The following is a 115,343-nucleotide window of genomic DNA, read 5'->3' as shown; positions in this document are numbered from 1 at the left end:
AAAGAGAATGATGTGCTGGTAACACCGGATAAAATTTCCTCTTATTACTCCCGGTTGACTACTATCCACGAAGCATTTGTTTATGATGCCAGCTTTATCAAATTCAGGGAACTGGCTTTAAACTGGAAAATACCAAGTAAAGCATATAACAAAACGTTCCTGACAGATGCTACCGTATCATTTGTGGCCAGGAATCTCTTCTACCTGATGAAGAAAGTAGAAAACGTTTCGCCGGAAAGCAGCGTGTCCAGTTCCAATGTACAGGGGCTTGAAAATGCAGGTTATCCTGAAACCCGCACTATCGGCTTCAACATCAATCTCACCTTCTAATTTTTACAGCTATGAAGAAGAATATTATACATGCAATTTTATTGGCGGCGCCGCTTTTACTGGCTGGCTGTGACAAGGATTTTGAAGCGATGAATAAAAGTGTAGACCTGGTAACAACGCCTACCATGGAATACATGATCCCTACCATACAGTTGAATCTCTTTGAAAAGTCCTATTATACACACTATACCATGTTAGGTATCCTTTCGCAGCAGATTCAGGGATCTAACATTGATGGATACAAGTCGCAAAGCACCACCATGTCACACTTGTTTGATGACATCTACCCAAAGACAATAAAGAATGTGGTGGACGTGATAGAAAAAACCAAGGGCGATCCGCAAATGGTGAACTTCTGGGCAATGGCTTCGATTATGCGGGCTTATGAGATCAGCAGAATGACCGATGCATACGGAGATGTGCCTTATGCTGAAGCGGGACTGGGGTATGAACAAGGAGTATTATACCCAGGCTACGATCGCCAGGAAGAGATTTATGACGGTATGATCGCGGAGATCCGGAAGGCTATCGCAGCGTTTGACCCGGCTAAAAAAGCGGTACCCGAAAAGTCTGACCTGATTTACAAAGGCAATTATGAGAAATGGAAGAAAATGGGCAACAGCCTTATACTGCGGTACGGAATGCGCATGAGCAAAGTAAACCCGGAGAAAGCCAAGCAGGTAGTGATACAGGCTTTGTCAGACGGAGTGATGCAAAAGAACGACGATTCTTTTATCGTTTATTACCTGCCTGATACTTACTATGCAACAACTGCCAATGGGAATGCGGCGGCAAATAAATATGATTACAAACTGACGAATGTGTTTATAGATCTGCTGAAGAACAGAAAAGATCCGCGCCTGAGTATTTATGCCATGCTGCCTAACGGAAATACAGATCCGGAAGTGCAAAAAGGGTTCCGGCTTTTTGAATCCGACAATACCAGCAAAAAAGAAGTATCTACCCCCAATACCAGCACTTATGCCAGATTTGATGCGCCTTATGTACATATGTCCTACGCGGAGGTCGAATTCCTGACGGCAGAAGCCATGCTGAAAGGATGGGTTTCAGGTAGTGCTGCCAGTCACTTTAAGAAAGGCGTGGAAGCAAATATACAGTTGCAGGAAATCTATGGAGAAAAAGGTAAGGTGGCGCCTGCCCTGATAGAAAATTATCTGAAAGCACTCACATTTGATGAGAGCAACCCAACAGCGGCCTTTAAGGAACTGTACACCCAGATGTGGGTCATGTTTTACTATAACTGGAACGAAGCATTTGCACACTGGCGCAGAACAGGGGTGCCTTCTTTTAATACACAGGTAGACAAAAATCTTAACAGGCGTCTGATCTATCCACAATCAGAATGGAATACCAATACTGAAAATGTAAAAAAGGCCATTGGTCAGCAAGGGGATGATAATGTGATGACGCGCGTTTGGTGGGACAAAGAATAGACTAACCTGAATATCTCATAGCAATGAAGTATAAATTTTTCTGTTTCATTACTTTTTTAATAGCAGGTTACGCCTGTTCCAGGCCTATGCAGCAGCATAAAACTAATACGGCCAGGTCAGGGTGGGTAACGGGCGATTTCCATGAACACAGTTACTTTTCTGACGGAGGCTATCCGATGGATTCCGTTTTTTATCGTGGCGGCCATCATTATGACGTGAATTTCCTGCTTAATACAGATCATGGTGGTCGTTATCCCCGCAATTATGATGGACGTACCTGGGATAAGATACCCGGAACAGTATTTAAAGGTAGTGATGCCGGATACGACAAAGAGGGCAGGAGGCTAATGTGGCGCTGGCAGGAACTGCTGGAATATTCTTATCCACGGGTCAATATGCTGCAAAAACAACATCCCGGAAAGCATTATCTCCAGGGATTGGAATGGAATTCGCCTGCTACCAGTCACACAACAGTTGGTATCATCGCAGGTAGCGGGCTGCCGATAGCATCTTTTGAATACCAGTTTGACTATAGCGATCTTGATACTGCCGGAGGACCAGGAAAGGGTTTGATAAAGTTGAATGGAAGAAAATCGGGGTATGGTGAAATGCTTCCGGACAAGCGTTATTTCACAGCTGCCGCAGTCCGGTGGCTGGAAACAAATTACCGTAACAACAGTTGGGCTTTTGTTGCCCATCCCGAAAGAGGAGGTAACGTAACAATCGGAGATTTACGCAGCTTTAATAATGCTGCTCCAAATGTGGCATTCGGATTTGAAGGAGTGCCAGGCCATCAGAAAAATACCCTGAGGGCTATTTTTTATCCGGAGCACGCTGCTGGTGGTGGTACCTATGGAGGGGTAGGATATTTTGCCTCAAAAGTAGGTGGTGTCTGGGATGCCATGCTCTCGGAAGGAAGACATTTCTGGCTGGTTGCCAGCTCCGATTTTCACGGTATGTCCAGCGACTTCTGGCCTGGAGAATATCATCGTACATGGATCTACGCAAAGGATACTGCGAATCCGTTATCTGTTCTGGAAGGAATGAGAAGTGGTAATATGTATGTGTGTAACGGAGGACTGATCAATGCATTAGAGATCAATGCTGTCCGGAATAAACAGTCGGCAACGATGGGCCAATCTCTCCACATCCGTAAGGGCGAACCGGTAGAGATTGTTATCAGGTTTAAAAGGACCGGTCCCAACTTCAACAACAGTTATCCTGAAGTTAATACCGTACAGCTCATCACAGGTGAGATAACAGGTATGCAACAACCTGGTACTACGGGGTTTGAGATAGATAGCGTTGCTGCTGTCAGTATTGAGAAGGTGTTTTTGAAGGCAGACTGGAAACAAAAGGATGGGTGGAACGAGATAAGGTACCTTGTTAAAGCCCCGCTTAAAAGCTTTTATTTCAGGGTGCGTGGTAGTAATCATCTGCCAGGTACCCCTTATGAAACGGATGAAACCGGAAGTCCTTTGATTGATTCCCTGGCTACCCGGCATCTGGGCATTGATGGGGCAGAGGAAGCATGGGCAGATCTTTGGTTTTATACTAATCCCATTTTTATTAAAGTCAATTAAATACATTTTTTATGCAACAAACCAGAAGAAATTTTCTGAAGCTGTCGGGAATTGTTAGTCTTGGTTTCCTCGGGTTAGACAGGTTTTCAGCACATGCTGCCACGGGGGAGTTTCCTGCTATGTATGCGGATCCTGGCTACGGCCCGTTGTTAAGGAATGCGGATGGATTACTGGATCTGCCCAAAGGCTTTTCCTGTAAGATAATCTCCAGGAAAGGAGATACGATGAGTGACGGACTGATTGTGCCCGGAGCCCACGATGGTATGGGGGCATTCAAATGGGGGCAGAATAAAGTGATGTTGATCCGGAATCATGAACTTACAGCCGGATCGCATGGCGCAGGTCCTTTCGGAAAAAATAACGCCAACATCCACAAAATAGATAAAGACCTTATTTATGATTATGGTAAAGGAACCACTACCTGTGTTGGAGGAACCACTACATTCCTTTACAATGAAGCTTCACAGCAGGTCGAGCTGGAATACCTGAGCCTGGCAGGTACAATCCGCAATTGTGCAGGTGGAGTTACGCCCTGGAATTCCTGGATCAGTTGTGAAGAAATTGACAACAGAAGGGGGGATTTCAATGGAACACTGGAGAAAGACCACGGATATAATTTTGAAGTACCGGTGTCTGATAAGGTCCGCGCTGTTAAGCCTGTGCCGATTAAAGCGATGGGGCGTTTCATACATGAGGCAGTGGCGGTACATCCCGAAACAGGCATCGTTTATCAGACGGAAGATGCAGGGAACTCCGTTTTCTATAGATACCTGCCGGAAGAATTTGGAAAACTGCATAAAGGTGGAAAACTCCAGTGCCTGGTGATTAAGGAATGGAAAGGGGCAGATACCCGCAACTGGCCTGGTAGCCGGGATACATTTCCTGTTAAGAAACAGTTTGAGGTGGAATGGGTGGATCTGGATAACGTGGAAGCACCAGACAATGACCTCCGGCTACGGGGTGCCAAAATGGGCGCAGCTACTTTTGCAAATGCTGAAGGCATTTGGTACGGGCAGCATGAGCTTTTCTTTGCGTGTACTTCAGGTGGCAAAAATGCAAAAGGTCAGATATTCAAGTATATACCGAGTAAGTACGAAGGGCAGCCCAGGGAAAAGGAAAGTCCGGGTAAACTGGAGTTATTTATTGAACCTAATGATGTGAATATGTTCCAGAATTGCGATAATCTCACCATTGCACCCTGGGGGGATGTGATCATCTGCGAAGATAAAAGTGACCCTAGAATTATTGGAATTACTGCGGAAGGGAAATTGTACCCTATTGCAAAGAATATTGGTTACCGTGAATCGGAATTTGCCGGACCGGTGTTTTCGCCATCAGGGAAAACCCTGTTCGTAAATATCCAATCTCCCGGTTTAACACTGGCCATTACGGGGCCCTGGAAAGGATAACAGCCTCTCATAGTACCTTACAAGCTATGTACACTTTATTTAAAGTGTACATAGCTTGTTTTATAACTGGCCGTATCCACCGCCGGACAGGTTTTTCTTCCACAATCATTGGAAAATTAAAAATATCTCTATCTTAGTGACCGAATTACACCTAAAATACCCAGGAAATCCCTGACCTTTTTGCCTTGCCAGGTCATGAAACAAGCATAACAATCAAAGCTGTTATAGATCGGACAGGCAATAAAGTAAATGTTATGATTAACCAAAATCTTATCCATATCTCTATAGAAGAACCCTGCAGAAACACTCATTTTTCAACACAGCCATTGACTACTGATCAGCTGACTTTATCAGGTAGGAAAATTATTGTAAGTAATGGTGGCATATCCTGGACCCGATACCAAATCAGGCTACAGATGTGGCGTTGCTAGTGACCGGATGGTTAAACCCTTATCCCTGCATATAATACCGATGCATAAATAATAGTTCGTAACTCGTAAATGTTTTTATGGAGGATTTTTACATTCAACCCAGACGCCACTGGGGTAACAGGCGTATTATCTTTGTATCCCGCCATTGTTTGTTGCTAATAATCATTACAGGATTTTCTCAATTCCTGATGGCACAAAATACCTTTCAGGTGGCGGGTGCTAATCCACTTCCGGTTACGTCAGCGATCCTGATGAGGTTGGTCACTGGCGATTCCGGCAATGCCACCCCCAACTCCCCCTCATTGGCCAACGTAGCACCTACCATTGTCAACCTTAATGGTGACATGGTTTCATATTTGGAACAGGCTTTTCCCAACATCCTGGATGTCGGCGGCAATGCTGTTGTCAGTGATGGTGATTCTCCTGATTTTGATGGAGGTAATATTACGGTCTCTTTTTTGACTGGCTATACAGTTGGCGACGTCTTATCTGTACAAAATATTGGTACCATATCAGTAACTGGTAGTACCCTTAACTACAACGGTGCAGCAATCGGTACCATCACTGGCGGCACTGGCAATAACCCATTGGTGATTACTTTTAATTCAATCACTGTTTCTCCTGCGATAGCTTCACAGGTATTCAGGGCCATTGCTTACAGTTCTCTTGATGATAACCCTACCAGGGTGAGTGACACGCGGAATATACGGTTCACCATGGATGATGGGGATGGCGGTATAAGCGGCCCTGCCATCGTAACCGTAAGTATTACAGCTACCAATGATGTTCCTGCTCTTTTAGCTAATCCGGCCACTGTGAATGGCACGGAAAATACCCCTGTCTTCATTAATGCCTTTACAGCACGTGATGACGATGATAATGGTGGCGATGAAACATTGACGCTCACGGACGATGCATTGGGCACGTTTACTGCAGTTGCCGGTGGCAACGTAACCGTAGCCGGCAGTAGCACTTCTTCACTGATATTGACCGGCTCCGTTGCAGCGCTGAATACATTTATTGCCGGTAACAAAATCACCTATACGCCTTCGCATGGCCGCACTGGTGTAGTAACCATTAAAGGCATATTAAATGATGGTGGCCACACTGGCTCAGATGGTCCTCAGTCAGCCATGGAGCTGTTTACAATAAACTTCTTAGCTGCCAACCATGCGCCAACAGTAGCCATCAGTCCCAATCCGCTTAGCATTAATGAGGATAACCAGATCTTAATTAACAACATCACACTGGCGGATATTGATATTTTGAATACTATTGGCACCTTAACACTTACCACAGATCATGGTACCCTCTACGCTGCAGCTTCAGTTGCCGGAGCTCCTGTCACAATCGTATCTGGGAACAACACCAACACCCTTGTGTTAAGTGGTAAAATGGATGACCTCAATTTATATGTTGGTAATAGTGTAGCTGGTAATAAAATTATGTTATTCCCTCAACTAAATTACAATGGCGCTGCCACTGTTACGGTAACCTTCGATGATAATGGGGGAACCGGTGGTGGTAACCTTACAGATACCAAAACAATTACTGTTAATTATGCGGCTGTAAATGATGCCCCGGGTATTACCTACGCTGCCAGTATTGTTGGTACGGAAGATCAGCCACTGACATTAAACGGCGTTTCTTTCACTGATGTCGATGCAGGTAATAGTGCTGTAAAAGTTATTTACATGGTTCCTTCCGGTACTATCACAGGCGACAGCGGGGGAGGCGTAACTGTAACTGGCACAGGGGCAGCTATATTGGTAATGACAGGTACCATCGCAAACATCAATACCTATATTAATGCAGGAAACCTGACGTATATACCGGTAGCTGACAACACCATAGATGTATCCCTGACCATCGACATCAATGACCAGGGCAACACCGGTATCGATCCGGGTACCAGTGGAGATGCAAACAGTGAAAGTGCACGGATCACTCAAAACCTGCGGTTTATCGCTGTCAATGATGCGCCAACCCTTACTGTCACCACACCGATCAACCTGACAGAAGACGTAACTGCCCACATCAACGGTATCACAGTAGCTGACGTAGATGCGGATCCCAATGACGTACAACTTACCTTCACGCTGTCTCCTGGTACAGGTACGCTTAATGCAGCTGTTTCTGGTTCTATTGCGGTAGGTACGTCTTTTAACACCGTCATCCTGACTGGTAAGCTGGCCGATATCAACACGTATATCGCAGGTAATAATCTTACCTATACACCAGCACTCAACCTCAATGGTGATATCAACCTGAACTTAAGCCTGAGCGATTTAGGTAACACAGGCAGTGGGGGGACTAAGAAGGCTACAGCCACTGTGGTACTACATATCAATGGTGTAAACGATGCAGGGGCCACCCCAACTGTTCCGGCTTCTCCATTCTCTGTAAGGGAAGATGTTGCTACAGCTATCACACCACTGGCCTTCGCAGATGTGGATGCCGGAACCGGTATTGTAGAAGTGACGGTAGCTGTACCCAATGGTTCAGGCACCATCAGCGCAACCGGTAGCGGTGGGGTAAGTGTGAGTGGCAGTGGTACCAATGCAGCGGTACTGTCTGGTACCATTACAGATATCAATGCCTTCTGTGCCGGAGATAATGTGTTTTACACGACTGCGCTGAACAGTACTGCCGGTGGTATTATCTGCACCATCAGCTATAACGATAAGGGTAATACCGGTACGGGTAGTGAAAATGTAAGTACTTCCACATTTACCATCAATATCATTGCTGTAAATGATGCGCCGGTCATCTTCGCGCCTGCTACCATAAGCGTGGATATGAATACCATCCTGGTATTTAATCTCGCCAATAGCATCAGCACCAGTGATGTGGATAACACCAGCTCTCCCATGCGCATGAAACTGACGGCTACCCAAGGCCTCATGTCACTGACATCATTAGGAGGTATCACCTTCATTACCGGAGCGCCTGGGACTAACGTGATTGCAATGGAAATACAAGGTACACCTGCTAACGTCAATGCTGCTTTGTCAACACTGACGTATAGACCAGGAGCCAACTATTATGGTGCAGCTACTATTACTGCCATTGCCGATGACCTGGGCAATACCGGTGACGGCGGTGCCCGGACAGATACAAAGATGATCAACATCAACGTAAATCCTACCTTCCCGCAACTCACCAATGTAACGGCTACTGCAACAGACGGGAGCTATAAATTAGGTGACATTATCGATGTGCAACTGACTTTTAGTGTGCCGGTAAATGTTACGGGTACACCACAACTTAAGCTGGAAACCGGCGCTACTGATCGCCTCATTGATTATACCGGCGGCACCGGTACCAATACCCTCACCTTCAGCTATACCGTTCAGGCAGGAGATCAATCGTCCGACCTGGACTACGCGGCCACTACGGCGCTCACACTGAATGGCGGTACTATAAAGAACGCCGCCACTATGGACGCACAGCTTACGCTGCCTGCGCCAGGTACTGCCGGTTCACTGGGAGCCAACAAAGCACTCATCATCGATGGTATTATCCCAATCGTATCATCTGTAGCAGTTCCGGGAAACAAAACATATGTGGCCGCTGAACCACTGTCATTCATTGTCAACACATCTGAGGGGGTAACCGTAACCGGCACACCATTACTCACCTTAAAAGTGGGAGGTACGAATGTCAATGCTACCTACACAGGTGGTACCGGCACCAACGCCCTCTCGTTTGCTTACACGGTAGTTACGGGTGATCTCGATACCGATGGTATTGATGTAGTGGCATTGGCCCTCAATGGAGGTACCATTGCAGATGCTGCAGGAAACAAGCTGGCACTTACACTCAACAACGTAGGTGCTACCACCGGCGTCAAAGTGGATGCAGTGGTACCAACAGTGACTAGTATAGCCGTCCCTGCCAATGGAACTTACATAGCAGGTCAGGCACTGAACTTCACCGTGAATACTGCAGAAAATGTGATCGTAACAGGCACGCCAACACTCACAGTGAAAATTGGAGGTACCAATGTCAACGCATCCCTCACGGGCGGTACCGGCACCAACGCCCTCACGTTCGCTTACACGGTAGCTGCCGGTGATCTCGACACCGATGGTATCGATGTGGTGGCATTGGTCCTCAACGGAGGCACCATTGCAGATGCTGCAGGAAACAACTTGACGCTTACCCTCAACAACGTAGGTGCTACTACCGGCGTCAAAGTGGATGCAGTGATTCCTGTAGTAACCAGCGTAGCAGTTCCGGCTGATAAGACTTACAAAGCAGGTGAAGTGCTCACCCTCACTGTTCACTATTCCGAACCAGTGGAGGTAACAGGTACACCCGCCCTCACCGTAACAATAGGAGCAACTGCCAAAGCCTTTACCTACACCGGTGGCACGGGCACTGCTGAGTTGACTTTCAGCTATACAGTAGTAAATGGTGAGGAGGACAATGACGGCATTACCGTTCCTGCTACTATCACGTTGAATAGTGCAACCATTCAGGATGCAGCTGCCAACAATGCAGAGCTCACCCTCAATGCAGTGGGCGCTACCAACAATGTAAAAGTGGATGCTGTGGCCCCCACAATAACATCTGTAAACGTTCCGGGAAACAAAACATATGTGGCCGCTGAACCACTGTCATTCATTGTCAATACCTCTGAAAATGTGATCGTAACAGGCACGCCATCACTTACTGTAAAAGTGGGCAGCACGAATATCAATGCTAACTATGTAAGCGGCACTGGATCTAATGCACTTACCTTTACTTACACAGTAGTGGCAGGTGACCTGGATACTGATGGTATCGAGGTAATGACACTGGCACTTAATGGTGGTACCATCGCGGATGCAGCCGGTAATAACCTGGTACTTACACTCAACAACGTAGGTGTTACCACCGGTGTGAAAGTAGATGCAGTGGTACCAACAGTGACTAGTATAGCCGTCCCTGCCAATGGAACTTACATAGCAGGTCAGGCACTGAACTTCACCGTGAATACTGCAGAAAATGTGATCGTAACAGGCACGCCAACACTCACAGTGAAAATTGGAGGTACCAATGTCAACGCATCCCTCACGGGCGGTACCGGCACCAATGCCCTCACGTTCGCTTATACGGTAGCTGCCGGTGATCTCGACACCGATGGTATCGATGTAGTGGCATTGGCCCTCAACGGTGGTACCATTGCAGATGCTGCAGGAAACAACCTGACGCTTACCCTCAACAACGTAGGTACTACCACCGACGTGAAAGTGGATGCAGTGATTCCTGTAGTAACCGGCGTAGCTGTTCCGGCTGATAAGACTTACAAAGCAGGTGAAGTGCTCGCCGTCACCGTTCACTATTCCGAACCAGTGGTGGTAACAGGTACACCCGCCATCAACGTAACAATAGGAGCAACTGCCAAAGCCTTTACCTACACCGGTGGCACGGGCACTGCTGAGCTGACTTTCAGCTATACAGTAGTAAATGGTGAGGAGGACAATGACGGCATTACTGTTCCTGCTACTATCACGTTGAATAGTGCAACCATTCAGGATGCAGCTGCCAACAATGCAGGGCTCACCCTCAATGCAGTGGGCGCTACCAACAATGTAAAAGTGGATGCTGTGGCCCCCACAATAACATCTGTAAACGTTCCGGGAAACAAAACATATGTTGGCGGCGAAGTATTGCACTTCACCGTTAATACCTCTGAAAACGTAATCGTAACCGCAACACCTGCCCTCATGCTGAAAGTAGGTGGCGCCACTGTTAATGCTACCTACACAGGTGGTACTGGCACCAACGTCCTCACGTTCGCTTACACCATTGCTGCTGGCGACCTGGATACTGACGGTATCGAAGTAACTAGCCTTGCCTTCAGTGGTGGTAACATCGCTGATCCCGCAGGTAATGTACTTGATCTCACGCTTAACAGTGTTGGTAATACCGCTGGCGTATTAGTAGATGCTGTGATTCCGGTAGTAACCAACGTAGCTGTTCCGGCCGATAAGATGTATACAGCGGGTCAGACACTAACGCTTGCTGTTCACTATACTGAATCTGTGCTGGTAACAGGTATGCCAGCCATCAATGTAACAATAGGCACTACTACCAAGGCATTTATTTACAACGGCGGTACAGGTACTAAGGTCCTCACCTTCAACTACACCGTAGCGGCCGGTGACCTTGATAGAGATGGTATCACCATCCCGGCTGGCATTACGCTGGGTGCAGCTACCATTAAAGATGCAGCTGGCAATAACGTTGACCTCACGCTCAATAACGTAGGTAACACCAGCACGGTACTGGTAGATGCTGTACCTCCGGTGGTTATGCCTGGCCAGTCCTTCAATGTCAATGAAAGCAGCATTGCGGGTACTGTGGTAGGCACCGTAACAGGTACTGATCCGGGATCTACAGGTACACTTCAACAATGGACCATCGTTTCCAATGTAAACCCTGATGGTGATGCTACCCCTGCATTCACTATTCACCCAGCCACCGGTGTGATTACTGTCAATGATGCGGGCGATCTGGATTATGAAAAGAATGCCACTTTCACAATCACGGTGAAGGTGAGTGATGGCGTTAACATCAGTGCTACTGAAAACGTAGTGATCAACCTGAACAACCTGCCAGAACCGCCAACCAGCATCAGCCTAGCATCAGCTATATTGCCTGAAAATGGGGCCGCAGGAGATGTTGCAGGTGACTTGTTATCTACTTCTGATGAACCGGGAGGTACCTTTACTTATACTTTGGTTGCCGGCACAGGCAGTGAGGACAACAACGCTTTCACAATCACCGGTGCACAGGTATTGGCTAAGCAGGCATTCAACTATGAAGCTAAATCCAGTTACAATATCCGGGTACGTTCAACAACGCAAAATGGAGAGTTCCTGGAGAAAGCATTTGTTATCAACATCACAGATGTCAACGAAGCACCAACGTTGGGAGCCATCGGCCCGGTAGCCTATTGCGCTACTGCAAACGAGGAGTCCATTGCGCTGGTGAATGTGACCGCTGGCCCTGAAACAGCACAAACAGTGACTGTTACAGCTGCCAACACCAACAATGCATTGTTTTCTTCCTTCGCTGTTGTAGGCAACACCTTACGCTTCAGGTTCACAACGGGCGCCAGTGGTACCGCTTCCATCACTGTTACAGTGAAAGATAACGGCGGCACTGACCATGGTGGTGTAAACCAGGTACAACAAACCTTCGCCCTCTCCGTTACCAGCATCAGTACGCCGGTGATTACAAGCAATAAAGGCGTAATGGTATCCAAGGGGGATGTAGTATTACTCACCGCCACCGGTGGGACTACCTACACCTGGACTGCTGATATACCCACAAGTATTATCAGTGGCGAAAACACGCCTGCTGTTACAGTAAGGCCACAACAAAAAGTAATATACACGGTTACTGCTGCAAACCTGGCAGGATGTACGGCGCAACAATCTATCACCATCGACGTGAAAGATGATTATAAAGTTGACGCTACCAACATCATGACACCAAACGGTGATGGTATCAACGATCGCTTTGTGATTAAAAATATCGACAGTTATCCAAATAATGATCTCAAGGTTTTTGATCGCAGCGGCCGTCTGATCTATACAAAACATGGCTATCTGAACGAATGGAATGCAACATTGAATGGTAAGCCGCTCGAAGAAGGTACATACTACTATATACTCGACTTCGGCCCTGGGTTACCAAAAGTGAAAGGTTTTATTACCATCATCAGAGATAAATTCTAATCAGGATGAAAAAGGTATTTTATATCCTCCTGTTACTTGCAGGAACACATAGCGTAAAAGCACAACAGTGGGGCAACGCCACCACTTCACAAGTGGATCCGCTGGGACCCCAATATTTTCAGAATCAGTACCTCGGAAACCCTGCTTTTGCAGGGGTTGACACCGGGCTTCATCTCAACGCAGCTTACAGGAAACAGTTTAAAGATGAACCTGGGGTACCGGTTACTATGGCCGTTACTGCCGATTACGCTGCTGGTAAAAGAGTAGGGGTAGGGCTTTATTTTTATAACGATAAAGCAGGCTTGCTCTCGAATACCCGCGTAGCTGCTACTTACGCGTATCATTTGCCGCTTACAGCATCTGGTACGCAACAGCTCCACTTCGGTCTGTCTGTGGGCCTGCGTGCTGAACACCTCGATAGGAAAGCGCTCAACGGTGATATTACAGATCCTTCTATCGGCCGGTATAATCGCCGTGATAATTACTTCGATGCAGACTTTGGTCTTGCATACACCAGCAGTGGTCTGAGCCTCCAGGCCGCCTTGCCAAATATGATCGGTTACTTTAAGTCGGATAACAAAGGCCAGGTAAACAGTTCTACATTTTATACAGCTGCCGGCTATAAAATTGGCATCGGCTCACAGCTTACCTCTATAGAGCCAAAGGTATGCTTTCGTGGTGTGCGTGGCTTTGATAATATTGTAGATATGGGTGCCAATATCGTGTTCTTTGATAACCTGGTAAACGTGTACGGTATGTACCATACCTCTAAGAATTTTACAGTGGGAGCGGGTTACAATATTGTTAATACGGTTGGTATCCTGCTCAGCTACTCTTCACAAACGGCTGGTCTGAGTAACTATCTCTCAGGCAATTTTGCACTGGGTATTAAAGTAGACCTGTTCAAATAAGAAATAAGCTGTAACAATTAAATAATAAAGGCCATCACGTCACGTGCTGGCCTTTATTATTATAAAAACCGCTCCTTCGATCCCTGGATTCAGATATACCCCCAAACTGATTTATTCACCGGGTAATAGCACGAAATAGCCACTATGGCTAAAGCACTGACAAATGCGGCCCGTATAAAACCATAAAAAAATGCTATAAAAGCATTTGAAATCTCAAATCGCTCTTGGTATTCTTGTAGAAAATTGCCGTTATGAAACATCAGATCCTTCTGACAGGATTGCTTTTGGGTTTCCTGTCTGCCTGCGACAATAAAACTTCCCCTGTAACAATCCAGCACCTTCGTTGCGAATACCTTGAAAATCCTGAAGGAATTGATGTGAAACAGCCTCGTTTAAGCTGGCAACTGGAATCTGATGAGCGAGGCCAACTTCAAACTGCTTACCGGATATTAGTAGCTTCTGATTCTTCCAGGCTCGTCAATAATAAAGCGGATGTATGGGATTCGGGAAATATAAGTAGTGAGGTTACTGCATTTATTCCGTTCGGCGGCCAAACATTACAACCAGGGAAAAAATACTTCTGGAAAATTAAATCCTGGGATGTACATAACCATGAAACGTCCTGGAGTGCCATTGCAAGTTGGTCAATGGGATTGCTTGATAGTACCGGATGGAAGGCTAAATGGATTGGTATCGCACCAACAGCTGTACCAATCGATAGCCAATATAATATTCACGCTGGCTACCAGTCTGCCATAGCTACAAGGGCGGATGTTACCAAATCTGTTACGGTAGATCTGGGCACCGAACAGCGTTTTCATTCCGTGAAATTGTATCCTGCCTTGTTTGGCAAAAACCTGCAACCTCATCTTTTTCCAACAGCATTTACAGTGATAGCAGCTTCCGATAAAGACTTTACCAGGTCTCAAATACTGGCCGACTATTCGAAGACGGGATACACCCATGGTAGCCTACAACCTCTTGAGGTTTCCTTCCCTGCTGTTAGCGCCCGTTATATAAAAGTGACGGTAAATAAACTGGCGGCTATCGATAAAGAGCAATATGCATTCGCCCTGGGGGAATTAGCGGTACTTAATAGTGAAAATCAAAATGTAGCGCTTGGTGCTGTCGTTGATGCGGATGATGTTTATGAGGGCTATAAACAATTCTCTACAGAGAAATGGTGGCCGGCCCTGCTTACGGATGGATTTCTGCATCCCAACAGGCAGCATACGGCTAAATCAATACCTGTTCCTGCATCTCCGCTTTTACGTAAGGAATTTATAACGAAAAAGCCAATACAGCGTGCCACATTGTATGCCACTAGTTTGGGGATGTATGAAGCATACATTAATGGAAAAAAGGTAGGTGACCACGTATTGGCTCCTGAATGGACAGACTACCATTCAAGGGTACAATACCAGACCTATGATGTAACGAAGTTGGTAAAAGAAGGTGCCAATGCGATTGGGGCTATGTTAGCTGATGGTTGGTATGCCGGTGTTATTTTTTCTCATCCGGAACGCGGTTCCTATGGCTTGGATAGAAAGCTGCTGGCACAACTACAGATTGAATATGCGGATGGGGATACAGACATAATAGCTACAGATAGCTCGTGGAAGACAAAGCAAACTGGTCCCATAACAGCAGCATCCATTTTTGATGGTGAAACTTATAACGCATCAGCAGCGGAGAAGGACTGGAAGGAGCCAGGATTGGATGTAACACAGTGGACACCTGCTACCGAATATCCACAGGTGAAAGTTGCCATTAGTGCTCAAATGAATGAACCTATTAAAGTCATCCAGGAAATAAAGCCTATAAAAATCATCCCTCAAAAAAATGGTGCCTATATTTTTGATCTGGGACAGAATATCGCAGGATGGGTGCAATTAAACTTGCCCTATAATCCTCACAATAAAATTGTTTTAAGGCATGGTGAGGTACTGGATACAAAGGGAGCGTTATATACAGATAACCTCCGGGGAGCAACTCAAATGGATACTTATATCCCCGGAACGGAAACCAACATTCAATATGAACCCCGGTTTACTTACCATGGCTTTCGATTTGTTGAAATAACAGGGCTTACTCAAACACCGGATCTTAATACCGTAACTGCAAAGGTGGTGGCTTCTTCTGCTCCTGTTGCCGGCAGCTTTGAATGCTCCTCAAAAGAGCTGAATAAACTATGGGAAAATATTCTCTGGACACAGAAAGGTAATATGCATGCTGTCCCAACAGATTGTCCACAGCGTGATGAAAGAGCTGGTTGGATGGGAGATGCACAGGTATTTTCCAATAATGCCATTTTCAACATGGATATGGGGGCCTTTTTTACAAAATGGATTCGGGACATCAGGGACTCACAAACGAAAGAAGGTCGTTTTCCCGACTATGCGCCACAAGTGGGCACCTGGGCTAATTTTTATAATTCACCAGGATGGGGTGATGCTGGCGTAATTGTTCCCTGGCGTTTATACGAACACTATGGAGATGTGACCGTTTTAGCAGCACAATACGAACCAATGAAACGATTTATTGCGTCAGTATTCAAATACAATAAAGACCTGTTATGGAAGAATGAGCGGGGGAATATGTACGGAGACTGGTTGAACGGCAATACGATTATAGAAGCAGGCTATCCCAAAGAAGGGGGTAAAGTGCCAGATGATGTGTATTCAACAGCATTTTTTTATTACTCCACTAACATTGTTGCCAAAACAGCACACTTGCTCAACAACACAGCAGATGCTGCTAGGTACGACTCTTTGGCGGCGGCGATTAAGACAGCTTTTATAAAAGCATACATCAGCAGCGATGGCATTATTGAAGGTAATACGCAGGCGGGATATGCCCTGGCATTGGACTTTGACCTGGTACCGGAAAACCTTAAAACAAAAGCTGCAGCGCATATGGCAGAAGCGGTAAAGGCCTACGATTTTAGAATATCTACCGGCATTCAAACCACTATTCGTTTAATGAATCAGCTGACACGTTTTGGTTATAGTGATATTGCCTATAAATTGATTGAAAGCAGACGATTCCCTTCCTGGTTGTATTCAATAGACCAGGGTGCTACAACCATTTGGGAAAGATGGGATGGTTATGTGCAGGGCCGTGGATTTCAGAACGCGGGGATGAACTCTTTTAATCATTATGCTATTGGTGCGGTGGGGGAATGGATGTATCGATCCATACTGGGTATCAATAATGATCCTGCAGCCCCGGGGTATAAACATTTCTTTATAGAACCTGTACCTGGCGGAAGTATTACATATGCAAAGGGGACGTATAATAGCATAGCCGGAAAAATAGCGGTGTCCTGGATAAGTGCTGAAAATGAATACTCCCTGGATGTGACTGTGCCAGTAAATACAAGTGCAACCATTGTTATCCCTTCCGGAAAAACCATTACGGAAAATGGAATGGATATAAAAAGTGTTAAAGGCATTGAAGTTTTGGATCGTGAAAATAACAAGACAAGGATCAAAGTACAATCAGGAAAATATAGTTTTAAATCAACCTGAGAAAGTGGTATGTAGCGGGAATGCGATGCCAGACTATAGGCCTCATTCAAGATGTTATAAAATCATAGTTTTTGGATATTTAACTGTTATTTTAGATCAGATATTGATACTAATTTTATGCTATCGAACTAATACTCATAGAGGTATTCCACGGAGTAGCAGTCAACCAAACATTTTACGATCTTTTTTATCAACCTCCAGATGCTATTGGATATCTGATCTTTTTGTCGACAAGATCTGCCAGCTGCATTGAAATTAAAAACTTTAAAATTACTAGTATGATTGGATCCTTCCACGTGCGGGCGCATGTGAGGCATTCTTTGCCTAAGGCCTTGCTGTTTCTTTTCTTATTTACTGTAATGAGTTTATTCACATTTGCCCAGTCAGGTCGTATAATCACCGGGGTCATAAAAGATACAAATGGGAGCGCAGTACCTGGTGCAACAGTAACTGTTAAAGGCACCACAAATGCTGTTGTTGCTGATAATGCTGGTCTGTATAAAATAACTGTACAAGGTAATGATGCTATACTGGTAGTATCACACACCGCATTTCAAACCACGGAAATACAGGCAGGTACTGCCAATGTGCATGATGTAATCCTGAAAACATTTGCCAAAGACCTGTCTGAAATTGTTTTAATTGGTTATGGATCACAGAAGAAACGGGATCTTACGGGATCGGTGGCAACAATTGCTACTGCACAACTGGAAGATCAACCCGTGGGACAGATCGCGCAAAAAATACAAGGCAGGATTGCAGGGGTTCAAATTAACCAAACCTCAGGCCAACCAGGCAAAGGAATGTCGTTAAGAATTCGGGGCGCAGCCTCCGTGAATGCAGGAAATAACCCTTTGTATGTGGTGGATGAATCACCTATTATAGGGGATATCAACAGCATCAACCCTAATGAAATTGAAAGTATTTCTGTTTTAAAAGGACCTTCTGCCGCTTCTATTTATGGATCGCGTGCAGCTAATGGTGTTGTATTGATTACCACAAAGCGAGCCAAACAGGGAAAAACAAGTATTAGCCTTAATATTGTCCAGGGGGTGGGTGAGGTGCCCCAACGTGGCAGACCCAATTTAATGAATGCAAAAGAATTCCTGCAATTTGAGAAAGAGGTATTTGAAGACAGGATCCGTTATGAGGGTTATGCTGATGGTATGCCGGAACTTTATAAAAATCCGGAAAAATGGACCGGACCAGATACAGACTGGATGTCAGTACTATTACGTAAATCAAGAATGAGTAGTTATAACCTTTCATTGTTGGCTGGAAAGGATAAATTCAGTTCAGCAACAACGATCGGGTATTACAAGGAAGAGGGCGTAATGCTTAATACCGGCTATGAACGTTACTCGCTTCGTTCAAATAATGAATACCGTTTCAATGATAATATCCGGGTTGGTGTAAATATAGCGCCCACTTTTCAGGATGGTCAGAATTTTGGGACAGATGGTACCTTTAACATCATTTTTGCTGGGCTTACCGCTCCGCCCATTTTCTCTCCGTACGAAACAAATAGTGATGGTACCCGTAAGTTGCGCTTTGAAGGTCCGGGATTGTTTACACAGCCTAATTGGGTAACAACACTTGAAGATGCGATTAACCGGGAAAAAAACTTACGCCTGTTATCAAACGCATTTTTAGAGGTGAAGTTTTTGAAGGATTTTAAGTTCAGGAGTGCTATGTCTGTAGATCTTGGCAGTCAGTCAACCAGGGTGTTCAATCCTAGCTCCGTAGGCAATATCTGGTCTCCGCCACCAACCATTCCATCAGGTTCTTACACTACCAATAACTATGTTTCGTGGCTGACAGAAAATACGCTAGCATATAATAAAACAATTGCCGACGATCATAAAATAGAATTGTTGGCAGGTTATTCGGCGCAAAACTTTTATGAAGAATATAATAGTTTGAGCGGAAGCAATTTTCCTGATGATATGGTGTCATGGATAGATGCAGCGGCAGTTAAAAATGGTAGCAACAATATGGGCGATTGGTCACTTTTATCTATGTACAGCAGGTTGAACTATAACTACAAAGGAAAATATTTATTCTCTGCCTCTTTGAGAAGAGATGGTTCATCACGATTTGGTGCTGACAATAAATGGGGATCCTTTCCTGCGGTTTCAGCTGGTTGGGTAGTGTCTGACGAAAACTTTATGCGCAACATACCGGTTATCAGTAATCTGAAGCTACGTGGAGAATATGGCTTAGTGGGAAACTTTAATATTGGTAATTACAGGCAGTATAGTGGGGTGTCAACTACCAACTATGTATTCGGAAGCGCGCTGGCTCAGGGCAGAAGTTTAACTTCCTTAGGGAATTCTCACCTCACCTGGGAAACTACTGCTGGTTTTGACCTGGGTATTGATATATCCTTCTTAAACGATCGGATTGCTTTTACAGCTGATTATTATCAAAAGCAGGTAGATGATATGTTGTATCAGGTGGATGTTCCCCTGGGAACCGGTTTTTCCAGTATACAATCCAATATCGGAGGGTTTAAATTCTGGGGGTATGAATTTTCGGTAAGTACCCGGAATTTTACTGGTGCATTCAAATGGAATACAGACTTAAATATATCGGTTAATCGTAATCGGGTAATGAAACTTGGTACCAATAATACGCCCATTGATGGCGTTGGTGAGCAGGGCACCTATTGGAAAACAGAAGTGGGCAAGCCTATGGGACAGTTCTGGGGTTATGTGTTTGATGGTGTGTATATGAATCAGCACGAGTTTGAAACGCAACCGGTTCACGTAACATCAACGGTAGGAACCGTGCGTTATAAAGATCTGAATGGAGATGGTGTCATCACAAATGCCGACAGAACTTTTCTTGGAGATCCCAACCCCAAGTTTTTGTTAGGTATGAATAATAGTTTTTCTTATAAAGGGTTCGATTTAGGGATTGTAATTTCAGGTGCTTTCGGACAAGATATCATTAATGGTCAGCTGGAGTGGTCAGAAAATCAGGATGGTGTTTTCAACGTGCAAAAGTATTTGGCGGATCGCTGGCGTTCAGAAGAAAATCCGGGAAGCGGAAAAGTGCCTCGTACGACCGGGGCGGGCAATAACTTCTTCAGGTATGCTAATAGCCGTTGGATAGAAGATGGCTCTTATCTTACTATCAGGAATATTACTTTAGGATATGTATTACCGGGTTTAAAGAAAGTGTTTAACCGGTCAAGAGTTTACCTGAGTTGTCAACAGGCAGCGGTATTTACCAAATATAAAGGGATGTCGCCGGAAACAAGTATAAACGGATTAAACGGATTAAGGGAAGGCGTAGATGCGGGTGCTTATCCGGTTCCCAGAACTTATGCAGTTGGCGTGGATATTAATTTCTAACTCAGTTAAACTTGTAAAATGAAAAAACTATTATATACTGTGGCGTTGGGCACATTACTGACTTCTTGCTCTAAGGATTTTTTAGTACGTACTCCACAGAGTTCTATTACAGACGGAAGTTTCTTTAAAGAAGAATCGCATTTTAGCCAGGCCCTGGTAGGTGCATATGCATCACTTAGAGGGTTAAAAGGTTCCCGTGCGGCTTACGTAATGGGCGAAATGCGGTCGGATAATACATTTTATGAATACAACTCAACCGACCGCGGAGTGCAGTATATTAACATGGAACTGGCAGATGGTTTTCTTGATGATGCGTCCAGTAATGTAACTCCCGAAATGTATAACTCGGCCTATGTTGCGATATCCCGTGCCAATAGTATTATCAGCAGTAGTGAAAAGGTCAAATTGCGCCCGGAATTTATTGATCCGGTTTTGGGGGAGGCGAAATTTATCAGGGCACTCAGTTATTTTGATCTCGTCCGATACTACGGACCTGTGCCCTTGTACTTAAGTAATGTGACCAGCCAGGCCGATGCATATCTGAAACGTTCCCCTGTTACAGATGTATACAAAGCTATTGAGGATGATTTGAAAGATGCAATAGCAAAGTTGGCGGCGCCATCTTTTCCTGAGGTAGGGCACGCCAATAAAGGTGCGGCAAAAATGCTACTGGCAGATGTATATATTACCCAAAAGAAGTATGATCTGGCTTATACAGAGTTGAATGATCTTATGGGCATGGGTTATGACTTGTTGGATAACTATGCAGACGTATTTAAACTAGCGCATAAGAATAGTATAGAATCTATTTTTGAAATTCAATACCAACAGGGCAACCAGGGGCAGCAAAGTAGTTTCGTATATGCATTTTTACCAATTACAGACGATGCCAGTATGCTTACCGGTACAACTGGCCGTGTGTCTGCGGGTGGATGGAATGTACCTACGCAGGAAATGATAGATACTTATGAACCCGACGATAAAAGACTGGAAGCATCTATCAGTATTATTGAAGGTGCCGGGCCAGTAGGGCAAATGGTAATAGGGGCGGTAAAGAGCCCAGTTGGTTACGTTACACCGCCTGGTAAAAGGTCGTATAGGTTTATCAGGAAATTTCTGAACCCTCACAGCCTGATAAACAATACTGACGATAACTTTCCGGTATACCGTTTTTCGGAAGCACTGCTGGCTATGGCTGAAACACTGAATGAATTGAATCGTTCGGCAGAGGCATTGCCCTTTTTGAACAAGGTGCGTAAAAGAGCAGGTCTTGGTAATATTAATACGACAGACAAGGTGGCTTTACAGAAAATTATCCTGCATGAAAGAAGAGTAGAACTTGCCTTTGAAAATAAAAGATGGCACGACCTGCTTAGAAGCGGCAAGGCTATCGAAGTAATGACTGCCAACGGCGTTTATTTAAAAGGGATTTACCCTAACTTGGCTACCAACAGTTATAACTTAAACCAAAATAAATTATTATTTGCTATCCCCTTGCGGGAAATCCAGATTGGAAGCCTTGAGCAAAACAAAGGCTATTAGAAAAATGTTTTGTACATTATGGCAGTGGCTGTAGCGCTGCTGCCATACTTAAAAACAAGAGATTGATGAATATTTATAAGATAATTGTAACATGGTGCCTGCTGCTCTTACTCCTCCCGGTATACGCCCAGGTTAGGGTAGCAACAGCACTTTGTGATAACCGGATCAATCCAACAGGTATTCATACACAGGCGTTTTTTTTCTCGTGGCAACTCGTTTCGCAGAAAAACAATCAAAAGCAAACTGCTTATCAGCTGGTAATAGCATCTTCAAAGTCTATGCTGGACCGCCAGCAATATGATATATATAATTCCAGAATTGTTAAATCCAATCAGAGCATCCAGGTAATATACAAGGGGCCGGCGTTATTGCCTGGTCGAACCTATTATTGGAAGGTTAAAGTCTGGGATGCCAGTAATGTTGCATCTCAATGGAGCGAACCGCAGACTTTTATCACGGGACTTTTTGAGCCATCAGATTGGGGGGCGGCCCGCTGGATCGGTGCGGAGAGCGCATCGCCGGATACGAGAGTGGTACCATTTGTACATGGTAAATTGAAGGAAAATGACCCCAGGATCATTAAAAGCAAAGCTGCTCCGTTGCTGCGAAAATCCTTTTTTGTTGCTAAACCGGTGAAATCTGCTTTGTTGTTCATCAGTGGATTGGGACATTACCAGGCAAGTATCAATGGGGCAAAGATTGGTAATGCTTTCCTGGCGCCTGGTTGGACAACCTATGATAAAACTGTTTTGTATAACACGTACGATATTACTAACGATCTGTCAAAAGGAAATAATGTTATTGGGGTAGTATTGGGCGACGGATTTTATAATGTTTCTCAGGAACGCTATGTAAAGGGTACAGGCTCTTTTGGTAAACCTAAAATGATCGCACAGCTAAAAATCATTTATACAGATGGAAGTGAGGAATATGTTGTAAGCGATACGTCATGGAAGACAAAGCCTTCACCCATTGTTTTTAATAATATTTATGGTGGGGAGGATTTTGATGCACGGTTTATTGAAAAGAAATGGAATACAGGATCCTATAATGATAGGGAATGGAAGCCTGCTTTACTTGCAGCTGTACCCAAAGGGAGATTGTTGCCTGAAATTGATTATCCGGTAACAATTATGGATACACTTTCGGTAAAAAGCGTGAAAGTGATTGGAGATAATAAAGCGTGTTATGATTTTGGTCAGAATATTTCAGGTATCCCGCAGATAAAAATTAAAGGGAAGCCCGGTCAAACAGTAAAATTAATTCCTGCAGAATTAGTTTTGGATAATGGAAATGTAAATCAGGCAGATGGGGTAACTCCACATTTTTATCAATACACAATTGGCAGCAACGACGAGGAAACCTGGCATCCCAACTTTAGCTATTTTGCAGCCCGTTATGTACAGGTAGAGGGTGCAGGAATCAAAAATCAACAAGCCAACGACGATAGGCCCGTAATAACCGACATTAAATTGCTGCATAACAGGAATAGTGCCCCTGCAAATGGTGATTTTATTTGTTCTGACAGTTTATTGAACCGTATTTACCAGCTGGTAGATTGGGCCATCAAAAGTAATATCCAGAGTTATATAACCGATAATCCACAGCGAGAGAAACTAAGTTGGCAGGGTGAACAGAACTTTATGCGGGCAGCGATTAATTATGGTTATGATGTATACAACCTCTATCGAAGCCTGGTGCAGAATATGAAAGATGCACAGCATAGTAATGGATTGATTCCTGATATTGCACCAGAGTATATACAGTTTGATGGGCCTTTTGTTGATTCTCCTGAGTGGGGTACTACCGGTATGCTCGATTTATGGTTTTTATATAGCTGTTATGGGGATACCGCTATTATTCGCAACGCATACCCCATGATGCGCGCCTATGCACAATATTTACAAACAAAGGCGGAGAACCACTTGTTATTGTATGGCCTGGGAGACTGGCTGGATGTGGGCAATGTAACACCTAAAGGTCTTACAGCTACGGCCTATTACTATAAAGCTATAGCCGCTCTTGGTACAATGGCTGCTATTATCGGTGAAAAACAGGATGCAAGCTTTTATCAGCAATTGTCAGACAGTATTAAGCAATCCTTTAATCACAAATTCTTTAATGAGGAAAAGAAGATATATGCTACCGGTAGTCAAACTGCAATGGCGATGCCCTTGAGTCTGGGTATGGTGGATGAGAAGAATAAAAAAGAAGTATTGGATAACCTGATTCATCAAATTGAATCCATAGATGGTAACAGGATTACCGCAGGAGATGTGGGCCACAGGTTTTTGGTAAAAGCCCTATATGAAAACAATCACCCCGAAGTGTTATATAATATTACAAAGCGCGGCGATGTTCCGGGTTATGCCTATCAGCTAAACTTAGGTGCCACTGCATTGATCGAAACCTGGGACGGGAAGGCTTCTCAAAACCAACTAGCCATGGGGCACATATTGGAATGGTTTTACGAAGGTATTGCGGGTATCAGACAGGATAAACAGTCCGTGGCATTTAAAAATATTATTATTCAGCCACAGGTGGTTGGTGCAATTACTTCGGCTAGCGGCAGCTTCCATTCACCTTATGGTTGGATTAAGAGTAATTGGGAACTTAAACAGAACATGTTTTCAATCGATATTGAGATACCTGTCAATACCCAGGCCAAAGTAATTCTTCCTGCCAGATCCAATTCAAAAATCTGGATGAATGGAAGGAAGCTGGATGGATGGAAATGGGATAATGAAACCGTTACCTTGCAGGTTAATGCAGGTAAGTACACAATTAATATAAAGTAGTATTCGGCATTCCAATGAGTTTGCACCATTTGGAGGTTTAAATAGCAACTATATGAAAGGACTTACAAATAAAATTGCTGTTATTACAGGGGGCCTTGGAGATCTGGGGTATGCAACAGCTCAGCGCCTCCATGAAGAGGGGTGTCGCGTGGTATTGGTAGATCTGCAACCCGACATGGAAGGAAAGGCTGGGCTAATCCATGCTCACTTTGTTCAGCTTGATATAAGCAATGAGGCGGCAGTGGAAAAGGCTTGTGAAGGTATTGCAGCGCAGGTGGGTAATGTACACATACTGGTAAACACAGCAGCCTGCTTTATTTTTAAAGGGGTGGAAGCTACTGCTGCTGATTGGGCCACTATCAATGCTGTAAACATTGGAGGGACCTCACTAATGGCAAAATACATTGTGCCGCAGATGCGTAGCAACGGTGGCGGCAGTATCATTAATTTTTCGTCGGTAAGTGGCTTTGTCGGGCAATCAAATTTTGCTACCTACAATGCTACGAAGTTTGCGATCAGGGGGCTAACCAAATGTTGGGCACAGGATCTGGCGCCAGATGGTATAAGAGTAAATACACTGTGCCCAGGTTATATTTATACGCAGGCGTTTATTAACTCCTGTGAAAAACTCGGTCTGGATGTGGAAGAAGAAAATAAACGGGCTGCTGCTATGCATTTGCTCAACCGGCAGGGCAGGGTGGAAGAGGTAGCTGCCGCTGCTGCATTCCTGGCCAGCGATGATGCTTCCTTTATTACAGGGAGTGATCTGCTGGTAGATGGTGGTTACCTGGCAAAATAATCTCAAAAAACATTTTTGTATGCAATTGATTGATTTATCTCATCCACTCGAACACGGACAACAAACTTTTCCGAGTGATCCCAAATTGAGTATTATACCGCATGGCAATACCCAAACACTGAAATATAACATTACACAAATATCTATTGGTTCACATCAGGGTACTCATCTGGATGCCATGTATCATTTTCTGGATGATGGAAAAACCATTGATCAAATGCCACTGGATTGGTTTTATGGACCTACTCATTTATTGAGAATTCCCAAAAAAGCCAATGAGGAGATTACAGTAGAAGATTTTATGCCTTATGAGGCACAACTATTGCCAGCGGCCAAAATAATATTTGAAACCGGCTGGCATAAACATTTTGGCAAAGACTATTTTTTTTCAGACTTCCCGTCTTTAACACAAGAAGCAGCAAAATTCCTGGTAAGTAAAAAAATCAGGCTGCTTGGAATGGATATGCCCACACCTGGTAAGGATTGGTACGAACTGCACCACATTCTTTTACCTGCGGAGATTGTAGTAGTAGAAAGTTTGGCTAACCTGGATAAAGTACCCGACCAATTTACATTTATGGGTTTTCCCCTGAATTTTAAAGGCAGGGACGGTTCACCCATCAGAGCAATAGCCAGGGTGGATAGCTAAAGGGGATAACAGGAATCTAAAAATCGGATTAAAAACATAAGAGGCGTCATTGCCCTCCTTTGGAGGGCCAGAGATTGTATTGCCTGAAAATACCATTAATAGTAGCATGAAAGCATTGTATTATCCAGCTCATGATGAGTTGTTATTGACTGATTTACCGGTACCGGAATGCCAGCCAGATGAAGTGTTGGTAAAGGTAAAAGCTTGCGGAATTTGCGGCAGTGAATTGGAGACATTTAAAACCAGAAGTCTCCGGCGCGTACCTCCTCTTATTATGGGTCATGAGTTTTGCGGTGTAATTGAAACAGTGGGAACGGCTGTGAAAGACTGGAAAGCCGGTGATGCTGTAGTCAGCAATTCAGTAATATCCTGCGGCAATTGTGAAAGTTGCAGAGAGGGCAAAACGAATTTATGCAGTCATCGCCAGGTTTTTGGCATGCACCGTAATGGCGCTTTCGGTGCCTATGTAAATGTACCGGCTGCCGTACTGCTTAGTTTGCCAGTGGGAGTGGCCCCCCGTTTAGCATGTATTACAGAACCACTGGCTAATGGGGTGCATCTGGTGAGATTGACACAACACCTGCCGCTTAAGAATATTGTGATAATTGGTGCTGGCCCTATTGGCTTAACTGCCCAACAGGCGTTTAAAGCATTGCGTGGAGTTGCCGGCATTGTAGTCGATATCAGACAAGAACGATTGGAGGTGGCAAAAAGAATGGGGGTAGCAGGGGTGGTCAATCCCGGAACTGAGGAGCTGGTGGCTGCCATAAAAAAGATTACTGGTGGTGCGCCCATTGATTTGGTAATAGATGCCGTGGGGGCTTCGCAAACCAACCAGCAGGGGCTGGAGATGGTGAAACCAGGAGGCACATTAATGATGATAGGATTGTACAATAATAGCAAGTCATTGCTGAGTTATGATATTGTCCTGAATGAAAAAGCTGTGATGGGCAGTTATGCAGCTACACAAAACGATATGCAGGAGGCGCTGGCCTTGATCATTTCCGGTAAGGTGGATGTGGGTTCATGGGTGCATTATTATCCATTGGATCGTGGCCGCGAGGCTTTTTTTGATATGATGGATGCGGTGGACAATCATATAAAATCAGTGATAGTATTTGAATAAAACGTTTGTATGCAGAAAGTATTGATTACAGATTATGGCTTTAACAATGTAAGCCAGGAGAGAGAAATAATTACAGCTGCTGGTTTTTTGCTGGAAACAGCACAATGCAAAACAGCTGAAGATGTGTTGCAATATGGAGCCGGAGCCGTGGCCCTACTGGTGCAGTGGGCACCGGTTACAGCTGAGGTGATGGATGGCTTACCGCAATGCCGTTTAATCGTACGTTATGGTATTGGTGTAGATAACATTGACCTGGAAGCAGCTAAGAAGAGAGGGATTGTGGTATGTAATGTGCCTGACTACTGTATCGCGGAAGTAGCGGACCATACAGTGGCCCTGGCACTTGCTTTAGCCAGGCAGCTCACTACCACGCACCAGCGCACTATAAGCGGAGAATGGAAAATTATTCCTCCTCAGCCTGCGCTACCTTTTTATGAAATGAGTTTTGCAACAATCGGCTTCGGCAGGATAGCCCGTGAGGTTTTAAAAAGAGTAGTGGCTTTGGGTTTTAAAAAGATGGCTTTTGACCCCTTTGTACCGGCGGAAATGATGTTGGCGCAGGGCGTGCAGCATGCTGGTTTTGATGAGGTAATAGAAACGGCAGATATTATTTCGCTTCACTCGCCACTTACTCCTCAAACACATCATCTGATAAATGCAACGGTGTTAAATCGCCTTAAAAAAGGCGCTATACTCGTAAATACTTCGCGTGGCGGGTTGATTGACACAGAGGCATTAGCGGTGCGGTTGCAGCAGGGGGGTATGGCTGCCGGCCTGGATGTTTTTGAGCAAGAACCTCTGCCTGCTACTCACCCTTTGCGTAATTGCGATAATGTAATCCTCTCTTCTCACACGGCCTGGTACAGTGAACGTAGTGTGCCTACGCTTCAACGTATGGCGGCAGAAGAATTGGTGAGGGGGTTGATTGGTGGGGTTGTTAATAATAGGGTAGTATAGCCTGTTGGTACCCAAATTACCGAACCAAAATTAGTTGTCATGTTTACAGTAGATACTTATTCCCTGGCTGTTGTTTTATCTGTCTTAACTATGATATGTTGGGGAAGCTGGCCCAATATGCAAAAGCTCGTTAGTAATGGCTGGCGTTTTGAATTATTTTATTGGGACTATGTGCTGGGTATTGTTTTGGTGACATTGTTGTTTGCTTTGACACTGGGGACGATAGGTGACAGTGGCTTATCTTTTACAGAAGACATTAAACAGGCTTCAACAGAAAGTATATTATCGGCCATTACAGGAGGTGTTATTTTTAATGCAGCGAATATTTTGTTTGTAGCGGCAATAGCGGTAGCGGGTATGTCGGTGGCGTTTCCGGTGGGAGCGGGCTTTGGATTGGTGTTGGGGGTGGTTACCAATTATATCGCAATGCCACAGGGTAATACTACTTACTTATTTGCAGGGGTGTTAATGGTGACGGTAGCCATTGTGCTTTCGGCAATCGCTTATAAACGCCTGTCTAATACTAAAAATGAATTTTCTATTAAGGGAATCCTGTTATCACTCATTGCTGGTATATTGTTTGGTTTTTTCTATCGTTTTATTGCAGCAGCTATGTATACTGATTTTACACATCCGCAGGATGGTAAAGTGGGGCCTTATACGGCTACGGTATTATTCAGCTTGGGGGTGTTGCTAAGTAATTTTTTCTTAAATACTATCCTGATGCGCCGGCCAGTGAAGGGGACCGCTGTTGGTTATGCCCGTTATTTCAAAGGTATATATAAGGATCATCTTATGGGGGTACTTGGTGGTGCGATATGGGGAGGAGGGCTGGTATTCAGTATCCTTTCCGCCGGACAGGCAGGTTTTGCTATTTCATTTGGCCTGGGCCAGGGTAATGCCATGATTGCTGCTATATGGGGTGTGTTTGTATGGAAAGAATTCAGGCAAGCACCGACAGGGACCAATAGATTATTATATGCAATGTTTATATTTTATTTTATCGGCCTTGCCCTCATTGTTTATGCAAAAAAATAATATGTCAGCCGAAAGCGACAGATTAACTTTATAACCTGTGGCTGCTTTTTTTCACTTTGATTTATTGCTTTATATTGGGATTTAATTTACAGTATGCAGCCACTTCTTATCAAGGTGAACGTGCCTCAAAAGGCGTCCTTTTCTATTAACCGGTATTGTTATGCCGACCGGTTTCCAGGCATCTGGCATTTTCATGATGAATATGAGTTGACACTTATTGAAGAAAGTACCGGGAGCAGAATGGTAGGGGATCATATAGAACGGTTCAAGGCTGGCGACCTGGTATTTATCGGTAAAAATCTTCCACATACCTGGCGTAACGATGAGCCTAATGCTCAGGGGAAATCAGAGGCGCTGGTAATTCATTTTCTTGAGAATTTTTTGGGAGCGCCGTTTTTTGACTTGCCTGAAATGCATAAAATAAAAAACTTATTAGAGCGATCGAGGCGGGGGATCAAAATCGAAGGTGTTGTTGCAGATCAGGTGGCAACGTTGATGAAACGTATTGAAACTACAACTGGTGTCGATCGCGTATTGGATTTGTTACTTATTCTGAAAGTACTTTCTGAGTATGAAAACCTGGATGTATTATCTTCTGAAGGGTTTACCAATTCGATTAACTATACAGACTCAGACAGATTGAAACGGGTCTATGAGTATATCATGAATAATTTTCAGGAAGATGTAAGTTTATCCAAAGCAGCATCAGTTGCCCATATGAGCCCAACTGCATTTAGTCGGTATTTCAAGGGGCGCACCCGCAAACCCTACACCCAGTTTGTGATTGAAATGAAAATCGGGTATGCCTGCAAGTTATTGATCAATGAAAAAATGTCGGTAGCAGAAGTTTGTTACCAGAGCGGCTTTCAAAATCTGTCTAATTTTAACCAGCAATTTAAGTCTATTACCAACCTGACGCCGAAAAAGTACCAGTCCATGCATGCGGCGAAGTAGGTCAAATTCGTAAGAGGAAATAAGGATAGAAACAGGAAAGATAGTAAAACAAAAAAGGCTTGTAAGTAATCTTACAAGCCTTTTTTCAGGTGCCCAGAACTGGATTCGAACCAGCACACCGTTGCCGGCGCTGCGACCTGAACACAGTGCGTCTACCAATTTCGCCATCTGGGCATCATGTCCGTGTTAGGGAGTGCAAATGTAAGTGCTTTTTTAAAAATTCCAAATTTTCTACTTAGAAAAAAGAGAGATTTTTTTATTTTATGGTAGATAGTCAACGTGTTATCGTCGTTAACTATCTACCATGAGTGTGTTTATACAGATATGCTGAACTCACGTAAAGTGTCATTCAGACTTGTTTTAAGGTCTGTAGATGCTTTTCTTTGTCCGATGATCAGGGCACAGGATACCTGATATTCTCCGGCAGGGAATTTTTTGGTATAAGTACCTGGAATTACCACGCTGCGGGCAGGTACATAACCTTTGTACTCTACGGGTGTGCTGCCGCTTACATCTATGATCTTGGTAGATTGGGTCAATACCACATTTGCACCCAATACGGCTTCTTTTTCTACTCTTACTCCTTCTACTACAATACAGCGGGAGCCAATAAAACAACCATCTTCAATAATTACCGGACTGGCTTGCAATGGTTCCAGTACACCACCAATACCTACACCACCACTCAGGTGCACATTTTTTCCAATTTGTGCACAGGAGCCTACGGTAGCCCAGGTATCTACCATGGTACCTTCATCTACATAAGCACCAATGTTTACATACGAAGGCATTAATATCACGCCTTTGGCCAGATAAGCGCCATAGCGGGCTACTGCATGCGGTACTACACGTACACAAAGGTCCTTATAATTAGTTTTCAGCTTCATTTTATCGTAGAACTCAAATGGAGGGAGGTCCATGGTTTCCATAGGCTGTATGGAAAAATACATCAGGATAGCCTGTTTTACCCATTCATTTACCTGCCAGCCGGTACCAGTGGGCGCTGCCACTCTTAAATTACCTTTGTCTACTGCTTCAATGACCGCCTTTACCGCATCTGTGTACTGCGTTTCCTGCAACAGTTTGCGGTCGTTCCAGGCAGCCAGTATTTGTTGTTGTAAATCCATTTTTTAAGTTTTTGCAAACATAATACGTATTGTTCAATTGTTATATGGTTATCTTGCGCCATTATTATATATACCAGATTCAACTGCTGTTATACAACAATGAATATCGCATTTGATGCCAAACGGGCATTCCAGAATAATACAGGACTGGGTAATTACAGCCGCACCCTTATCCAGTCGCTCGTCAAAGGCTATCCTGCACATAGCTGGTACCTGTTTGCGCCCAAGCAAACATCGATGTTCCTGCCAGCTGCGCCTGCCAGGGTGGTGGTACCTGAAAAAATAGTACACCGCTGGTTTAAATCCGCCTGGAGAAGCAAATATGTGGTAAAGGAGCTGCAGGAGTATAAAATAGACCTCTATCACGGCCTGAGCCACGAAATTCCTTTTGGCATCCATGAAAGTGGGGTGAAAAGCGTGGTCACAATGCACGATCTGATCTTTGAACGGTATCCGGGACAATACAATCCTATAGATGTCTTTACCTATCGCCGCAAGGCCAGGTACGCCTGTCGCCATGCCGACAGGATTATAGCGATCAGTGAGCAGACCAAGCAGGATATTATTACTTATTATCAGATACCTGCCGAAAAAATAGCGGTGGCATACCAGAGCTGTGATCCTGCTTTCAGTATCCATCATAGCCCCGTAGAGCTGGCGCAGCTCCGGGCTAAGTATAACCTGCCCCACAGGTATTTTCTGTATGTAGGCTCGGTAATTGAGCGTAAAAACCTGCTGGGCGTGGTAAAAGCCATGCAATTGCTGCAGGGCACCCTGTCTATTCCCCTGGTGATCCTGGGAAATGGAAGTAGCTATAAAAAGAAAGTGAAGGAGTTCATTGCGGCAAATGGCCTGGAACAACAGGTAATATGGTTGAATGAACAAGCCCGGTTGGATTTTACTGAAGTGCCTGTATTATACCAGGGAGCTACTGCATTGTTATATCCTTCTGTTTTTGAAGGATTTGGGATTCCTATTCTGGAAGCTTTGTGCAGCCTTACCCCGGTGATTACTTCCCAGGGCTCTTGCTTTGGCGAAACGGGCGGGGATGCTGCTTTGTATATAGACCCGCTCCAGCCTGAAACACTGGCAGCGGCTATGCAACGGGTGGCTACGGATACTGCCCTGGTTAATACGATGAAAGAGAAAGGATGGGCACATGCACAGCATTTTACACCGGAAAAATGTGCAGCAGGGGTCATGCAGGTGTATGAAGCAGTTGGAAGAACATAAAACCATTTATAAATTAGTATGGACGCGTTTGAAAAGGACATCACCGCTTCTTTGCAGGTGCTTAGAACAGGAGGGCTGATTTTGTATCCCACAGATACTATCTGGGGGATCGGATGTGATGCTACAGATGAAGCGGCAGTTAGTAAAATATTTGCCCTGAAGGAAAGGAGCGAAAGTAAGAGCCTGGTGGTATTGTTGGCTGATGTAAGAGACCTGCTGCAGTATGTAGCTCATCCGCATCCGGGGCTGGCTGATATTATTGCCGGATTTGAACGACCCACAACAGTTATTTATGAAGGGGCATTGGGATTTGCGCCCAATGTGATCAATGAGGATGGGAGTATCGCTATCCGGATTGTAAAGGAACCTTTTTGCCGCCATCTGATAAAACGGTTACGTAAACCATTGGTATCCACTTCGGCCAATATCAGTGGGCAGCCGGCGCCGGGTATGTTTAAAGAGGTGGCGCCGGCTATACGTAATGGTGTGGATTATATTGTGGAATACCGGCAATCGGAAGCGGCTGCGCATACCGCTTCAAGGATCGTCAGAATAAGACAGGACGGGTCCCTGGATATCATCCGGGACTAGCCCGGAAGGAGTACCTGTATGCAAATGGGAATTGCCAAAAGCTAATTATTAAAATTCTGTTACTTTTGCGCCTCCAAAGCATAACAATAAAGCGTATTTTTTATATATGATCAGCAAAAAGCCGATTGACATCCCCTGTACTTTGCAGGAAAGGAAAGTGTTGGAAAAGATAGCGTTGGCTGCCCAAGGCCTGGGTGTGCCTGCCTACCTGATTGGCGGCTTTGTGCGCGACAAACTACTGGAACGGAGAACGAAAGATATGGATGTGGTGTGTGTAGGGGATGGTATTGCCCTGGCACATGCGGTGGCAGAAAGTCTGGGTGAACAGGTGCCGGTAAACTTTTTTAAAACCTACGGTACTGCACAGATAAAGTGGAATGACCTCGAAATTGAATTTGTAGGGGCCCGTAAAGAAAGCTACCGGCAGCATTCCCGGAATCCGGAGGTAATGGCCGGTACGCTGCGGGATGACCAGTTGCGCCGTGATTTTACGATCAATGCACTGGCTATCAGCCTCAATGATGACGATTATGGCACGTTGCTTGATCCTTTTAACGGACTGGCCGACCTGGAACAAAAAATAATCCGTACACCACTGGAACCGGCACAAACATTTAGTGATGATCCATTGCGTATGATGCGGGCTATCCGCTTTGCTTCCCAGCTCCAGTTTAATATCAGTGAACCGGCATTTACAGCAATACAGGAAAATGCGGAGCGGATTAAAATTATTTCCCAGGAACGTATTACGGATGAACTCAATAAAATAATGCTTTCCGCCAAACCTTCGGTAGGGCTGGACTTATTATATAAAGGGGGCTTGCTGAAAATTATTTTCCCGCAGATGATTGACCTGGTAGGTGTGGAAACCCAGGATGGAAAAGGACACAAGGATAACTTTTATCATACCCTGCAGGTAATAGATAATATTGCCCGCAATACACATGATTTATGGTTGCGCTGGGCGGCACTCCTGCATGACATTGGCAAGCCCGCTACCAAAAAATTTGAGCCCGGACATGGCTGGACATTTCACGGGCATGATGCGGTGGGGGGTAAAATGGTGCCGCGTATTTTTGCCAGACTAAAATTACCACAGCACGAAAAGATGCGCCTGGTAAAAAAATTGGTAGAATTGCACCTGCGCCCAATCGGACTTACGAAAGAAAATATAACAGATTCGGCCATACGCAGGCTGCTGTTTGATGCGGGAGATGATATAGATGCACTGATGATGCTGTGTGAGGCAGATATTACCTCTAAAAATAAAGCGAAAGTAAAGCGTTACCTGGAGAATTTTGAACTGGTGCGCCAGCGGTTGAAAGAGGTGGAAGAAAGTGACCGTATACGCAATTGGCAACCTCCGGTAACCGGAGAACTGATCATGGAAACTTTCGGGTTATCTCCCTGCCGTCAGGTGGGAGATCTTAAAAATGCTATCCGGGAAGCCATTCTGGATGGGGAAATTGCCAATACCTACGAGGCAGCGTATGCTTTTATGCTGGAAAAAGCCAAAGCATTCAATCTGACCCCAGTTAAATAAAAGTGGTAATTTTACATAATTGAAGGAATAATAAATCAATCGCTGTAGTTTGCGCTTTAGATAAAACACAGAGATATTCAGATATTTATAAACTTATAACCAAATTGTCATGCCGGTTTTGAAATTCAGAGTATACTGGGAAGAAGATGAAAGTGTTTACAGAGACATTGCCATTAAACCTAACCAGACTTTTCTACAATTTCATCAAGCAATATTGTTGTCTTTTGAATTTGATAATAAACATAAGGCCACGTTTTTCCGCAGCAATGATAACTGGCAGCGGGGCAGGGAAATCATACTGGAACATGATAAACAACCCCGTAAGGCAGAGCCATTATTAATGGCGGATACAATGATTGCTGCGGCAGTAAAGGATCCTAACCAGAAGTTTATTTATCTCTATGATTTTGCTAAAAACTGGTCTTTCCTGGTAGAATTGATTGGCGTATCCAAAGATGAAAATGCAAAAATTACCTACCCTGTTTGCATGCGTAAAGAAGGACTGGCGCCGAGCCAATATGGTACTAAAGGACTGGTAGGGGATAAGCTGGTGGAAATGGAAGAGAAATATGACCTGAATAAAGAAGGTATGGCAGAAGATGGATTTGGGGAAGAAGGGGAGGATGGTGCCGGTGGCAATGATAATGAAGAGGCGGAAGAGTTCGGTACGGAGGAAGAAAATATGTTTTAGTGAACAAAAAAACAATGATTGTATTAGCGGGGCCTACTGCCTCAGGTAAAACTGCGCTGGCTATACGTATAGCCGAACAGTTTAATACCGCAGTGATCTCCGCCGATTCCCGCCAGTGTTTTAAGGAAATATCTATAGGTACTGCCAAACCCTCACTTCAGGAATTGCAGGAAGTACCGCATTATTTTATAGATTCTCATGCTATAACGACAGAAGTAAGTGCGGGCATATTTGAAAAGCTGGCCTTGCAGTATGCCGCAGCAATCTTTTCGCAGCAGGATGTTGCCGTGATGTGCGGTGGTACAGGACTGTATATCCGCGCTTTTTGCGAAGGCATAGATGATATGCCTGCGGTACCTCCAGGTATCCGCGATGCACTGAATGCTCAATATGAAGCACATGGGCTATCCTGGCTGCAGCAACAGCTGGTACAACGTGATCCGGTGTTTTATGCTACAGCGGAAACGCAAAATCCACAACGATTGCTAAGAGCATTGGAAATCCTGGAAGCTACGGGACAATCGATTACTACCTTCCGTTCTGCCGGTCGCACCAAAAGGGACTTCAATATTGTTAAAGTAGGTATTACATTACCCAAAGAATTTTTACATCACCATATCAACCGGCGGGTGGATCAAATGATGGCTGCCGGACTGGTGGAAGAAGTAAAATCAGTTTTGCCTTATCGGGAACACAATGCTTTACGCACGGTAGGATATCAGGAAATATTTGATTACCTGGATGGTAAACTTAGCCTGGATGCTGCTGTAGAAGCGATTAAAGTACATACCCGCCAATATGCCAAAAGACAGTTAACCTGGTTTCGTAAAGACCCGGATATCGTTTGGTTTGACGCAAGGGATGCTGCAGGGATTATGGCTCACCTGAACAGGGCAGTGGCAGAATAATCGTCATACTTACTATAAAAAAGAAGGCTGTCTGATGATATTTCAGACAGCCTTCTTTTTCTATTAACAGTTGATAAATCAGAATTTAAAACCGATAGTGGCTACTACTGCACCGCCGGAACGGTCTATTGCAGCTGGCTTAACAGGCATGCCATCGTCCTGTGCTAAAAAATATGGGTAGTATTCATCATTGGCCAGGGTGTGCACGTAGGTAAGATCTACAAAGAAACCCCTGTTACGATATCCTACACCACCACTGATTTTTTTAACACTGGCATCTACACTGGCATGCTGGTAAGGGTCACCATAGTAGGCAAACCCACCTCTTACTGCCAGCGTGGTAAATTTCAATTCACCGCCTATACGTACATTCACCGTGCTTTTATACAGGTTGCTGATAGAGGCATTCATCGCCTTGCCCTGGTCCTGTATTTCTGCCGATCCTTTATATTTGTATTTGCTGGTGGCATAATTTACATATTCCACATCCGCAGTAATAAATCCGTGCTGTTTGCTGATGTCTGGGTTAGTACCAAAAATATAAGATACACTACCTAATGCTTTCAACGGTGTACGGTAACTGTACTCAAATTCTACAGGGCCACCATCCTCAATTACATCGCCGGTAGTCTGGTAGTTCTCGTTTTTGCCAGTTACCGGAGAAACAAAGTTTTCCGTGTTCACCAGCAATCCGGCACTGCTTACATCTTTCATATTATACCAGGTGGGGGTATGAAAGGCTGCACCTATACGAAGGTTGCTGGTAGCTGCATAAATAGCACCCAGTTTTATATTCACACCCAGACCATCTGTTTTACGGTCGGAGATCAATTCAAAGAAATCAAATTCATTACTGTTATTGCCGCTGATATCATCTTCGGCATATTCCCGGTGACTTTCATAGTGAATATTGGAGATATTGATACTACCACCAATATAAAGTCTGTCCATATAGTTGCCGGCAAAACCTATAGCAAATTCATCCATGCCACCCTTTTCTTCTAGACGGTCCTGTTGCAATAAGCCTGTTCTGGGATTTACCCGGGTTTTATACCCATTGGGAGCTCCATTACTCAGTGCCGTGTCTACCAGGAAGGTATTAAACGCAAGGGAAGCCCCCAGGGGATAGTCTTTACCAGCCCTGTCGTAAGGTACATTGTTAAAAGCAAGGTCTTCCAGCCAACGTTCTGTCAGGGAATGCTCGTTGTTATTCGCCTTTGTAAATTGTTTATTATTGAAATTGGCCACCCTGTTATAGCCCAGGGATACACTGAAGTTTTTCCAGGCCGACTTAGTAGGAGTAGGCATACCAAATACCACCCCTATATTAGGCAGTTGCATGCCCGACCTGGACTCATCAGGGGTAGTGCTGCCACGGTAGGTGGCACTGCTGTTAATAAAATAATAACCAGGAGAAATGACGAATTCGTTTGTCCGGAAAAAACCAAGCCCCGCAGGGTTTACATGCGCTGCAGAATAATCTCCTCCAAGTGATCCCATTGCACCACCAATAGCTTGTGCGCGGGCAGTTCCACCTGGTGTAGTACGGCTGTATCTTAGTGCATCCGTTTCATCTTGTGCAAATACCTGTACTGAAATACCAATGCTGAGCGCCAATAAAAGACCTGTGATCTTTTTATTCATCTTATAAACAGTTATTATTTAGGAAATGCGTATAAAATACCCCGGGTTGGAGGCCCGGGGTATATCAAAAAAATTTATCTGCCGCCTCTCGGAAATGATCTGGTAGGAGTACCGCCACCTGAACCTCCTGAAGAGCTACCGGAAGAACCGGAACTGCTAGGGAAGCTTCTGGTAGGGGCGCTTTGCTGAGGCGGAGGATTGTAGGCAGGCCTGCTGGGCTGACTGCTCCGCTCAAATGTTCTGATAGGTGCACGGTTACCACCGCTGTTACCACCATTATTGCCTGGATTGATTACCGGCCTTTCTGAAGGGGAAGTATTGAATACTCTCCTTGGTGTATTACGGGAAGGAGTGTAGTTGCCTCCGTTATTACCTGCATTAGGATTAGCGTTGTTGAAAACCCTTACCGGTGCATTGCCATTACCGGTACCTGTTCTTGGTGTATAGCTGCTGCCACGGCCGTATACACGGGAATTGGTAGAACCGCCGGGGCCATAGGAATTAGAAGGACGTGGTTTATAGTAACCACCGCCATACCATCCATTGCCATAACCATAGCCATAGTGTCCACCACCGTACCAGCCACCGCCATAGTATGGATAGCCACCATACCATCCACTGCCGTACCAGGGATTATATCCCCAGCCACCGCCATAAGCCCATGGTCTGTAGCCACCCCATCCCCAGCCTAAGCTGATGCTGATGGAATTACCCCAATAGCTGCCATAAGGATATCCCCAGGAAGAACCCCAGTAAGGATTCATCATGCCGTATCCCCATCCGCCAGCACCATAATAATTATTTACATAGACATTGGAACCATATCCATCATCCCCCCAGTAAGAACCGGTATAGTTATTCCTGAACCGGTCTATCCGGCGGGAATAATCTCCCTGATCCTCATCCTGGTAAGTCACATAATTCCCATCTTCCACACTGTCGTCTGTGGAGGTATATGTTTCCTGGTTATCGTAGCTGCGTTGATCGTTGTTATTAGCTGCGGCATAGGTCCGCTGGGCACGCGGGGAATAATATACATCATCCGGCGTATGTGCGGTTTGATACGCAGTAGTACAGCTGCTTAACATAAGCACCCCCGCCACTGCTGTATATAATATCGTTTTCATTTATTATGATTTTTTAGGCTGAAATATATAGTAAATTTACTCTTTTTTAACGGATTTAACCTCCAGAAAGTTACAATAACATGCAATTCTAATATAATTTTAACGGGTTGTTTGCCTGTTTATGTTTTTCATGTAGGTTTGTGAGCTTTTCTTTTTATATTAAATTACAAAAATTAAGCCATATTATAATATCTTGGAGCGGTAAAATTTGCCCAACTAGATAAGTTAACAGCATTATAAGACAAAAGTATATAAATAAGTATTTTCAGTTATGAGTAAAGAGATTACAGCCCGTTCGGAAGATTATTCTAAGTGGTATAACGACCTGGTTTTGAAAGGTGGCCTGGCAGATTATTCTGCCGTACGGGGATGTATGGTAATTAAGCCATATGGTTTTGCCTTGTGGGAAGGCATGCGTGATGTATTGGATAGCAAGTTTAAGGAAACCGGTCACCAGAACGCTTATTTTCCACTCTTTATCCCGAAAAGCTTTTTAAGTAAGGAAGCGGCCCACGTAGAAGGGTTTGCAAAAGAATGTGCTGTAGTTACGCATTACCGTTTGATGAATGATCCTAATGGTGGAGGAATTGTAGTAGACCCTGAAGCCAGATTGGAAGAGGAACTGATTGTTCGTCCCACTTCTGAAACGATTATCTGGAATACTTATAAAGACTGGATTCAGTCTTACCGCGATCTGCCCCTGCTGATTAACCAATGGGCCAACGTGGTACGCTGGGAAATGCGTACACGCCTGTTTTTGCGTACAGCTGAATTTCTCTGGCAGGAAGGCCACACTGCCCATGCTACTGCTGAAGAAGCGATTGCAGAAACGAGGCAGATGCTGGAAGTATATGCCGACTTTGCGGAAAACTATATGGCTTTACCGGTAATTAAGGGTGTAAAATCTCCTGCTGAAAGGTTTGCCGGTGCTATTGATACCTATTGTATTGAAGCGTTGATGCAGGATGGTAAAGCTCTGCAAGCAGGCACTTCTCATTTTCTTGGCCAGAATTTTGCGAAAGCTTTTGACGTGCAGTTCTCCAATAAGGAAAATAAACTGGAATATGTTTGGGCTACATCCTGGGGGGTATCTACCCGTCTGGTAGGGGCGCTGGTAATGGCACATAGTGATGACGATGGCTTGATCCTGCCACCCCGGATTGCACCGATACAGGTGGTGATTGTACCTATCTACAAAGGCGCGGATCAAAAAGCAGCGCTGGATGAAAAGGTGATGGAAATAGTGAAGGCACTGAAAGCTGCTGGTATCCGTGTTAAATACGATGATAATGATAATTCCCGTCCAGGCTGGAAATTTGCAGAATATGAAATGAAAGGGGTGCCTGTGCGTATCGCTATCGGTGCCAGGGATCTGGAGAATAAAGCTGTGGAAGTAGCCCGGCGTGATACAAAAGAAAAATCCAGCCTGCCGCTGGACGGATTGGCTGCAAGTATACAAAGCCTGCTGGAAGAAATTCAGCAAAGCATGTATAACAAAGCCAAAACATACCAGCAGGAACATATCACACCGGCAAATTCATTTGAAGAGTTTGAAAAACTTCTCGATGAAAAAGGTGGCTTTATTGCAGCCCATTGGGACGGTACAGCCGAAACGGAAGAACAGATTAAAGAGCGCACTAAAGCGACTATCCGTTGTATTCCTTTGAACAACCCACAGGAAGAAGGTGTTTGTATCTTAAGTGGCAAACCTTCTAAAGAAAGAGTCCTGTTTGCTCGTGCATACTAGGTTTTGGTAGAAAAATATGTGAAAAGGAGCTTAGTGGCGGGTAATAATTGCCTGCCACTGGTTTTCTTAAAACAAATGCACCAATTAACCAATTAACGTTTAATTTTAACTGATGTCCATTATCCGCTGTATACTGCTATGGATGCTGGCCTTCTTTTACTTAAGCCCGCAAGTGAGTGCCCAGGGCCTCATGATCCGGAACTATAATGTAAAGGATGGCCTGGCCAATGCTACTGTATACGCTGCTGCCCAGGATAGGGACGGTTTTATATGGTTTGCTACGCCTACAGGGGTCAGCAAGTTTGATGGAAAACGCTTTCGCAACTATTCTAAAAAGGATGGTCTTACCGATAATGATATCATCAAACTGGCTACCGATTCTAAAAACAAAATCTGGTTCTTTACCCTCAATGGTAAGCCCTCCTTCTACGATAATTTTTATGTTCATAACGAGAACAACGATTCGTCTCTGGAATTTAACAGCCGCAGCCATTATATGCAATATGCATTTGAAGATGGTGCCGGCCATACCTGGTTCCTGAACTCCAATAACAGGATCATTCAGTACAATGGAAAAAAGACTACCTATGATAAGCTGGGGGCATTGGAAACAGACCTGTTTTATTTTCTGCGTAATGACAGTATCTTCAGGCCATTGCAGAACAGTTTTCATCTAACCACGCTGAATGACCCTAATAACCCACTACAAAAGATATTTTCCGTACCTACATCCCCGATAGATGATGAGGTGTTTGCTGCCAGAATAAGAAAGCATCCTGTGGTCATTATCCGGAATACCCTTTTTAGCTACACCGCAAAAGATGCTGTATGCTTTTTCAATGGGAAAGATTGGGGAATTAAGGAAGAAATCAGCAACGTTTGCCTGGATAATGATAACCTGTGGATAGGAACACAAAGGGCACTTTATTACATAAAAGACTATTTCAAAGGAGAAACGAAGATCAGCAAGCTGCTGGATAATCACTATATCACCTCCCTATTAAAAGACAGGGACGGCAATATATGGATCACTACTTTTGGTGATGGGGTATATAACATTCCCTATAAGAATTTCTATTTCAGCTACCTGGATAATACCAATGGCCTTTACTCGCACTCCATTTTTAGTATTTACAAGGATAAAAAAACGGATATGCTCCTGGTAGGCCAGAATGCGGGCATCCTGAATACAATCAATAAAAATGGCGCTATCCGCCAATATACCCTGGATACGGCCGGTGGGCGTAATAGCATCCTCAGCATACTGCCCTATAAAGACAATAATCTGCTGATAGGCACAGATAATGCATTGTTTCAGTTCAATACTTCCACAGAAAAAGTGACCTTACTCAAGGCGATTAAAATGTTTAAGGAAATGGATATTTCCCCATCAGGAAAAATCCGGATCGCGGCAAAAAATCAGGTCATCACCCTGGATGATTATGCGATTAGTGATGTGGAAACCCTGGTTACTTCGGTGGCATGTATTGACGATTCTTCTTATTACGTAGGCACAAGCAATGGCCTGTATTATTGCACAGATGCTACTCGCAGACTGATCCCCCTTACATCTGACAGCCGGCTGAAGGAAAGCATTAAGGACCTTAAATGGATTGATGGCTACCTGTGGATAGGAACCAGTGATCATGGCATCTATGTGATGCGCAACAACAATGTTATAAAACATATGTCCTCTGCCAATAAACTGGCCAGCGACATTTGTCAGCAATTGTATTATGATGGCATCGGACGCTTATATGTTGCTACCGACAGGGGAGTATCGGTGATTGATGTAAAAGACCGGTTTATTATCCGGAATATTACCTCAAATGATGGATTGATGTCAGACGATATCCGGGGAGTATATTACCAGGAGGGGCTTTTGTATATAGCCACCTCTAACGGGCTCTGCTACTTTAAAGACAATAATTTACCGGTAGACTCGATTCCTCCCAAGGTATACCTGAACAATGTCCGGTATGGCGACAGCACCTATCTGCCTAGAAAAGAGTTTGTACACCTGTTTCAGCGTAAATCATCTTTTGAAGCAGAGTTTGGCGCTATTGTGTTTGATTTGCCGGAAATGGTGGAATACCAGTATAATTTTTCCGGTGATACGACCAGTGGATGGGTAACCACCATGTCTAATATTATCCCGTTCCCCGATTTACAACCAGGTAGTTATAAGCTGCTGGTCAGGGCCAGGAAATATAAAAGTGGATGGAGTGTGCCGGTAGGTATTAATGTCAGCATCTTACCGCAATGGTATCAGCAATGGTGGGCAAGGGGGATCCTTATCCTGGTAGGAGTGCTGCTTATCCTGGTAGTATTGCGCTTTATTGTAAAAAGAATTAAACAGGGCGAGAAAAGGAAAACCGAGTACAACCGCCGCATTGCAGAGCTGGAGGCAAAAGCGCTTACCAATCAGATGAATCCGCACTTCATCTTTAACTCCCTGAATTCCGTACAGCACCTGATTCTGGAGAAGGAAGAAAAGCAGGCACTTAACTTTTTGGCGGATTTTGCTACCTTAATGCGTCAGATGCTCAATAACTCCCGGAAATCGTATATATCTCTGGAAGAAGAAGTGGCTTTCCTGACCCGATACCTGGAGTTGGAGAAGATAAGGTTTGCACATTCCTTTACTTACCATTTTGTAATGGAAGATGAATTAAAAGATTATACCATATATATTCCACCTATGATCATACAGCCTATAGTGGAAAATGCTATTAAGCATGGCTTAGCCCCCAAAACAATAAGCGGACACCTGGAAATAAGGATGGAAATGGTAGATGACCTGCTATATTGCTCTGTGGATGATGACGGAATTGGCTGGGATCGTTCCAATAGCATTAAGACCAGCCGCTTGATCAAGCACGAATCTACTGCTTTAAGTGTCATTAAGGAAAGGTTGCAGATTATAAAATCTTTTAATGGAAGTGTTGGAAAGTTAGAAATTATTGATAAATTTAAATCTGGTTTCGGCAATAAGGAAGGTACCTTGGTTGAAATCCTGATTCCCATTGTTAAAATGTTATGAGTAATATTAAAGCTGCGATTGTAGACGATGAGGTCCGCAACATTCATATTCTGCGAAATATCCTGGAAAACTATTGTAAAGACGTTACAGTAGTAGGAGAGGCGCAAAATATCAATGAGGCGGCAGAAATGATTAAGAATAACCCCATAGACGTTTTATTCCTAGACATTGAGATGCCTCCTCATAACGGGTTTCAGTTACTTGAAATGTTTCCCGTTCTTAATTTTGAAGTAATCTTTATTACAGCCTTTCAGGAGTATGCCCTGCAAGCCATTAAATTTGCTGCGCTGGATTATTTGCTCAAGCCGATTAAGGTAAGTGAAGTGGAGGATGCGCTGGAAAAAGTAAAGAAGAGCAAAAAAGGGCGGCTGAATGAACTGGCATCTATTCTGAAAGACTATGTAAAAAACAACGATAACGCATTTTCCAAAATCGTTATCCCGGTGAATGATGGGTATAACGTGATAGATCTGAAAGATATTATTTATTGTGAGGCTTTTGACAGCTATACTAAAATACAGCTCATCAATAACGTATCCCACCTGATTTCCAAATCACTGAAAGAGTATGAAGAAATGTTATCCGATAAAGGGTTTTACCGGGTACATAAGTCCTTTTTGATTAATATCCATCATATTGTTAAGATTATCAAAGGATTGGGTACAGCTGTTGTAATGAGTGATCAGAAGAATATTCCCATTTCCTCCCGTAAAAAAGATGAATTCTTTACCCAGCTGAAAGGGGTAATCAACCTGTAGTACCAGTTTTATTCCCGATACTGTTTACAAAATATCTTATTATAAAAAAGAAAATCCCCGGCGCAATGCCGGGGATTTTCTTTTCCTAACCTATAAAACCTATATGAAAAAACGTTTTGACTAGAATTCTTCTCCACCTGCCATATTCAGGTTATAGTAGTACATACCGCTCTGCCCGTTATAAATGCCCAGCAACTGCACATTTTTCTGACTTTCCAGTACTTTCCGGAGGTCTGCTATGGAGGTAACTGTAGTATTACCTGCCTTGAGAATAATGAACCCAGGTTTCATCGTAGTTTGTCTTTTCAGCAAACCGCTGTTGATACTATTTACGAGTACACCACCTTTGGCTCCCAGTCTGGCAGCATCTTCCTGTTTCAGGGAGATCAGGTCAGCGCCCAGCTTGTCCAGTACCGTGCCTTTTACAATATCCGTATTACCTTCCAGATTCTTTAAAACCGCATCCACAGTATATTCTTTTGAATTTCTCAGGTAGCTGATCGTGATTTTGTCACCTGGTTTGTATCTGCCTATCTGTTCAGACATTTCCGGGAAAGAAGAAGTGACTACACCATTTACTTTGGTAATTACATCCCCTTTACGTACACCGGCAGCTTGTGCAGCACCGGCAGGTGTAACATCAGAAACAATCACACCGGCCATATCTCTGGTAATACCTTGTTGTTTCAGGTCTTCATCTGTATAACTGGCAGGATCAGCATAGCTGATACCTAAGTAAGCCCGTTGTACATTGCCATACTTCATCAGGTCATTTACTACTTTCTTGACGAGATTTACTGGTATCGCATAGGAATAACCTGCATAAGCACCGGTAGGAGAGGCAATGGCAGAGTTAATACCAATCAGCTCACCGGCTGTATTGATAAGGGCGCCACCACTATTTCCCTGGTTTACTGCGGCATCTGTTTGAATGAATGATTCGATCGCAGTTCTGCGCTGACGGGTGTTGATGCCAATGGCACGGGCTTTGGCACTCACAATACCTGCTGTTACAGTGGCTTCCAGGTTTAATGGATAACCTACCGCCAATACCCACTGGCCAATATCTACATTGTCTGAGTTACCGTACAACAGGTAAGGGAGGCCTTTAGCGTCTATTTTAATGACTGCCAGGTCCGTATTAGGGTCTGTCCCTATTACTTTAGCCTTATAGGTCCTGTTACTGTTAAGGGTAACGGAGATTTCATCCGCATCATCTACTACGTGATTATTGGTTACGATGTAACCATCATCAGAAATTACTACACCGGAGCCGGAAGCCATCTGGCCGGGAATATAATATCTTCTTCCGCCGCCATCGCCCTGGAACTCATCACCGAAAAATTCATCTCCGAAAAGATCCTGGAGAATGCTCCTTTTTCTTTGAAGACCATTACCATTAGATACCTGACGGGGATTGATTTTTGTTTTTATATGTACCACACCAGGCACGGCTGTTTTGGCGGCGGTAGTAAAATCGCTGGGGGGAACCGCATTTGCACGGGTATCCGTACCCGGCATAGCGCCCGTGTACCTTGCATAGTTAACGGGGATATCGTTCGATCCATTTTGAAACTGACCAGCTTGCCGGGGCTGCATGTACTTGCTGTACACAAATACGCTGGCAATGGCAGTGGCCGCACTAATAAGAACGGTTGCAGCTATTTGTCGAAATTTCATATGATAGAGTGTTTAAAATTGTGACTTGAATTGTATCGGTGTTTTACCATCAATTTACATGCCTTTGATACAAATTTAACGCAGCAGTTTAATGAAAGGATGTGGGCAGAGGTGACTTTAACACATTTTTAAATCAATAGTTAAAGTGAGGGCAGGTATTCGTTAAGAACTTCTTAAGGCCGCCCGTTCGTGGCTGCCAAACTATCATCATCGCTATGCCATTATAACAATTTTCGCGACATTTTGTTCCGGTCAAAACTACAAACCACGGCTTACAGCGCTTTGTTATGGCTGCAAACCGTGGTTTATAATGAAAGTATGCGATTATAAAGACAGCATAAACTGAAGCGTGTCCACGCCATCTGCATAATCCGTGAGGGAAGGCTGCTGTGCCTGTCCCAGCGGAATGTATTGCTGCCCCACCACACATTGCAGATCTTCATTGCCGGTTAATTGTTTTTGAAGTGCTGCGGCATCTTCATAATAACCATAGTGTAGTACACTGATAGGAGAGAAAAGACTTTCTTCCTCTCGTAGCAGAATGCTGCCGTTCGTGAGGTAGGTACTGCTGTTCAACAGCAGCAAGGCCAGGTTATAATCATAGTTATTTTTGTACTTATGGAAATCCATCAGGTAGTCGTAATGCTTCAATGCGTCCAGCAATGGCGTAAAGTCATATCCGGCGGGAACAAGTATCTTGGTCACATTTCTGCATCCCAGCCCAAAATAGAGCATCACGTCATTGGCCAGGGCCAGCAGCTCATCACGGGATTCCTGCCCTGTCAGTACTGCGATAGAAGTCCGGTTACGCCGGATAATATGCGGATATTTGGCAAAATAGTAGTGGAAATACCGGGCAGAATTGTTGCTGCCGGTAGCAATATAGGCATCACAGTCCTTTAAAATGTCCATTACTACTGTTTGTCCGGCTATTTCAGGATACCAGCTACTCATTTCTCCCAGGATGTGTTTCATCAGTATTTCATCCTTGCCAGACAGTTTTAACTTTACCTGGTGCCCGCTTACAAATCCGCATAGCCAATCATGGAAGCCTACCAGCGGAATATTACCGGCTGTTACAATGCCAATGGTTTTGGGGGCAGCCGGAGCGGCTGCAGGATACTGCTCCAGCCACTGGTGTAAGGCGGCCGGGCTCAGGTAATGTTGGCAAATATTGTCCAGCGACTTGTTAATAAATGCCGGAATAAACCACCCATTATGCTGGAAAGCCTGCGCTTTTACCGCTTCCAGTGCGGGATTGCTGCTTGCCAGGTACTGTCCCAGGCGCACCAGGGCTGCTTCTTTTTCTGATCTGTTCATGAATCTGTATAAATAAATGACTTTATTAAACTGAGATATTTTATTTTTGTCGTACAAAATTAATGGCTTACTACTTAAACAAAAAGTTTACACTATGGCAATTAAGATAACAGACGAATGTATTAATTGTGGCGCTTGTGAACCAGAGTGCCCAAACAATGCCATTTATGAAGGAGGTGTAGAGTGGGCAATGGCAGATGGAACTACCGTCAAAGGTTCCTATACCCTGATGGATGGCAGCGCTATTGATGCCGACCAACGTAACGCTCCTATCAGCGTGGATGCTTATTATATTGTACCCAATAAATGTACAGAGTGCCAGGGCTTCCATGAAGAGCCACAATGTGCGGCTGTTTGCCCGGTTGATTGCTGCGTTCCGGATGAAATGTACCAGGAAACAGTGGATGAACTGATGGCCAAAAAAGAAAAATTACACCTGTAATAGCATTGGTAACCATGCTAATATACTTCAAAAACCAGCCCCGCCAGGCTGGTTTTTCTTTTTATGGGCCATCCCGGCATTGATAAATCCCTGGGAAAGGCCAGTATCCCCCTGGTATCGGGATACCTTTATGGTAAGTTGACAATTACCAAATAACATTTAACTTTACCCGCACTTATCGTAAAAACAACTATGAAGAAAAATATAGCTTTGGTAGCCGGTGGATATTCCGGTGAATATGTGATCTCTGTGCAAAGTGCGGCTGTAATTGAAACCAACCTTGATAGCAACAGGTACAATGTTTATAAAATAATTGTTACCCGGGAAAACTGGCTTCACACCACTACAGATGGCAAAGTATATCCGGTGGATAAAAATGACTTTACACTAACGATCGATGGGGCTAAGGTAAAATTTGATGCGGTTTTTATAGGTATTCATGGTACACCTGGCGAAGATGGCCGTTTGCAGGGATATTTCGAAATGCTGAATATACCGTTCACCAGCTGTGGTATGGTGACCTCGGCTATTACCTTCAATAAAAGCTATTGCAATAAAATTGTAGCAGCATTAAATGTGGTAAACGTCTCTAAATCAATGCATGTGTTCAGCAATCAGCCCTATGATGCGGCACAAATCTTGCAACAGTTGCGTTTGCCGGTATTTGTAAAACCTGCGGAAGGCGGCAGCAGTATAGGGATGTCCAAGGTAAATGAAGCCGCTGCGCTACAGCCTGCCATTGAAAAGGCCTTTAAAGAAGATACACAGGTGCTGATTGAAGAGTTTATCAAAGGCCGGGAACTTACCATAGGATTATATGAGGTAAATGGGGTACTAACCGTATTGCCAATTACTGAAGTGGTAAGCAGTAAAGAGTTTTTTGACTATGAAGCGAAATATACACCGGGTGTTTCTAATGAAATTACACCGGCCCAGGTAGGGGAAGAGGTAACACAGCTGGTACAGCATACGGCTTCCCGCCTGTATCGTTTGCTGAATTGCAGGGGGATTGTAAGGATTGACTTTATCTGGGAAGAGGCCACTGGTAAATTATTCTTCCTGGAAGCCAATACAATGCCTGGCCAATCAGAAAACAGCCTGGTGCCCCAACAGGTAAGGGCGGCAGGCAAAACATTACAGGATTTTTATGGAGAACTGGTAGAAAACTGTTTGCAAAACAAATAGCCACATTCCGGGTTCCCTACTTTATAACTTAATTTCATTATCGTGTTTGAAGCAATTACCAAGCGTCCATTTTGGTTTAACGTGCTGGCAGTCATTGTATTTTTCTTTGTGCTGGCAATCATTTTCTTTTCCCTGTTAGGTGCTATTACCAAACATGGACAAACATTAACAGTACCGGATGTACGGGGTAAAAGTGTAAATGAGGCGATGATGATACTGGAGAAAGCTGGCTTTGAAGCGGATGTCCGGGATTCTATTTATATTGATACCATTCCTGCACTCGCTGTTTGGGAACAAACCCCGGAGAAAGGATCAGAAGTGAAGGTAAACCGCACTATTTATCTTACGGTAAATAAAGTCATTCCTCCCATGGTATTGATGCCCGACCTGGAAGGCCTCACTTTCCGCAGTGCAGAAATGACCTTGCACAGCCGTCGCCTCAATGTGGGGGATACTATTTACAAACCGGATTTTGCAACAAATACCGTTTTGCAGCAATTACTGAATGGAAAGCCAATTAAACCTGGTAAAAACGTACCGGAAGGAAGCAGTATTTCGCTGGTGCTGAGTAGTGGCACTGGTAGTATAGAGAACCCGGTGCCTAATTTAGTAGGGCTTACCTATGCAGAAGCCAGGGAAGCATTGAGTGCGAGTAATCTTAATCTGGGGACAGTATTAATCGATCCGGGGGTAAGTGATACCTTGAATGCTTATATATCAAGGCAAATCCCTGCCCGTAAAAATGAGATGGGCGACCTGAACCTGGTGCGTGCCGGAGAGAGTGTGGACCTGTGGCTGGTACCTGTTAAGCCGGTAAAAGATAGTGTAATAGTAACTCCTGAATAAGGAGGTCTTATGTAAACAAGCTCTTTAAGAAATCTAAAATTTTGATAATTATGCAAAACATTACACCAGAAGAACTGAAGCAACGTATTGATGCAGGCGAAGCATTGCATATTGTGGATGTAAGAGAACCACATGAACGTGCGGAGTTCAATATAGGCGGTACCTTGGTGCCATTGGGACATATACAGGCCATGCAGGTAGATGAGCTGGAAGAACTGAAGGATCAGGAAGTGATCGTTTATTGCCGTAGCGGAAATCGCAGCGGACAAGCCTGCATGTTACTGGAAACAATGGGCTTTACAAATGTTAAAAACCTGACCGGTGGTATGTTGAAATGGCAGGAGCTGTATAGTGCCTGATAATCCGTCGATAAAAGCATATGCAAGAGACTGTCTGTAAGCGGACGGTCTCTTTTGTTTTTATCAGATAACTATTTAATATGCTTAGGATCTGCTTTCTGCGGATTTACTGCCTGTCTGCATGCCTTTCAGGATTAATGAGAGGCTGTTCTTTCGTGTACGATCGCCGTAGCCTCAATTTCTATCAGGTAACGCGGATCTATCAGCTGGCTTACCTGCAACATGGAGGTGGCCGGCTTTATACTCATAAAAAACTCACCATGGGCCCGGCCTATTTCCTCCCACCGGGAAATATCCGTTACAAACATACGGGTACGGATCACATCATGCAGCGATGCCCCGGCGGTGACAAGGGCAGCTTCAATTTTTGCCAGGATGTACTTTGTTTGCTCATAGGCATTCCCTTCGCCTATTATTTTGTCGCCATCTGCTGATACAGTGCCGGATACCTCAATGACATTGCCAATACGTACAGCACGGGAATATCCAACTTTGTTTTCCCAAATAGCTCCGGAGGAAAGATTGGTGCGTTTCATCTGTAAAGGATTGTTTTATAAATGGTCAAATACCACTATTGATACCTGGTTATTGTTCAAAGAAACAACAGCTGCCACCTACCCAGTCCTGTTTGTCATTGAAGCTCACACCTATCATTTTTCCCTTGCTGATCCGTGCCAGATTATGCACCAGTATAGGGCGCGGCGAGTTGTCCGGCCAGGCATACATCATCCGTATTTCACATTTTGCTGGTCCGTTGGGAGTTTCAATAGCAGGGGCATAGTGTACTTTATGCTGAAGTATCCAGTTTTGAGGATCATCTATGACGTCAATATCAGCAGGGGTTACATCTATTTTCACCCCCTGGCCGGCAAAGGAAAACAACGGCTTGAGTACATAGTTTTCCAGATCAGCAGGTATTACCGGCAGCTGGTGCAGGAACCAGCTTTTAGGAACATATTCACTGTGAATAAAAGGCAGGGTATATTTACTGATACGGTAAAACCAGTTGGGGTGGGTGATCCATTCTACCTCCAGCTCCTGAAAAAGGTTTACATGTCCGCTTAACCGGGCTTGCTGTTTTTCCAGATCGTCAAATATCACCCGGTTGTATATACGCTTAATAGGTATTTGACGACCCTTCCGGGTATAATACAGTTTTTTACCATCCTGTAAAAGATCCGTGATGCAGATCGTTTTAATGCCAATGTATTTTTCCGTGCTGTAAAAATCCACCCTGGTTTTCTGCGCTTCAGGGTTTACTTCCAGCAGTACTACTTCTTCAGGCGCATAAGGCCCTACAATCAATTCCTGCAAAAATTCAAAATAAGAGGCAGAATTAAAGTTGTTGAAAAAGTTACTTACGCCTTCCGGAATATTAAAATGTTCCCTGAATTGCCTTGCCATCACATCCTGGAATGCAAACATGGTTGGAAATCCCTGTAATTCAATCAGCTGAGGTACCAATTCTCCCTGTTCATTATAACAAACGGCAAAATCAATAATAATAAAGTGTGGATGCTCATTTTCATGCGCTACTTTCAGGGCAGGAGGAATCGCATCCTGGGTAATCGTTTTGAAGTCGGGCCGCAGGATAACATTTACAATCTCTTCACAGGCCTGTACCAGTTTGGTGGTTAATGCCCTGGGTACAAATACAGGTGTTTCAGCTACACGGAATGCAGGGATATCTGCCGCATCCTGCGCCAGGCCATTTAAAAACGCCTCATACCTGGCAGCGGTAAATTGTTGATTATATGCAGCTCTTATTGCAGGGATCATATTTGAAACAATGATAATCGGACAGGTGGCATAAGGGCCTGTCTTTAATTAGAAAAATGATTGCTCGTTGTCATTATCTTCATACCCTTCCTGCGGATCAAAGCCCTCCGGCTGCTCAAATCCGGCAGCCACCGCATGTGAGGCAGTCACTAATCCAAAAATAGCCTGGTCGAGGAAGGTTGTGACAAACCGATCATGTGTAAGCCGGATCTTGTCAGGATCCATTAGCTGTTCCAGCATACTTTCATATTTCTCTTCACCATAGCTGGCAGTAACCTGTTTCCTTTTTTCTTCCTGGAGCAAGTACTTATGCATACCACTGGCATCAGCTTCCGGATGAAATTGTGTGCCAATAAAGTGTTCATTGAAACGGATGGCCATGGTTGCTCTTTCCAGCGGAACATGCGGCCGTTCTTTTTCAATGGCCAGCAGTTGTGCGCCCATAGCCTGCATGTTACTTTTATTCAATTCTATTACCTGCCAGTTGCGGCTATCAACAATATAAAACGGATCAGGCAAGGCATTGAATACTGGTTCATGCATCCCGGCTACTGTTTTATGTACCGGAAATACCCCAAATGCGGGGGATTTACGCCGGCATACATTGCCCAGTTTAAAATAACGGCACATCAGCTGAAAGGAATGGCAAATGAAGATGGCCGGTTTTTTGACCCTATTCGTACGGTTCCAGGCCAATAATTCCTCTATCAGCGAAAAGTAGGCTGCTTCCCAGGCACTTCCTTCACTGGCTACAGGGCTGCCCGGCCCGCCGGTGGAAATATAAATATCGTAAGACAAATCTGGTACCTGCTGCTGTAACCGCACTTCATATTCGTGAAATTGTAAATTTAATCCATGTGTAGCAGCGTAGTCATTCAACAGCTCCCGTATACAGCGCATGCCCTCATTGGGCGCCCCTTCATACATATCCAGTACAGCTACTTTCCAGTTATTCTTTATGGGTTGCATACTGCAAAGGTAATAAATTGAGCGTTGGCAGCAGATAATGTGGTACGGGCATAGGGCAAATTGGCTAAACCAGGAACTGCGATTGAATAAAATCAGTAACGGCTACCATATCTCCTGTTTCAGCATATACCTGAAGTTGCCTGTCGGCTCCGGTACCATTTTCAAGCAGGTGTATAGTGTTTTGAATAACAGGACGACTGTCGAGCTCATCTACTACATCATCAACAAAATCCAGTAGTTCGTATATAAGTGCGCGTGTATTTACTTCTATTTCCTTACCAAAATCGATCAGGTGCCCATCAATACCATAGCGGGAGGCCCGCCATTTATTTTCATTAATCAGGGCCCTGTTGTAAATAATGAAGTTGAGGTTTTGCATGCGCAGTTTATATATCTTGGCACATACTGCCTGGAAAAGGCCGGCTACGGTAATGGTCTCCTCTACGGTAAGTGGAATATCACAAACGCGAAACTCAACAGTATTGAAAAAAGGATGTACCCGTAAATCCCACCATACCTTCTTGGCATTATCGATACAGTTGGTTTTTACCAGTAGTTTGATGTAATTATCATATTCTTCAATACTGGCAAAATAATCAGGTATACCGGTACGGGGGAATTTATCAAACACCTTGGTACGGAATGATTTAAAACCGGTATTACGCCCCTCCCAGAAAGGGGAGTTGGTACTAAGCGCAAAAATATGTGGTAAAAAGTAGCGGGCAGAGTTGGCGATATGAAGTGCCATTTCCCGGTTTTCCATACCCACGTGCACATGCAAACCAAATATCAGGTTGGATCGTGCTGCATCCTGCATCTCATTTACTATTTCAAAGTACCTCGGATGGTCAGTAATCAGCTGTTTTTCCCATTTGGAAAAAGGATGGGTACCGGAGGCGCCTATGCTAAAGCCAAGATCACCGGCAATTTGTGCAATAGTCCTGCGCAGCAGTGCTACATCTTCCCGTGCCTCACTAATGTTGGCGCAGATTTGGGTGCCTACTTCCACTACTGCCTGATGGAACTCTGCTTTTACCTGGTCTTTAATCACTTTATGGGCCTGCTCCACTATCTTTTGCTCATGTGATTTCAGCTCCCGGGTAGTGGGATCCAGCACCATGTATTCTTCTTCTATGCCGAGCGTAAATGCGGTAAACATATATTTGGTTATTGCGCTAACTTTTTAAATCGGATGCAAATAAACTGCTAATTAAAGGAAATACCTGCATTAAAGGTGTTGCATATGGTATTTTGATGACCTGCCTGCGTTGGTTGCCAATAAGGCAGGTAGCTATTTATTTTTACTGCTGCTTTTTTTGGTAGTGGCAGCAGTTGTTGTTTTAGTCTTTTTATCTGTTGTCGTTTTCTTTTTGCTGGTGTCAGCTGCTTTTTTTGCTGTGGTTGCTTTTTTGGCAGCAGCCTTTTTCTTTTTGAGCGGTGTACTTGTTCCATTAGCTAATATACCCTCTTGTACAAATCTGCCCCAGGTAAGATTATCTGCTCCCGGCTGATGCGCTTTGGCTCTTGCAATGGCATAACTGGCAGTCGTTTCTACTACCCACTCAAAATTGTCTGCTCCTACAGAATGGAGATCTGCATCTGGTGCAGGGTTGCAAAAGTCGATGGCATAGGGAATACCCTCTTTTACGGCCATCTCTACGGTATTAAAATCATAGCCCAGATACTCATTCAGGGCAATCACCTGTGCCGTAATGGTGTCCAATAACGCCGGTTCCCCGGGAAAGGAGGCCTGATAACGTAAATGATGCGGATGGCGTGGATCATATGGCATGATACGTACATGCCTGCCGCCTATACAGTAGCAACGATAGTATTCTTCAAATACAATTTCTTCCTGCAGCATCATAACCAGCTGATCTGTTTCCGCATGTTTGTTGAAGAAGTCTTCCCGGTTCTCTACCTGGTAAACATTTTTCCATCCTCCGCCGGCAAAGGGCTTCATATATGCCGGAAAACCCGTGTACGCAAATATGGTATCCCAGTCAAACGGATACAACAGATTGCGGAAAGATTGATCCGAGGTGTTTTCCGGAAGATTGCGGGAAGGCACCAATACCGTTTTGGGAACAGCTACGCCAGTTTTCAAGGCCACTGCATTATTAAAAAACTTGTCATCAGCGCTCCACCAGAAAGGATTGTTGATAACAGCGGTACCACCGATGGCAGCATTTTTCAGGTAGGCACGATAAAAGGGTACATCCTGGGAGATGCGGTCCAGTATCACAGCATAGCCCGAATCAGCACCCTGCATTACCTTATCAATGGTAACAAATTCAGCCATAATCCCTGGCTCGTTTTTACGGTTTATACGGTCTACGAATGCCTGTGGGAAAGTGTTTTCCTGACCAAAGAGAATACCTATCTTTTTCATAGCAGCTGGCTCGGTTTTAAGGTGGTTTATATAGATCAGTACAAGTATAAATTAAGCTTTGATAAGCGAGAGATAATGCGGCAGCATTTCCTTCCAGACGGGCCAGTCATGCACCCTGTTAGGGCGGACATCCAGCCAGTGCGATATCTTTTTAGCACCAAGTATACCCGATAACTGCTCATTCTGCCCCCTGGTTACATCGTGGTCTGCTGTGCCCAGTACAATGCCCATCCGCCAGAGGTCCTCATCTTCATTGTCGGGCAGAAAGGAAACCGGATTATTGAAATATACGTTATCGTCAAACTGATGATCTACCCGTTGGGCAATATCAAATATACCGCTCAGGCTAAACAGATAAGATACTACCGCCGGATGCCGGAAGGCAAAATTGGCTGCATGATAGCCACCAAAGCTACAACCTGCTACGGCAATGCGTTCGTGCCCCGTTTCTGCCGTTATACGGGGAAGCAACTCATTGGCCAGCATCTGATCATAACAAAGGTGATTATACGCTCTTTCTGCGGGAGGAACATTTTTATTATACCAGCTGTTCGCATCCACACTGTCCGGACAATAAATCCGTACAAGCCCCTGGTCAACAAACCACCCTGCTGCATCTATCAGGCCAAAGTCCTTACTTTCGTAATAACGTCCCATAGAAGTAGGAAACAGCAGCAGGGGATAGCCACTATCTCCAAATACCAGCATCTCAAATTCCCGGTTCAGGTGTGGGGAATGCCATTTATAGTAGTTCTCAGTCACAGGAATTCGTTTGTATAAATTTAAAAAAAATACTCCATAGTCCCGCTACCGTCATTGCAGGAAGTAAAGGTTATCATAAGTTTAACAACACCGCATTGAAAAACTGGTATACAGCTACGCTGCTCCGGGGCATGAAGTATATTTGCAGATATGGAAGAAGTCGTAACAGATCGTTTTAGCTTGTTTTCACCCGGATTGCAACGGCAGGTGCTCATAGATTGTTATTATCCGGCAACTCATACACCGGGAAATGTTTGTTTGTTGTTGGTAAATGATGGACAGGACCTCGAAGCGGTTGGTTTGACAGACTTACTGGCTCCCTTATATGCAGCCGGTAAAGCATTGTTGGTAGTGGGGATCTACGCGGGTAAACAACGAAAACAGGAATATGGTACTGCAAGGTTCCTGAACAGCCAAGGGCAGGGAGGAAGCGCTGCATTGTATAATCAGTTTGTTGTACAGCAACTATTGCCCTTCATCCGGCAGCAGTACAGCGGTATTACGTTTGTAACAACTGCATTTGCGGGCTTTTCCCTGGGAGGATTGTCCGCTTTGGATATTGTGTGGAATAATCCGGGTTTGTTTAATTATGTTGGCGTGTTTTCAGGAGCGCTTTGGTGGAGAAGCAGGGAATTGGGGAATGGCTACAATGAAAATACGGACCGTATCATGCACCGGCAGATAAGAGAAGGGATTTTCCAGCCAGGCCTGAAATTTTTTTTTGAATGCGGTACGGAAGATGAAACTGCCGACCGCAACAATAACGGGATTATTGACAGTATTGATGACACGCAGGGGCTGATCCATGAACTGGAACAAAAAGGATATGTAAACGGACAGGACATTACCTACCTGGAAATACCCGGAGGGAGGCATGACGTGTCCACCTGGGGGCAGGCAATGGATGTTTTACTGAAATGGTTATGATAGCGCTTTAAATACCACAATGCCATTGTGCCCACCAAAGCCAAAAGTATTGCTCATCGATACGGCTACTTTTTTCTCTATTGCATCCTTAAATACAATCTGTAGCCCTGCCGGAATAGCAGGGTCAGGTTCCTGTGTATTGATAGTAGGAGGGATGATACCGGTTTGGATACTCATCACCGCGGCAATCGCTTCAATAGCTCCTGCTGCGCCCAGTAAATGTCCGGTCATAGATTTGGTAGCACTAATATGCAGGTGGGTGGCTTCCTGACCAAAAAGCCGTGCAATGGCAGTGGTTTCACTAAGGTCCCCAACAGGTGTAGAGGTGGCATGGGCGTTGAGGTAGTGTACATCGCCTGCATTCAACCCCGCATCTTCTAGTGCAAATTTCATGGCCTGCAAAGCCCCTAATCCTTCCGGATGGGTGGCAGTCATATGATAAGCATCTGCTGTCATCGCTGCGCCTGCTACTTCTGCATATATCCTGGCTCCTCTTGCTTTGGCATGCTCATACTCTTCCAGTACTAAAGCGCCTGCGCCTTCACCCATCACAAATCCATCCCTGTTTACGTCAAAGGGACGGGAAGCAGCTGCGGGATCCTCATTTCTGACAGACATCGCTTTCATTGCACAAAATCCACCTACGGAAGCCGGTGTGACAGGAGCTTCAGATCCTCCGGTAATGATCACCTTGGCTTTTCCCCAGCGGATGTAATTCAGTGCATCCATCATGGCGGTATTGGAGGTAGCACAGGCCGAAACCGTCGTGTAGTTGATCCCCATCAAATGGTGTTGAATAGAGATCATACCTGGCGCCATATTGGAAATGAGTTTCGGCACAAAATAGGGGCTGAACCGCGGTTTATTACCACCAGTTACATATTCGGTGACCTGCTCCTCAAAGGTTTGCATGCCTCCTTGCCCGGAACCCCAGATTACCCCTGTATCAAAGGGATTCATCGTACTGAAATCCAATCCCGCATCTGCTATTGCCTGATTGGCCACTACCAGTGCATATTGTGTAAATGGATCTGTTTTCCTGATATCGGCCTTATCCAACAAACTGTTTACATCAAAATCTTTCAGCTCGCAGGCAAATCTGGTCCGGAATAAACTGGCATCAAACCGGGTAATGGTAGCTGCACCACTTTTGCCGGATATAAGGTTGTTCCAGAAGGCAGTTACTTCATTACCTATTGGTGTAAGGGCGCCCATGCCTGTAATTACAACTCTTTTCATACTTATAGCATTTGAGTAATAGTGAGTAGAAATTTTAACGCAGATCTTTTAATAGTTGGTTACTGATCCTGGTAAACGTTTTCCGGCCTAATACCCTGGATAATAACAGGGAAGATTGCAGATTGGAAATTACCAGCAGTGCCCGGTCATAGGCCGCTCCTTCAAAATGCAGTAAATGCTTGCTGCGCCCGTTTTCAAGACAATTACTCAGCCAGTTTAAAATGCCGTTGCCCATCTCCTGTACTTTCTCCTGCATGGCTTCCGGAAGGGTATCATAATCCGGGGTAAGCGAACCCATTAAACAGATCACTCCTTTTTTGCTGCTGGTGTTAAATACTTCAAAGAGATGGTTTAGCTGCTCATCTTCCGGTAAATGCTTCCATTTGTTGGTATTGGTATTAAATTTTTTTATTTCTCTTTCTATTACTCCTATACCCAAATCTCCTTTGGCAGGGAAATGATAATGAATCGCAGCATTTTTTATGGATAAAGGCTCTGAAATATCCTTATAACTGAAAGCATTATATCCCTTTGTTCTCACCAACTGGTCTGCCAGTGCAACAATCTTTTCTTTTGTGTCAGACATACTATTGACTGTTTGCCGGCTCAAATATACTTACTTGTAGGTAAGTAAGCAAATGCTCATTTACGGGCATAAAAAAACCGGACCAGTATTGGCCCGGTTTTTTATAAGAAAATTGCTGTTTATCTGAAAATATATCTTACTCCCACTTGTCCTTGCCAGCGGGCACTCTGCAAACCAAAATCATCTATCTGCGCCACGGTTTTGTTTTTAGTAGCCGGACCGGTATAGTTAAATTTGGCAGTAGTACCATCTGCTTCAAAGCCCTGGAAGTCAACCAGTGTATAGTTGTTGTAAGTCATCCCCAGTCTGGCAGTGTACAGGCGTCCCCAATCTTTGTTAAGCATATTCCCCAGGTTAAATACATCAAAAGTAAGCTGGAGAGTATGCCTTTTGCCATCCCTTTGTTTGATGTAAAAATCCTGTGCAAGGTGCAGGTCAAAGATATTGGAGAAAGGTGCTCTTACAGCATTCCTTTCTGCATATTGTCCCCTGCGGCTGCTCAGATAACTATCGCTTTCAATAAAGCTGTTCAGGTTTTTCCATTGATCTTCTTTAGAAAGCGTAACATTCCCGTTTTTGTCTTTTACATCCACCAGGTGAATTTCACTGGCATCTCTGGGAACGTACATAATGTTCAACCCTTTATCCAGATCGTTGGTGATAGGATAAGCTGGTTTGTCATTGTAGCCGTAAGAGAACCGGTCGCCTGCCTGGCCGGTATAATACAGGGTAACAGTTGTAGCAAGGAATCCAGCATAATCCTTTTTATAGGTTAAAGAGGCCGTAACACGGGAGCCCATATCATAAATAGAATAACCAAAATCGATATCATTCTTACCTCTTACGTTAGGCATACGCCATTGGGAAGAGTTTTGTGCTGATTGTCCATCATTCAACCCTTTTGCACGACCGTAAGTATAAGATGCCATTGCACTGAATCCATTGTTAAAGTTCTTCTGGAACTGTGCGGTGATGTTATACGTGTAACCTTTGCTGGTATTTTCTGCATACATCACATTGGTATATGTTTTCATGGTATCACCTGCTATTGGCCGCCAGATAGGACGGTTATCGCCGCCGTTGCCGGTAACATGCTTGCCACTTTCTACATATGTGAGATTGAAGTAGTTGACGTTATTGATGGTTTTGGTATAGATAGCTTCTAAAGTACCAATGATACCCCATGGTAATTTCTGATCCAAAGCGAGGCTGGTTCTGAACACCTGAGGGAACTTAAAGTTCTTGGCAAACAAGTCAATCTGTCCGGAAGGGCCTGCAGCAGCAGTTGGTTGTTTGTCCCATGCCGGTTCAAATGCTACTGGCTGATTATTCGGTCCTACAGGTCTTGATTTGTCATACGACAATCCACCCACGGTAAGGCCATTGTTGTTGTACATACCACCTACCCATACAAATGGGATGCGGCTGGTAAAGATACCTGCACCACCACGTAATTGGGTAGTCTGATCGCCGGTTACATCCCAGTTAAAGGCCACGCGTGGAGAAAGCAGGATTTTACTGTCAGGTTTTACCCCTGTTTTAGCTCCTTTGATATCCCAGCCGGTAGCTACGATTTTGGGTAATACATTATCGTTGAAGTCGTCATTCTTCATGGGATCATCCAGGAAGATCGGCATGTCAGCACGGATACCGAGTGATAATTTAAACCGGTCGCTTACCTGGTAATCATCTTGTGCATATACCCCCAGTTGAAGTGCTTTCAGCCTGGCAGCTGCTTTGGTATCATCTCCCTGTTTGTTGTCTACCAGCGAGAATGTTCTGTCAAATTTTGTTGGACCAGCACCTGTCAGGAAATCATTGGCATTAGCAAAAGTATAGGACCCGTAGTTATTACGGATAAATATGTTAAACATATTATAGTACTCATTGCTGGTACCAAAGGTGAAGGTGTGACGGCCTTTATACAGTTCAAAGTTATCTGTTAAGGTAATAACGTCCTGCTTCAGCAAATTAGCTGCTGAAAAGGCATCACTTCCAAAGGCAATGGATTCGTTGGTAATAAATACAGCCGGGAATTTGCCGCCTATCGGATTACGGTCATCCCGTACAATATTCACACCTACCAGCAGGGAATTGGATGCTTTATTGCCAAACAGGCTTTTTAACTCAGCGGTAGTAGCATTGGTAGTAGAAGGGAAGTCTGTGCCCGCGTTGGCAAAATTCAGCGTCCTGGCAGTAGATACTTTTGGACTGATGCTCCGTCCATGGGTATATTGATGACGGATGGTGAATTTATGTACATTGTTGATATTCCAGTCCAGGCGAACAAATAATTTTCTGCCTTCCAGGCTGTTGGATGCAGAACCATATCCTCCTGGGTCATATCCATAGCCGTTTAATTTATCAGAAATCTGTTTCAGCACCTCTGGGGTAGCAGCATTGGCACCTACACCGGTAGCATATTGTTTATAGTCAAACGGCTGAGGTGTGTTATCATTCTGAAATTCTGCATTAATAAAGTAGAAAAGCTTGTTCTTGATAATGGGGCCACCTACCCGCACACCATAGGTTTTGGAGGTAAAATCATTTAATTTTTTGCGTTCCTGGTCTTTGATATCGGTAGGTGTTTTACCGGCCAGGCTCTGATTACGGAAAAATAAATAAGCAGAACCTTCAATGTCATTGGTACCGCTCCTGGTTACTGCGTTCACAGACCCCCCTGCAAAGCCTCCCTGTTTTACATCAAAGGGGGAAACATTAATATTAAACTGATCAATAATGTCCACACTGAAAGGGGAGAGCCCGATCTGGCCGCCATTGGCACCATTATCGGCCAGCCCGAACACATCATTCTGAACGGCGCCATCCACAAATATGGCATTATATCGGCTGTTGGTACCTGCAATGGAAATCCCGTTATTACCACTACCATCCTTGGTCAGCCTCACTTGTGGGGATAACCTTACAAAGTCGGTATAGTTGCGGCCTACTGTTGGCAATGCATCGATCTGTGCCCGGCTTAAAGTGGTTTGCGCTCCTTTACGGTTGGGATCAAATAAGCTGTTGCGCTGGCCAATGACTTGTATTTCCTGGATATCACGGCCTTTCTCTGTCAGCTTGGTATTGAGCTTAAAGGTCTGTCCCAGGGAGAGAAAGATGTCATTCTGTGTAAATTCATTGAACCCGATATAAGAAACAGTTACCTTGTACGGGCCCCCCACATTCATATTGGGGATCCGGAAAAAGCCTTCCCCATCTGTAGTAGTACCGTATTTGGTACCGGAAGGTGTGTGTATGGCCATCACAGTAGCTCCGGGCAACGCCTCATTGTTGGCAGTTACGATTCTTCCGTTCATTCCGGAAGTGGTTACTTGGGCATAAGAAACAATAAAACTGAATAACAAAAAGAGAGTAAAGCGTAGTTTTCGAAATCCCATGGTCTGTAAGATTTGATTTATGCCGCAAAGATGATAAATTATCAGGTTCAAATTTTAACGGTAAATTAACAAATTGTTAAGCCGCCTGTGGATATCTTATATGCCCGGGGTTTGATTAAACATGATAATAATGGAAGCGGCATTTACAAAACCATTCAATAGCATTTGTGGAAAAAAATACAATATATCAAATAGGGAAAAGGGATAATTTGTTATTTGTGAAAAAAGAGAGAACAATTAGCAGGGATAAGGTGTTTTGTGGACGGGCCGAATAACCGGTTTATGTGCTGGATGTCATTTATCGGAAGGGATAGGGGCCGGAGCATTTCACATAATATTATATGTAGTAACTTTGCGCATTCAACATTTTTGAACAACATAATATATGTTAGATAAGATAACAGATGCGATAGAAGATATAAAGAAGGGTAAACTGGTGATCGTAGTGGATGATGAAGACCGCGAAAATGAAGGGGATTTTATTACGGCAGCCCGTAATGTAACCCCCGAAATCATCAACTTTATGAGTACACATGGGCGCGGACTGATCTGCGCACCACTGGTAGAAGAGCGTTGCGAAGAACTGGGACTGGAGCTGATGGTACGCGACAATACAGCTTTACATCAAACGCCCTTTACCGTTTCCGTGGATCTACTGGGCCATGGCTGCACTACCGGAATTTCTGCTCATGACAGGGCCAAAACCGTACAGGCATTAATCAATCCGGATACCAAACCTGAATTTCTGGGAAAACCCGGTCATATCTTTCCGCTGAAAGCCAAGAAAGGCGGGGTATTACGCAGAGCCGGCCATACAGAAGCTACTATTGACCTGGCCAGACTGGCAGGGTTTGAACCAGCGGGCGTATTGGTGGAGATCATGAATGAGGATGGCTCTATGGCCCGCTTACCCCAACTCCGCGAAATCGCAGCAAAATTTGACCTGAAGCTAATTTCTATTAAAGACCTGATCGCTTACTGCCTGGCACATGAAACCCTGATTGAAGAAGAAGTAAGGGTACAGATGCCTACCAAATACGGCAATTTTGAGCTGATCGCTTTTAAACAACTCAATTCCGGAGAAATGCACATGGCGCTGAAGAAAGGCGACTGGGAAAAAGATGAGCCGGTACTGGTAAGGGTACACTCTTCCTGCTTTACCGGTGATATCCTGCACTCCCTCCGGTGCGACTGTGGCGAACAACTGCACGCAGCGATGGAAATGGTTGAGGAAGAAGGCAAAGGCCTGATCCTTTACATGAACCAGGAAGGAAGAGGTATAGGACTTACCAATAAATTGAAAGCCTATAAATTGCAGGAAGAAGGACGGGATACCGTTCAGGCCAACCTGGAACTGGGCTTTAAAATGGATGAACGTGATTATGGCGTGGGGGCACAGATTCTCCGTCATTTGAATATTTCCAAAATACGCCTGATGACCAATAACCCACGGAAACGTGCCGGTTTAAAAGGATATGGACTGGAAATCGTTGAAAATGTACCTATTGAAGTACATGCTAATCCGCACAATGAGTTTTACCTGAAAACCAAGCGGGACAAACTGGGGCATGAGATCATGAAGGACTAATACTGAAAACGACCTACTCAACTATAAGGGCCGGCCGGAAAGTAACCTACTTTCAGGCTGGCTTTTTTTATAAATAGCTGTTCTTTTTATTACGGCCTGGTAGTATCTCCCGGTGTTTTTGACGTGTCGGTTGGGAGGACGCGGAGTGCTGCTGCCCGGCGCCGGAGGGAGTCGGCGATACGGTTCCGTTGCTGGTCCCGGAATAATTCAATGAATTTATTATACTCCCTTACATAAGAAATGCCCAGGCCCGATTTTACCCTGTTGGCCAGGTTGTAAACATCATAATCACTTTTGCTGAAGGCATTGACCCTGATCCTGCCATCCGGTGTGAGCAGGTATTCCAGTCGGAAGTCGCCTGCAAAACGATTGGCATTGGCATTGGCGGCAGCCTGTCCCCAATCATAATCCCCACCGGCATACAACCGGAAACGGTTATTGAATAAGGTACTGGTGATCCCCGCGGTTACCTGGTTACGGTCAATAGAAGAATTATCCTGGTTGCCTATATTATAGGCCCGGTATCCCAGATTGATACCGATGCCACTGTTTTTCAGTAATGTGCCTGCAAGATTATTTAAGATGGCAGAAGCCTGTGCAGATAATGCCTGCCCTACACTGTTTTTACCGGTAACGGCCACATTGGCTCCTCCACCATTGGCATCATCTGGTAAAAACTGGTTGGATAAAAGCAATCCATACATTTGTAGCAGGGCCTTATTCTGATCCTGATTTATTTCCTTCAGTTTGGCAGCAACGCCGCTTTCATAAGAAAGCGTTCCCACATCAGGTAAGCCTATTTCATAGGCAATATCAGGCTTCATCAGGGCGCCCCGCAGGTTGATCAGAATATCCACTCTTTCCTGACGGGTGGCCAGCTTATCACTGCTTACTGATCCGGTAGGTCCGGCCAGGTTATACAGGCTTACCTTAGGCAGCGAGTATTTGGCCGTGATATTCATTTTCGCTTCCCGTGGATCTCCGTTCCAGCTGATGCTGCTGTTCTTTTCTATATCAAATTTCCAGCTGGTTAAACGCTGGAAAGTAAAAGTATAGGTACCATTATTGATTTCATAGTTGCCAAACATACTGAAGTCGCCTTCTGTATTTACATTGATCTGCAGATTACCTGTTCCATTGGCAGAAATGATATCACCGGTAGTAGCATCCAGGATCACATCGATCTGTGCATCAGGATTGGCGGCAATATCCAGTTTGATATTCAGTTTTACGTTGTCTTTTTTCTTCTTTTCCTTGATTTCCTTACCATAGGTTTTAAAGGTGATATAGTCATATTTACCAATATCCTTACTGTCGGAAATAGGAAGATAAAAATGAGTGCCTTTAATAGGACGGGCTATTACATGCAATTGCAGATCGTTCAGCGGGCCGGAGAAATACACTTTTCCATCGGCTACCACATCCCCGTAAAAGAGATCGCTGTCGTCTGCTGTGGTACTCATAAATATAAACTTGCGCCCGGTAACGTCAAAGTCGAAATTCAGTTTTTCAAAGTGGTCATGACTGATATAGCCGCTGGCGGTGGCCACACTTTTGTTCTTATCTACCAGGCTGAAATTGCCAAACTCAATCAGGTTGTCGTCAATGTTCACGTTCAGCAAAGGAATCTGGTAATGAGTACCCAGGTAATTTACCGTTAATCCTACCGTATCAAGTTTCAACTGTCCTTTTACAGAGGGGCGGTCTGTAGTGCCGCCTACTGTTACTTTTCCGGTGGCAGTACCGGTAAGCTCGGTTACATGGCCACTCAGGTATTTCTCCAGCAAACTGATAGAGGTGCCATTGAGATCTACAGTGGCTGCCAGTGCTTTGTTGGTGGCGGATAAACCTACGCTGGCATCTACCAGAAAGCTTTTACCGATATTATCAGACTTTACCGTAAAAGTGGCATTCCCGTCACGCTGTGCATAACCTCCATTGATGGTGACAGTGCCAATGGAATCATTCTCTACCCGCAACTGCCGGGCGGTAATATCTGCGGTGATATCCAGGTTATGGGTAGGATCGGAAATATTAATGACGCCGTCTGCCATCCCTTCAATACGGGTGGTAACAAGCTGGGCCGGGATTACGTCAGACAATATCAGGTTTTTAAGACTGACGATGAAACGTGATTCATCCGGATTAAATTCATTGGTTTCTACCGTAATACTCTGGTTGTTACGGGTTACACGCAGGTTCTTGACAGTAAGAAAGTGAGTGCTCCAATAAATTTCATTACCGGGAGTTACATTCCACTGCCGTTCATTTACCGTAAAGGCACTATTCAGAAAGTTGATCTTCACCCCATCACCTACTGTTATTACCCGCGCATAGAATCCGTCCAGTGAGGTGGTATCTTCTGCCTGAAGGTCCACTTTGATGAAAGAGGTATCATGACTGGAGCTGGCCATGATCAATGGGTTTTTCAATATTACATTACTGCCCGATAGTACTTTGCCGATAGTGGTGCTTACATCTATTTTATTAAAATTGCCGGTAGCTTTTAACTGTACGTCCTGTAACTGGTATTGCTGATAAGCGCCTTCCGGTATAGCCACATTCAGCGATACCTGCCCGCTCATTGTATTCAGTGAGCCTTCTATCTTCGTCTCATTAAAACCGGAAATCAGATTGGTATATCCATTGAGCAGTTTATCGACTTCCCCAAATTCAAAAGCAAAGCTGAAATCCTGCCCCATATTGATAGGAGGAGGGGATTTAAAATAGCTGGGATAATATTTGTTTAACAACAACTGGAACGCATTGGGCAGATCCATGAAACTATAAGTCCCTTTTACATACCCGGCCATTTCGCTACCGGCAATATTGAGTGTCTTTTCATTGTTGACCGTATGCGTGGATATCATCAGGGAGTCAAATTCCAGCCTTTTATTATTTTTAAAGGCTGATACTTCATGAACCCTGGCAATACCATCAAAGTTATCAATATTGCTACCTGCAAAATTTAAGTCCAGCATTGCCTGCAACCGGATAGAATCTTCTGTAAGATGAAGGGCTTTCAGATCTGCATGGCGGATTTGCGAATTGAATCTGAATACGGGCAAAGCGGCATTAAAATCAATGGTCCCGGCAAAGTCCATATCCAGGTTGGGATCATTCGCCGTTAAAGATCCATTAAAGAACTTTTTAGTCAGATCCCCGTTCGTTTTAATATTCTGATAGTTATAACCAAACAGGTTTATTTCCTGTATGTTGGCGTCTACGGATGCTTTCAGCGTTTTGAAGTTAAAGCCTGCTCCATTAACCTTTGCACTCAGCGAAAGGGTGGAAATATCCGGTTCATTCAGCAAGGCGCCCAGGTTGAATTTGGTCGTGGCAAGGCTACCTGAATATACCGGTACATCCCCGCTGGTTTTAAAGTTGAGATCCGAGCTGAGGTTGCCCAGGTTAGTCTGGAATTTTCCATAAGCAACAAAGTCATTCACGAATCCGGTAAAGCTTCCCTGGAAACTAAGGGCAGTTACCCGGTCCAGGCGAACAGGATCGATATGTTTCAGGGAAGGAAATATTTGTATAACATCATTCCCATTCGTTTGCAATTCTTCTGCGTGAAAATCGATAAAGGTTTCGTTGATAACCGGAAGCCCCCTCATATCTACACTACCCCGGAGCCGGGTAGTGGTGCCGGCCTGCAAATCAATATTGCTGGCTTTCAGGTTGCTTACAGGGCCTCTTACATCACCGTTCAACGCAATCTCCTTTTTCCAGGTAGCCAACGTGGGTGCAAAATAGGCAATGTCATCAGACGAGAGTTTGCTGTCTTTAAAATGCGCACGCATATATACCTCGTTGATATAATCGCCCATACTGCTAAAATCTTCATACTGCATGGTATAGTAATCCCGCAAATGGCTTCTGTTCGTGATCAGGTCCATCTGCGAAAACTCCATTTCCACGGGCGACATCTTAAATCTGCTGGTGAGTTGCTTTACCTCAAATCCGCTTCTTTCTTTTGTACGCAGGGTAAGGTCGCCGTAAATACTGTCTTTTACCAGGCTGGTGTTGACGAGGGAGAGATTAATATCACTAAAGCGGATATGATGCGGTGCAAAATAACCGGCTTCTACAGGAGTAGTATCACCTAAATGATCCACTCCAAACAACCCGTTTTTGATATTCAGCTCTTTTACCAGCAGCCGCCAGTTGGCATTGTTCCAGCGTAGCTGGGGAGGTCCGGTGGAAGTATCCGCAACAGGGGAAGTATCCTGTTGAACCGGCTTTTTTTGCCGGAGGGGAGACGGATCATAGCTGGTGATGATAAAAGTGGGCTGGTCCAGCAGGAGTTCCTGGATATCGATATTATGTTTCTGAAGGTCCAGGTTTTTCGCATCCAGGTAAATCCGTTTGGCGGATACCCGCATATCTTCTCCTACCCAGGCATCCACCTTATTGATACTGGTATTACGTAAGTCCAGCTTTTTGAGATCTATGGCAATACCTTTACCAGATTGCTTACTGGTATCCGGTGTGGTGGGGGTAAATGCATCTATGATAAACTGGTAGTTCCAGAGGGAATCATTCCGGTGGCGGGTAAGATTTACTTTCGCATTGGCCAAACCCACATACTTGATGATGGGTTTCTCCTGAAAAAAGAACCAATCCGTAATGCGCACCTGTAAATTACCGGCATACAACAAAGTATCTTTATGCTGGTCCTCAATAAGGGTGCCTTCCAGTTGCATACTGTTGAACAGGCGCAGATTTACCTTCCGGATTTCAACCCTGGTTTTTAGTTGCTCTGAAAGCCGGACTGTTACCTCATGAACCAGGAAGTTTTGGACTACCGGGATATTAACAAGAATGCCAATAAGTACTATGAGGCCCAACAAACTCAGGAGGACAATAGATAATATTTTGCGTACTTTTTTCAGCTAACCATATTTATCAGGCAAAAATAACTAAATACCACTTTCTAACAGCTAAATTCCTTTAAATGAAAGGAATACCTCCTTCAACGGTATATACTCTACCGTTAGCACATCCCACTTTTGTTATAACGGCTAAATGAACAAACCAGTATCCGGTAAAAACAGGTTTGTCCAGCTGCTCCTCTTCATAAATGTGAGCAACCTTTCGTGCCTGATAAATATGAATTTGTCATAAATGTGTCATCTGGCAGATTTGTTATGATATTTTATTAACATAGTATGATAGTAAATAGTACTTATAACGGTGGCTGTAAGAGAAAATGGCCTGCCTAAATTGTTGAATACTAGTATTTTGACCGAATAGGATTTTTAGACGGGTATGATTTGTAATAGATTCTTCCTATTTGTACCCTCCCTCTTTTAACAAAAGTTTAAGGTTTATACTTTACCTCCCGTTGAGTAGTACAGTGAACAAGTCTTAAAAATCAAAAGCCAACCGCTAAAAAAGTAGCCCGTAACCGGAAGTAAGCATTTGTTATTCGAATAGTAAATAAACCAAAGTCAGGAATCAGGTCAACCGAACAGTGAACAAACAGTGAACAACTAAAAGTAGCAACGTCAACAATCAGGTAAACTAGAACAGTGAACAAAAAACAGTGAACAACACAGTGCCGGGTAGCTATGCCGCTACCTGAAGGACTACCCGAATCAATTATCTAAGTCTAACTCTAAACCAGAATCTATGCACAAAAAGTGGCTAATGCTGGCACTAATGGGCCTCCTATCGCTTTCCTTATGGGCCCAGCAGCGAAAAATTACCGGTGTCGTAAAAGACAACACAGGCCAGGGCTTACCTGGCGTATCCGTAAGGGAAGCAGGTACTAACAATGGTACAGTGACCACTCCTGATGGGAAATTTACCCTGCAATTGAAAGGGAGTAACCCCAAATTGATTGTTTCATTCATAGGCTTTGAAACCAAAAATCTGACAGTAGATAGTGAAACAGACTACCAGGTGGTATTAAAACCTGATGCCAAAAGCCTGAAAGATGTAGTAGTGATCGGATACCAGGAGGTAAAGCGTAAAACCGTTACAGCGGCAGTATCCAGTGTTAAAGGCAAGGAAATTGAAAACCTGCCTTCTCCCAGTTTTGATCAGTTGCTGCAAGGTAAAGTAGCGGGCTTGAATGTCCAGAACTACACCGGAGAACCTGGTGTAAGAAGCTCTTTTGTAATACGGGGTAATACGGCTGTTTCCAGAAATGTAGACCGGGCAAGGGCATTAAGCACGCCACTGTTTGTAATAGATGGTATTCCTGTATCCCTGGATGATGCTGCTGCATTTGATAATACCGGTACCAACTATATCGCCGGTATTAATCCGAATGATATTGAATCCATAGATATTCTGAAAGATGCTTCGGCGGCGGCTATTTATGGCTCCCGGGGCGCTAATGGGGTAGTGATCCTGAAAACCAAACGTGGAAAAATTGGTACCCCTCAGATCAATTTCTCTACCTACGCCGGGATTACGGAAAAACCCAAGTATGAACATTTTATTATTGGGGCAGAAGAACGAAGGTATAAGCTGGACTATATCCGCGATAGGGCACCTTACGACCGGGCGGGTGTGTTGCCGATGATGCTCACCGATAGTTTAAATCCTGCTTTTTCCGGTGCTACAGACTGGCAGGATCTCTTTTACCGCAGTGGGATTGTACAAAACGTAGACCTGTCAGTAGCCGGTGCTACAGAGAGTATTAACTACCGGGTAAGCGGCAACTATTTTAATGAAGATGGTATTATTAAAGGAACAGGGTACAAGCGCTATACGGTTTCTGCTGCCATGGGCATGAAAATGAGCTCCAAAGTAAGCGTGGATGCATTGTTTCGTTTAAGCCGCGGAGACCGCTCCAGGGGTAGAGGGCAGTTTCCCTGGGAGGATGCACTTAAATTATACCAGGGCCAGTTTCCCTCCTCCCTGTTTAATCTGTCAGAAATAGATATACTGAATTATACAGGCGACTTAAAATCCGGTCGTGATAAGAACATCAATGACGATGTAACGGGAAGCCTCACCCTGAATTATGATATTACTTCAAAGCTCCGCTTTGCTGCAATCGGCTCTATACAAAGCAGCGTCAGCTCCCGGGATATCTTCCGTCCGGGAATATTGAATGCGGCAGGGGCTTCTTATGCGCAGAGCAGCAAGAGCCAGTATGAGAATCTTAACCTTGATAACACGTTAAGTTATACTACAGACATTTTCAATAAGGAAAATCACCTTAATGTATTATTGGGCAATAGTATCAACTATGTTAAAAATGCATATACCGGGGTAGGTGGTGCGGCTATCAGTAATGATAATGTGAAAGTAGTACAAGGGATTGAACCCCGGAACTTCCTGTTGAGAGATCCATATGATGGGTTGATCACAGGATCAAATTACCAGTCGGCTGGACTGCTGTCATTTTTTGCCAGGGTTAACTACGACTACCGTGAAAAATACCTGCTGTCTGTAGCCTGGCGTGCAGATGCTTCTTCCCGCTTTGGGGCAAATAGCCGCTGGGGATATTTCCCCTCCTTTTCTGCTGGCTGGAATATCACCGATGAACCATTTGCTGCGCCACTGAAAAAATGGGTGGATGCATTTAAACTGCGCGGCAGCTATGGGGTAACAGGTACTTTACCAGGTGGTTACTATATGCCATTCAATACCTATGCGATTAACCAGGGCGGTTATGGTGGCTCGGATGCGATCACCTATAATGGCATCAATGCGGTAACGCCCAACTTTAAAGGTGGGGTGGCGCAGAACGGATTAACCTGGGAACAGTCTGTACAATCCAATATTGGTGTGGACGCAGCATTCTTTAAAAATCGTTTAACCATTACTGCGGATGTATTCAACCGCGGAAAAACCAAAGGGCTGTTTGACTTGCTGCTGCCTGCTACCAGTGGATACGATAAAGTAAATACGAACTCCGTAAGTGTGCGCAACATTGGTTGGGAGTTAAATCTCTATGGCCGCATCTTATCACCTGAAAGTCCCTTTCAATGGAACAGCCGCCTGATTTTGTCAGCTGTTAAAAATCAGATCACCGGCCTCCCTAATGGCAACCGTGACCTGGTGGTAGAAGATCCTAATACCGGAATGGTGTATTTACTCACGAAAGGCCGCCCTATCAACGAGTTTTACCTGATACAAAGCAATGGGGTGTATGCGAATGAAAAGGATATCCCCTTTAATCCTTTGACTGGTGAAAAACTGACCTATTGGGGAGGAAGCCATACTGTGAAGGCGGGGGATTATATCTGGCAGGATCAGAATGGCGATTTTGATGTATGGGATTGGAATGACCGGGTGCGTACCGGCAACCCGAACCCCCGCATTACGGGAGGTTTCACCAATACCTTCAGCTATAAAAATTTTAGCCTCGAAATATCCGTGAATTTCCTGATGGGCAGGGAAATTTTTAATAAATATATTTCTGACCGCCTGCAGGGATATCAGAACAACCTGTCCTTTATTGCGGCTACAGACCTGAGTAAATTAGGCACCTGGCAGAAAGAAGGAGAAGGCAGCAAATTTGCCGAGCTGAACCCTTATGGTGATAACTATTATCAGTTCCTGCCATTCTCTTCTGCTTACATTGAAAACGGTAACTATGCCCGTATCAAATACATAAACCTTTCCTACACCTTTCCACGCAAATTCCTGGACCGTATTAAAATGCGTAACCTCCAGATTTATAGCGTGATTGATAACCTGCACACTTTCCAGCGCTCTACTGTGCCGGATGCAGAAGCAGTGAATGAACTGGGGGTATATACTGGTACGGGGTATCCTATTCCGCGCAAGTTTACGCTGGGTGTAAATGTTGGTCTCTAATTTTTAAAGTGAGCTATTATGAAATGTCTTAAATATATATTCTTTGCCATTACAGCTGTCATACTACTGGCGCCGATGGTTTCCTGTAAAAAGCTGTTGGAACAGGACCCTATCAATTCTCCTTATAACGAAGTGTTCTGGAAAGATGAAAAAGATGCTTTACAGGGCCTTGCGGGGGGATATGCTTTATTAAGAAAAGCATTGACCGTCAATACTGCTTTTGGTGGTAATATGTCGCATTTCTCTTATGGAGATCTGACTGCTTTCGAATTTGACAGATTTAACCAGTATGACCTGGATTTTCTGATCACCGGTGGAAAGGGATTTAGTAATGCTTCCTTCATAGGGGATTACCTGGAAGATTATCACGACTGGTCTCCTTATTTCCGCGTGGTTACCCAGGCCAATATCATCTTGCATCATGTGCCCACCATCCCGGATAATAAGTTTACCCACGAGCCAGTGGCTACCCGTAATAAAATACTTGGTGAGGCACTGTTCCTGCGTGCATTCAGCTATTTCTATATGGTGAGGTTATGGGGAGACGTACCGTTGGTAACTACCTATGATGAAGATCCTGCTCACGCGCAGAATGTGGGCCGAACAAGCGAAAAAACAGTTTTGGATACTTGTATCAATGATTTGCAGCAGGCCATCAGCCTATTGCCATGGGACTATCTGGATGGCGCTGAAAAAGCAGTTCGTGCTAATAAAGGTGCTGCCTATGCTTTGCTGGCACATGTATACATGTGGAAAGATTTTTTGAATAAAGGTGCGGATAACCAAAATCTGACCAAAGCAATTGCGGCAGTAGATGCGATCCAGCAAAGCCATAAATACCGCCTGGTAGATAGTACCGAATTTGTAAAACTGTTTAAGGGAAAATCGGATGAAGGCATTTTTGAAATCAATATGCAGGTAGGACAAAGTGAACAACAAACACAAAGCGGATTTTATTACAAGTGTCTGATGCAACCTTATATAAAAGGTAAAACTACACAGAATGGGGTACTGAAAAAGGAACTGATTGACGACCTGTATGAGGGCCGGAACGACTACCGGTATTACTACAACTTTGTTTTTACTTCAGATAATACTTCTATCCTTACCAAGTATGCAGGGCTGAATGCAGAAAACATATTCTATAAAGACCTGGCTACCTATTCACTGGCAGCAGTAGATGCCAACATCATCCTGTTCCGGTATGCAGATGTATTGCTGTTGCGTGCAGAAGCAAACGCCAAACTCGGACAGTATGGGGCAGCCCGTACTGATCTGGCGGCAGTAAGTACCCGCGCTGGTGCATCCGCCTATGAAGGGGATGATGAAGGATTATACGAGGAAATATTCAGGGAACGCAGCCGCGAACTCTTTTGTGAGGGACAGCGCTGGTACGATCTGGTAAGAACCGGATTCCTGAAAACAGAAGCGGGAGGCGTTTTTGGTACTGCCCGTTATGACCAGGAAGGCTGGAAATGGCCGGTGGCACGCAAGCTGTTTGTGAACAACTATGTACTTCGGCAAAACAGATTCTGGGAAGGAAAAGTGAAGTAAATGTGGGTAACATCCTTTAAAAAAAAGATTATGAACTACACGTATTTAAATACCGCAAAATATACCTGCCTGTTGCTACTGGTGCTGGCATTGGTGGCCTCCTGTAAAAAGGATAACTATCTGACCGGGGGCAGCAAAATAAATCCTAAAGTAGAAATGACTACTTATGATTACTTAAAATCCAAACCTTTGTTTGATACCCTCGTACAGTTAATAGACCATGCTGGTATGAAGGACGAGATCAATGGTAAAGTCACTTTCTTTGCGCCTACGGATTATTCCATCCGCTCACTGCTGTTAAAGAGAACGACCGAAGTACAGCTCAGGTATAATGATGAGAATATCAAGTATACGATTGATAGCTTTCCGGTGAATGAACTGAAGGATTCTTTGCGTGCCTATATGTTCAAAGAGGTGATCAGCCGGGAAAACCTGAGCCTTAGCAACCAGCTGTATAAAAATATGGTAGGAGAGGAGTTTGCCATCAAACTGGTAGAGTCTATTGATTATGATGATATCATCAGCCAGCGCCCCCGGTTCCTGCATATTATCAAGATCATAGATGGACTGGACCCGGATCCCCGTCCCCAGGATTATCCCAAGGAAATGTGGGATAAGGATGAGGAAGTGCAAACATCCGGTATCATCACACAAACAGGGCTGCTCCACGTCATTAATAACCAGCATGCTTTTTACTGGAGATAATGATTTCATTCATCAAAAAAATAATCAACATGTCAGGTATATATAAAATGAAACACCTGTTCTATACCGCCACGGCAGCAGTACTGCTCCTTGCGGGCTGTAAGAAGATAGACGAAGGATATTTAAGTGATGGGATCTATTATTCAGACTCTCCCATATTGGTAGAACGGGGCATCGCTTTTCAAAAAACAGCCGCATTGTCTATGGATGGTACTACGGTGCCTATTACTGTAAAACTGCTGGATATACGTAAAGTGGGAACTGGTAAAAGGGCGGAAGAGTTTTTTAAGGAATACCCGGTATACGTATATAAGGAAGCTGTAGATCCCGATGTGGATACTACCATTGAGCAGGTGAATGCAAAAAGGGAACTGAAAAATATGCAGCCGTTCCAGTTTTTATCCAGCGGACAGTTCGTATTTAATGGTGCCACTGATAGTTTGCCGGTAGATACAGACTACGAATTTGATATTGAAGTATCCAATGTGGCGGGGGTAAGAACCTATAAAAACGTGGGGATTATCCATACCATGGATGGGGAGCGTTATACCATCAATGCACAGGGTAATAATGCATTCCAGGATTTTACAGGTACAGTCGTACCTATCGGTAATCCCAAGATTACAATCACTGCTGTTTCAGATACAGGTCATCACGCTATCCTGAAAATTGTGGATGAGGATGGGAAACCATTTAATCCTAAAAATGGGGAGATCATTAAAAGAGGGGACCGGCCCACTTTTGAAAACTATGCGAGGTTCCATCCGATTGTAAATACAGATACTTCCATGATCTGTAATTTTGAAATCACACCATTTCCCATCAAGAAAATACCAACGTATAATTTTCTGATGTATTACCGGGTACCCAGCCAGTTTATAACATTGAGCCCAAGTATACCAGGGCTGGATCCTAAAACAGGCTATAGTGCTAATCCGCTGTTTGAGTTCCATATCAAAAAAGCAGGCACTTACGTCATTGAGATACGATTGCTGAAGGTGAAGAAAAAGGGGTAACAGGGTAAGGAGATAATAATAACGGGGCAGGTAGTCATATAAAATGCATGGCTACCTGCCCGTTATCATGTATAGCTTATCTGATGGGTTCTACTTTATAGCCTTGTTCCTGTAAAAGTCTGATCACTCCTTTTTCTCCTGGCAGATGCCCTGCTCCGCAGGCAAAAAAGGTAGGTTTGCGTTTGGCCTGCGCCGTAATTACCGGAATCCAGTTGCTGTTACGCCTGTCCAGTAATGCATCTTTAAACTGCATCCAGTCAGGGGCCTGCAGCATGTATTCATACAGCTTGTTGATGTCCTGCTGTTTATAGGCGGCTACCATTTTCCTGTTCAGCACTCTGGAATCTTTCTCAGTAATCATTTTCATGATGATCGCTGCTTCTTCTGTATCCGGAATACTATCAAACAATCTTATCTGGTCTTCCAGTGCTTCCAGCCCTTTAATAGATTTCTGTTGCTGTTTAGCCATTTGCATCAGCGCTGCCTCACAGCTGGCCGTCTTACAGGAAAAAGATTGTTGTATCAGGAGCGACATCACCGCTAATGGTTTCATTTTATCAAATACGCTGATGTCCATACCGGTAGAATCTTTGCAATACTTTTCCAGTATTGCGTAATCTGCTGCTTTGAATAATTGTTTAAAAGAATACCCTTCCGGCATCATCATGGATTGTCCCATTTTGAATAACAACTGAGGATCGTCCATATCTATTTCCAGATACAGTGTTTTGGTAGCTTTAAATGCAGCGAGTGCAGCAGGCGAAAAAGAAAGGTCTTCTTTACAGAGAATATGAAAGGTGCCGTAAAGATAAGACGGCTGCGTAAGCCCGTTGCTGGAAATCTTCCATAAAAGTGATGTTTTCGGTACCGGCGCTTTCTTAACTGGCTGTGCCTGACCGGATAACAGACATACTCCGGTGAAAAATAACAGGCAAAGAATACTTTTGGTCATAGGCTGTTTTTGAATGACGTTGGGTAATGGATTACGTTTATATTATGCGCTTTGACTTTCCTCCAGGAAGCGATAGAGCAGTGTTATATCTTCCGGCTCATGCAGGGCCGACAGCACCACACGGTTTACATGCGGACTGTGCGGGTAAGGATAAGCAAAGGAAGAAATAACAATATCCCTTGCGGCCAGATAGGTGGTAATATCAGGCACCCCATTACCAGGCTGCAGGAGAAATATGGGTAACTTCTGCGGGTTGTGTAGCAGCGGCATGTTTTTAGCCAGCTGCAACAGGTGCGCAATGTTTTTACAAAGGGTTTCCCGTTGCGTTACAAACAAGGGCTTGCATTGGAGAAAGGCATAGGCCCCTGCCGGCATCATGGGCGTGCTGGCTGTAAAAAACGGGTGCTTTTTAAGCGCTGCAATATCAGCAGCATGGCCGGTTATGACACCTCCCGGTATACTGAATGCTTTTGCCAGGGAAGCGGTTAGGAGATACCTGACATGTTCGGTTTGCGGAAGGGTATAGCTGATGCCCTGGCCATGTGCTCCTAAAACACCCACTCCATGCGAATCGTCAATGACTACGAGCACTTTACGGGTTACTTCATACAGCCAGCCAAAATCATATACCGTACTGGTAAGCGGGCTTACTGCATCCGTTACCACCACAAAGGTATGGTCGGCAGCAGCGTTTATTTTTTCCAGCATTTCTCCTGCCCATTGTTCATATGGTATATCCGGCAATGTGGGATTATTATACCATAGGGCAGGATGTGATTGGGGTGCATACAGCAACTGTCCTTTAGTGTGAGCATAATGAATAGCTGCCTGTCCGGCCAGGAAGCCGGAGGAGACAACAGCAGCAGATTGCTGATGCATCCATACTGCCAGGGCATGCTCCGTTTCTTCGTATACGCTCAGCCGGACGTTACCGGCTCTGGAGGATGGGAATACAGTGCCATATTGAGCAATACCAGCTGTGAGCTGCCTCCTGAACTCCGGATGGACATGCATGCCCAGGTAGGAAAAACCGGAAAAGAACAAACTGTTCCTGTCTGCTGTTTGCACCGTTCTGCCGGGTGTAATTCCAGTTGAAAGCATCGTAGATTAGTCTTTTTTAGTACATAGTATAAAGTGATAATCACCGGATACTACTTTCATATCAAAGTGATCCTTGTCCAATTTTACGACTGTTAAAAGATGTTCAGCATTCCGGGAACCATTGGCCGAAGTAATAGAAATGATTTTTCCATTACTGAGCAGCTGGTATCTGCCGGAATCCGGTACACCGGCATTGGTGGCGATAAAGAGGTTGTTGTCCAGGAACTGGTAATACACATCGGTATAATACCCTTTTTTAAGTTCCGCTGCCTGGTTTACCTGTGTACTATTGTACGGATCGTTGGGCGGAACTTTTACATCGTATACCCGCCACTTTTTATGGATCAGCAGCTCATTGGTTTTGCCGGAATTACAGGCGCTGACAGCCAGTACCAGGCACCACAGCAATAGCGCCTTACGTAGTATGCCCCTCATAGTTCGAAAATTACTTGCCAAATTTTTCCTGATTATATTGTTGTGATTGCCCTTTGGGAATAGAAAGGCTTTCCCAGTTATCTCCCCGGATCATTTTACCAATGTAAACAATTTGTCCTACATGGTAAGGAATATGGCTTACCTGCCGGTTAATGGCATCCAGTACAGCGTGTGGTTCCTTCCGGATATAGACGGTTTTTTCCAGGTCGTCAGCTGTCAGGCTGCTGATAGCCTGTATCATACAATCCCATCCGGCTGTCCACATGGCCAGAATTTCTTCTTTGGTAGCAGATGTTTCCACAAATTCAGCATCCCGGTCCCGTCCGGGCTTTTCCCCATCAGTGGTCAGGAAATCCGTCCACCGGGAAAGCATATTACCATGAATATGTTTAACTATCAGGTAAATGCTGTTGGGAGCTCCGGCAGGTTGCCAGTGCAATTGCTCCCCGTTAAGCTGTTCAAAGGTTTTATCTCCCAGCGTTTTGTAATACAGCAGCCTTTTTTGGGCGCTTTCCAGATACAAGTTTCCTAAAGACATATTTTTTAGCTTTTAGCTGTTGGCTATTAGCCTTTAGCCACGTCATGCAGGCATGAATGACTAAAGCAAACCTCCAGCAACGGTTTAGTTAATTTATTACAGCAACAACTATTTAACAACAAAACACAATCCCTAAAAGCTAACAGCTAACTGCTAAAAGCTGCTACTGCCCCGCCACGCTATCATCCCCGCGTTTATCGCCTACCGCTTCCAGGGTACGATTAGTATTTATTTTAATCACTTCCGTACGGCCGATAGCGTCCCGTTTCACTACCTTATAACCCATTTGCTCCAATGCCATAATAGTGCTTTCCGGAAAATCTTTTTCCACATCTATTTGATCAGGAAGCCATTGGTGATGGAATTTAGGCTTATTGACCGCTTCTTCCGGTGAGAGGTTAAACTCGAGTATATTCAGTAGTGTTTGAAACACGGAGGTGATAATGGTAGAGCCTCCCGGAGTACCTGTTACCAGTATGGGATGTTGTTGCTGCAGTACGATAGTGGGCGTCATAGAGCTGAGCATACGTTTTCCGGGAGCTATTGCATTGGCTTCTGAACCTACCAGACCGTACATATTGGGTACACCGGGTTTTATACTGAAGTCATCCATCTCATTATTTAATAAAAAGCCGGCGCCACCCACTACCACATTACTGCCATAGCTGCCGTTAAGGGTAGTGGTAACAGATACGGCATTGCCAGCAGCATCTACTACACAGAGGTGTGTGGTTTCTTCACTTTCGGGTAATAGCTGCCCCGCCTTCAGTTTTTCGCTGTTACCTGCCTTTGCGGATACAAAATCTTTCATCCGGCTTTTCAGGTAGGCAGGTTGTACCAGTTGGGCAGCAGGTACTTTTACAAAGTCAGCATCTCCCATGTATTCCGCTCTGTCGGCATAGGCACGGCGTTCTGCTTCCACCATTAATTGCACGGCCTGTGGCGACTGGAAGCCATAAGTGGCCAGTGGATATTGTTCCACCATACCCATCATTTGCTGCAGGCAGATACCACCACTGGAAGGCGGAGGCATGGTTACGATGGTATAGCCTTTGTAGTTAAATACAACAGGAATTCTTTCTTTAGCCTTATATTTTTTAAGGTCATCCAGGGTAATGATCCCCCGGCCTCTTTTCATTTCTGCTACGATTTTGTGGGCCGTTTCTCCGGTATAAAAGCCCGCAGCGCCTTTGGCTTTAACAAGTTGGAGGGTGCGTGCCAGTTCTTTTTGAATCAGCGTATCACCAGCTTTCCAGGGTTGTGCTTTTACAAACGCTATGGGATGAGTTGTATTGAGCCGGATAAATTTGGCTTTATGGGCATTCAGGCTTTGGGCCTCTCCCTCGCTGATGGCAAACCCTTTTTCGGCCAGCAGGATAGCAGGCTCGATCAGTTTGGAGAAGGGGAGGGAAGCATATTTCATAGAGGCAAATAATCCGGCAACGGTGCCCGGAATACCGGCCGCCAGATGCCCATCCTGGCTCAGGGTAGTATTGGCATTACCCTGTGCATCCAGGTACATATCCCGCCCGGCTTTATCAGGCGCAGTTTCGCGATAGTCGATGGCGATATTTTTACCATTTTTTAGATGGGCCACCAGAAAACCTCCTCCGCCCAGGTTGCCCGCTCCGGGATATACTACTGCCAATGCCAGCTGTGTGGCAATGGCGGCATCTACTGCATTGCCGCCCTGCTGCAGGATCAGATTACCGGCCTGGCTGGCCAGCGGATGGGCAGATACAACCGCTCCCTGCTTAAATGTACCTGTTTTGTCAATAGTATAGGCATATGGGTTAAAACCTGCCAGTGGCTGCTGGGCATAGGCACTATATTTACATAAGATGACCAGCCCAATGAGTATAATACGGCGCATAATCCTGCTATTTATTCGAAATTAAGACATACTGCAAACCCGGTAAAATTAATTGTACAAGGCGCCGGGGATGGCCAGGGCAGGAATGCTGTAAAGGGCGGGGTAGCGATTACTATTTATACTATATTCGGAGTCGAAATGATCACACGGCTATGCGCAAATACCTCATCACGCTACTATTGCTAACGTCCTTTTCCGGAATGAGTTTTTCCCAATCCATTCCTACGCCATCACAATTCCTGGGCTATCAGTTGGGCACACAATTTACGCCTCATCACCGCGTGATAGCATATTTTATGCAGGTAAGTGCGGCTGCCGGCAATGTTAAGCTGGAGCAGTATGGTAATACCTACGAAGGACGGCCTTTGTATTATGCAGTGGTGGCTTCTCCGGCTAATTTTTCCCGGCTGGACGAGATCAGAAAACATCACCTGGATATTGCAGCCGCCAGAGGAGGGAAAAATCCCGGAGATCCGGTAATAGTATGGCTGAGCTATAATGTACACGGTAATGAAGCGGTATCCACAGAAGCGGCCATGAAAACATTATATGAGCTGGTCAATAAAGCCAATACCCAAACACAGCAATGGCTGCAAAATACCATCGTGATCATAGATCCCTGCCTTAATCCCGATGGGCGTGAGCGTTACGTGAACTTTTATAATAGCGTACGCAGCAAAAAGCCGGATGTACAACGTTATAGCCGGGAACATATGGAACCATGGCCCAATGGGCGTTCCAATCATTATTATTTTGACCTGAACCGGGATTGGGCCTGGCAAACACAGATAGAATCACAACAACGGGTAAGCAGGTATAATCAATGGCTGCCTGAAGTACATGTAGACTTTCATGAACAGGATATCGATGCACCGTATTACTTTGCTCCGGCGGCAGAACCTTTGCATGATGTGATTACCCCCTGGCAACGGGAACTGCAGACAATGATTGGAAAGAACAACGCGAAATACTTTGATCATGAAGGCTGGCTGTATTTTACAAAAGAACGGTTCGACCTCTTTTACCCCAGCTACGGTGATACCTATCCTACCTACAATGGTGCGGTAGGGATGACTTATGAGCAGGGGGGCGGTGGCCACAGTGGGGTAGCCGTGTTGAAAAATGACGGGGATACCCTTACCCTTAAAGACAGGATTGCACATCATCATATCACCGGCTTATCTACTATAGAAGTGGCCTCCCTGAATGCTGATAAGATCCGTGATGAATTCGTAAAGTATTTTGAAACAGCCAAACGTAATCCGCCAGGCAGCTATAAAGGATATGTAATAAAGGCTACGGGGAATACGGAAAAACTACATGCGCTTGCAGAGCTGCTGCGTAAAAATGATATCGCCTTCGGATATGGCGCCACTACCCGGCAGTCTAGCGGGTTCAACTATTTTACAGGCAAAACGGAAAACTTTACCATTGAAAAAGAAGACCTGGTACTGAGTGCTTATCAGCCCAGGTCTAATATGCTGACAGTATTATTTGAACCTACTTCCCGCCTGACAGATTCTGTTACCTATGATATTACTGCCTGGTCATTACCCTATGTATACGGGCTACAGGCTTATGCCGTGAAACAAACACTTACGCCTGCTACTGATACGCCGGAACTGCGGAATAACAGTGCCTTAACGGCGGCGAAGCCCTATGCTTACCTTTCCGGATGGAACAGCGTAACAGATGTGAAATTTTTATCTGCACTCCTGCAGGCCGATGTAAAAGTGCGGTTTAGCGAAGTGCCCTTTTCTGTGGGTGGGAAAGACTTCCCTGCAGGTACATTGGTCATTACCAGGTCGGGCAACGGAGAAGTAACGCCGCAGTTTGACAAACTGGTCACCGGCCTGGCAAATAAATTCAAAGTAAGCCTGGATGCCGTGGCTACTGGCTTTGTAGATAAGGGGATGGACTTCGGATCGGATAAGATCCGGTTTATCCGCCAGCCTAAGATAGTAGTGCTTGCCGGAAAAGGAGTTTCTTCCCTGGGTATGGGCGAGATCTGGCATTTCTTTGAACAGCAGATCGATTATCCGGTTGCTGTTGTAGATCAGAAAGAACTGGATGAAGTAGATCTGAAGGGAATAGATGTATTGATCCTTCCTGATGGTACCTATGAATGTTTGTCTGATAAAAAGATGACCACACGCTTAAAGGATTGGGTTTCCGGAGGAGGCAGGCTTATTGCCCTGGAAGGTACAGTAGCACAGCTGGCAGAAGAAGACTGGGGAATCAGACTAAAGAAAAAAGAAGCTGATAAGGATGATAAGAAGGATACCTATAGTGCCTTGAAAACATATGCCAACCGGGAGCGGGAAAGCGTAAAACAGTTCATCCCCGGTGCGATCTATAAGGTACAAATGGACAAAACGCATCCGCTGGCATTTGGGTACCCGGACATTTACTATACCCTGAGGCAGGATAATAAGCTGTATGAGTTTCTTGAAAATGATGGTTGGAATGTAGGAGTGATCAAAAAGGATAATTACCTCAGCGGTTTTGTAGGGGCTGATACCCGTATGCGTTTGCAGGACGGCTTGTTATTTGGGGTGAAGGACCTTGGCAGCGGAGCAGTTGTAATTCTTGCAGATAACCCGCTTTTCAGAAGTTTCTGGGAAAACGGAAAGCTGCTGTTTAGTAATGCCGTATTCCTGGTAGGACAATAATCTACGCTGTTAATTTCGTTGTCTTTTAATACTGCATCCCAGTGAATTAGTAGTATTCACAGCAATACCATTACCTGACAGCAGGTTATTGACTGCATTTTGAAGATATTGGGCTTTTACAGCCGATTCATTGCCGGGATTATCATCTATCCCGCCTTTGTATACCAAACGCCCGTTTTTATCAAACAGGAAACATTCCGGTGTATGGTTAGCATCAAAGGCGTCTGCTATGACTGCATTTTTATCCAATACATAAAACCAGTTATAATGCTGCTGGGCAGCATATGCTTTCATGGCCTGTAAGGACTCTCCTTCATTACGTATCGCCTCATTGGCATTTACCAGTATTACCCCGATATTGTTTTTATGTGCATAGTTACAGATGTTGCTGGTACGTTGCTGATTGCGTATTACATAAGGGCAGCTGTTGCCAGAGAATATGACCAGCAACCCATTGCCTCTTTTAGCACTATTCAGGGATACATCTTTGCCGGAAATATCCCGCAGTTTTTCATCTGCTTTGGGAATAGATGCTCCAATCTCCAGAGAGGCAGAGACGGGTAACCACGATGTCAGGAAAAGGGTGCCAATAGCTAAATAACAGGTGGTTTTTATCATAGTAGATGGTTTTCAGGTAAACGCCCCGGGTCAGGACAAAATACGGCTGATTCAAACAGGAAAATATAAAAAATTATCGCAAAATAAAAATTTATAATATAAATGCCTGGTAAGCAAAGTACTGCAATCATACAGCAGTCTTTCAGGGGAATGAATACTTGTTTTGCAACATTTCATTTTTCCCTTTGAGATATGTTATTTTAGTTATATTTTCAGTATACATTTTCTATCAACTGAGAACAACCTGTATGGACGTTATCTTATTAACCTGAGGAGCCAGCATCTCAGTACTTGCAGTAATAACCCATTTATGTATCCATTAAAGCGTTACATATGAAAATGTCTTCCACAATAGCATGCTTTACAGCGCTGTGTACTTTTTTGTTATTGGCCGTTGGGTGTAGAAGTATCCCTGATTATTCCCATGGGGCAGGGCCATACCAGATTGTGAAATTGAAGGGTAATATTCACGGGAAGCTGGATTCCTTTACTGTAGCATACAACAGTAAAGGGTTTCCGGTTAGTTTAACCAAGTCTGGTGTGGATACCAGTTCTCCTAACTATTTGTTCCGGTATGATAAGCAGGACCGGTTGACGGATTGTATAGGTGTTTATACAGCAGGTGGTGCTGAAATGTGGTATCGCTATGGTTATGATGATAAAAAGAGAATTGTGAAGGACACCATGTATATGTTTGGAAAACTGACCACAGGACCAGGTACTGATCTTGCGTTTACCTCTGAGTATGAATATGATGTACAGGACAGAATGACCCGCAGGAAAATAACTTTTGTTAAAGATGGCGGTGTGGTATGGGATCTTAAATATTTGTATGATGAGCAGGGTAACCGGCAGCTGATAGGGCAATTTGATAAACCCGGGCATCAGATCACCTATGATGATAAAGTCAATATGCTACGCTTGCACCCCGTGTGGCAATTTTTAGCGCAGGATTATAGCAGCAACAATGTTGTTCAAAATATGACATATAATGAGCAGGGGCTTCCGCTGCATATCAGCAACACCGCAACATCCGGTGCTGCAATCAGTTTTTTGGATATCAACTTTGAGGAACTGGATATTACCTATAATTATCAATAAGATTCCTCCTCTTTAGCCATTTCCTTCAGGGTACGGATGCTGGCATTTAATTCAAAACCTACCAATAGGATAAAAGAATTAAAATAGATCCACAGCATTAAGATGAGGATGGTACCAATAGAGCCATAGATCTTGTTATAGGCACCAAAATTGTTAACAAAGTAGGAAAACCCCAGTGTTACCAGGATCATAAATACAGTAGAAAAAGTAGCGCCTGCCGTAATGAATTTCCATCGCTTGGTAGTAGCCGGGCCAAAGCGGTAAATAAAGGAATTGATAAAAAAGAACAGGAGTATAATGAGCACCCAGCGGGCTACATCAATAATAGATCTTACAAAAGTGTTCTCTATATTCAACTCGTTAAAAATATAGCGCAGGACGGTGCCTTGTGCAATGATGAGCGCCACCGTAATGAGTAATAACAATACCAGGATGGTAGTCAGCTGCAGCGCCATAATGCGGTTTTGCCACCATTTGCGCTGCCGGAATCCCGGCTTCGACTTATTAAACGAGCGCATGATCCCCATTACCCCATTGGAGGAATAAAAGAAACCAGCCAGAAAGGCGATAGATAATAATCCATTCCGGTGCGTATATAAAAAGTCATGGATCATATCCCGTATGATCAGGTAAATGTTGTAGTTAGGAGTGAGGTCCAGTGCCAGGTCATATAAGGTAGCTTCCACATTTTTCATGGGAATAAAAGGTACCAGTGTAAACAGGAAAATGAAGAAAGGAGGAATCGCCAGTAAAAAGTTGAACGATATTGCTGCGGCCCGGTCGCCCAGGCTTGTATCTTTTGTTTCCTTCAGGAAAAATTTAATCACAGCATACAATGACAATCCCTCAAAGCCAGGTAACACCAGCGTTTTGCTTCTGTTCACCAGCCAGCGGTAAGGTCGTGTTGTAGTAATATATTTTTCCGGTTTGACCATTTTTTTTAAGCTATTAGCTGTTAGCCTTTAGCTGTTAGCGTTTATGTTTTGTTGTTAATGTATATTAGATGGTTAATGTATTTCACAAAGCTAATGGCTAAAAGTCAAACTATTTACGGAGATCTCACCTTACGTACAACAGCTAAAGGCTAATAGCCAACAGCTAACAGCTTCCTCTAAAATCCCCGCTTATTCAGTTCTGCCTGGTATTTCCGGGCATTTACCAGGTGTTCTGCATAGGTGGCTGCAAAAGCGTGGTAGCCGGAAAAGTCTGCCCTGGCACAGAAGTAGATATAATCTGTTTCAGGCGTATTTAAGACGGCGGTAATACTTTTAACGGAGGGGGTGCAAATAGGTCCCGGAGGTAAACCGGGATAACGGTAAGTATTATACGGAGAGTCAAAAAGCGTATGGCTTTCCCGGATCCTTTTGAGTCCAAAATCTTTTAAGGCAAACTTTACGGTGGGGTCAGCCTGCAAGCGCATGCCTTTTTTTATACGGTTTAAGTAGGCGCTGGAAATCAGCGGCTTTTCATCGTTTTTATTACTTTCTTCTTCTACAATAGATGCCAGGATGGTGGCTTCATTGGGAGAGAGGCCCAATGCCCTGGCTTTGGCCTTACGTTCATCTGTCCAGTAATCTTCCCTTTCTTTTTCCAGTTTTTTAAAGGCACTTTCTGCGGAGGTATTCCAGTAAAACTCGTAGGTATTGGGGAGTACGGCGCACATGACGGTGTTGGTATCCAGGCCAAATTGACGGAGGTATACCTGGTCGTCCATTAAGGCACGGAGCGCGTTGGAATCGGCCTCCAGGTTATTGGCAATCTTTCTTATGAAGTCATCTTTGGTGCGTAGTTTGGTAATGACCAGCTGTACGGGCGACTGTCTGCCGGAGCGCAGCAGTTTTACGATCTCAAAATTGCTCATGCCCCTGTCAATCTTGTATCTGCCTGCTTTCACCCGGTCCGGATAATCCAGTTCTTTCGCCACCCAGTTAAAGCTGTTACGGCTGCGGATAATGCCTTGTTCTTCCAGGCCATCCAGCACATTGGCGTAAGTCCTGCCGGTTTTGATATAGAAGTATTTATTATCGCTGATAGCCCGGGTGTTGGGGCCAAATACGCGATAAGAGATATATACAAGTACACCGGCAGCCAGGCAACAGGTGTACAAAATGATGCGTTTTATCCATTTGGAACGGTTACTGGCCGCTTGCTTTTTGCTTTTGTTTGCCATATAATATTGCCTGAACAATAAAAAACCCCGCTTTTAAAGGCGAGGTTTTAAAAATATGATTACAGATCACTTATTTAGGTTGCGGCGCCGGAGCAGGTGCTGGCGTTGTCGGAGTGTTAGGCAGTGGCGTAGCAGGTGCCTGAGGTACTGCAGCTTTGCCGGCAGCTTTTTCCACAGCGGTAGGCGGAGCTACAGAAGTAGTGGTTTTGCCGATAAAGAAACTGGAAGTAAGACATAATACAGCAATCAGTACTGCCAGGATCCAGGTGCCTTTTTCCAGTACATCTGTGGTCTGACGCACACCAATTACCTGGGTGCCAATGCCACCAAATGAGCCGGACAAACCACCCCCTTTAGGGTTTTGTACCAACACAAAAAAGCCTAACAACACACAGGCTAATATGATCAATATACCGAAAACTAATAACATATTTACTTAATGTTTATTACTGTTTATTTTATCTTTTTCTAACTGATGAAGTTCAGCTATCTTTTGCGCAAAATAAGCGCTTTTGTCGGGATTAAGCAAACTTAATTTTTGATATATGTGGATGGCCGACTGGTACTGGTGTTGGCGTGCCCATATTTCTGCCAGTGTTTCCGACACAATATCATCATTCAGCGTAATGGACTTCATCGCCATTTGTTCTACTGCTTCGGACACTTCGGGTTCCTCATCCTCATAAATGTGATGCAAATGCTGGTGGTACCAGTCTTTCTGGGCTTTTCCAGCAAAACTGTCCTTCATTTGACGGAGCCAGTCCGTAAAACTTTTCATTTCTGCCATTCCTTTTTCATTAAGATCATCAGCACGGGCCGGCTCTTTCAGTCTTTTATACGCGAAGTAGTCATCTGTATACAAAGGCTGGAAGGTCAGCGTAGTTTCTTCTGCGGGTATGTCCAGCGGAAATATTTTGATCGGCTCATCCTGGTCCGGGGTGTCTTCCGGATAGGCTGGTTGAAGTACTTCATTATCATGGGCTACAGCTACCGGAGTAGTCATATCCTCCGTTGCCGCTGCCACTGCTGGTTGTTCAACCGAAGGGGCTGGTGTTGCGGCCTCCACTGGTTGCGCAGCCCCGGCTGTTATGGTTCCTGCTGCGTCAACACTTGCTATATTTGTCGCTTCTCCGGCAACAGTATCCGCTTTAATAGCAGCGGTAGTCTCTGCTGCTGGAGTAGTCAATGTTTCCGCCTCCGCCGGATCGGCTTCAGTGGCTGCTACAGCAGCCGTTACCGGCGTAGCAGCGGTAGGCGTATCAGGCAGGGTGGGATCATTGGGTTCCTCTACTTTTTCCAGCTCACCAATAATGAATTGGTAAACGTAGTGCGGGTTATTACTGTACAGCATAGCTTTTTTGATAGCAGCACTATGCATGTTTTGATGTATGCTGTAATCCTTTTGCGCCAGTAATAGCCGACCCGCCGTAAAATACGGATAGTCTCCCACCAGTTTTGCCAGGGCCGCCTGATCTACCTGAGGTAAATCCGGTTGTTGAAAAATATGGTCAATGATCCTGTTTGCCGTCATAAGCCGCTAAAATATAAAAAAACAGACACATGCAGTCAATCCAACCGATACTTGCGCGTATTTCTGCTCCCGCTGCGCTCCGGGCCTTGCCGGTTGCAGGGTTGCCTGCGGGTTAATATTACCAGTTGGCAAATGCCCGGTTAAAGATATCATCTACCAGCTGGTTGATGATCGTTTCATCCAGTAACTTGTTTTCTACAGAGCTGGGCAACTGGTTGGCCGGGAAATCCGCAGAGCGGGAAAATGACTGCTGGGAATATCCTTTTTTATCACCTATCCTTTTGATGAAGGTCATGGTAACGGTTACGTTCAACCGGGAAGTAGCTGCCTGGTCTACATTAGTTACAGCTGCATTGGAAAAAGAATAGCCGGTAATAGCACCTTTAAATTCGTAATCTCCTTTTTCACTGTCGCCTACCTGTGTAAGCTTGGTTTGTGATTGTATCTTGGTACGCAGCTTTTCGGTTAGTTTCTGACTGAGTGTGGGGTTATTGATAGGGGCCCTGTTTTCGATAAACCGGATGTTGACGGTTTTAGCTCCCTGGTCAATACTGGCACCACTGGCTGAATACTTTACGCTGCAGCCATGCAGTAAACATAATAAAATGGCCACCATTGCTCCCTGAAATATTCTGATCATCTGGCTAAGTATTATTAAGTAGGTGATTGTTACTCGTTAATGTTGTATTCTTTCAGTTTCCGGTAAAGTGTTCTTTCTGAAATACCCAGGTCAAGGGCGGCATCTTTCCGTTTGCCTTTGTGTTTTTTCAGTGCTTTCATGATCAGCTCTTTTTCCTTGTCGGCAATAGAAAGGGTTTCTTCTACTTCTTCATGATGGTCAATCTTACTATCCTGCAGGATAATAGGCTGTGGTGACGACAGCGTATTGGAAGCAGGTACCGCATTTACTTCAGCAGGTGAGGGGTAGTTATGCAGTATATGATTGTCCTGGAAGTTATTCTGGAAGTTGTTGCCATGCGCCAGATTAGGATTCTGGAGGATGTCGAAGAACATCTTCTTCAATTCCGTTACATCCTTTTTCATGTCGAAGAACAGCTTATACAGGATATCCCTTTCGCTCGAAAAATCGCCGCCGCTGTGCTGTTGTGGTGGTGCCAGCATGGGCAGGCGGTTTATTTCCGGCTGATCCGGTAAAAAGCGTTTCAGGTCGTTTCCGGTCACCAGCTTATCTGTAGATAACACAGAAATCTGCTCTGCCAGGTTTTTCAGTTCACGTACATTACCCCGGAAAGGATAATTGATAAGGATGGTACGTGCATCCTCATCCAGTTGTACGGAAGGCGTTTTATATCTTTCTGAAAAGTCTACACAGAATTTGCGGAACAGGAGGGGAATATCCTCTTTACGGTCGCGCAGGGAAGGTACCCGGATCGGCACGGTATTGAGGCGATAGTAAAGGTCTTCCCGGAATTTGCCCTGTTGGGTACGTTCCAGTAAATCACGGTTGGTAGCTGCAATGACCCGTACATCTGTTTTTTGTACTTTGGAAGAACCTACCCTGATATATTCTCCTGTTTCAAGCACACGCAGCAACCGTGCCTGTGTGCCCATGGGCATTTCGCCAATTTCATCCAGAAAAATGGTACCTCCGCTCACGGTTTCAAAATAACCCTTACGGCTATCCATGGCACTGGTAAAGGACCCTTTTTCGTGGCCAAACAGCTCAGAGTCTATCGTACCTTCGGGGATGGCCCCGCAGTTAATGGCAATAAAGGGGTTGTGTTTACGGGCACTCAGTGCATGAATGATCTGAGAAAATACTTCCTTACCCACGCCACTTTCTCCAAAGATGAGTACGGTAAGGTCAGTATTGGCTACCTGCACTGCTACCTGCAAAGCGTAATTCAAAGCCTGGCTGTTGCCGATAATGCCAAATCTATTTTTGATCGATTGAATATCCATTGTCAATCCTCCAAACTTCCTGTTACCATTACCGTTTGCAGTGCATAGGACGGATATGGTAAGGAAAGAAGTATTTTTTAGTTATCAATAAATATAGTTATTCCGCATATTCCGGCATAACTACTTTTCCTATTAATGTAGCTGAAGTGCAACTTTCCACTTTCACCCACACATAGTCTCCTTTCTGATGATTATCGCGGGGAAAGATGATCACTTTGTTCTGATCATTTCTGCCAAACACATCTGCTTCAGATCGTTTGGAAGTACCTTCCACCAATACTTTAAACGTTTTGCCCAGGTCCAGCTGCATGCTGCGCTGTGCTTGCTGGCGGTGCAGTTCCACTACTTCTGCCAGCCGTCTTTTTTTAACATCTTCCGGGATATCATCCTGGTAGCGGCGTGCAGCCAGGGTACCAGGGCGTTCGGAGTAATAATACATATATGCGAGGTCATAATGTGCATACCGCATTATGGCCAGCGTATCCTGGTGATCTTCTTCCGTTTCTGTGCAGAAGCCGGTGATAATATCGGTAGACAGGCCGCAGTCGGGCAGTATCTCCTTGATGCGGTCTACCCGTTTCATATACCATTCCCGGGTATAGGTACGGTTCATCAGTTGCAAAATCCGGGTGCTGCCGCTTTGTACAGGCAGGTGAATATAGTTGCAGATGTTCTCGTATTTAGCCATGGTAAACAGTACCTCATCTGTAATGTCTTTAGGATGGGAGGTGCTGAAACGGACCCGCAGTAAGGGACTGATCTGTGCCACTCTTTCCAGCAGCTGTGCAAAAGTAACGGTCTCTTCTGCTCCGGTTGATCCTTCTTCTTTGCCGGTCCAGTAATAAGAGTCTACATTCTGCCCCAGCAGGGTTACTTCCCGGTAGCCATTCTCAAACAGGTCGGTTGCTTCCCGGATGATGGAATAAGCATCCCGGCTGCGCTCACGTCCACGGGTAAACGGTACTACGCAGAAGGTACACATATTGTTGCACCCCCGCATAATAGATACAAAAGCTGTTACGCCATTACTATTGAGGCGTACCGGACTGATATCTCCATAGGTTTCTTCCCGGCTCAGCATTACATTCACCGATTTCTGGCCAGTACCTGCTTCTGCTATCAGGGCAGGCAGGGTACGGTAAGCATCCGGGCCTATCACCAGGTCTACCAGCTTTTCTTCTTCCAGCAATTTGGATTTTAATCTTTCGGCCATACAGCCTAATACGCCTACCAGCATACCTGGGTTGCTCCGCTTCAATTTACGGAACTCCGTCAGCCGCTTGCGGATAGTTTGCTCTGCCTTTTCGCGGATAGAACAGGTATTTACAAGTATTACACTGGCTTCTTCCACCTCTTTGGTGGCGCCAAAACCTTCTCCGTTTAATATGGACGCAACAATTTCACTATCGTTGAAATTCATTGCACAACCATAGCTTTCTATATAGAACTTTTTGGAATATAATAAGGACTCCTGCTCCCCAGAAGAAAAGGCTTCTCCCTGGCGTTGTTCATCATGCACTTTAGTAACCTGATCAAGCATTCCTGACAAATTTAAGGAGTGCAAAAATACATATTTAATATTGAAAAAATGACAGAATGTCAGTGAAGTTGTTATGATGCCCTAACTAGCCGGGAACTTCGCGAAATAGATGCGGTTTTCGGCGAAAAATCCGTTATATTTATCTGTATCGGCCACCTGTAAACGGGTGGCCATCATTTTAGCAGCTTTATTATGAAGGAATCCGTTATGGAAGAAAAGAAAGGGCAAAGCGCCACTTACGGACCTTTGCTGGCACTTTTAGCCGTGGCACTGGCCGCATTTTTAAAACAATGTTATGTGTAAAATCGTTAGAATCTATAAATACAGATGTGGGCAAACTTAGGAAATATCATAAGTATACCTGCTTTTACCTATACCTGGAAAATAATACCCTCATTACATCCTTTCCGATCCCTGCATAAGTCCACTTTATTGTACACCACCGCTACCATACCAGACCAGATAAATTAAATTATCCAGGCAAATCTTTTAGATATGCCCGGATAATGAAGGGGGTACATATTTCTACGTTAACTTATTTCCTGATAACTCCACTGCCCAGGCGGTAGTGGTGAGCTTGGTGAGTGTTGCAATGCCCGCAGGCTTGTCGGTCAGGTTTGTAAATAAGATTTTATCTTTAGGCTGGGCATCCGGGTAAGCTGTATTCATATAAGTATTAGTGAAAAGAGTGCTTGCCACAGACGTTGTATCAATTGTCACATTAGGCCCATAGGTACGCCAGGGACCCCATGTTGAGGTGGCACCATTATACTGCCTTTGCCAGGTGTCTGTTGAATTTCTGAAAGCATATGCGATTTGCATTTTGCTGCCATCTGTTGAATACTGGTTTTGGGTCACTACAAACCAGAACCCTGCTGCAGCGGTTACAGGAGGAGTATTTGCTGCTGAAGCATTATATAATCCCCAGTTATTATATAGGATAGTATTAAGGTCGCCTCCAGTAGGGACATACACCCCTGATTTCATAGTATCTACGATTGTATCAAGGGGAGTATTTACACTATCAAGCATCTTAGCCCAGCCTTGTCCTGTTCCGGCTATATTAAAATGTTGGTAGTATAGATCACGGGAGGTGGTGTTTTTAAAAAGGCTGAACCCCCTTCTGAAATCAATACCATTGAAATTGAATGCCTGTCCGAGATTCGTGGGATAATTAATGGACGTACCTCCTGAATCTGTTACTACCTTGGTTACTACAGCTCCGGACACTAATGAACCTTCTAACAATGCCCCATTCAATGCAGCATTTGACGCTCCTTCCGCTGAAACCTTTAATCCGCTTTCCAACGTTTTCCATACCCCCGGTGTTCCATCTGTAGTACATATCCATCCAAATGTATCCGACCCTGCTGTATCATTTAACAATAACTGACCTCTTTTATAACTGCCTGCTACAGGGATTTGCGTAGCAAAGTTGTTATCTGATGAAAATTCATTCCATATGCCATTACTGCCATATCCATCAATATTCAGGATATCAAATGAGTGAATCCTGAATTGATGTTTGATTGGCTGGCTATCATCCCTGCCTGCTATAATGATCTCTACTTTTTGTATTGCCTCATTTACCGTGAAATAAAAATCAGTCGGCCTGTCTGCATAATATTCCCTGTAAACACCACCATAATAACCAGGAGCCCAGCGCATCGTAACTCCCTGCATATAATCCAGGTAAGTATTTCCAGTCCTGATTTCCCCATTCAGGTCGTAGAACTTCAGACATACTTCATGTGGATAACCGGCTTCCACATTTGCTGTGAGAATAAACCTTTTCTGAAAGGTGGTATCTAGATACACGCAAAGAGCGTTGCCAGCAGGTACCTGCACATAGTCCGCTCCTATTGCAGGATTTATACCCAGGCTGGTATTTGGGTTTATTTTTTTATCCCGTAATCCTCCTCCATGCATTACATGCAAACCAGCTATGTTCAAGGCTGTGGCATCATACCACACCGCTTTATTGGCAAGATTCCCACTTGCAAAAATTGTTCTGCCCTGTCCTATTTCAGAGAGCTTTATTTTGCTGGTCCGGGTAGATATTTTATTAGTAGCATTATCGCTCTGGTCATCTATCAGCTCTGATAAGCGGGTATACGGATAAGCACAAAAACCCAGATAAACTTCATTCCCGAATGCGGCTGATAAACAACGGATAAATACTTTTGAATTTCCTTCATGCCGTGCATCATAGAAGGCATTATATCTTCCTCCTTCGATGACTACTGGAATCGCCTCTACCTGCTCATTTTGCGGAGACTGAAGCTCAAAGCAGGTCTTGTAAAAATTTAAATTGTCGGAAGAATAATCCTGACCAGTTATGCATACCCCATACCTTGATTGATCAGTAAAAAGGTTGCCTCCACAGCCAATCCGGTTAATGTAAAAAGCGCATTCCGTAACAAATGCAGTGGGTAATGCCTGATCCTGTATTCCCTGGAATGCCTTGATGTCCAGGTTATTGACCATACTGGCCTGATCAGATACTATATTAATACCTATTTTATTGGAATCAATATCAATACCAGTTATTTTAGAGTAGCTAAAGCCTTTTGCCAGGCCTGCACATTCAAGACCGATAGTAAACCCGTAAATATTAACCACATCTATGTCACAGCGGTAAGCATTGATAAATTGTATTCCTTTATAACCGGCAACGGACCAGTCAGCAACTTTGTTTTTGGCCCATAATTTATAAGTGAGGTATTGCTGTAATTTTCCTGACTCCCCGATTTTCATAAATACGCCATTCACTGTTCCCGGACCTGTTTTATAAACGGGGGCGTCCATTATTATGCCGTACCCCATACCAAAGTCAAGATCTCCGCTGCATAAATATCCAAGGGACTTGGGGCTGGCAGGAAAATACAATACATTTTGTGCAACATTAACAGAGGCTGGCAGTAATACTATTGATTGCATGTATGCAATGGCCTTCAGTATAGCTGCATAGTCATCAGTTCCAGTAATACTTGCATTTGCATCTCCTTTAGCACCAAACCATTTAACATTAACCGGACCACTAAAAATCCTTTTCCATCTTCCGGGGATATTGTCTGTTCTTTTGATGATGGTGCCCTGATTGTCGTCTTCTGTACTGGCAGCGTCCCAGTAAAACTCACCACCACCACCATCGCCAGGCAGATAATAACCAAGTACAAATGCTAAGTCGTTGGAAGAGGGTGGGGTAGAGGCTGCTTTCATAGCGCCTATCGAAGTAAACTCCATAATTGAAAATTAAAATGAATGAAAATTGGTTAACACTACGAATCTCACGATAGTGTACGTTGTGTACTTGCGTGGTATAAATGAAGGGAAGTAATTCTAACCGGCAGAGAGCCGGAACTTTATTGAGAAGAAACGCGCAGTAATTATTCAGGGTTTATATAAATGCGAATCACAAAGCAATGTATGCAAATAAGAGGTATTAATGATCATTTTTCTTCTTCGCACCCACCACTACCGGCGTAATAATCTTCATACGGTCTATCTCAATTTTATCAGCCAGGGTAACCAGTTCCTCAATAGAAAATAAAGCCGGCTTTTTCATCTTGGCAAGAAACTGATAATAATGCAAATTCAAATCCTTCGCCACAATAGACTTGGGCACTATCTCGATAAGTTCCTCAATAGTACTGATCTTGCCCGCCTCCATCAGCATCTTGACAGTATTATATCGTTTATCCTTTGCCATTGCGCCAAGGTATAAACTATGTTATTATATTAATTAAAATATTTATTTTATTAAATGTAATATTTCATATTTTAAATAATTTAGTTAAATTTAGAACTGACATTAAACCTAAACGCTATAACTTATTAATTGTTAGCTTTGCGGTCCCAGAAAATATTATGACTGCATTGCCATCGTAAATGTCCGGTTTCAGACCCCTAGACAAGGTGGAACCGGCAACAGAAGGCGATGCTCATGCTTAAAAGCGTGAGCTCGCTTGTTTACGCCTGCCTTGTCTAGGGGTCCAGGTATTGCAAGTTGAGCTTCATGCTTTTAAGCTTTTTATGCCTGGAACGCCCGTTTCTCTGCTTGCTGAATTCTTCCGCCATATCTAAGCCCATCAACCAGCTAACCAACCCTAAATTATATGAAAGCTGTGATCCTCTATGTGGAAGACGATGAGTTTTTTGCCAGAATGACCATCCGTTATTTAACAAGGGCCGGTTTTGAAGTGATACATTGCCTGGATGGTGTAGCCGGCTGGGAGGTATTTCAAAACGGCCGGTTTGATGCCTGTATCCTCGATATTGTAATGCCCGGGAAAAATGGGTTTCTCCTCGCTAAAGAGATCCGGAAAACAAACGACAACATCCCCATCATTTTTACCTCCGTACGCTACCTGGAACAGGACCGGATCCATGGCTATGTGATCGGGGGAGATGATTACCTGATAAAGCCCTTTAACCTGGAAGAAATGATACAGCGGGTAAGCGTATTCCTCAGGAGAAGTAAAACTCCCGAATCGGATCAACGCCTGCAGTACAAAATAGGAGCGCTCACCTTCGACTATAGCGAAATGAGAATTGTCCACCTGCCTTCCAATACGACGATTCAATTACCTCCCAAAGAAGCAGCCTTGCTCAGGTTCCTTTGTGAACATGCCAACAAAAAGCTGGAAAAGAAATATGTACTGAATGAGGTATGGGGCGATGATGATTTCTTTGTAGGCCGGAGTATGGATGTTTATCTCACCCGCTTACGCAAACATTTTTCACTGGACCCCGGAATAAGACTGGAAACTTTTCATAGCAGAGGGCTGATGCTCATAACTACCGATGGTGATGTGAGTGCATCCTGAATGGCCTCAAACGTAACCCTTCAAAATCCCAGCGCTGCAAACAGTGCTAAAATTTTAATACCCGCCCTCAGCGGACGGGTATTTTCAGAGCGGAAAACGAGACTCGAACTCGCCACCTACAGCTTGGGAAGCTGTCGCTCTACCAGATGAGCTATTTCCGCATTTGTCAAGCCGTTTTACCTGGTAAACCGGCATAAGGTGCTTAGCAGCAGACAAATATACAAACATATTTATTTGTTTTCAATTTAGTTATACACAAATAATTGGTTCCTCCAGGCATGTCCTATGCATCCCGACTCATACCAGTATAGCTGCTTAGGGATAAACCGTAGATAAACCATACATAAACCATAGATATCCCGTAGATATTCCGACCAGTTACATTGTCGGGATATCTACGGGATATATACGGGACATATACGGGATATCTACGGGATATCCCTATGCAAACGTAGATCCATAGCAGGGTTTGGTCTAGTCCTGGTATAGGTTTACACCTTTTGTTAATAAATCCTGAAAAAAGTTTACAAAAAGCGGGTACCCTCGAAATAATAAAAGATTAAAAACTCTTTTACTTTTCAGATAATGCCTACCTTTGGAAAATAAAGGCAAACGAATGTTTTCAAAAACTTGTGAATACGCCATACGGGCCATACTGTTTATAGCGCAGAAATCGAAGGACGGAGACAGGGTAGGCATTAAGGAAATAGCACATGGGACAGACGCTCCTGAGCATTTTATTGCTAAAATACTACAGGATCTGAGCCGCAGAGGGCTGATTCAATCTGTAAAAGGCCCCAATGGGGGCTTTTTCCTGGACAAAGCCGCGCTCCGGTTTTCACTGGCAGATGTGGTAAAAGCGGTGGATGGAGACCGGCTTTTTTCCGGTTGTGGTCTGGGGTTAAAACAATGTTCTGAAACACACCCCTGCCCAATTCATCATGAGTTTAAGAAAGTAAGGAAAGATATCCTCAACATGCTGGAAAAAGCCAAAGTGGGAGAGTTCCATGAACAATTAGAGAAAAAACTGACTTTTCTGAAACAACAATAATTTTTTACCCTCCTGGTATTCACACCCGGAGGAAGAGGAGGCAATCGTCATTTTATGAACAGTAAAAAAGATATTACGGAGCTGGACGACATAAAATTGCTGGTAGATACTTTTTATCAGCAGGTGCGGGAAGATGAGCTGTTATCTCCCATTTTCAACGGCATTATTAAAGACCGCTGGCCGGAACACCTGGAAAAGATGTACCGGTTCTGGCAAACTGTTTTGCTGCAGGAACATACTTACTTCGGAAGCCCTTTTCCGCCACACGCCAAACTGCCGGTAGAGCAACTGCATTTTGATACCTGGCTGAAACTCTGGAAAAGTACCGTAGATGCTAATTTTGAAGGGGAGAAAGCGGAGGAAGCAAAGTGGAGAGGTGATAAGATGGCGCTCATGTTCCTATCTAAAATTGAATATATCCGGGGCAATTAAGTCCTTCTGGCAGCAATGGCCTGGATAGCTCCGGATATGCATTGTAACAGCACCCAAACCCTGTTATTATGATAACGATAAAACGGATTTATGAAGCCTACGACCCGCATGATGGTTACCGTATACTGGTAGACCGCTTATGGCCCCGGGGTGTAAAAAAAGAAACCGCGCATATTGACGAGTGGATGAAGGATATTGCTCCTTCTCCCGGCTTAAGGAAATGGTTTGACCATGATCCGGCAAAATGGGCGGTATTCAGTAAAAAATATGATGCAGAACTGGATGCCAATGCAGCAGCGGTAGCAGCCATGAAAAAATGCGCGAAGGAACAGGAAAAAATTACTTTGCTGTATGGCGCCAAAGACGAGGAGCATACCCATGCACTAGTACTGCAGCAGTTTTTAAAAAAGCATAGGATCACCTGAATTTATTAACCTTCCTTAACATTAAAGCAAGACTTGTTAACCTGCTTTTGGGGGTGGCCTGTGTAGTTTCGTAACCTGTTTACGAAATATAAACCTCCCATGCATAAATACTGCTTACTGCTGATTGCCTGCTCTTGCACGCTGACTACCTATGCGCAGCAAAACGGATCTGTTAAAGGCACGGTATCAGATACCGCTGCCGGCCACCCCATAACTTCCGCTACCATTACGCTCCTGAAGAAAGATGCTTCCCTGGTCAGTTTTACGATGACGGACAATAAAGGCAATTTTGAACTTACCGGTATTGCTGCGGGGGAATACCGCCTGCTCATTACCCATGTCAACTATCATAATACCAGCAGGCAGATTACCATCAATACTGCCACTCCCCATATCCGCCTGCCAGACATCGTACTTCACGATCTGAAAAGAACACTGCAGGAAGTGGAGGTTACTGCAGTAGCACCTCCGGTAACATTGGTAGGGGATACTATTCAGTATAATGCCGGCTCATTTAAAACAGTGCCTAATGCAAGTGTAGAGCAGCTGCTTAAAAAGCTGCCCGGCATACAGGTCGAAAAAGATGGTACCGTAAAGGCGCAGGGACAAAAAGTAAACCGGGTACTGGTAGATGGGAAATCATTTTTTGGCACGGATCCCAAGATGGCTACCAAAAACCTGCCTGCTGATGCGATAGATAAAGTACAGGTATTTGACCGCCTCAGTGATGCTGCCCAACTCACGGGCTTTGACGACGGCAACAGTGAAAAGACTATCAACCTGCGGCTGAAGGAGGACAAAAAGAAGGGGATGTTTGGTAAGGCCAGCGCAGGGGCCGGGTCTGATGGCAGGTATGAAGGACGTTTTAATGTCAATTCATTTAAAGGTGCGCGGCAATTATCTGCACTGGGCATGGGGAATAATACAAATGCAGAAGGCTTTTCCTTTATGGACCTGATGAATTTTTCCGGAGAGCTGGACCGCCTGCGCCAAAGTGGTGGGGGCGGTATCAGTCTGGCCCTGAAAGTGGATGGCCCTGCTGCTGCTATGATGGGAAATAACAACGGCGATGGTGTCAAAACGATCTGGGGAGGCGGGCTCAACTATAATAACAGGATCGGGAAAAATACAGACTTCACCAGCAGCTATTTTTACAACCGTTACAGTCCTTATCAGGAAAGCAGGGTGCAGCGGCAATACTTTTTGCCTGATTCTTCTTATTTCTACCATCAGGATGCTGCGAGCTATAACCTGAATAATAGCCACCGCCTCAACCTGAGTGCAGATATTAAGATAGACTCTTTTCATTCCATCAAAATAACCCCTTCACTGGGCTACCAGGAAACGCGCAGCAGCAGTAAGAGCAGCTATGAAACCTTGTCGGAAGATCAGCAGCTGGCCAACCAGGGCTTTAATAACAGCAAGACACAGGGGCATGGCTCCAATTTCAGTAATGAGGTGCTGTTCAGAAAAAGATTCCGGCTGAAAGGCAGAACATTTTCGCTTAACCTGCAAACCAGTGTTAACAACAGTGCCAGCAGTGGCAACCTGTTTACCGTAAATCAATTTTATAACCGCCATCCATCATGGCCGGTACAGGATACTATTCACCAGACCAATCATGTTTCAAGTAGCCTGAATAGTTATAATATACGGGCAGTATATACCGAACCGGTGTTTAAACATTCCCTGCTGGAATTCAGTCTTGGTAAGAGTAACACCCACAGCACAGCGGATAAGGTTACCTATGATTATAATGCCAAAAATGGCCGCTTCGATCAACCGAATGATGCGCTGACCAATAATTTTGAAAATACCTATGGCTATACAAATGCCGGAATCCGCCTGCGTACCCAGCAGAAAAAATACAGTATAGCTACTGGCCTCAATTGGCAGCAGGCGGCCCTGAAAGGGACGGTGATTACAGGTGTTAAGGATACTGTGGTCAGCAAAACATTTTACAACCTGTTGCCTGCTTTCCGGTTTAAATATGATTTTACCCGCTACCGTCATCTCAGTATGAACTATGCTACCTTTACCACACCGCCTGATATATCTCAACTACAGCCGGTGCCGGACATTACCGATCCGCTCAATATCCGGGAAGGTAATCCGGATCTGCAACAGGAGTTTACCCATGCCTTGCAGTTAAGTTTTATATCCGTTAATCCTTTCCGGAACAAGAACCTCTTTGCATTTTTCAACCTGCAGGAAACACAGCATAAAATCGTGCATGAGGATACCGTGGATACGCTTGGCATTAAACGTACCCGGCCGGTAAATGTGAATGGTGCTTATAATATGACGGGTACAGTGAGCCTGGGCCTGCCGTTGCAGGTAGTAAAAGGTACAGTTAACTTTAGTAGCAATATGGGATATAGTAAAACAAAACAGTTTATCAATACCGTTCCTAATACTATTGGGGCCTTTACCCTGGGGCCTGCTGTGCGTGTTGACATCCAGCCGTCTGATAAACTGGATCTGTCACTTAGTGCAGGATTGAATTATAATAAAACCAGCTATTCACTGCAGCCTGCATTGAATGCACGTTATTTTTCGCAGCAATATGAAAGCATTATTAACTGGCAGTTGCCTGCGGATTTTTATTTAACTACCAGTTTTACCTATACGATTAACAACCAGCGGGCTACCGGTTTTAATGCACAGATACCATTATGGAATGTGGCTTTCAGCCGTCAGTTCCTGCGTTTTAACAGGGGAGAGCTTAAGTTGAGTATATATGATCTGTTGAATGAAAATGTGGGCATCAGCCGTACCAGCAATCAGAACTATATTGAAGATAACCGGACTAAAAATCTACAGCGGTTTTTCCTGCTGAGCTTTACTTATAGCCTGAGCAAAAATGGCCTGTCGAACGACAGGCCGGGTGGTGGAATGCGTATCATCAGGCAGTAAACAGGCTGTTTACGGGTGGGTACTGATTGTGCTGGCCCCGCCCATATGTTGTTGCCCCATGTTTTTCATCAGTTTATCCTGTTCAGCTGCGAAGGCTGCTGCGGTAATTTTTTTCCCTTTTGTAGGTGGTTTAACAGCAGATACATCTGCGTGGGTATTTACCTCCATCGCCTGGTAAATGGTTTGCCCATCGTTGATGTCAACAAGCAATATCAGGCCAGGTAATTGCCCCTGGTATTCCGGTCCTGCAGGTACCGGCACCGCTAGTGTGAACCAGGCAGTAATACGGGCGGTGTCTGCTATTTCCTGGCGTTCCAGCTGCCCGTTGTTCATGGACGTGGACGTACGCTTACCAATGCGCTGTGCTATCGCTTTATGACAGGGATAATTAAGGATGGTGCTGGTTTCGCCGGTTAGCTTCCAGGACAGTTTTTGTATGCTGTCGGTAATGATATAATTCCTGGTGCCCAGCTCGCGTTGTGCTATTACCTCGCCTGTGGTAAAATTGGTATAGGTGATATCATTGGCACCTGCTACCATAAAATGGACCTGCAGGCCATTTTCATCAGCAAGCGGATCTTCCGGAATTTGTTCTTCCGCAGTGCTGCGGAGGGACTGATTATTGTTAAACAACACCTCCAGCCTGTCTTTCCGGGAGTGGGGCAGGAGCGATTCCATTTCATGCGCCATTCCCTGCATGGTGATATGCAGCTGTACCGTGCGCTCGTATAATACCCTACCTTGTTTTTCCTGTCCATTGGCAGTAAACAACAGCAGCTCCATGAAAAATGTAAAAACGGTTCTTTTCATATGCAGTGTTTTAGGAGAATAAAGCTATCCCGTTATTACCGGAAGGGAGGTTAACATGCCTTGCTTTAATGTTAATTAAGGTTAAAGCTCCTGTTGTCTGGAAAAAGGAAATGATACATTTGCAATAGCATGGCTTTTTAAACTATGTGATCCAACAGGTGAGATACAAATTGTCCATACCCATCACTGCTTTTCTGATTGTGATTACCATTCTGGTGATCACCGCTTTTCAGGCATATTGGCTGAATAACAATTACCGGGACGAAAAAAGGTTGTTCACTGCCCGTACCAATGTGCTTTTCCGGGAAACGATCTTCCGTCTTCAGGCATCCAAGTTGAAGCTGGATACCAACATCAATATCCGTATGCAGGACCGGGGCGGTGTAATCGGGATCTCTAATGTGCTGCGAGACGATATACAGGATTCCTTACCGGAAAGGCCCAGAAGTAAGCATACGGTGCTTTTTGCCAGAACGGTTCCTACCGCTGCCCGCATAGACACTTTTAATGTACAGTATAACACGGCTACTGCCAGGGGGCCTGTGGATACCAGGGTGGTTGAGTTTCTGGCAGATGTAGACTCTCTCCGTGCTTCGATTTCGGTGCAGGAAATTGCGGATCGCTATGCTAAAACACTGGCAAGGGAAGGGATCATGGTGTCTTTCCGCATTGATACGATTCCGATGGATACCGCGCAATATGCAACCACCTATTTTCCGGAAGAGCTTGAAAGTAATATGGTCACGATTGGTTTTACCAATCCTGTCAGGTACCAGGTATTGTTTAACAACAACACGTGGTACCTGTTGCAGCGTATCAGCCAGCCTATTCTTATTTCTTTCCTCCTGCTGGGCGTAACGGTGTTGTCTTTTCTGTTGCTGTACCGGAACCTGAAACAGCAGCAAAAGCTGGCGCAGCTGAAGAATGATTTTATCAATAACATGACGCATGAGTTGAAAACACCTATTGCCACGGTGAGTGTAGCCATCGAAGCCTTACGGAATTTTGATGCTTTGGAAGACAGGCAGCTTACCAATGAATACCTGGACATCTCGGCAAATGAAATGCAAAGGCTGGGGCAGCTGGTAGATAAAGTGTTAAAGCTGTCGATGTTTGAGAACAAGGAAATTGCTTTGAATAAGGAAGAATTTGACATAGCAGCGCTGGCAAGAAGTGTTATTACCTCTATGAAACTGCAGTTCGATAAGCAACATGCGGTAACGGCATTAAAAATGACCGGAACCAATTTTGTCATTACGGCCGATAAACTGCATATGACCAGTGTGCTTTACAACCTCCTGGATAATGCATTGAAGTATACTCCCAAAGAACCGGATATCCTGATACATATTATTGACCATAAAAGATTCCTGGAAATACGTATAACCGATAACGGGATAGGGATTGCCAGGGAGTATGAGCGGAAAATATTTGAAAAGTTCTTCCGCGTTCCCAGCGGCAACCGCCATAATACCAAAGGCTACGGTCTTGGCTTAAGTTATGTGTCGCATATTGTGCAAAGACATATGGGTTTTATAACAGTCGAAAGCGAGCTGGGCAAAGGCAGTACTTTCTCCATCAAACTTCCTTTTGCGGAAGCCCCCGTGATTTATTATGATAAAGGCCGGCGGATCGTAAAGCTTAAAATAGGATAAGATGAACAGTACGATTTTATATGTTGAAGACGAATTATCCCTGGGCAAAATTGTGAAAGAAAGCCTGCAGCGAAGAGGTTTTGAAGTAGTATTGGAAAGTGATGGCGCTAAAGCCCTGGCCTTGTTTAAGCAAACCCGTCCGGCAGTGTGTGTACTGGATATTATGCTACCTAATAAGGATGGCTTTGAAATAGCTGAAGAGATACGCGCCCTGGATCCGCAGGTACCTATCTTATTCCTGACCGCGAAAACACAGACGGCCGACCTGGTAAAAGGATTTACACTGGGAGGGAATGATTACATCCGTAAGCCTTTTAGCCTGGAAGAGCTGATTGTGCGCATTGATAATGTGTTGCGCAAAACAGGCAGGCCACTTGCAGCACCTGCGGATCATATTAAGATAGGTAAGTTCAGATTTTATACCAACCGGCAGGTACTGGTCAATGGGAGGGAAGAAAAGAAACTATCGTACCGGGAAGCTGAATTGCTGAAACTATTGTACGAAAACCGCGATGGGATCATTGACCGGAAAAGTATTCTCAACCTGCTTTGGGGCAATGATTCCTTTTTCAACAGCCGCAACCTGGATGTATATATCACCCGGTTGCGGATGTGTTTGAAAGAAGATGAAAACCTGGAAATACTAACGATAAAAGGAGTAGGGTACCGTTTTGTACTGGATTAAATACCCGTTTTTATACTACCCGTTTAAAAACGGGTATATCAGCTGCTTACGGTCTTTTGGAGCTTTGTAGCCAGCCAGCTTTCTTTAATAGGAATCAGCCAGCGGGTTTCCATTTCCTGTTTGGTAAGTACTGTATTATTCAGGTAAATAGTGTCTTCACTGATAAATCCCTTTTCTATGCCATAGTTAAGTTGGGCCAGTGGTAATAGCTGTACCTTATCTTCTACGAGGAATGCCAGCAGGAGGCGGTCAAACAGGTTTACTGCATATTGGCGTTCCATACTTTTAATGATCCGCACAGAGCTGTCTGTACTGCATCCGCTTACCATGGTTCTGGATTCGTCTGCCATCAGTACAATCACCTGATTAAACAACAGTTTGCCCCATCCGGTTACTTCATCACCGTGTGCATTCCACTGCGCGGTAAACTGATCCAGTTGTTCATTGATTTCCAGTGCTTCCTGCTCGCTGAACGGGCGGTTACTTTGATATATCCATACCCTTGAAGCAGGGGAGAAGTCTGCAGGTAATATATTTTTAATATCCATGGTACAAAGGTACTAAAAACATTTTTCAGGCAATGCGCCACGCAAATTGAGCTGATTATCCTACTTTCGCGCCCTCAAATCCTTTGACAATCTGGGTGTTCACTTGTTATTATTCCTGCACTGTGCTGGCAGCGAGGTTTTTGAAATACGGAAGATTACTGCATTCCTGCGGCAATGATCTCCGCAATATCCAATACCTGTACGGTATCTTCCTTTCCTTCTTCTTTTACCCCATCAGAGAGCATGGTCATACAAAACGGGCAGTTGGCCGCAATGATACCCGCACCGGTAGCCACCGCTTCTTTGCCTCTTTCAAAATTTACGCGGGTAGTTCCTTTTTCTTCTTCCTTAAACATCTGGGCACCTCCGGCACCACAGCATAATCCATTGCTGCGGCAACGTTTCATTTCTACCAGTTCGGCATCCAGGATCTCAAGTACTTTACGGGGGGCTTCATAAATCTGATTAGCCCTGCCTAGGTAGCAGGAGTCGTGGTAAGTGATTTTTTTACCTTTAAAAGTGCCGCCTTCCGACATTTTAATCTTTCCCTCGTCTATCAATTGCTGGAGCAGGGTAGTATGATGGATCACTTCATAATTGCCGCCCAGTTCCGGATATTCATTTTTAAGGGTATTAAAGCAATGGGGACAGGCCGTCACGATTTTCTTTACGCCATAGCCATTGAGCACCTGTATATTGTTTTGGGCCATCATCTGGAAAATAAATTCATTGCCTGCACGGCGGGCAGGATCTCCGGTACAGCTTTCCTCTTTGCCCAGGATAGCAAACTTTATCCCTACTTTATCCAATATGGTAGCAAATGCTTTGGTGATCTTTTGCGCACGCTGGTCAAAGCTACCTGCACATCCTACCCAAAAAAGTACTTCCGGCATTTCCCCATTTGCGGCGTATTCGGCCATTGTTTTTATCTGCATGTCTTTTACTGTTTGCAGGAACCAGCTTCGCTGATCGGAAGTAGCTCCCTGTGATGCGCTTTGGATGTATGTATTTTTATGACCACTTCGTTGATCCGGTCAGTTCATTTCAGTAGCCCATTTGTCTCTGTCATCCGGACTGAACTTCCAGGGGGCCATATTATTCTCAATGTTGCTGAACATCATATTCCATTCTGCCGGCGCACTGGATTCTTCCATCACGAGGTGGCGGCGCAGCTGAAGGATAATATCCAGCGGATTAATACTTACCGGGCATTCCTCCACACAGGCATTGCAGCTGGTGCAGGCACGCAGCTCTTCTTCGCTGATATAATCACGTAAAAGGGCTTTACCATCATCGGAGAAGGTGCCGCCATTTGCTTTGATATGCCTACCTACTTCCTCCGCACGGTCGCGGGTATCCATCATGATCTTTCTGGGAGATAATAATTTGCCTGTAAGATTGGCCGGACAAGCTGCTGAGCAGCGGCCACATTCTGTACAGCTATAGGCATCCAGGAGATTTTTCCAGGTAAGGTCACTGACATCTTTAGCGCCGAATTTGGGTACGGCATCACTGGCAGGAGCATTCGCCGCCAGTTCCGGCTGCAGCATTAGCTGTACCTCATGTTGTACCGCAGGCATATTGGCCATCCGGCCTTTAGGCTGCAGGCTGCTGAAGTAAGCATTGGGAAAGGCCAGCATAATATGCAGGTGCTTGGAATAGGGCAGGTAGTTCAAAAAGGCCAGCACCCCTAAAATATGCAACCACCAGCATCCCCTTTCCAGTGCAATCAGGGTACTATCTGAAAGACCGCTGAGCAGGGGTGTGAACATCCCCGTTACCCAAAAGCTGCCGGTAGCAATGTAATGTTCTGTCCCATGGGCCTGTAATACCTGGTCGGCCGTATTCATAGTCAGGAATAACAGCATCAGCACTATTTCCGTGATCAGGATATAATTTGCATCCGATCTGGGCCATCCATCTAGGTCCTTGCTGATAAAGCGCCTTAGTTTAAGCAGGTTTCTCCTGATCAGAAAAACAGCACAACCCAGGATCACCAATACGGCCAGGATCTCAAAACAACCGATAAGTACACCATAAAGGCTGCCTAGTACGGGAGCGAATAAACGATGGGTACCCAGGATACCGTCCAGTATTATTTCAAGTATTTCTATATTAATGATCAGAAAGCCAGCATATACGAAGAAGTGAAGCACTGCCACAAGGGGATTGCGAAACATCTTTTTCTGACCAAAGGCCAGCAATAACATATTCCGCCAGCGCTGCCCCGGATTATCCCGGAGGGAGATATCCCTCCCCAGCAGTATATTCCGCCGGATCTGAGCGGCTTTCCCCGAAAAGAGGTATACCGCCGCTCCAAACGCAATAACAAATAAAAGCTCTTGTACTATTCGCATATCTCAGATTTGACTTCCCTAATTTACGGTTTATTGCAATGTATATAATATTTTGAAAATGGGCTGCCGGATACCCCCCATGTATCAAATTTGCTTATTTTTACCCTTTGAATATAGCAGCATGGAAAGTAAGAACATCATTTTAACACCAGATATCATCCAAAAGAAGATAGAGCGTATTGCTTATGAAATATATGAGCATAACAGTGATGAAACCTCGATTATACTGGCAGGTATCTGGGATCGTGGCGTGATCCTTACACATCGCATTGCTGAGATACTGAGGAGGATTTCCCCGTTGGAAATCAAAATCATTGAACTGCGCCTGGATAAACAGCACCCTTCCGAAGTAACCCTTTCCGAACCCCTGGATGTAACCGGTAAGGTGATCGTGCTGATAGATGATGTGGCAAATTCCGGCCGCACCATGTTATATGCGCTTAAGCCATTCTTACAGCAGCTGCCCCGGAAAATACAAACAGCTGTACTGGTGGACCGGAAACATAAATCCTTCCCCTTATCCGTGGATTTTGTAGGTTATTCACTCGCTACTACCCTCCAGGATATGGTAATGGTAGATGTAGCAGGGAATGACATTACCTCTGCCTATCTGATCTGACAGCTCCCCACAGATAAATAAGTATTCCCAACGCATTTGCCCGAAAATACAGCGGATAAAAATCGGTGGATATAGCGGTTGTTTTATGGAGTATTTTCATACTATAACAAACTTCTTTATCTATTAAATCAGTACTATGAAAGTCATTGTTGCCCTTTTATTCTCCGTCACTGTATTTTTTGCACATGAGGCCAGGGCTGGTATACCTATTGTTTATGGGAGTGCAGACAAGATTGTGAAAGTAGCCGATCTGCCTCAGAATGAACAGTATGAAACCAAACTGGATGGAAAACCCACTCATTTTGATATTGGCTATATGTATACCAAAAGTCATATCATGTGGATCCCCTACAATACTTCCAATGGTAAATTCGTGGGGTATGTAGACGGCGATAATTACCTGGAGCTAACGCCGGAGGATATCCAGCAAATCACTGCGCAGGAAAAGATCACACTGGCCGGCAGTTATGTATCCTTTTGGGATAAAACAGGCGGGCGGATCGTTTTCGGGTTAATTATCCTGCTTATACTTTATGGTATATTTTCCGGTAGCGGTAAAGATAAAAAGCCGGAAGAAGGCCCGGCAGCACCAATGGCATAATGGTAGCATGATGCTTAGAAATGAATGGCATGCAGCCTGAGTCTGCCTTCAGAGGTAAGTTCCAGGGTAGGGGCCGGAAACTTGAGCATATTCAGTACCTGAAATAACACCCTGAATCCCTTTTTTCTGGTAGGTATTTTGGTGAAGTCTATATCGGGCGACAGATAAAACTGGCGTATACGGGGCATATGGCTATAATCATATTTTGTACCGGCATCATCTGTCCAGGTATTATCTGTTGCCCTTATCATACCATTGGCACCATATCCTACGGCCATATTCAGCCATTTTGGGAGCCCGCTGTTTTGGGCGAAGGAGTGCAGGTTTACACTTATCCAGTAAGTCTGGGCATTATAATCTTTCAGTGTCCGTTCCGGGAAGCTTTTACCAAATTGCTGGTTAGCTTTATCTGCCAGCACGGGATCGCTGTAATATTGCGGATAGGAAGAAAATTTGAGCTGAATACGTTGCTCATTCCAGGCAAGTTCCTGGCTGATGAACAGTGCACTACCCGCTACATTAGCACTCATATCACTCCAGGAAAACCCCCATTGTTCCGAAAACCCATCCAATATCTCAATAACAGACAAGTAGGCAAATCCGCTTACGCCACCTATCCATATCTGTTGTTTTCGCGGAAGGCCAGACCATCGCCATAGCTCGCGGCTGTATTTCCCTATCATATAGGCACTGAATACATGTCCCATCTTATCCATCTGTTTCCATTCACCGGCATCATTAAAAAAATGGAAACCTGACTTGGGGTATCCTTTGTACCAGGCACTGTTTAAGGCCAGTAGTCCGCCACCGTATAATGCCGCAGTAGCCCCGCCCAGCAGCCATACTCTTGGTTTAACAGTAGTATCAGGAATGTCGAATGTAGTCAGCTTTTGCGCCGGGGCACAATACACCAGTAACTGGAAAGAAAGGATGGTAAGCAGTTTTTTCATCAGGTTGATTAAGCCAGCAAATATGCGCTGGTAAAAGCCGGATGTTTTGATAACATACTATGGCTTTTACCAGGCAACAACTTTTTACAGCACCGGCTGATCGGCTTTCATAGGTATAAATACAGGGAATAAACGGATAAACAGTTGGATCTATTTCAATTGCATATCCTGGATAATATTGGCAATGCGTTCTTCCAGCAACTGGTTCACCGCATCAAAGTCAGCTACATTGTCCAGTTTGTCGTGCACACTGAAATAGAATTTGATCTTGGGTTCGGTACCGGAAGGGCGGGCAGATATTTTGCTGCCATCCGCCAGAATAAACTGTAAAACATTGGATTTAGGCAGGTCAATGGCCTGTGTTTCCCCTGTTTTAAGGTTTTTTACCTGCTGCAGCTGGTAGTCGTAAAGGGTCACTACCGCCGAACCATTGATGGTAGCAGGTGGGTTTTCCCGGTAGCCTTTCATCATATTGGCGATTTCATCCGCACCTTTCATTCCTTTTTTGGTAATGGAGATCAGGTGGTCTTTATAAAAGCCGTATTGTATGTATATATTGACCAGTTGCTGAAACAGGGTTTTGCCCTGGCTACGCACATAAGCGGCCATCTCACAGATCATGGCCACAGAAGCGATCGCATCTTTATCCCTTACCTTATCTCCGATCATATAACCATAGGATTCCTCCCCGCCACAGATGAACTTTTCCTGTGGTTCATGCCTGCGGATCAGGTCTGCAATCCATTTAAAGCCGGTAAGTACATTATAACAACGGATATTGTTTTTAGCAGCAAATACGTCGATCAGGTCGGAGGTCACTACCGTTTTACATACAAAGTCTTCCGGTTTGGCTAATCCTTTGTTTTTCCGGCCTTCAATGATATAGTTAAAAAGCAGGGCCGCTGTCTGGTTACCATTTACCAGTACCCATTCCCCTTTCAGGTCTTTTACAGCAATACCTACACGGTCGGCATCCGGATCGGTACCCAACAGGATATCGGCATCCAGTTCTTTGGCTTTTTGCAGGCCAATGCTCATAGTTTCCGCTTCTTCCGGATTAGGGTAGATCACAGTAGGAAAATTACCATCCGGTGTAGCCTGCTCCGTTACGATGTGTACATTGGTAAAGCCATTGCGTGCCAGGATCTGCGGCACCAGGGTGATACCACTGCCATGAATGGGGGTATATACTATTTTCAGGTCGTGCTGGCTGGCGGTTACTTCAGGATGGATAGACAGGCCTTGCAGCATTTGCAGGTAGGCTTCGTCAACATCCTGGCCAATACTAATGATATTCTCGGCACCACCACTCCATTTTACCTCATCAATAGAAGAGATCTTTTCTACTTCACGGATCACATTTTTATCGTGTGGGGGTACCAGTTGCCCGCCGTCATCCCAGTAGGCCTTGTACCCGTTATATTCCTTAGGATTGTGTGAGGCGGTTAATACTACTCCTCCCTGACATTTCAGATGGCGGATGGTAAAAGAAAGTTCCGGGGTAGGGCGGAGGCTTTCGAATAAAAACACTTTTATACCATTGGCAGCAAAGACATTGGCTGTAGTTTCCGCAAAAAAGCGGCTGTTGTTACGGCAGTCGTGCGCAATAGCTACTTTTATTTCACCGGTAAAGGCTTGTTTCAGATAATTGGCATATCCCTGGGTAGCCATGCCTACCGTATATTTATTCATACGGTTGGTACCTACTCCCATAATCCCTCTTAATCCCCCCGTACCAAACTCCAGGTTACGGTAGAAGGCATCTGTCAGTTCATCAGGATTAGTTGCTTCCAGGTGCCGGATAGCGGCCACCGTTTCCGCATCATATTTTCCATTCAGCCACTGTGCTACTTTACTTTGAATATTAGTATCCATCTTCTTTTGGTTTATAACAAAGGTGTTTTTAAATCGTATACCCTCCTGAAATTAACATTTAAAGGGGAGGAAGCCCATTATAATATAGCTGTAAAGTAAAAATAAAAATGTGAATGTGCGAAATAAGTAGCCAGCTAAGTACAAACACTGGTTTTTGTAAAGCCGTACTCCCCCAGAAGGATGCCTTGCTGTCACCGCTTACTTTTGCACACGTTTTTAAACTAAAAAATTATAGGAAAATGAAAAAAATGTATTGCTCATTCATGTTAGTAGCCCTTGTGTTTGCCTCCAGTTGCAAGAAAAAGGACACCCCACCTGAAATAACAGGTAAATATGGGATAGTGGCGGCAGACAGTAAACTGGAATGGAAAGGGTATAAGAATGGGGGAGGCCATCACGGCGCCTTTACGGTAGCCCCGGCTGATATAACGGTACAACAGGGTAAAATAGCCGGTGGAACGTTTACAGTAGATATTACCACCATTCAGGATTTTGATCTTTCGGTAGAAGAGGGCCGGGACGAACTGCTGGATCACCTGCAATCAGACGCGTTTTTTAATGTAGCCCTGCACCCCACGGCCACTTTCACTATCACCTCCCAGGCCCCCTATGAGGGAGGTACTGAAGGAGCGATAGCAGGGGCGAACTGCATCATAAAAGGGAATTTTACAATGTTGGGGAAAACACTGGCTATCAGCTTCCCTGCCAAAGTAAATGTAACAGGTACCTCCCTGCTGGCAGAAGCCACTTTTAAAATAGACCGCACCAAATGGGGAATGAATAGCTTTTCAGACCCTGCTGGTGGATTGTATGTTTTCCCGAATGTGGATATTATATTAAAGATCAAGGCCGATAAATAGTAGCACAGCGTTGAAGCGCCAACGTTTAAAGCAGTAAGTCTGAGGATAAAAGCTATTTTACCCCTTATACTTGCTGCTTTACCTGTTTTTGTGAATAAATGAAATATTCCACATCCATGGAATATTGCCGGTAAAGGTTAATTTTGTGAATATGAGGCGGTATGATGATACTTATAAGCAAAAAGGATTACGTAAACAGTTGGTAGATAGTATCCGGCAGAAAGGAATTACGGATGAAAATGTGTTGCAGGCAATTGGGAATATTCCAAGGCATTATTTTTTAGATACAGCCTTTGAGGGCATTGCATATGAGGACCGGGCATTCCCGATCGGAGAAGGGCAAACCATTTCCCAGCCCTACACTGTTGCCTACCAGACACAATTACTAGAAGTAAGGCCGTACGAAAAAGTACTGGAAATAGGGACCGGAAGCGCCTACCAGGCTTGCGTGCTGGCGGAGCTGAAAGTAAGTGTCTATACTATTGAGCGCCAGAAGAAACTGTTTGAAACAGTAAAAGAATTCCCGTTTAAAACCAAATATCCCAATCTCCGGTTCTTTTATGGAGATGGTTACGAGGGCCTTCCTACTTATGCGCCTTTTGATAAAATACTGGTAACTGCCGCAGCTCCGCAGATACCTGAAAAACTGTTGCACCAGCTGAAAATAGGTGGAAAGATGGTCATTCCCGTAGGTAGCCATGACATACAACGTATGCTCAGGATCACCCGTATGGGGGAAACGGAATTTGACCAGGAGTTTTTCGACAACTTCTCCTTTGTGCCAATGCTGGCAGGGAAAAAAGGATAGATTTTATTGATTATCAGCGAAGTCTGCGGCATGGATGGTTTTGATCCGGCACAGTGCTATAATCTTTCGTTGCCGGATCTGGGGGCTTCTTTTTCTTTTTCCGTTTCTTCTTCCTCTTCTTTTTGATGTTTTTTCTTCCGGAAAAGATTCGGGTCCATTTTCCCAAAACGGTAACGCACGTTTACTCTTACAAAGCGGGTAATACGCTTGCGGTCGTAATCCTGTATAAAATTAGGGGTTACATAATGTGAGTTGAATTGCTGTGTATTAAGCAGATCGGATACATTTAAGGAAATCGCGAGTGCATTGTTTTTGAGCAACTCTTTCCGCATGCCCATATCGATGCCGTTCATTGCTTTAAAGGTACCTTGCGGCAATACCCGGGGAGAACGGTATTTTCCATTGAGCTGCACACTGAATTTTGCTGGCAGCCGGATATTGGTATTCACATTAACCCCATAGCTGATATTTTCATTATTTAAGCTGGCAATGGTACTGCCGCTCATTTGTGTATACTGCAGGTTCAGATTAGTAGTTACGGTCCACCATTTGTAAAGGCGCAGGCGGTAGGTGAAATTACCTCCCATGTCTTTATGTTTACTCAGGTTTTGCGGCAGGGTGGTAGTAATACCGGTAATAGTATCCAGGGTACTGATCCGTTCTATGTTGTCATTGGTTTGTGAATAATATACCCCGGTACTCATAAAATTGTTGCTGGCCGGAAAATAAACCGCATAGTTCATTTCATACTTATGTGTTAAGGACGGTTGTAGTTCCGGGTTGCCTATCCGGATATTCTGCGGGTCGGAATTATTGATGTAAGGCAGCAGCTGATCAAAATTAGGGCGGTCTATACGGGTAGAGTAATTAAAGACCAGGCTTTTGTTTTTGTCTTTAGGCAGATTATACTTCAGGAAAAGGC

The 115,343-nt window shown here is 44.6% G+C and carries 84 protein-coding genes and 2 tRNA genes (2 of these 86 cut by a window edge); 47 read left to right on the top strand and 39 right to left on the bottom strand.

The features are described 5' to 3' along the window. The 16 genes from ABR189_RS12710 to ABR189_RS12635 all read left to right on the top strand — a co-directional run. A protein-coding gene (locus tag ABR189_RS12710) for a SusC/RagA family TonB-linked outer membrane protein (RefSeq protein WP_354660874.1) crosses the window boundary here: on the top strand, nt 1–330 show its 3' portion. The gene continues 3,081 nt to the left of window position 1, outside the view; 330 of the gene's 3,411 nt are visible here — the last part of the coding sequence; its start codon lies beyond the left edge, outside the window; the stop codon is at nt 328–330. Between the two features lie 11 nt (nt 331–341). Further along, entirely contained in the window at nt 342–1,784 is a 1,443-nt protein-coding gene (locus tag ABR189_RS12705) for a SusD/RagB family nutrient-binding outer membrane lipoprotein (protein WP_354660873.1), read from the top strand. Between the two features lie 23 nt (nt 1,785–1,807). Next, nucleotides 1,808–3,367: a CehA/McbA family metallohydrolase domain-containing protein gene (locus ABR189_RS12700; RefSeq protein WP_354660872.1), complete on the top strand. Its 1,560-nt coding sequence runs from the start codon at nt 1,808–1,810 to the stop codon at nt 3,365–3,367. A gap of 11 nt (nt 3,368–3,378) precedes the next feature. Then, on the top strand, nt 3,379–4,776 hold the full coding sequence (locus ABR189_RS12695; RefSeq protein ID WP_354660871.1) for an alkaline phosphatase PhoX: 1,398 nt from the start codon (nt 3,379–3,381) through the stop codon (nt 4,774–4,776). Nucleotides 4,777–5,284: 508 nt separating this feature from the next. Then, entirely contained in the window at nt 5,285–12,940 is a 7,656-nt protein-coding gene (locus ABR189_RS12690; protein ID WP_354660870.1) for a T9SS type B sorting domain-containing protein, read from the top strand. A 5-nt stretch (nt 12,941–12,945) separates the two neighbouring features. Continuing rightward, nucleotides 12,946–13,851, top strand: a complete 906-nt coding sequence (locus ABR189_RS12685; RefSeq protein ID WP_354660869.1) for a PorP/SprF family type IX secretion system membrane protein — start codon at nt 12,946–12,948, stop codon at nt 13,849–13,851. Nucleotides 13,852–14,102: 251 nt separating this feature from the next. Then, nucleotides 14,103–17,381, top strand: a complete 3,279-nt coding sequence (locus ABR189_RS12680) for an alpha-L-rhamnosidase (RefSeq protein ID WP_354660868.1) — start codon at nt 14,103–14,105, stop codon at nt 17,379–17,381. A gap of 359 nt (nt 17,382–17,740) precedes the next feature. Next, nucleotides 17,741–20,740 carry a SusC/RagA family TonB-linked outer membrane protein gene (locus ABR189_RS12675; protein ID WP_354660867.1) on the top strand — a complete coding sequence of 1,000 codons (3,000 nt, stop codon included), beginning with the start codon at nt 17,741–17,743 and terminating at the stop codon, nt 20,738–20,740. An 18-nt stretch (nt 20,741–20,758) separates the two neighbouring features. After that, nucleotides 20,759–22,282 (top strand): RagB/SusD family nutrient uptake outer membrane protein, encoded by a 1,524-nt coding sequence (locus ABR189_RS12670; protein WP_354660866.1) that lies wholly within the window; start codon nt 20,759–20,761, stop codon nt 22,280–22,282. Nucleotides 22,283–22,347: 65 nt separating this feature from the next. Continuing rightward, nucleotides 22,348–25,080: a family 78 glycoside hydrolase catalytic domain gene (locus ABR189_RS12665; RefSeq protein WP_354660865.1), complete on the top strand. Its 2,733-nt coding sequence runs from the start codon at nt 22,348–22,350 to the stop codon at nt 25,078–25,080. 52 nt (nt 25,081–25,132) lie between these two features. Then, a complete protein-coding gene (locus tag ABR189_RS12660; protein ID WP_354660864.1) occupies nt 25,133–25,879 on the top strand; it encodes an SDR family NAD(P)-dependent oxidoreductase in 747 nt (248 codons plus the stop codon). Between the two features lie 19 nt (nt 25,880–25,898). Beyond that, on the top strand, nt 25,899–26,528 hold the full coding sequence (locus ABR189_RS12655) for a cyclase family protein (protein WP_354660863.1): 630 nt from the start codon (nt 25,899–25,901) through the stop codon (nt 26,526–26,528). Nucleotides 26,529–26,634: 106 nt separating this feature from the next. Beyond that, complete coding sequence (locus ABR189_RS12650; RefSeq protein WP_354660862.1) at nt 26,635–27,654, top strand: zinc-dependent alcohol dehydrogenase; 1,020 nt, start codon at nt 26,635–26,637, stop codon at nt 27,652–27,654. A gap of 9 nt (nt 27,655–27,663) precedes the next feature. Continuing rightward, nucleotides 27,664–28,611 carry a C-terminal binding protein gene (locus ABR189_RS12645; RefSeq protein WP_354660861.1) on the top strand — a complete coding sequence of 316 codons (948 nt, stop codon included), beginning with the start codon at nt 27,664–27,666 and terminating at the stop codon, nt 28,609–28,611. A 39-nt stretch (nt 28,612–28,650) separates the two neighbouring features. Continuing rightward, nucleotides 28,651–29,649 carry a GRP family sugar transporter gene (locus ABR189_RS12640; protein WP_354660860.1) on the top strand — a complete coding sequence of 333 codons (999 nt, stop codon included), beginning with the start codon at nt 28,651–28,653 and terminating at the stop codon, nt 29,647–29,649. 93 nt (nt 29,650–29,742) lie between these two features. Next, a complete protein-coding gene (locus ABR189_RS12635; RefSeq protein ID WP_354660859.1) occupies nt 29,743–30,603 on the top strand; it encodes an AraC family transcriptional regulator in 861 nt (286 codons plus the stop codon). A gap of 90 nt (nt 30,604–30,693) precedes the next feature. On the opposite strand, the gene ABR189_RS12630 is transcribed toward ABR189_RS12635, so the two are convergent. Both ABR189_RS12630 and ABR189_RS12625 read right to left on the bottom strand, forming a co-directional pair. Continuing rightward, a tRNA-Leu gene (locus ABR189_RS12630) sits at nt 30,694–30,777 on the bottom strand. A gap of 140 nt (nt 30,778–30,917) precedes the next feature. After that, a complete protein-coding gene (locus ABR189_RS12625; protein WP_354660858.1) occupies nt 30,918–31,730 on the bottom strand; it encodes a 2,3,4,5-tetrahydropyridine-2,6-dicarboxylate N-succinyltransferase in 813 nt (270 codons plus the stop codon). A 99-nt stretch (nt 31,731–31,829) separates the two neighbouring features. On the opposite strand from ABR189_RS12625, the gene ABR189_RS12620 reads away from it, so the two are divergent. The 5 genes from ABR189_RS12620 to miaA all read left to right on the top strand — a co-directional run bounded on the left by ABR189_RS12620 (nt 31,830) and on the right by miaA (nt 36,696). Then, nucleotides 31,830–32,963, top strand: a complete 1,134-nt coding sequence (locus ABR189_RS12620; protein WP_354660857.1) for a glycosyltransferase family 4 protein — start codon at nt 31,830–31,832, stop codon at nt 32,961–32,963. Nucleotides 32,964–32,981: 18 nt separating this feature from the next. Then, complete coding sequence (locus tag ABR189_RS12615; protein ID WP_354660856.1) at nt 32,982–33,554, top strand: L-threonylcarbamoyladenylate synthase; 573 nt, start codon at nt 32,982–32,984, stop codon at nt 33,552–33,554. 106 nt (nt 33,555–33,660) lie between these two features. Beyond that, the gene (locus ABR189_RS12610) at nt 33,661–35,097 is read left to right on the top strand and encodes a CCA tRNA nucleotidyltransferase (protein ID WP_354660855.1); all 1,437 of its coding nucleotides are present in this window, start codon (nt 33,661–33,663) and stop codon (nt 35,095–35,097) included. Between the two features lie 109 nt (nt 35,098–35,206). Beyond that, nucleotides 35,207–35,788: an IS1096 element passenger TnpR family protein gene (locus ABR189_RS12605; protein ID WP_354660854.1), complete on the top strand. Its 582-nt coding sequence runs from the start codon at nt 35,207–35,209 to the stop codon at nt 35,786–35,788. Continuing rightward, nucleotides 35,788–36,696 carry a tRNA (adenosine(37)-N6)-dimethylallyltransferase MiaA gene (gene miaA / locus ABR189_RS12600; protein WP_354660853.1) on the top strand — a complete coding sequence of 303 codons (909 nt, stop codon included), beginning with the start codon at nt 35,788–35,790 and terminating at the stop codon, nt 36,694–36,696. Before ABR189_RS12605 ends, miaA begins: the two co-directional genes overlap by 1 nt. A 78-nt stretch (nt 36,697–36,774) precedes the next feature. Here miaA and ABR189_RS12595 read toward each other — a convergent pair whose 3' ends face one another. Both ABR189_RS12595 and ABR189_RS12590 read right to left on the bottom strand, forming a co-directional pair. Further along, nucleotides 36,775–38,340: an OmpP1/FadL family transporter gene (locus tag ABR189_RS12595; protein ID WP_354660852.1), complete on the bottom strand. Its 1,566-nt coding sequence runs from the start codon at nt 38,338–38,340 to the stop codon at nt 36,775–36,777. A 74-nt stretch (nt 38,341–38,414) separates the two neighbouring features. Continuing rightward, complete coding sequence (locus ABR189_RS12590; protein WP_354660851.1) at nt 38,415–39,467, bottom strand: hypothetical protein; 1,053 nt, start codon at nt 39,465–39,467, stop codon at nt 38,415–38,417. A gap of 271 nt (nt 39,468–39,738) precedes the next feature. On the opposite strand from ABR189_RS12590, the gene proS reads away from it, so the two are divergent. The 3 genes from proS to ABR189_RS12575 all read left to right on the top strand — a co-directional run bounded on the left by proS (nt 39,739) and on the right by ABR189_RS12575 (nt 45,015). Beyond that, on the top strand, nt 39,739–41,214 hold the full coding sequence (gene proS / locus ABR189_RS12585) for a proline--tRNA ligase (protein ID WP_354660850.1): 1,476 nt from the start codon (nt 39,739–39,741) through the stop codon (nt 41,212–41,214). A 112-nt stretch (nt 41,215–41,326) separates the two neighbouring features. Beyond that, nucleotides 41,327–44,257, top strand: a complete 2,931-nt coding sequence (locus ABR189_RS12580) for a sensor histidine kinase (protein ID WP_354660849.1) — start codon at nt 41,327–41,329, stop codon at nt 44,255–44,257. Continuing rightward, nucleotides 44,254–45,015 (top strand): LytR/AlgR family response regulator transcription factor, encoded by a 762-nt coding sequence (locus ABR189_RS12575; RefSeq protein ID WP_078672331.1) that lies wholly within the window; start codon nt 44,254–44,256, stop codon nt 45,013–45,015. Before ABR189_RS12580 ends, ABR189_RS12575 begins: the two co-directional genes overlap by 4 nt. A gap of 120 nt (nt 45,016–45,135) precedes the next feature. On the opposite strand, the gene ABR189_RS12570 is transcribed toward ABR189_RS12575, so the two are convergent. Then, nucleotides 45,136–46,695, bottom strand: coding sequence for a trypsin-like peptidase domain-containing protein (locus ABR189_RS12570; protein ID WP_354660848.1), 1,560 nt, complete (start codon nt 46,693–46,695; stop codon nt 45,136–45,138). Nucleotides 46,696–47,019: 324 nt separating this feature from the next. Further along, entirely contained in the window at nt 47,020–48,015 is a 996-nt protein-coding gene (locus ABR189_RS12565) for an acyl-CoA reductase (protein ID WP_354660847.1), read from the bottom strand. 94 nt (nt 48,016–48,109) lie between these two features. On the opposite strand from ABR189_RS12565, the gene ABR189_RS12560 reads away from it, so the two are divergent. The 4 genes from ABR189_RS12560 (at nt 48,110) to ABR189_RS12545 (ending at nt 50,847) form a co-directional block, all read left to right on the top strand. Beyond that, nucleotides 48,110–48,457, top strand: a complete 348-nt coding sequence (locus ABR189_RS12560) for a 4Fe-4S dicluster domain-containing protein (RefSeq protein ID WP_354660846.1) — start codon at nt 48,110–48,112, stop codon at nt 48,455–48,457. A 192-nt stretch (nt 48,458–48,649) separates the two neighbouring features. Continuing rightward, a complete protein-coding gene (locus tag ABR189_RS12555; protein WP_354660845.1) occupies nt 48,650–49,642 on the top strand; it encodes a D-alanine--D-alanine ligase in 993 nt (330 codons plus the stop codon). A gap of 42 nt (nt 49,643–49,684) precedes the next feature. Continuing rightward, nucleotides 49,685–50,488 carry a PASTA domain-containing protein gene (locus tag ABR189_RS12550; protein ID WP_354660844.1) on the top strand — a complete coding sequence of 268 codons (804 nt, stop codon included), beginning with the start codon at nt 49,685–49,687 and terminating at the stop codon, nt 50,486–50,488. Between the two features lie 50 nt (nt 50,489–50,538). Beyond that, nucleotides 50,539–50,847 carry a rhodanese-like domain-containing protein gene (locus ABR189_RS12545; protein ID WP_354660843.1) on the top strand — a complete coding sequence of 103 codons (309 nt, stop codon included), beginning with the start codon at nt 50,539–50,541 and terminating at the stop codon, nt 50,845–50,847. Between the two features lie 134 nt (nt 50,848–50,981). Here the strand turns inward: ABR189_RS12545 and ABR189_RS12540 are convergent, their stop codons facing one another. From ABR189_RS12540 to ABR189_RS12515, 6 genes are all read right to left on the bottom strand, one after another. Beyond that, nucleotides 50,982–51,383: a RidA family protein gene (locus ABR189_RS12540; RefSeq protein WP_354660842.1), complete on the bottom strand. Its 402-nt coding sequence runs from the start codon at nt 51,381–51,383 to the stop codon at nt 50,982–50,984. Between the two features lie 49 nt (nt 51,384–51,432). Then, entirely contained in the window at nt 51,433–52,626 is a 1,194-nt protein-coding gene (locus ABR189_RS12535; RefSeq protein ID WP_354660841.1) for a hypothetical protein, read from the bottom strand. A gap of 48 nt (nt 52,627–52,674) precedes the next feature. Beyond that, nucleotides 52,675–53,595 carry a type 1 glutamine amidotransferase gene (locus ABR189_RS12530; protein ID WP_354660840.1) on the bottom strand — a complete coding sequence of 307 codons (921 nt, stop codon included), beginning with the start codon at nt 53,593–53,595 and terminating at the stop codon, nt 52,675–52,677. A 64-nt stretch (nt 53,596–53,659) separates the two neighbouring features. Next, nucleotides 53,660–54,754, bottom strand: coding sequence for a carboxylate-amine ligase (locus ABR189_RS12525; protein WP_354660839.1), 1,095 nt, complete (start codon nt 54,752–54,754; stop codon nt 53,660–53,662). Between the two features lie 132 nt (nt 54,755–54,886). Further along, entirely contained in the window at nt 54,887–55,987 is a 1,101-nt protein-coding gene (locus ABR189_RS12520; RefSeq protein WP_354660838.1) for an ATP-grasp domain-containing protein, read from the bottom strand. Nucleotides 55,988–56,038: 51 nt separating this feature from the next. Next, the gene (locus ABR189_RS12515) at nt 56,039–56,749 is read right to left on the bottom strand and encodes an esterase family protein (RefSeq protein ID WP_354660837.1); all 711 of its coding nucleotides are present in this window, start codon (nt 56,747–56,749) and stop codon (nt 56,039–56,041) included. Between the two features lie 150 nt (nt 56,750–56,899). On the opposite strand from ABR189_RS12515, the gene ABR189_RS12510 reads away from it, so the two are divergent. After that, the gene (locus ABR189_RS12510) at nt 56,900–57,676 is read left to right on the top strand and encodes an alpha/beta hydrolase (protein WP_354660836.1); all 777 of its coding nucleotides are present in this window, start codon (nt 56,900–56,902) and stop codon (nt 57,674–57,676) included. Here the strand turns inward: ABR189_RS12510 and fabF are convergent. The 3 genes from fabF to ABR189_RS12495 form a co-directional block, all read right to left on the bottom strand. Then, complete coding sequence (fabF, locus tag ABR189_RS12505; protein ID WP_354660835.1) at nt 57,671–58,915, bottom strand: beta-ketoacyl-ACP synthase II; 1,245 nt, start codon at nt 58,913–58,915, stop codon at nt 57,671–57,673. The two genes, ABR189_RS12510 and fabF, sit on opposite strands and share 6 nt — an antisense overlap. A 34-nt stretch (nt 58,916–58,949) precedes the next feature. Beyond that, entirely contained in the window at nt 58,950–59,501 is a 552-nt protein-coding gene (locus ABR189_RS12500; protein WP_354660834.1) for a TetR/AcrR family transcriptional regulator, read from the bottom strand. Nucleotides 59,502–59,620: 119 nt separating this feature from the next. Beyond that, on the bottom strand, nt 59,621–62,818 hold the full coding sequence (locus tag ABR189_RS12495) for a TonB-dependent receptor (protein WP_354660833.1): 3,198 nt from the start codon (nt 62,816–62,818) through the stop codon (nt 59,621–59,623). Between the two features lie 466 nt (nt 62,819–63,284). Here ABR189_RS12495 and ABR189_RS12490 point away from each other — a divergent pair, with 466 nt between their 5' ends. Further along, the gene (locus tag ABR189_RS12490; RefSeq protein WP_354660832.1) at nt 63,285–64,487 is read left to right on the top strand and encodes a bifunctional 3,4-dihydroxy-2-butanone-4-phosphate synthase/GTP cyclohydrolase II; all 1,203 of its coding nucleotides are present in this window, start codon (nt 63,285–63,287) and stop codon (nt 64,485–64,487) included. Nucleotides 64,488–64,576: 89 nt separating this feature from the next. Here ABR189_RS12490 and ABR189_RS12485 read toward each other — a convergent pair whose 3' ends face one another. Continuing rightward, on the bottom strand, nt 64,577–69,340 hold the full coding sequence (locus ABR189_RS12485) for a translocation/assembly module TamB domain-containing protein (RefSeq protein WP_354660831.1): 4,764 nt from the start codon (nt 69,338–69,340) through the stop codon (nt 64,577–64,579). Between the two features lie 781 nt (nt 69,341–70,121). Between ABR189_RS12485 and ABR189_RS12480 the strand changes: the two genes are divergently transcribed. From ABR189_RS12480 to ABR189_RS12465, 4 genes are read left to right on the top strand one after another with little or no spacing between them, the layout of a single operon-like run. After that, a complete protein-coding gene (locus ABR189_RS12480) occupies nt 70,122–73,271 on the top strand; it encodes a SusC/RagA family TonB-linked outer membrane protein (RefSeq protein ID WP_354660830.1) in 3,150 nt (1,049 codons plus the stop codon). Between the two features lie 18 nt (nt 73,272–73,289). Then, nucleotides 73,290–74,825: a RagB/SusD family nutrient uptake outer membrane protein gene (locus ABR189_RS12475; protein ID WP_354660829.1), complete on the top strand. Its 1,536-nt coding sequence runs from the start codon at nt 73,290–73,292 to the stop codon at nt 74,823–74,825. Between the two features lie 30 nt (nt 74,826–74,855). Next, nucleotides 74,856–75,530, top strand: coding sequence for a fasciclin domain-containing protein (locus ABR189_RS12470; protein ID WP_354660828.1), 675 nt, complete (start codon nt 74,856–74,858; stop codon nt 75,528–75,530). 29 nt (nt 75,531–75,559) lie between these two features. Then, the gene (locus ABR189_RS12465) at nt 75,560–76,546 is read left to right on the top strand and encodes a DUF5007 domain-containing protein (protein WP_354660827.1); all 987 of its coding nucleotides are present in this window, start codon (nt 75,560–75,562) and stop codon (nt 76,544–76,546) included. A gap of 76 nt (nt 76,547–76,622) precedes the next feature. On the opposite strand, the gene ABR189_RS12460 is transcribed toward ABR189_RS12465, so the two are convergent. From ABR189_RS12460 to ggt, 5 genes are all read right to left on the bottom strand, one after another. Next, entirely contained in the window at nt 76,623–77,498 is an 876-nt protein-coding gene (locus ABR189_RS12460) for a TraB/GumN family protein (RefSeq protein WP_354660826.1), read from the bottom strand. Between the two features lie 42 nt (nt 77,499–77,540). Next, complete coding sequence (locus ABR189_RS12455; protein ID WP_354660825.1) at nt 77,541–78,599, bottom strand: aminotransferase class I/II-fold pyridoxal phosphate-dependent enzyme; 1,059 nt, start codon at nt 78,597–78,599, stop codon at nt 77,541–77,543. 6 nt (nt 78,600–78,605) lie between these two features. Further along, nucleotides 78,606–79,034, bottom strand: coding sequence for a hypothetical protein (locus tag ABR189_RS12450; RefSeq protein WP_354660824.1), 429 nt, complete (start codon nt 79,032–79,034; stop codon nt 78,606–78,608). A 10-nt stretch (nt 79,035–79,044) separates the two neighbouring features. Continuing rightward, a complete protein-coding gene (locus tag ABR189_RS12445; RefSeq protein ID WP_354660823.1) occupies nt 79,045–79,572 on the bottom strand; it encodes a DUF1572 family protein in 528 nt (175 codons plus the stop codon). A 163-nt stretch (nt 79,573–79,735) separates the two neighbouring features. Beyond that, nucleotides 79,736–81,445 (bottom strand): gamma-glutamyltransferase, encoded by a 1,710-nt coding sequence (gene ggt / locus ABR189_RS12440; protein WP_354660822.1) that lies wholly within the window; start codon nt 81,443–81,445, stop codon nt 79,736–79,738. A 200-nt stretch (nt 81,446–81,645) separates the two neighbouring features. Between ggt and ABR189_RS12435 the strand changes: the two genes are divergently transcribed. Beyond that, nucleotides 81,646–84,117, top strand: a complete 2,472-nt coding sequence (locus ABR189_RS12435; protein ID WP_354660821.1) for a M14 family metallopeptidase — start codon at nt 81,646–81,648, stop codon at nt 84,115–84,117. A gap of 9 nt (nt 84,118–84,126) precedes the next feature. Here the strand turns inward: ABR189_RS12435 and ABR189_RS12430 are convergent, their stop codons facing one another. Continuing rightward, a complete protein-coding gene (locus ABR189_RS12430) occupies nt 84,127–84,735 on the bottom strand; it encodes a redoxin family protein (RefSeq protein WP_354660820.1) in 609 nt (202 codons plus the stop codon). Between the two features lie 333 nt (nt 84,736–85,068). Here ABR189_RS12430 and ABR189_RS12425 point away from each other — a divergent pair, with 333 nt between their 5' ends. Continuing rightward, the gene (locus ABR189_RS12425; protein WP_354660819.1) at nt 85,069–85,836 is read left to right on the top strand and encodes a hypothetical protein; all 768 of its coding nucleotides are present in this window, start codon (nt 85,069–85,071) and stop codon (nt 85,834–85,836) included. On the opposite strand, the gene ABR189_RS12420 is transcribed toward ABR189_RS12425, so the two are convergent. From ABR189_RS12420 to ABR189_RS12380, 9 genes are all read right to left on the bottom strand, one after another. Next, the gene (locus tag ABR189_RS12420; protein WP_354660818.1) at nt 85,830–86,771 is read right to left on the bottom strand and encodes a YihY/virulence factor BrkB family protein; all 942 of its coding nucleotides are present in this window, start codon (nt 86,769–86,771) and stop codon (nt 85,830–85,832) included. The genes ABR189_RS12425 and ABR189_RS12420 overlap by 7 nt on opposite strands. A 176-nt stretch (nt 86,772–86,947) precedes the next feature. After that, a complete protein-coding gene (mltG, locus tag ABR189_RS12415) occupies nt 86,948–88,006 on the bottom strand; it encodes an endolytic transglycosylase MltG (protein ID WP_354660817.1) in 1,059 nt (352 codons plus the stop codon). 70 nt (nt 88,007–88,076) lie between these two features. After that, the gene (gene secG, locus ABR189_RS12410) at nt 88,077–88,436 is read right to left on the bottom strand and encodes a preprotein translocase subunit SecG (protein WP_354660816.1); all 360 of its coding nucleotides are present in this window, start codon (nt 88,434–88,436) and stop codon (nt 88,077–88,079) included. A 6-nt stretch (nt 88,437–88,442) separates the two neighbouring features. Next, complete coding sequence (locus tag ABR189_RS12405; protein ID WP_354660815.1) at nt 88,443–89,537, bottom strand: DUF8458 domain-containing protein; 1,095 nt, start codon at nt 89,535–89,537, stop codon at nt 88,443–88,445. A gap of 118 nt (nt 89,538–89,655) precedes the next feature. Next, complete coding sequence (lptE, locus tag ABR189_RS12400; protein ID WP_354660814.1) at nt 89,656–90,177, bottom strand: LPS assembly lipoprotein LptE; 522 nt, start codon at nt 90,175–90,177, stop codon at nt 89,656–89,658. A 29-nt stretch (nt 90,178–90,206) separates the two neighbouring features. Further along, the gene (locus ABR189_RS12395; protein ID WP_354660813.1) at nt 90,207–91,460 is read right to left on the bottom strand and encodes a sigma-54 interaction domain-containing protein; all 1,254 of its coding nucleotides are present in this window, start codon (nt 91,458–91,460) and stop codon (nt 90,207–90,209) included. A 97-nt stretch (nt 91,461–91,557) separates the two neighbouring features. Then, on the bottom strand, nt 91,558–93,000 hold the full coding sequence (miaB, locus tag ABR189_RS12390; protein WP_354660812.1) for a tRNA (N6-isopentenyl adenosine(37)-C2)-methylthiotransferase MiaB: 1,443 nt from the start codon (nt 92,998–93,000) through the stop codon (nt 91,558–91,560). A gap of 525 nt (nt 93,001–93,525) precedes the next feature. Continuing rightward, a complete protein-coding gene (locus ABR189_RS12385; protein ID WP_354660811.1) occupies nt 93,526–96,246 on the bottom strand; it encodes a putative phage tail protein in 2,721 nt (906 codons plus the stop codon). Between the two features lie 199 nt (nt 96,247–96,445). Continuing rightward, nucleotides 96,446–96,712, bottom strand: a complete 267-nt coding sequence (locus ABR189_RS12380) for a hypothetical protein (RefSeq protein ID WP_354660810.1) — start codon at nt 96,710–96,712, stop codon at nt 96,446–96,448. 406 nt (nt 96,713–97,118) lie between these two features. On the opposite strand from ABR189_RS12380, the gene ABR189_RS12375 reads away from it, so the two are divergent. Further along, nucleotides 97,119–97,829 carry a response regulator transcription factor gene (locus ABR189_RS12375; RefSeq protein WP_354660809.1) on the top strand — a complete coding sequence of 237 codons (711 nt, stop codon included), beginning with the start codon at nt 97,119–97,121 and terminating at the stop codon, nt 97,827–97,829. A gap of 88 nt (nt 97,830–97,917) precedes the next feature. On the opposite strand, the gene ABR189_RS12370 is transcribed toward ABR189_RS12375, so the two are convergent. Further along, nucleotides 97,918–97,990 (bottom strand) — tRNA-Gly (locus tag ABR189_RS12370). 455 nt (nt 97,991–98,445) lie between these two features. Here ABR189_RS12370 and ABR189_RS12365 point away from each other — a divergent pair. From ABR189_RS12365 to ABR189_RS12350, 4 genes are all read left to right on the top strand, one after another. Further along, nucleotides 98,446–98,880 (top strand): RrF2 family transcriptional regulator, encoded by a 435-nt coding sequence (locus tag ABR189_RS12365; protein WP_354660808.1) that lies wholly within the window; start codon nt 98,446–98,448, stop codon nt 98,878–98,880. Nucleotides 98,881–98,934: 54 nt separating this feature from the next. Beyond that, nucleotides 98,935–99,312: a group III truncated hemoglobin gene (locus ABR189_RS12360; RefSeq protein WP_354660807.1), complete on the top strand. Its 378-nt coding sequence runs from the start codon at nt 98,935–98,937 to the stop codon at nt 99,310–99,312. A 68-nt stretch (nt 99,313–99,380) separates the two neighbouring features. After that, nucleotides 99,381–99,737 carry a DUF488 domain-containing protein gene (locus ABR189_RS12355; RefSeq protein ID WP_354660806.1) on the top strand — a complete coding sequence of 119 codons (357 nt, stop codon included), beginning with the start codon at nt 99,381–99,383 and terminating at the stop codon, nt 99,735–99,737. A gap of 99 nt (nt 99,738–99,836) precedes the next feature. Then, a complete protein-coding gene (locus tag ABR189_RS12350; RefSeq protein ID WP_354660805.1) occupies nt 99,837–102,653 on the top strand; it encodes an outer membrane beta-barrel protein in 2,817 nt (938 codons plus the stop codon). A gap of 9 nt (nt 102,654–102,662) precedes the next feature. On the opposite strand, the gene ABR189_RS12345 is transcribed toward ABR189_RS12350, so the two are convergent. Continuing rightward, a complete protein-coding gene (locus ABR189_RS12345) occupies nt 102,663–103,463 on the bottom strand; it encodes a GLPGLI family protein (protein ID WP_354660804.1) in 801 nt (266 codons plus the stop codon). Between the two features lie 158 nt (nt 103,464–103,621). On the opposite strand from ABR189_RS12345, the gene ABR189_RS12340 reads away from it, so the two are divergent. Continuing rightward, the gene (locus ABR189_RS12340) at nt 103,622–105,118 is read left to right on the top strand and encodes a sensor histidine kinase (protein ID WP_354660803.1); all 1,497 of its coding nucleotides are present in this window, start codon (nt 103,622–103,624) and stop codon (nt 105,116–105,118) included. 1 nt (nt 105,119) lies between these two features. Continuing rightward, complete coding sequence (locus ABR189_RS12335) at nt 105,120–105,803, top strand: response regulator transcription factor (RefSeq protein WP_354660802.1); 684 nt, start codon at nt 105,120–105,122, stop codon at nt 105,801–105,803. A 38-nt stretch (nt 105,804–105,841) separates the two neighbouring features. Here the strand turns inward: ABR189_RS12335 and ABR189_RS12330 are convergent, their stop codons facing one another. The 3 genes from ABR189_RS12330 to ABR189_RS12320 form a co-directional block, all read right to left on the bottom strand. After that, a complete protein-coding gene (locus tag ABR189_RS12330) occupies nt 105,842–106,351 on the bottom strand; it encodes a hypothetical protein (RefSeq protein ID WP_354660801.1) in 510 nt (169 codons plus the stop codon). A gap of 155 nt (nt 106,352–106,506) precedes the next feature. Then, complete coding sequence (locus ABR189_RS12325) at nt 106,507–107,286, bottom strand: (Fe-S)-binding protein (RefSeq protein WP_354660800.1); 780 nt, start codon at nt 107,284–107,286, stop codon at nt 106,507–106,509. A 99-nt stretch (nt 107,287–107,385) separates the two neighbouring features. Further along, complete coding sequence (locus ABR189_RS12320; protein WP_354660799.1) at nt 107,386–108,708, bottom strand: 4Fe-4S dicluster domain-containing protein; 1,323 nt, start codon at nt 108,706–108,708, stop codon at nt 107,386–107,388. A 121-nt stretch (nt 108,709–108,829) separates the two neighbouring features. On the opposite strand from ABR189_RS12320, the gene ABR189_RS12315 reads away from it, so the two are divergent. Together ABR189_RS12315 and ABR189_RS12310 are read left to right on the top strand one after the other, a co-directional pair. Further along, nucleotides 108,830–109,327, top strand: a complete 498-nt coding sequence (locus ABR189_RS12315; RefSeq protein ID WP_354660798.1) for a phosphoribosyltransferase family protein — start codon at nt 108,830–108,832, stop codon at nt 109,325–109,327. A gap of 136 nt (nt 109,328–109,463) precedes the next feature. Further along, on the top strand, nt 109,464–109,928 hold the full coding sequence (locus ABR189_RS12310) for a hypothetical protein (RefSeq protein ID WP_354660797.1): 465 nt from the start codon (nt 109,464–109,466) through the stop codon (nt 109,926–109,928). Between the two features lie 14 nt (nt 109,929–109,942). On the opposite strand, the gene ABR189_RS12305 is transcribed toward ABR189_RS12310, so the two are convergent. Further along, complete coding sequence (locus ABR189_RS12305; RefSeq protein ID WP_354660796.1) at nt 109,943–110,878, bottom strand: DUF2279 domain-containing protein; 936 nt, start codon at nt 110,876–110,878, stop codon at nt 109,943–109,945. A gap of 150 nt (nt 110,879–111,028) precedes the next feature. Further along, nucleotides 111,029–112,753 (bottom strand): phospho-sugar mutase, encoded by a 1,725-nt coding sequence (locus tag ABR189_RS12300; RefSeq protein ID WP_354660795.1) that lies wholly within the window; start codon nt 112,751–112,753, stop codon nt 111,029–111,031. Nucleotides 112,754–113,016: 263 nt separating this feature from the next. On the opposite strand from ABR189_RS12300, the gene ABR189_RS12295 reads away from it, so the two are divergent. Together ABR189_RS12295 and ABR189_RS12290 are read left to right on the top strand one after the other, a co-directional pair. Then, complete coding sequence (locus ABR189_RS12295) at nt 113,017–113,613, top strand: YceI family protein (RefSeq protein ID WP_354660794.1); 597 nt, start codon at nt 113,017–113,019, stop codon at nt 113,611–113,613. A 151-nt stretch (nt 113,614–113,764) separates the two neighbouring features. Beyond that, the gene (locus ABR189_RS12290; protein ID WP_354660793.1) at nt 113,765–114,421 is read left to right on the top strand and encodes a protein-L-isoaspartate(D-aspartate) O-methyltransferase; all 657 of its coding nucleotides are present in this window, start codon (nt 113,765–113,767) and stop codon (nt 114,419–114,421) included. Nucleotides 114,422–114,477: 56 nt separating this feature from the next. On the opposite strand, the gene ABR189_RS12285 is transcribed toward ABR189_RS12290, so the two are convergent. After that, a protein-coding gene (locus tag ABR189_RS12285) for a TonB-dependent receptor (RefSeq protein ID WP_354660792.1) crosses the window boundary here: on the bottom strand, nt 114,478–115,343 show its end. The gene runs 1,648 nt beyond the window's last position; only the last 866 of its 2,514 coding nucleotides appear in the window; the start codon falls outside the window, past its right edge; its stop codon occupies nt 114,478–114,480.

Source organism: Chitinophaga sp. H8 (assembly GCF_040567655.1).
In the GTDB taxonomy this organism is placed as follows: domain Bacteria; phylum Bacteroidota; class Bacteroidia; order Chitinophagales; family Chitinophagaceae; genus Chitinophaga; species Chitinophaga defluvii.
The sequence above is the reverse complement of the archived record's forward strand: the minus strand, read 5'-3'. Positions and strand labels throughout refer to the sequence as shown.

What these genes read in the sequence shown, in the direction of transcription:
- ABR189_RS12705 (WP_354660873.1), top strand. Translation starts at nt 342, where the DNA reads ATGAAGAAGAATATTATACATGCAATTTTATTGGCGGCGCCGCTTTTA.
- ABR189_RS12700 (WP_354660872.1), top strand. Translation starts at nt 1,808, where the DNA reads ATGAAGTATAAATTTTTCTGTTTCATTACTTTTTTAATAGCAGGTTAC.
- ABR189_RS12695 (WP_354660871.1), top strand. Translation starts at nt 3,379, where the DNA reads ATGCAACAAACCAGAAGAAATTTTCTGAAGCTGTCGGGAATTGTTAGT.
- ABR189_RS12690 (WP_354660870.1), top strand. Translation starts at nt 5,285, where the DNA reads ATGGAGGATTTTTACATTCAACCCAGACGCCACTGGGGTAACAGGCGT.
- ABR189_RS12685 (WP_354660869.1), top strand. Translation starts at nt 12,946, where the DNA reads ATGAAAAAGGTATTTTATATCCTCCTGTTACTTGCAGGAACACATAGC.
- ABR189_RS12680 (WP_354660868.1), top strand. Translation starts at nt 14,103, where the DNA reads ATGAAACATCAGATCCTTCTGACAGGATTGCTTTTGGGTTTCCTGTCT.
- ABR189_RS12675 (WP_354660867.1), top strand. Translation starts at nt 17,741, where the DNA reads ATGAGTTTATTCACATTTGCCCAGTCAGGTCGTATAATCACCGGGGTC.
- ABR189_RS12670 (WP_354660866.1), top strand. Translation starts at nt 20,759, where the DNA reads ATGAAAAAACTATTATATACTGTGGCGTTGGGCACATTACTGACTTCT.
- ABR189_RS12665 (WP_354660865.1), top strand. Translation starts at nt 22,348, where the DNA reads ATGAATATTTATAAGATAATTGTAACATGGTGCCTGCTGCTCTTACTC.
- ABR189_RS12660 (WP_354660864.1), top strand. Translation starts at nt 25,133, where the DNA reads ATGAAAGGACTTACAAATAAAATTGCTGTTATTACAGGGGGCCTTGGA.
- ABR189_RS12655 (WP_354660863.1), top strand. Translation starts at nt 25,899, where the DNA reads ATGCAATTGATTGATTTATCTCATCCACTCGAACACGGACAACAAACT.
- ABR189_RS12650 (WP_354660862.1), top strand. Translation starts at nt 26,635, where the DNA reads ATGAAAGCATTGTATTATCCAGCTCATGATGAGTTGTTATTGACTGAT.
- ABR189_RS12645 (WP_354660861.1), top strand. Translation starts at nt 27,664, where the DNA reads ATGCAGAAAGTATTGATTACAGATTATGGCTTTAACAATGTAAGCCAG.
- ABR189_RS12640 (WP_354660860.1), top strand. Translation starts at nt 28,651, where the DNA reads ATGTTTACAGTAGATACTTATTCCCTGGCTGTTGTTTTATCTGTCTTA.
- ABR189_RS12635 (WP_354660859.1), top strand. Translation starts at nt 29,743, where the DNA reads ATGCAGCCACTTCTTATCAAGGTGAACGTGCCTCAAAAGGCGTCCTTT.
- ABR189_RS12625 (WP_354660858.1), bottom strand. Translation starts at nt 31,730, where the DNA reads ATGGATTTACAACAACAAATACTGGCTGCCTGGAACGACCGCAAACTG.
- ABR189_RS12620 (WP_354660857.1), top strand. Translation starts at nt 31,830, where the DNA reads ATGAATATCGCATTTGATGCCAAACGGGCATTCCAGAATAATACAGGA.
- ABR189_RS12615 (WP_354660856.1), top strand. Translation starts at nt 32,982, where the DNA reads ATGGACGCGTTTGAAAAGGACATCACCGCTTCTTTGCAGGTGCTTAGA.
- ABR189_RS12610 (WP_354660855.1), top strand. Translation starts at nt 33,661, where the DNA reads ATGATCAGCAAAAAGCCGATTGACATCCCCTGTACTTTGCAGGAAAGG.
- ABR189_RS12605 (WP_354660854.1), top strand. Translation starts at nt 35,207, where the DNA reads ATGCCGGTTTTGAAATTCAGAGTATACTGGGAAGAAGATGAAAGTGTT.
- ABR189_RS12595 (WP_354660852.1), bottom strand. Translation starts at nt 38,340, where the DNA reads ATGAATAAAAAGATCACAGGTCTTTTATTGGCGCTCAGCATTGGTATT.
- ABR189_RS12590 (WP_354660851.1), bottom strand. Translation starts at nt 39,467, where the DNA reads ATGAAAACGATATTATATACAGCAGTGGCGGGGGTGCTTATGTTAAGC.
- proS (WP_354660850.1), top strand. Translation starts at nt 39,739, where the DNA reads ATGAGTAAAGAGATTACAGCCCGTTCGGAAGATTATTCTAAGTGGTAT.
- ABR189_RS12580 (WP_354660849.1), top strand. Translation starts at nt 41,327, where the DNA reads ATGTCCATTATCCGCTGTATACTGCTATGGATGCTGGCCTTCTTTTAC.
- ABR189_RS12575 (WP_078672331.1), top strand. Translation starts at nt 44,254, where the DNA reads ATGAGTAATATTAAAGCTGCGATTGTAGACGATGAGGTCCGCAACATT.
- ABR189_RS12570 (WP_354660848.1), bottom strand. Translation starts at nt 46,695, where the DNA reads ATGAAATTTCGACAAATAGCTGCAACCGTTCTTATTAGTGCGGCCACT.
- ABR189_RS12565 (WP_354660847.1), bottom strand. Translation starts at nt 48,015, where the DNA reads ATGAACAGATCAGAAAAAGAAGCAGCCCTGGTGCGCCTGGGACAGTAC.
- ABR189_RS12560 (WP_354660846.1), top strand. Translation starts at nt 48,110, where the DNA reads ATGGCAATTAAGATAACAGACGAATGTATTAATTGTGGCGCTTGTGAA.
- ABR189_RS12555 (WP_354660845.1), top strand. Translation starts at nt 48,650, where the DNA reads ATGAAGAAAAATATAGCTTTGGTAGCCGGTGGATATTCCGGTGAATAT.
- ABR189_RS12545 (WP_354660843.1), top strand. Translation starts at nt 50,539, where the DNA reads ATGCAAAACATTACACCAGAAGAACTGAAGCAACGTATTGATGCAGGC.
- ABR189_RS12540 (WP_354660842.1), bottom strand. Translation starts at nt 51,383, where the DNA reads ATGAAACGCACCAATCTTTCCTCCGGAGCTATTTGGGAAAACAAAGTT.
- ABR189_RS12535 (WP_354660841.1), bottom strand. Translation starts at nt 52,626, where the DNA reads ATGATCCCTGCAATAAGAGCTGCATATAATCAACAATTTACCGCTGCC.
- ABR189_RS12530 (WP_354660840.1), bottom strand. Translation starts at nt 53,595, where the DNA reads ATGCAACCCATAAAGAATAACTGGAAAGTAGCTGTACTGGATATGTAT.
- ABR189_RS12525 (WP_354660839.1), bottom strand. Translation starts at nt 54,754, where the DNA reads ATGTTTACCGCATTTACGCTCGGCATAGAAGAAGAATACATGGTGCTG.
- ABR189_RS12520 (WP_354660838.1), bottom strand. Translation starts at nt 55,987, where the DNA reads ATGAAAAAGATAGGTATTCTCTTTGGTCAGGAAAACACTTTCCCACAG.
- ABR189_RS12510 (WP_354660836.1), top strand. Translation starts at nt 56,900, where the DNA reads ATGGAAGAAGTCGTAACAGATCGTTTTAGCTTGTTTTCACCCGGATTG.
- fabF (WP_354660835.1), bottom strand. Translation starts at nt 58,915, where the DNA reads ATGAAAAGAGTTGTAATTACAGGCATGGGCGCCCTTACACCAATAGGT.
- ABR189_RS12500 (WP_354660834.1), bottom strand. Translation starts at nt 59,501, where the DNA reads ATGTCTGACACAAAAGAAAAGATTGTTGCACTGGCAGACCAGTTGGTG.
- ABR189_RS12495 (WP_354660833.1), bottom strand. Translation starts at nt 62,818, where the DNA reads ATGAACGGAAGAATCGTAACTGCCAACAATGAGGCGTTGCCCGGAGCT.
- ABR189_RS12490 (WP_354660832.1), top strand. Translation starts at nt 63,285, where the DNA reads ATGTTAGATAAGATAACAGATGCGATAGAAGATATAAAGAAGGGTAAA.
- ABR189_RS12480 (WP_354660830.1), top strand. Translation starts at nt 70,122, where the DNA reads ATGCACAAAAAGTGGCTAATGCTGGCACTAATGGGCCTCCTATCGCTT.
- ABR189_RS12475 (WP_354660829.1), top strand. Translation starts at nt 73,290, where the DNA reads ATGAAATGTCTTAAATATATATTCTTTGCCATTACAGCTGTCATACTA.
- ABR189_RS12470 (WP_354660828.1), top strand. Translation starts at nt 74,856, where the DNA reads ATGAACTACACGTATTTAAATACCGCAAAATATACCTGCCTGTTGCTA.
- ABR189_RS12465 (WP_354660827.1), top strand. Translation starts at nt 75,560, where the DNA reads ATGTCAGGTATATATAAAATGAAACACCTGTTCTATACCGCCACGGCA.
- ABR189_RS12460 (WP_354660826.1), bottom strand. Translation starts at nt 77,498, where the DNA reads ATGACCAAAAGTATTCTTTGCCTGTTATTTTTCACCGGAGTATGTCTG.
- ABR189_RS12455 (WP_354660825.1), bottom strand. Translation starts at nt 78,599, where the DNA reads ATGCTTTCAACTGGAATTACACCCGGCAGAACGGTGCAAACAGCAGAC.
- ABR189_RS12450 (WP_354660824.1), bottom strand. Translation starts at nt 79,034, where the DNA reads ATGAGGGGCATACTACGTAAGGCGCTATTGCTGTGGTGCCTGGTACTG.
- ABR189_RS12445 (WP_354660823.1), bottom strand. Translation starts at nt 79,572, where the DNA reads ATGTCTTTAGGAAACTTGTATCTGGAAAGCGCCCAAAAAAGGCTGCTG.
- ggt (WP_354660822.1), bottom strand. Translation starts at nt 81,445, where the DNA reads ATGCGCCGTATTATACTCATTGGGCTGGTCATCTTATGTAAATATAGT.
- ABR189_RS12435 (WP_354660821.1), top strand. Translation starts at nt 81,646, where the DNA reads ATGAGTTTTTCCCAATCCATTCCTACGCCATCACAATTCCTGGGCTAT.
- ABR189_RS12430 (WP_354660820.1), bottom strand. Translation starts at nt 84,735, where the DNA reads ATGATAAAAACCACCTGTTATTTAGCTATTGGCACCCTTTTCCTGACA.
- ABR189_RS12425 (WP_354660819.1), top strand. Translation starts at nt 85,069, where the DNA reads ATGAAAATGTCTTCCACAATAGCATGCTTTACAGCGCTGTGTACTTTT.
- ABR189_RS12420 (WP_354660818.1), bottom strand. Translation starts at nt 86,771, where the DNA reads ATGGTCAAACCGGAAAAATATATTACTACAACACGACCTTACCGCTGG.
- mltG (WP_354660817.1), bottom strand. Translation starts at nt 88,006, where the DNA reads ATGGCAAACAAAAGCAAAAAGCAAGCGGCCAGTAACCGTTCCAAATGG.
- secG (WP_354660816.1), bottom strand. Translation starts at nt 88,436, where the DNA reads ATGTTATTAGTTTTCGGTATATTGATCATATTAGCCTGTGTGTTGTTA.
- ABR189_RS12405 (WP_354660815.1), bottom strand. Translation starts at nt 89,537, where the DNA reads ATGACGGCAAACAGGATCATTGACCATATTTTTCAACAACCGGATTTA.
- lptE (WP_354660814.1), bottom strand. Translation starts at nt 90,177, where the DNA reads ATGATCAGAATATTTCAGGGAGCAATGGTGGCCATTTTATTATGTTTA.
- ABR189_RS12395 (WP_354660813.1), bottom strand. Translation starts at nt 91,460, where the DNA reads ATGGATATTCAATCGATCAAAAATAGATTTGGCATTATCGGCAACAGC.
- miaB (WP_354660812.1), bottom strand. Translation starts at nt 93,000, where the DNA reads ATGCTTGATCAGGTTACTAAAGTGCATGATGAACAACGCCAGGGAGAA.
- ABR189_RS12385 (WP_354660811.1), bottom strand. Translation starts at nt 96,246, where the DNA reads ATGGAGTTTACTTCGATAGGCGCTATGAAAGCAGCCTCTACCCCACCC.
- ABR189_RS12380 (WP_354660810.1), bottom strand. Translation starts at nt 96,712, where the DNA reads ATGGCAAAGGATAAACGATATAATACTGTCAAGATGCTGATGGAGGCG.
- ABR189_RS12375 (WP_354660809.1), top strand. Translation starts at nt 97,119, where the DNA reads ATGAAAGCTGTGATCCTCTATGTGGAAGACGATGAGTTTTTTGCCAGA.
- ABR189_RS12365 (WP_354660808.1), top strand. Translation starts at nt 98,446, where the DNA reads ATGTTTTCAAAAACTTGTGAATACGCCATACGGGCCATACTGTTTATA.
- ABR189_RS12360 (WP_354660807.1), top strand. Translation starts at nt 98,935, where the DNA reads ATGAACAGTAAAAAAGATATTACGGAGCTGGACGACATAAAATTGCTG.
- ABR189_RS12355 (WP_354660806.1), top strand. Translation starts at nt 99,381, where the DNA reads ATGATAACGATAAAACGGATTTATGAAGCCTACGACCCGCATGATGGT.
- ABR189_RS12350 (WP_354660805.1), top strand. Translation starts at nt 99,837, where the DNA reads ATGCATAAATACTGCTTACTGCTGATTGCCTGCTCTTGCACGCTGACT.
- ABR189_RS12345 (WP_354660804.1), bottom strand. Translation starts at nt 103,463, where the DNA reads ATGAAAAGAACCGTTTTTACATTTTTCATGGAGCTGCTGTTGTTTACT.
- ABR189_RS12335 (WP_354660802.1), top strand. Translation starts at nt 105,120, where the DNA reads ATGAACAGTACGATTTTATATGTTGAAGACGAATTATCCCTGGGCAAA.
- ABR189_RS12330 (WP_354660801.1), bottom strand. Translation starts at nt 106,351, where the DNA reads ATGGATATTAAAAATATATTACCTGCAGACTTCTCCCCTGCTTCAAGG.
- ABR189_RS12325 (WP_354660800.1), bottom strand. Translation starts at nt 107,286, where the DNA reads ATGCAGATAAAAACAATGGCCGAATACGCCGCAAATGGGGAAATGCCG.
- ABR189_RS12320 (WP_354660799.1), bottom strand. Translation starts at nt 108,708, where the DNA reads ATGCGAATAGTACAAGAGCTTTTATTTGTTATTGCGTTTGGAGCGGCG.
- ABR189_RS12315 (WP_354660798.1), top strand. Translation starts at nt 108,830, where the DNA reads ATGGAAAGTAAGAACATCATTTTAACACCAGATATCATCCAAAAGAAG.
- ABR189_RS12310 (WP_354660797.1), top strand. Translation starts at nt 109,464, where the DNA reads ATGAAAGTCATTGTTGCCCTTTTATTCTCCGTCACTGTATTTTTTGCA.
- ABR189_RS12305 (WP_354660796.1), bottom strand. Translation starts at nt 110,878, where the DNA reads ATGAAAAAACTGCTTACCATCCTTTCTTTCCAGTTACTGGTGTATTGT.
- ABR189_RS12300 (WP_354660795.1), bottom strand. Translation starts at nt 112,753, where the DNA reads ATGGATACTAATATTCAAAGTAAAGTAGCACAGTGGCTGAATGGAAAA.
- ABR189_RS12295 (WP_354660794.1), top strand. Translation starts at nt 113,017, where the DNA reads ATGTTAGTAGCCCTTGTGTTTGCCTCCAGTTGCAAGAAAAAGGACACC.
- ABR189_RS12290 (WP_354660793.1), top strand. Translation starts at nt 113,765, where the DNA reads ATGAGGCGGTATGATGATACTTATAAGCAAAAAGGATTACGTAAACAG.